The 113,216-nt window shown below is 64.1% G+C and carries 109 protein-coding genes and 1 pseudogene (1 of these 110 running past the window's edge); 66 read left to right on the forward strand and 44 right to left on the reverse strand.

What is annotated here, in order from left to right:
* On the forward strand, positions 1–1,105 hold a 1,105-nt coding region (locus tag AWB75_RS06865; RefSeq protein WP_327218485.1), incomplete at its 5' end, for a biotin/lipoyl-containing protein.
* On the opposite strand, the gene AWB75_RS06870 is transcribed toward AWB75_RS06865, so the two are convergent.
* On the reverse strand, positions 1,102–1,626 hold the full coding sequence (locus tag AWB75_RS06870) for an OmpA family protein (RefSeq protein ID WP_087086512.1): 525 nt from the start codon (positions 1,624–1,626) through the stop codon (positions 1,102–1,104). The two genes, AWB75_RS06865 and AWB75_RS06870, sit on opposite strands and share 4 nt — an antisense overlap.
* Positions 1,627–1,801: 175 nt before the next feature.
* Here AWB75_RS06870 and AWB75_RS06875 point away from each other — a divergent pair, with 175 nt between their 5' ends.
* Positions 1,802–2,890, forward strand: a complete 1,089-nt coding sequence (locus AWB75_RS06875) for an AI-2E family transporter (protein ID WP_061123345.1) — start codon at positions 1,802–1,804, stop codon at positions 2,888–2,890.
* Between the two features lie 30 nt (positions 2,891–2,920).
* Here the strand turns inward: AWB75_RS06875 and AWB75_RS06880 are convergent, their stop codons facing one another.
* The 3 genes from AWB75_RS06880 to pcaH all read right to left on the reverse strand — a co-directional run bounded on the left by AWB75_RS06880 (position 2,921) and on the right by pcaH (position 4,631).
* Positions 2,921–3,226, reverse strand: coding sequence for a DUF2288 domain-containing protein (locus tag AWB75_RS06880; protein ID WP_061123346.1), 306 nt, complete (start codon positions 3,224–3,226; stop codon positions 2,921–2,923).
* Between the two features lie 88 nt (positions 3,227–3,314).
* Positions 3,315–3,923 carry a protocatechuate 3,4-dioxygenase subunit alpha gene (gene pcaG, locus AWB75_RS06885; RefSeq protein WP_061123347.1) on the reverse strand — a complete coding sequence of 203 codons (609 nt, stop codon included), beginning with the start codon at positions 3,921–3,923 and terminating at the stop codon, positions 3,315–3,317.
* A gap of 6 nt (positions 3,924–3,929) precedes the next feature.
* Positions 3,930–4,631, reverse strand: a complete 702-nt coding sequence (pcaH, locus tag AWB75_RS06890; RefSeq protein WP_061123348.1) for a protocatechuate 3,4-dioxygenase subunit beta — start codon at positions 4,629–4,631, stop codon at positions 3,930–3,932.
* A gap of 115 nt (positions 4,632–4,746) precedes the next feature.
* Between pcaH and pcaQ the strand changes: the two genes are divergently transcribed.
* On the forward strand, positions 4,747–5,685 hold the full coding sequence (pcaQ, locus tag AWB75_RS06895) for a pca operon transcription factor PcaQ (protein ID WP_061123349.1): 939 nt from the start codon (positions 4,747–4,749) through the stop codon (positions 5,683–5,685).
* Positions 5,686–5,881: 196 nt separating this feature from the next.
* On the forward strand, positions 5,882–6,250 hold the full coding sequence (locus tag AWB75_RS06900) for a response regulator transcription factor (RefSeq protein WP_235012010.1): 369 nt from the start codon (positions 5,882–5,884) through the stop codon (positions 6,248–6,250).
* 7 nt (positions 6,251–6,257) lie between these two features.
* On the opposite strand, the gene AWB75_RS06905 is transcribed toward AWB75_RS06900, so the two are convergent.
* A complete protein-coding gene (locus AWB75_RS06905) occupies positions 6,258–6,971 on the reverse strand; it encodes a lysophospholipid acyltransferase family protein (RefSeq protein WP_061123569.1) in 714 nt (237 codons plus the stop codon).
* Positions 6,972–7,120: 149 nt separating this feature from the next.
* On the opposite strand from AWB75_RS06905, the gene pip reads away from it, so the two are divergent.
* Positions 7,121–8,101 (forward strand): prolyl aminopeptidase, encoded by a 981-nt coding sequence (gene pip, locus AWB75_RS06910; RefSeq protein WP_061123570.1) that lies wholly within the window; start codon positions 7,121–7,123, stop codon positions 8,099–8,101.
* 64 nt (positions 8,102–8,165) lie between these two features.
* Here pip and AWB75_RS39410 read toward each other — a convergent pair.
* Positions 8,166–8,237 (reverse strand): annotated as a pseudogene (locus AWB75_RS39410) (hypothetical protein); the annotation flags it as partial.
* A gap of 232 nt (positions 8,238–8,469) precedes the next feature.
* Between AWB75_RS39410 and AWB75_RS06920 the strand changes: the two are divergent.
* From AWB75_RS06920 to AWB75_RS06935, 4 genes are all read left to right on the forward strand, one after another.
* Positions 8,470–8,892 (forward strand): hypothetical protein, encoded by a 423-nt coding sequence (locus AWB75_RS06920; protein WP_061123351.1) that lies wholly within the window; start codon positions 8,470–8,472, stop codon positions 8,890–8,892.
* 551 nt (positions 8,893–9,443) lie between these two features.
* A complete protein-coding gene (locus AWB75_RS06925) occupies positions 9,444–10,220 on the forward strand; it encodes an N-acyl amino acid synthase FeeM domain-containing protein (RefSeq protein ID WP_061123352.1) in 777 nt (258 codons plus the stop codon).
* 154 nt (positions 10,221–10,374) lie between these two features.
* Positions 10,375–13,344, forward strand: a complete 2,970-nt coding sequence (locus tag AWB75_RS06930; protein WP_061123353.1) for a putative bifunctional diguanylate cyclase/phosphodiesterase — start codon at positions 10,375–10,377, stop codon at positions 13,342–13,344.
* 109 nt (positions 13,345–13,453) lie between these two features.
* Complete coding sequence (locus AWB75_RS06935) at positions 13,454–14,674, forward strand: ROK family transcriptional regulator (protein WP_061123571.1); 1,221 nt, start codon at positions 13,454–13,456, stop codon at positions 14,672–14,674.
* Between the two features lies 1 nt (position 14,675).
* Here AWB75_RS06935 and AWB75_RS06940 read toward each other — a convergent pair whose 3' ends face one another.
* Positions 14,676–15,302 (reverse strand): LysE family translocator, encoded by a 627-nt coding sequence (locus tag AWB75_RS06940; RefSeq protein ID WP_061123354.1) that lies wholly within the window; start codon positions 15,300–15,302, stop codon positions 14,676–14,678.
* Between the two features lie 130 nt (positions 15,303–15,432).
* Here AWB75_RS06940 and AWB75_RS06945 point away from each other — a divergent pair, with 130 nt between their 5' ends.
* Complete coding sequence (locus tag AWB75_RS06945) at positions 15,433–15,897, forward strand: Lrp/AsnC family transcriptional regulator (RefSeq protein ID WP_061123572.1); 465 nt, start codon at positions 15,433–15,435, stop codon at positions 15,895–15,897.
* Between the two features lie 108 nt (positions 15,898–16,005).
* Here AWB75_RS06945 and AWB75_RS06950 read toward each other — a convergent pair whose 3' ends face one another.
* Positions 16,006–16,260 (reverse strand): GlsB/YeaQ/YmgE family stress response membrane protein, encoded by a 255-nt coding sequence (locus AWB75_RS06950; RefSeq protein ID WP_061123355.1) that lies wholly within the window; start codon positions 16,258–16,260, stop codon positions 16,006–16,008.
* A gap of 208 nt (positions 16,261–16,468) precedes the next feature.
* Here AWB75_RS06950 and AWB75_RS06955 point away from each other — a divergent pair, with 208 nt between their 5' ends.
* Positions 16,469–16,966, forward strand: coding sequence for a hypothetical protein (locus tag AWB75_RS06955; RefSeq protein WP_061123356.1), 498 nt, complete (start codon positions 16,469–16,471; stop codon positions 16,964–16,966).
* Positions 16,967–17,064: 98 nt separating this feature from the next.
* Here AWB75_RS06955 and AWB75_RS06960 read toward each other — a convergent pair whose 3' ends face one another.
* Both AWB75_RS06960 and AWB75_RS06965 read right to left on the reverse strand, forming a co-directional pair.
* On the reverse strand, positions 17,065–18,864 hold the full coding sequence (locus tag AWB75_RS06960; protein ID WP_061123357.1) for an OmpA family protein: 1,800 nt from the start codon (positions 18,862–18,864) through the stop codon (positions 17,065–17,067).
* A 136-nt stretch (positions 18,865–19,000) separates the two neighbouring features.
* Entirely contained in the window at positions 19,001–19,237 is a 237-nt protein-coding gene (locus AWB75_RS06965) for a hypothetical protein (RefSeq protein WP_061123358.1), read from the reverse strand.
* A 151-nt stretch (positions 19,238–19,388) separates the two neighbouring features.
* On the opposite strand from AWB75_RS06965, the gene AWB75_RS06970 reads away from it, so the two are divergent.
* Positions 19,389–19,685, forward strand: coding sequence for a YciI-like protein (locus AWB75_RS06970; protein WP_061123359.1), 297 nt, complete (start codon positions 19,389–19,391; stop codon positions 19,683–19,685).
* Between the two features lie 14 nt (positions 19,686–19,699).
* Here the strand turns inward: AWB75_RS06970 and AWB75_RS06975 are convergent, their stop codons facing one another.
* Positions 19,700–20,692, reverse strand: a complete 993-nt coding sequence (locus AWB75_RS06975) for a LysR family transcriptional regulator (RefSeq protein WP_061123360.1) — start codon at positions 20,690–20,692, stop codon at positions 19,700–19,702.
* Positions 20,693–20,879: 187 nt separating this feature from the next.
* The gene (locus AWB75_RS06980) at positions 20,880–22,145 is read right to left on the reverse strand and encodes a mechanosensitive ion channel family protein (protein ID WP_061123361.1); all 1,266 of its coding nucleotides are present in this window, start codon (positions 22,143–22,145) and stop codon (positions 20,880–20,882) included.
* 175 nt (positions 22,146–22,320) lie between these two features.
* Between AWB75_RS06980 and AWB75_RS06985 the strand changes: the two genes are divergently transcribed.
* The 17 genes from AWB75_RS06985 to AWB75_RS07065 all read left to right on the forward strand — a co-directional run bounded on the left by AWB75_RS06985 (position 22,321) and on the right by AWB75_RS07065 (position 38,170).
* The gene (locus AWB75_RS06985; RefSeq protein ID WP_061123573.1) at positions 22,321–23,295 is read left to right on the forward strand and encodes a MurR/RpiR family transcriptional regulator; all 975 of its coding nucleotides are present in this window, start codon (positions 22,321–22,323) and stop codon (positions 23,293–23,295) included.
* Positions 23,292–24,257, forward strand: coding sequence for an isoaspartyl peptidase/L-asparaginase family protein (locus tag AWB75_RS06990; protein ID WP_061123362.1), 966 nt, complete (start codon positions 23,292–23,294; stop codon positions 24,255–24,257). The genes AWB75_RS06985 and AWB75_RS06990 overlap by 4 nt, the downstream gene beginning before the upstream one ends.
* Positions 24,254–26,152, forward strand: a complete 1,899-nt coding sequence (locus AWB75_RS06995; protein WP_061123363.1) for a dipeptide ABC transporter ATP-binding protein — start codon at positions 24,254–24,256, stop codon at positions 26,150–26,152. The genes AWB75_RS06990 and AWB75_RS06995 overlap by 4 nt, the downstream gene beginning before the upstream one ends.
* A 57-nt stretch (positions 26,153–26,209) precedes the next feature.
* Positions 26,210–27,760, forward strand: coding sequence for a glutathione ABC transporter substrate-binding protein GsiB (gene gsiB, locus AWB75_RS07000; protein WP_061123364.1), 1,551 nt, complete (start codon positions 26,210–26,212; stop codon positions 27,758–27,760).
* Positions 27,761–27,807: 47 nt separating this feature from the next.
* Complete coding sequence (gene gsiC / locus AWB75_RS07005) at positions 27,808–28,728, forward strand: glutathione ABC transporter permease GsiC (RefSeq protein ID WP_061123365.1); 921 nt, start codon at positions 27,808–27,810, stop codon at positions 28,726–28,728.
* A gap of 7 nt (positions 28,729–28,735) precedes the next feature.
* Positions 28,736–29,626 carry a glutathione ABC transporter permease GsiD gene (gsiD, locus tag AWB75_RS07010; protein ID WP_061123366.1) on the forward strand — a complete coding sequence of 297 codons (891 nt, stop codon included), beginning with the start codon at positions 28,736–28,738 and terminating at the stop codon, positions 29,624–29,626.
* The gene (locus tag AWB75_RS07015; protein ID WP_061123367.1) at positions 29,623–30,597 is read left to right on the forward strand and encodes a DmpA family aminopeptidase; all 975 of its coding nucleotides are present in this window, start codon (positions 29,623–29,625) and stop codon (positions 30,595–30,597) included. The genes gsiD and AWB75_RS07015 overlap by 4 nt, the downstream gene beginning before the upstream one ends.
* Positions 30,594–31,418: a M55 family metallopeptidase gene (locus AWB75_RS07020; RefSeq protein WP_061123368.1), complete on the forward strand. Its 825-nt coding sequence runs from the start codon at positions 30,594–30,596 to the stop codon at positions 31,416–31,418. Before AWB75_RS07015 ends, AWB75_RS07020 begins: the two co-directional genes overlap by 4 nt.
* Positions 31,419–31,507: 89 nt before the next feature.
* Positions 31,508–31,726: a hypothetical protein gene (locus AWB75_RS07025; RefSeq protein ID WP_061123574.1), complete on the forward strand. Its 219-nt coding sequence runs from the start codon at positions 31,508–31,510 to the stop codon at positions 31,724–31,726.
* A gap of 49 nt (positions 31,727–31,775) precedes the next feature.
* On the forward strand, positions 31,776–32,153 hold the full coding sequence (gene crcB, locus AWB75_RS07030) for a fluoride efflux transporter CrcB (protein WP_061123369.1): 378 nt from the start codon (positions 31,776–31,778) through the stop codon (positions 32,151–32,153).
* A gap of 125 nt (positions 32,154–32,278) precedes the next feature.
* Complete coding sequence (locus tag AWB75_RS07035) at positions 32,279–32,758, forward strand: GNAT family N-acetyltransferase (protein WP_061123370.1); 480 nt, start codon at positions 32,279–32,281, stop codon at positions 32,756–32,758.
* Positions 32,759–32,881: 123 nt separating this feature from the next.
* Positions 32,882–34,411 carry a histidine ammonia-lyase gene (hutH, locus tag AWB75_RS07040; RefSeq protein ID WP_061123371.1) on the forward strand — a complete coding sequence of 510 codons (1,530 nt, stop codon included), beginning with the start codon at positions 32,882–32,884 and terminating at the stop codon, positions 34,409–34,411.
* Positions 34,408–35,103: a histidine utilization repressor gene (gene hutC, locus AWB75_RS07045; protein ID WP_061123372.1), complete on the forward strand. Its 696-nt coding sequence runs from the start codon at positions 34,408–34,410 to the stop codon at positions 35,101–35,103. Before hutH ends, hutC begins: the two co-directional genes overlap by 4 nt.
* A 41-nt stretch (positions 35,104–35,144) precedes the next feature.
* Positions 35,145–35,333, forward strand: a complete 189-nt coding sequence (locus tag AWB75_RS38045) for a hypothetical protein (protein ID WP_200822940.1) — start codon at positions 35,145–35,147, stop codon at positions 35,331–35,333.
* Entirely contained in the window at positions 35,330–36,721 is a 1,392-nt protein-coding gene (locus AWB75_RS07055) for a formimidoylglutamate deiminase (RefSeq protein ID WP_061123374.1), read from the forward strand. The genes AWB75_RS38045 and AWB75_RS07055 overlap by 4 nt, the downstream gene beginning before the upstream one ends.
* Positions 36,722–36,729: 8 nt before the next feature.
* Positions 36,730–37,533, forward strand: coding sequence for an N-formylglutamate deformylase (gene hutG / locus AWB75_RS07060; protein ID WP_061123375.1), 804 nt, complete (start codon positions 36,730–36,732; stop codon positions 37,531–37,533).
* A gap of 313 nt (positions 37,534–37,846) precedes the next feature.
* Positions 37,847–38,170: a DUF4148 domain-containing protein gene (locus AWB75_RS07065; protein WP_061123575.1), complete on the forward strand. Its 324-nt coding sequence runs from the start codon at positions 37,847–37,849 to the stop codon at positions 38,168–38,170.
* Positions 38,171–38,352: 182 nt separating this feature from the next.
* Here the strand turns inward: AWB75_RS07065 and AWB75_RS07070 are convergent, their stop codons facing one another.
* On the reverse strand, positions 38,353–39,057 hold the full coding sequence (locus tag AWB75_RS07070) for a TetR/AcrR family transcriptional regulator (RefSeq protein WP_061123376.1): 705 nt from the start codon (positions 39,055–39,057) through the stop codon (positions 38,353–38,355).
* 375 nt (positions 39,058–39,432) lie between these two features.
* Here AWB75_RS07070 and AWB75_RS07075 point away from each other — a divergent pair, with 375 nt between their 5' ends.
* The 8 genes from AWB75_RS07075 (at position 39,433) to AWB75_RS07110 (ending at position 48,037) form a co-directional block, all read left to right on the forward strand.
* A complete protein-coding gene (locus AWB75_RS07075) occupies positions 39,433–40,713 on the forward strand; it encodes a Zn-dependent hydrolase (protein WP_061123377.1) in 1,281 nt (426 codons plus the stop codon).
* 86 nt (positions 40,714–40,799) lie between these two features.
* Positions 40,800–42,134, forward strand: coding sequence for an NAD(P)-dependent oxidoreductase (locus tag AWB75_RS07080; protein WP_061123378.1), 1,335 nt, complete (start codon positions 40,800–40,802; stop codon positions 42,132–42,134).
* Between the two features lie 20 nt (positions 42,135–42,154).
* Positions 42,155–43,441 (forward strand): NAD-dependent dihydropyrimidine dehydrogenase subunit PreA, encoded by a 1,287-nt coding sequence (preA, locus tag AWB75_RS07085; protein ID WP_061123379.1) that lies wholly within the window; start codon positions 42,155–42,157, stop codon positions 43,439–43,441.
* 26 nt (positions 43,442–43,467) lie between these two features.
* Complete coding sequence (locus AWB75_RS07090) at positions 43,468–44,955, forward strand: NCS1 family nucleobase:cation symporter-1 (protein WP_061123380.1); 1,488 nt, start codon at positions 43,468–43,470, stop codon at positions 44,953–44,955.
* Between the two features lie 172 nt (positions 44,956–45,127).
* Complete coding sequence (gene hydA, locus AWB75_RS07095; RefSeq protein WP_061123381.1) at positions 45,128–46,591, forward strand: dihydropyrimidinase; 1,464 nt, start codon at positions 45,128–45,130, stop codon at positions 46,589–46,591.
* 127 nt (positions 46,592–46,718) lie between these two features.
* Positions 46,719–47,489 carry a CDP-diacylglycerol diphosphatase gene (locus tag AWB75_RS07100; RefSeq protein ID WP_061123576.1) on the forward strand — a complete coding sequence of 257 codons (771 nt, stop codon included), beginning with the start codon at positions 46,719–46,721 and terminating at the stop codon, positions 47,487–47,489.
* Between the two features lie 106 nt (positions 47,490–47,595).
* Positions 47,596–47,865 (forward strand): BrnT family toxin, encoded by a 270-nt coding sequence (locus AWB75_RS07105; RefSeq protein WP_061123382.1) that lies wholly within the window; start codon positions 47,596–47,598, stop codon positions 47,863–47,865.
* Positions 47,855–48,037 carry a hypothetical protein gene (locus AWB75_RS07110; RefSeq protein WP_061123383.1) on the forward strand — a complete coding sequence of 61 codons (183 nt, stop codon included), beginning with the start codon at positions 47,855–47,857 and terminating at the stop codon, positions 48,035–48,037. Before AWB75_RS07105 ends, AWB75_RS07110 begins: the two co-directional genes overlap by 11 nt.
* A gap of 4 nt (positions 48,038–48,041) precedes the next feature.
* On the opposite strand, the gene AWB75_RS07115 is transcribed toward AWB75_RS07110, so the two are convergent.
* The 3 genes from AWB75_RS07115 to AWB75_RS07125 all read right to left on the reverse strand — a co-directional run bounded on the left by AWB75_RS07115 (position 48,042) and on the right by AWB75_RS07125 (position 50,201).
* Positions 48,042–48,374 (reverse strand): hypothetical protein, encoded by a 333-nt coding sequence (locus AWB75_RS07115; protein WP_061123384.1) that lies wholly within the window; start codon positions 48,372–48,374, stop codon positions 48,042–48,044.
* Positions 48,375–48,467: 93 nt separating this feature from the next.
* A complete protein-coding gene (locus tag AWB75_RS07120) occupies positions 48,468–49,742 on the reverse strand; it encodes an aspartate carbamoyltransferase (protein WP_268807816.1) in 1,275 nt (424 codons plus the stop codon).
* A gap of 39 nt (positions 49,743–49,781) precedes the next feature.
* Positions 49,782–50,201 (reverse strand): secondary thiamine-phosphate synthase enzyme YjbQ, encoded by a 420-nt coding sequence (locus tag AWB75_RS07125; RefSeq protein ID WP_061123386.1) that lies wholly within the window; start codon positions 50,199–50,201, stop codon positions 49,782–49,784.
* A 130-nt stretch (positions 50,202–50,331) separates the two neighbouring features.
* Here AWB75_RS07125 and AWB75_RS07130 point away from each other — a divergent pair, with 130 nt between their 5' ends.
* From AWB75_RS07130 to AWB75_RS07140, 3 genes are all read left to right on the forward strand, one after another.
* Positions 50,332–50,811, forward strand: a complete 480-nt coding sequence (locus tag AWB75_RS07130; RefSeq protein WP_061123387.1) for a hypothetical protein — start codon at positions 50,332–50,334, stop codon at positions 50,809–50,811.
* A gap of 74 nt (positions 50,812–50,885) precedes the next feature.
* Complete coding sequence (locus AWB75_RS07135) at positions 50,886–52,298, forward strand: NfeD family protein (RefSeq protein WP_061123388.1); 1,413 nt, start codon at positions 50,886–50,888, stop codon at positions 52,296–52,298.
* A gap of 3 nt (positions 52,299–52,301) precedes the next feature.
* Positions 52,302–53,075: a slipin family protein gene (locus AWB75_RS07140; protein ID WP_061123389.1), complete on the forward strand. Its 774-nt coding sequence runs from the start codon at positions 52,302–52,304 to the stop codon at positions 53,073–53,075.
* Here AWB75_RS07140 and AWB75_RS07145 read toward each other — a convergent pair.
* Positions 53,072–53,608, reverse strand: coding sequence for a carboxymuconolactone decarboxylase family protein (locus AWB75_RS07145; protein ID WP_061123390.1), 537 nt, complete (start codon positions 53,606–53,608; stop codon positions 53,072–53,074). The genes AWB75_RS07140 and AWB75_RS07145 overlap by 4 nt on opposite strands.
* Positions 53,609–53,789: 181 nt before the next feature.
* On the opposite strand from AWB75_RS07145, the gene AWB75_RS07150 reads away from it, so the two are divergent.
* From AWB75_RS07150 to AWB75_RS07170, 5 genes are all read left to right on the forward strand, one after another.
* A complete protein-coding gene (locus AWB75_RS07150; protein WP_061123391.1) occupies positions 53,790–54,731 on the forward strand; it encodes a LysR family transcriptional regulator in 942 nt (313 codons plus the stop codon).
* A 170-nt stretch (positions 54,732–54,901) separates the two neighbouring features.
* On the forward strand, positions 54,902–55,993 hold the full coding sequence (locus tag AWB75_RS07155) for an HlyD family secretion protein (RefSeq protein WP_061123392.1): 1,092 nt from the start codon (positions 54,902–54,904) through the stop codon (positions 55,991–55,993).
* Positions 55,994–56,003: 10 nt separating this feature from the next.
* Positions 56,004–57,578 (forward strand): DHA2 family efflux MFS transporter permease subunit, encoded by a 1,575-nt coding sequence (locus tag AWB75_RS07160; RefSeq protein WP_061123393.1) that lies wholly within the window; start codon positions 56,004–56,006, stop codon positions 57,576–57,578.
* 27 nt (positions 57,579–57,605) lie between these two features.
* Complete coding sequence (locus AWB75_RS07165) at positions 57,606–59,060, forward strand: efflux transporter outer membrane subunit (protein WP_061123394.1); 1,455 nt, start codon at positions 57,606–57,608, stop codon at positions 59,058–59,060.
* Positions 59,057–59,506 carry a PaaI family thioesterase gene (locus AWB75_RS07170; protein WP_061123395.1) on the forward strand — a complete coding sequence of 150 codons (450 nt, stop codon included), beginning with the start codon at positions 59,057–59,059 and terminating at the stop codon, positions 59,504–59,506. Before AWB75_RS07165 ends, AWB75_RS07170 begins: the two co-directional genes overlap by 4 nt.
* 43 nt (positions 59,507–59,549) lie before the next feature.
* Here the strand turns inward: AWB75_RS07170 and AWB75_RS07175 are convergent, their stop codons facing one another.
* Positions 59,550–60,878 (reverse strand): aspartate aminotransferase family protein, encoded by a 1,329-nt coding sequence (locus AWB75_RS07175; RefSeq protein ID WP_061123396.1) that lies wholly within the window; start codon positions 60,876–60,878, stop codon positions 59,550–59,552.
* A gap of 155 nt (positions 60,879–61,033) precedes the next feature.
* Here AWB75_RS07175 and AWB75_RS07180 point away from each other — a divergent pair, with 155 nt between their 5' ends.
* On the forward strand, positions 61,034–62,449 hold the full coding sequence (locus AWB75_RS07180; RefSeq protein ID WP_061123577.1) for an aminotransferase-like domain-containing protein: 1,416 nt from the start codon (positions 61,034–61,036) through the stop codon (positions 62,447–62,449).
* A 50-nt stretch (positions 62,450–62,499) separates the two neighbouring features.
* Here the strand turns inward: AWB75_RS07180 and AWB75_RS07185 are convergent, their stop codons facing one another.
* The 7 genes from AWB75_RS07185 to AWB75_RS07215 all read right to left on the reverse strand — a co-directional run bounded on the left by AWB75_RS07185 (position 62,500) and on the right by AWB75_RS07215 (position 67,820).
* Entirely contained in the window at positions 62,500–62,760 is a 261-nt protein-coding gene (locus AWB75_RS07185; protein WP_061123397.1) for a hypothetical protein, read from the reverse strand.
* Positions 62,761–62,979: 219 nt separating this feature from the next.
* Complete coding sequence (locus AWB75_RS07190; protein WP_061123398.1) at positions 62,980–63,651, reverse strand: H-NS histone family protein; 672 nt, start codon at positions 63,649–63,651, stop codon at positions 62,980–62,982.
* Between the two features lie 30 nt (positions 63,652–63,681).
* Positions 63,682–64,461: an ABC transporter substrate-binding protein gene (locus AWB75_RS07195; RefSeq protein ID WP_061123399.1), complete on the reverse strand. Its 780-nt coding sequence runs from the start codon at positions 64,459–64,461 to the stop codon at positions 63,682–63,684.
* 137 nt (positions 64,462–64,598) lie between these two features.
* On the reverse strand, positions 64,599–65,003 hold the full coding sequence (locus tag AWB75_RS07200) for an Hsp20/alpha crystallin family protein (RefSeq protein WP_061123400.1): 405 nt from the start codon (positions 65,001–65,003) through the stop codon (positions 64,599–64,601).
* Between the two features lie 13 nt (positions 65,004–65,016).
* On the reverse strand, positions 65,017–65,451 hold the full coding sequence (locus tag AWB75_RS07205) for an Hsp20/alpha crystallin family protein (protein ID WP_061123401.1): 435 nt from the start codon (positions 65,449–65,451) through the stop codon (positions 65,017–65,019).
* A gap of 210 nt (positions 65,452–65,661) precedes the next feature.
* Positions 65,662–66,051, reverse strand: a complete 390-nt coding sequence (locus AWB75_RS07210; RefSeq protein WP_061123402.1) for a DUF934 domain-containing protein — start codon at positions 66,049–66,051, stop codon at positions 65,662–65,664.
* Positions 66,048–67,820 (reverse strand): nitrite/sulfite reductase, encoded by a 1,773-nt coding sequence (locus AWB75_RS07215; RefSeq protein ID WP_061123403.1) that lies wholly within the window; start codon positions 67,818–67,820, stop codon positions 66,048–66,050. The genes AWB75_RS07210 and AWB75_RS07215 overlap by 4 nt, the downstream gene beginning before the upstream one ends.
* A 194-nt stretch (positions 67,821–68,014) precedes the next feature.
* On the opposite strand from AWB75_RS07215, the gene AWB75_RS07220 reads away from it, so the two are divergent.
* Complete coding sequence (locus tag AWB75_RS07220) at positions 68,015–68,203, forward strand: DUF2970 domain-containing protein (RefSeq protein WP_061123404.1); 189 nt, start codon at positions 68,015–68,017, stop codon at positions 68,201–68,203.
* 70 nt (positions 68,204–68,273) lie between these two features.
* Entirely contained in the window at positions 68,274–69,257 is a 984-nt protein-coding gene (locus tag AWB75_RS07225) for a 2-dehydropantoate 2-reductase (protein ID WP_061123578.1), read from the forward strand.
* Positions 69,258–69,264: 7 nt separating this feature from the next.
* Here AWB75_RS07225 and AWB75_RS07230 read toward each other — a convergent pair whose 3' ends face one another.
* On the reverse strand, positions 69,265–70,470 hold the full coding sequence (locus AWB75_RS07230; RefSeq protein WP_061123405.1) for an NAD(P)/FAD-dependent oxidoreductase: 1,206 nt from the start codon (positions 70,468–70,470) through the stop codon (positions 69,265–69,267).
* A 251-nt stretch (positions 70,471–70,721) separates the two neighbouring features.
* On the opposite strand from AWB75_RS07230, the gene AWB75_RS07235 reads away from it, so the two are divergent.
* The gene (locus tag AWB75_RS07235; protein WP_061123406.1) at positions 70,722–71,102 is read left to right on the forward strand and encodes a nucleotide pyrophosphohydrolase; all 381 of its coding nucleotides are present in this window, start codon (positions 70,722–70,724) and stop codon (positions 71,100–71,102) included.
* 63 nt (positions 71,103–71,165) lie between these two features.
* Positions 71,166–72,347, forward strand: coding sequence for an acyl-CoA dehydrogenase family protein (locus tag AWB75_RS07240; RefSeq protein ID WP_061123407.1), 1,182 nt, complete (start codon positions 71,166–71,168; stop codon positions 72,345–72,347).
* A gap of 11 nt (positions 72,348–72,358) precedes the next feature.
* Here AWB75_RS07240 and AWB75_RS07245 read toward each other — a convergent pair whose 3' ends face one another.
* A complete protein-coding gene (locus tag AWB75_RS07245) occupies positions 72,359–72,610 on the reverse strand; it encodes a DUF4148 domain-containing protein (protein WP_061123408.1) in 252 nt (83 codons plus the stop codon).
* Positions 72,611–72,853: 243 nt separating this feature from the next.
* Here AWB75_RS07245 and AWB75_RS07250 point away from each other — a divergent pair, with 243 nt between their 5' ends.
* The 5 genes from AWB75_RS07250 (at position 72,854) to AWB75_RS07270 (ending at position 76,782) form a co-directional block, all read left to right on the forward strand.
* A complete protein-coding gene (locus AWB75_RS07250) occupies positions 72,854–73,891 on the forward strand; it encodes a M14 family zinc carboxypeptidase (RefSeq protein ID WP_061123409.1) in 1,038 nt (345 codons plus the stop codon).
* Positions 73,888–74,715 (forward strand): alpha/beta fold hydrolase, encoded by an 828-nt coding sequence (locus AWB75_RS07255; RefSeq protein WP_061123410.1) that lies wholly within the window; start codon positions 73,888–73,890, stop codon positions 74,713–74,715. Before AWB75_RS07250 ends, AWB75_RS07255 begins: the two co-directional genes overlap by 4 nt.
* Complete coding sequence (locus AWB75_RS07260) at positions 74,712–75,218, forward strand: cupin domain-containing protein (RefSeq protein ID WP_061123411.1); 507 nt, start codon at positions 74,712–74,714, stop codon at positions 75,216–75,218. Before AWB75_RS07255 ends, AWB75_RS07260 begins: the two co-directional genes overlap by 4 nt.
* A 283-nt stretch (positions 75,219–75,501) precedes the next feature.
* Positions 75,502–75,741: a hypothetical protein gene (locus tag AWB75_RS07265; RefSeq protein ID WP_061123412.1), complete on the forward strand. Its 240-nt coding sequence runs from the start codon at positions 75,502–75,504 to the stop codon at positions 75,739–75,741.
* A gap of 147 nt (positions 75,742–75,888) precedes the next feature.
* Positions 75,889–76,782 (forward strand): GNAT family N-acetyltransferase, encoded by an 894-nt coding sequence (locus tag AWB75_RS07270; RefSeq protein WP_061123413.1) that lies wholly within the window; start codon positions 75,889–75,891, stop codon positions 76,780–76,782.
* Between the two features lie 17 nt (positions 76,783–76,799).
* Here AWB75_RS07270 and AWB75_RS07275 read toward each other — a convergent pair whose 3' ends face one another.
* Positions 76,800–76,994 (reverse strand): DUF1059 domain-containing protein, encoded by a 195-nt coding sequence (locus tag AWB75_RS07275; RefSeq protein ID WP_061123414.1) that lies wholly within the window; start codon positions 76,992–76,994, stop codon positions 76,800–76,802.
* A gap of 124 nt (positions 76,995–77,118) precedes the next feature.
* Between AWB75_RS07275 and nthA the strand changes: the two genes are divergently transcribed.
* From nthA to AWB75_RS07300, 5 genes are read left to right on the forward strand one after another with little or no spacing between them, the layout of a single operon-like run.
* Complete coding sequence (gene nthA / locus AWB75_RS07280; protein ID WP_061123579.1) at positions 77,119–77,766, forward strand: nitrile hydratase subunit alpha; 648 nt, start codon at positions 77,119–77,121, stop codon at positions 77,764–77,766.
* Positions 77,763–78,437, forward strand: coding sequence for a nitrile hydratase subunit beta (nthB, locus tag AWB75_RS07285; protein ID WP_061123415.1), 675 nt, complete (start codon positions 77,763–77,765; stop codon positions 78,435–78,437). Before nthA ends, nthB begins: the two co-directional genes overlap by 4 nt.
* A 1-nt stretch (position 78,438) precedes the next feature.
* Complete coding sequence (locus tag AWB75_RS07290) at positions 78,439–79,227, forward strand: nitrile hydratase accessory protein (RefSeq protein ID WP_061123580.1); 789 nt, start codon at positions 78,439–78,441, stop codon at positions 79,225–79,227.
* 22 nt (positions 79,228–79,249) lie between these two features.
* On the forward strand, positions 79,250–79,636 hold the full coding sequence (locus AWB75_RS07295) for a tautomerase family protein (protein ID WP_061123416.1): 387 nt from the start codon (positions 79,250–79,252) through the stop codon (positions 79,634–79,636).
* Positions 79,633–80,331, forward strand: a complete 699-nt coding sequence (locus tag AWB75_RS07300; protein ID WP_061123417.1) for a 4'-phosphopantetheinyl transferase family protein — start codon at positions 79,633–79,635, stop codon at positions 80,329–80,331. Before AWB75_RS07295 ends, AWB75_RS07300 begins: the two co-directional genes overlap by 4 nt.
* Positions 80,332–80,347: 16 nt before the next feature.
* Here AWB75_RS07300 and AWB75_RS07305 read toward each other — a convergent pair whose 3' ends face one another.
* Positions 80,348–80,854 carry a M48 metallopeptidase family protein gene (locus tag AWB75_RS07305; RefSeq protein WP_061123581.1) on the reverse strand — a complete coding sequence of 169 codons (507 nt, stop codon included), beginning with the start codon at positions 80,852–80,854 and terminating at the stop codon, positions 80,348–80,350.
* A 257-nt stretch (positions 80,855–81,111) separates the two neighbouring features.
* Here AWB75_RS07305 and AWB75_RS07310 point away from each other — a divergent pair, with 257 nt between their 5' ends.
* Together AWB75_RS07310 and AWB75_RS07315 are read left to right on the forward strand one after the other, a co-directional pair.
* Positions 81,112–81,627, forward strand: a complete 516-nt coding sequence (locus AWB75_RS07310; protein ID WP_061123418.1) for a metal-dependent hydrolase — start codon at positions 81,112–81,114, stop codon at positions 81,625–81,627.
* Positions 81,628–81,654: 27 nt separating this feature from the next.
* Positions 81,655–82,149, forward strand: a complete 495-nt coding sequence (locus AWB75_RS07315; RefSeq protein ID WP_061123419.1) for an LEA type 2 family protein — start codon at positions 81,655–81,657, stop codon at positions 82,147–82,149.
* Here AWB75_RS07315 and AWB75_RS07320 read toward each other — a convergent pair.
* Entirely contained in the window at positions 82,146–82,559 is a 414-nt protein-coding gene (locus tag AWB75_RS07320; protein WP_061123582.1) for a cupin domain-containing protein, read from the reverse strand. The genes AWB75_RS07315 and AWB75_RS07320 overlap by 4 nt on opposite strands.
* Before the next feature lie 246 nt (positions 82,560–82,805).
* Here AWB75_RS07320 and AWB75_RS07325 point away from each other — a divergent pair, with 246 nt between their 5' ends.
* Complete coding sequence (locus tag AWB75_RS07325) at positions 82,806–87,671, forward strand: NAD-glutamate dehydrogenase (RefSeq protein WP_061123420.1); 4,866 nt, start codon at positions 82,806–82,808, stop codon at positions 87,669–87,671.
* A 396-nt stretch (positions 87,672–88,067) separates the two neighbouring features.
* Positions 88,068–89,456, forward strand: a complete 1,389-nt coding sequence (locus AWB75_RS07330) for an FAD-binding oxidoreductase (RefSeq protein ID WP_061123421.1) — start codon at positions 88,068–88,070, stop codon at positions 89,454–89,456.
* A 51-nt stretch (positions 89,457–89,507) separates the two neighbouring features.
* Here the strand turns inward: AWB75_RS07330 and AWB75_RS07335 are convergent, their stop codons facing one another.
* The 3 genes from AWB75_RS07335 to AWB75_RS07345 all read right to left on the reverse strand — a co-directional run bounded on the left by AWB75_RS07335 (position 89,508) and on the right by AWB75_RS07345 (position 93,749).
* A complete protein-coding gene (locus AWB75_RS07335) occupies positions 89,508–89,864 on the reverse strand; it encodes a host attachment protein (RefSeq protein WP_061123422.1) in 357 nt (118 codons plus the stop codon).
* Between the two features lie 123 nt (positions 89,865–89,987).
* Positions 89,988–91,484, reverse strand: a complete 1,497-nt coding sequence (locus AWB75_RS07340; protein WP_061123583.1) for an acetyl-CoA hydrolase/transferase family protein — start codon at positions 91,482–91,484, stop codon at positions 89,988–89,990.
* Positions 91,485–91,712: 228 nt separating this feature from the next.
* Complete coding sequence (locus AWB75_RS07345) at positions 91,713–93,749, reverse strand: FUSC family protein (protein ID WP_235012012.1); 2,037 nt, start codon at positions 93,747–93,749, stop codon at positions 91,713–91,715.
* Between the two features lie 111 nt (positions 93,750–93,860).
* Between AWB75_RS07345 and AWB75_RS07350 the strand changes: the two genes are divergently transcribed.
* On the forward strand, positions 93,861–94,820 hold the full coding sequence (locus AWB75_RS07350; protein ID WP_061123423.1) for a LysR family transcriptional regulator: 960 nt from the start codon (positions 93,861–93,863) through the stop codon (positions 94,818–94,820).
* Between the two features lies 1 nt (position 94,821).
* Here AWB75_RS07350 and AWB75_RS07355 read toward each other — a convergent pair whose 3' ends face one another.
* From AWB75_RS07355 to AWB75_RS07410, 11 genes are all read right to left on the reverse strand, one after another.
* Positions 94,822–95,505 (reverse strand): Fe2+-dependent dioxygenase, encoded by a 684-nt coding sequence (locus AWB75_RS07355; protein ID WP_061123424.1) that lies wholly within the window; start codon positions 95,503–95,505, stop codon positions 94,822–94,824.
* A 53-nt stretch (positions 95,506–95,558) separates the two neighbouring features.
* On the reverse strand, positions 95,559–97,787 hold the full coding sequence (locus AWB75_RS07360) for a TonB-dependent receptor (RefSeq protein ID WP_061123425.1): 2,229 nt from the start codon (positions 97,785–97,787) through the stop codon (positions 95,559–95,561).
* A 329-nt stretch (positions 97,788–98,116) separates the two neighbouring features.
* Complete coding sequence (locus AWB75_RS07365) at positions 98,117–99,070, reverse strand: LysR family transcriptional regulator (RefSeq protein ID WP_061123585.1); 954 nt, start codon at positions 99,068–99,070, stop codon at positions 98,117–98,119.
* Between the two features lie 61 nt (positions 99,071–99,131).
* A complete protein-coding gene (locus AWB75_RS07370; protein ID WP_061123426.1) occupies positions 99,132–103,634 on the reverse strand; it encodes a cellulose biosynthesis protein BcsC in 4,503 nt (1,500 codons plus the stop codon).
* Positions 103,628–104,788: a cellulose synthase complex periplasmic endoglucanase BcsZ gene (gene bcsZ / locus AWB75_RS07375; RefSeq protein ID WP_061123427.1), complete on the reverse strand. Its 1,161-nt coding sequence runs from the start codon at positions 104,786–104,788 to the stop codon at positions 103,628–103,630. The genes AWB75_RS07370 and bcsZ overlap by 7 nt, the downstream gene beginning before the upstream one ends.
* A gap of 1 nt (position 104,789) precedes the next feature.
* On the reverse strand, positions 104,790–107,285 hold the full coding sequence (bcsB, locus tag AWB75_RS07380) for a cellulose biosynthesis cyclic di-GMP-binding regulatory protein BcsB (protein ID WP_096031685.1): 2,496 nt from the start codon (positions 107,283–107,285) through the stop codon (positions 104,790–104,792).
* Positions 107,285–109,501: a UDP-forming cellulose synthase catalytic subunit gene (gene bcsA, locus AWB75_RS07385; protein WP_061123428.1), complete on the reverse strand. Its 2,217-nt coding sequence runs from the start codon at positions 109,499–109,501 to the stop codon at positions 107,285–107,287. The genes bcsB and bcsA overlap by 1 nt, the downstream gene beginning before the upstream one ends.
* Positions 109,498–110,283, reverse strand: coding sequence for a cellulose biosynthesis protein BcsQ (gene bcsQ / locus AWB75_RS07390; protein ID WP_061123429.1), 786 nt, complete (start codon positions 110,281–110,283; stop codon positions 109,498–109,500). The genes bcsA and bcsQ overlap by 4 nt, the downstream gene beginning before the upstream one ends.
* Complete coding sequence (bcsP, locus tag AWB75_RS07395) at positions 110,280–111,065, reverse strand: cellulose biosynthesis protein BcsP (RefSeq protein ID WP_061123430.1); 786 nt, start codon at positions 111,063–111,065, stop codon at positions 110,280–110,282. Before bcsP ends, bcsQ begins: the two co-directional genes overlap by 4 nt.
* Before the next feature lie 121 nt (positions 111,066–111,186).
* Positions 111,187–111,642 carry a cellulose biosynthesis protein BcsD gene (bcsD, locus tag AWB75_RS07400; protein WP_061123431.1) on the reverse strand — a complete coding sequence of 152 codons (456 nt, stop codon included), beginning with the start codon at positions 111,640–111,642 and terminating at the stop codon, positions 111,187–111,189.
* A gap of 495 nt (positions 111,643–112,137) precedes the next feature.
* Positions 112,138–112,335: a hypothetical protein gene (locus tag AWB75_RS07410; protein WP_061123433.1), complete on the reverse strand. Its 198-nt coding sequence runs from the start codon at positions 112,333–112,335 to the stop codon at positions 112,138–112,140.
* 439 nt (positions 112,336–112,774) lie between these two features.
* On the opposite strand from AWB75_RS07410, the gene AWB75_RS07415 reads away from it, so the two are divergent.
* Positions 112,775–113,216, forward strand: partial view of an NAD(P)-dependent oxidoreductase gene (locus AWB75_RS07415; RefSeq protein WP_061123434.1) — the 5' portion only. Its footprint extends 173 nt past the window's final position; only the first 442 of its 615 coding nucleotides appear in the window; the start codon lies at positions 112,775–112,777; its stop codon lies off the right edge, out of view.

Below are 113,216 nucleotides of genomic sequence, written 5' to 3' on the forward strand. Positions count from 1 at the left end.
GGTGACGGAGATGGTCACGGGCCTCGATCTCGTCGAATGGCAACTGCGCGTGGCGGCGGGCGAGCCGCTGCCGCTCAAGCAGGACGAACTGAAGGTGCACGGCCACGCGATCGAGGCGCGCATCTACGCAGAAAATCCGTCGCGCGGGTTTCTGCCGTCGACAGGCACGCTCAAGCATCTGCGCATGCCGCACGCGGTGGAGTTTTCGATCGACGGCGACGTGCGCGTCGACAGCGGCGTGCGCCAGGGCGATTCGATCACGCCGTTCTACGATCCAATGATCGCGAAGCTGATCGTGCATGGCCGCGACCGTCGCGATGCGTTGGCGCGCATGGCGCGCGCGCTGGCCGAATGCGAGATCGTCGGGCTCTCGACGAACGTCGAGTTCCTTCAGCGCATCGTGAAGAGCGAGCCGTTTTCATCGGGCGATCTCGACACCGGGCTGATCGAGCGGCATCACGATGCGTTGTTCGGGCCGTCGGGCGTTTCACGCAAGAGCGCGCTTGCGCTCGCATGCGCGGCATTGCTCACCCGCGAAGGCGGCGAGGCGCATGGCCATTCGCCTTGGGATGCGCTCTCGCACTGGCGCATGTCCGGCGGTTACAGCCAGGACCTGAACTGGCGCGCGCTCGACACGGACGAAACGCTGAAGGTGGTGTTTACGAAGAACGGCGAGAAGCGGCTCACACTGAACGATGAAAGCGCGCGCTTCGGCTGGTCGCATAGCGGCGCGACGTCGTTCGCGGTTCAACTCGACGATGCGCTCATCAAAGGCCACGTCTTCACCGACGGCGACGTCTTCCACGTCTTCCACGAAGGCGCGGCGTTCCAGTTCGAGTGGCAGAACCTGATGGCCCACGCGGGCGATGCCGAGCACGAAGGGCGTCTTACCGCGCCGATGCCGGGCAAGGTGATTGCGGTGCTCGTCGAGACGGGGGCGTCGGTCGAAAAGGGCGCGCCGCTGATGGTGATGGAAGCGATGAAGATGGAGCACACCATCGTGGCGCCCGCCACGGGCAAGATCGGCGAGATTCTGTTCGAGGTCGGCGATCAGGTCGCCGACGGCTCGCAGTTGCTTGTTCTCGAAGTCGAGCAGGCGGGCTAACGCTTCACCTTGGCGGACGCGCCGAGCAGCGTATCTTCGCTCTCGGCGCGCACCAGAATTTCCACGCGCCGGTTCGATGCGCGGCCGGCGCGCGTATCGTTGCTCGCGATGGGCCGCAGATACGCCATGCCCTGGGTCGTGATGCGCGCGGCAGGCACGCCGCGCGTGATCAGCGCCTTCGCGACGGCATCCGCCCGCGCCGCGGACAGCGCGCGGTTATAGGCGAGCGAGCCCTGGTTATCGGTATGGCCTTCGATCAGAATGGGCCGCATGCTGCGCTTCAACACGACGGCGGCGCGATCGAGCATGGGCGAATCGCTGGTGCGGATAGTCGATTCGTCGATGTCGAACAGCGACGCTTCGGGCAGCCGCATCTCCATGCCGCCCTTGACCGGCAACATCGTGATGCCGTATTGCGCGTTCAACTGCTCTTCCTTCGCGCGATTGAGGCCGGTCGAGCATGCCGCAAGCAACATCATCGTCAGGCATGCGGCCGTCGCCCGTGAAGCTTTCTCCATCATTGCAAATCCCTGCGTCGATACCGAACCTCGATTATAGGGAGCGCGAAAAGACTCATTTTGTAAAGATGGTTCTCTACTGCGCGCATCGAGTGGAATGATTCGTGCGTGATTACAATGCTGGCGAACGTTTCCTGTTTCCAGTCATCGATCATCACGAACTCGAGCTCCCGCACCCATGCAGATCCAGCCGCCCAATAACACGACACCGTACGCGTCCGAGCGCACGCGCAAGATGCAGCGCACGGCTTCCGCGGCGCTCTATGTGGTGCTCGTGCTGGTCGCGCTCTACACGGCGCGCACGTTCATCCCGGCGGTCGTGTGGGCGAGCGTGATCGCGATTGCGCTATGGCCCGCGTTTTCCTGGCTCGAACGCCGGCCGGTGTTCCGGCGCCACCACAACCTGCTCGCGGTCTCGTTGACCGTGGCGATCGGGCTGCTCTTCGTCGTGCCGTTTTTCATCGTCGCGGCCCAGACGGTGCAGGAAGCGCACGACATGCTTCACTGGTTTCACGAAGTACTGCGCACCGGCATTCCGGTGCCCGCGTTCATCGAACATCTGCCGATGGGCGCGCAATCCGTGGCGCGCTGGTGGCAGGCGAATCTCGCGACGCCGCTCGAGTCTTCGCCTGCGGTGAAGGGGCTGCATAGCTCGACGGTCGTCGCGATGACACGGCATTTCGGCGGACGCGTGGCGCATGCGCTCGTCATTTTCGGCTTCATGCTGATGACGCTTTTCTTCATCTTTCTGGCGGGCTCGCGGCTCGGCGAGCAACTGCTGGCGGGTTCGCGCCGCGCGTTCGGCGCGGACGGCGCGGCCATCGTGCGGCGCATGGCCGAGTCGGTGCGCAGCACGGTGGTGGGACTCGTCGTCGTCGGATTGGGCGAGGGCGCGCTGCTCGGCATCGCCTACGCGATAACGGGCGTGCCGCATGCAAGCCTGCTCGGCATGCTGACGGCGGTCGCGGCGATGCTGCCGTTTTGCGCGCCGCTCGTGTTTCTCGGCGCGGCGCTGTGGCTGCTCGCTCAAGGGTCGATGATCGCGGCGGCGTGCGTCGCCGCATTCGGGATGATCGTCGTATTCGTGGCCGAGCACTTCGTGCGGCCGGTGCTGATCGGCGGATCGGCGCGCCTGCCGTTCCTGCTCGTGCTGTTCGGCATTCTCGGCGGCGCGGAGACGTTCGGGCTCATCGGGCTCTTTATCGGCCCGGCGCTGATGACGATTCTCGTCGTGCTGTGGACGGATTACGTGGTGGATCAGAGCTAGCGTCGCACGCCGACGCAGCTACGAGCCGATTCAGCCGCGCTCCTGCACGCAGACCCACGGCGAGGTGACGACCGCCCACAATTCCGGATCGCGCGCGGCGAGATCGGTGGCGGTCTCGGCCTGCATGCGCTCGATCAACCCGGCGGAAAGCCATTGCGAGACTTGCCGCGTGTCGTCGTTGGCGACGGCTTCCGCGACGCTCACGAGATCCAGATCGCCCTTCACCCAGATGAGCTTGCCTTGCGCGAAAAAGCGCTCCAGTTCGGACCAGCCGATCTGGGCGGTTTCACTGAGGAGCTTGACGTAGAGCGGGCTGGGCGTGGGAGCGTCGGACATGAGAAAGAAGCGAGAAAAAAACGAAAGGCGTCCGACACTATAGCGCAGTGCCGGACGCCTTCGTTTCATGCAACGACAGCGAGAGACGTTACAGATCGAAGAAAACCGTCTCGTTCGGGCCGCGGAGATGGATGTCGAAGCGGTAGATGCTGCCCGACGAATCCGGCTTGACCGACGCACCCGCCTCGCGCTTCGCGATCAGCGTATGACGGCGCTCGGCCGGCACGCTTTGCAGCACGGCGTCCTTCGCATTGGCTTCGGTTTCGTCCTCGAAATAAATGCGCGTGTACGCATGCAGCAGCATGCCGCGCATCAGGACGATGACATCGAGATGCGGCGCGGAATCGTCGGCGGTTGCGCCCGGCTTCACCGTATCGACGATGAAGCGCAATTTCGGGTCCGTGCCCGTGCCCACGCGGGCGAAGCCGCGGAAGCCCGATTCGCGGGCTTCCTGCGCGCTCTGCACGTAGCGGCCGTTGGCGTCGGCCTGTGCGACTTCGATCAGCGCGTCGTTGACGGGCTTGCCTTCCGCGTCGAACACATTGCCGACGACGGCGATATGCTCGCCCGGCACTTCACGATCCGCCGCCGATGCGGTGAAAAGGCTCTTCAGGTCGAAGTTGTATTGCTCGGGAACCAGGCCGTAAGCGAAGTACGGTCCGACGGTCTGCGAAGGGGTCTGTTTCAGCGTGGTCATGTTCGGTTACTCCGTCGGCGTTTGGTCCGGGCCGCGCAGCACGATGTCGAATTCGTAGCCGAGCGCGTAGTTTTCCTGCGTCGTGTCGATCGAGAAGGCCGAGACGAGGCGCTTGCGTGCCTGCTCGGGAATGCCCTGATAGATCGGATCGAGGTCGAGCAGCGGATCGCCGGGAAAGTACATCTGCGTGACGAGACGCGAGCCGAAGTATTCGCCGAAGAGCGAGAAGTGGATATGCTGCGGGCGCCACGCGTTCGGATGATTGCCCCACGGATACGCGCCCGGCTTGATCGTCATGAAGCGATAGCGGCCTTGGTCGTCGGTCAGGCAGCGGCCCGCGCCGAGGAAGTTCGGGTCGAGCGGGGCGTCGTGCTGATCCGCCTTGTGCACGTAACGGCCGGCGGCGTTCGCCTGCCACACTTCCACGAGCGTGTTGCGTACCGGGCGACCGCCTTCGTCGAGCACGCGCCCCGTCACGATGATGCGTTCGCCGAGCGGCTCGCCATTCTTGGCGGCGTTGCGGGTGAGATCGTTGTCGAGCACGCCCAGATCTTCAGCACCGTAGACCGGCACGCGTCGGTTGCGCAGGTTTTCCTTCAGCGGAATAAGCGGCAAGCCCGGGCTGCGCAGGACCGACGACTTGTAACCCGGCGACAGATACGGCGGATGGGATTCCCAATCACGCGGTGTGAGGATCGGTGAAGTCATGTCGACTGTCTCCTGTAATTGTGGGAGTTGAATAGGATGTTTCTGACGGCTACTTTATATAACGTCGCAAGTTATGGAAAATGATGTTTTGTGCCTTCTTGCATAACGGAACGTCATGGATACCGACTTCACCAACACTCGCGTCAAGTTCCGGCATCTGCAGTGTTTTCTGGCTGTCACACAGCTCGGCAGCGTGCAGCGCGCCGCCGATAGCCTGTCGATCACGCAGCCCGCCGTATCGAAGACGATCGGCGAGCTCGAATCCATTCTAGGCGTGCGTTTGTTCGAGCGCGGGCGGCGCGGTGCGGTGCCGACGCGCGAAGGCCGCCTGTTCGCGCCGCACGCGAGCGCCTGCGTCGCGTCGTTGCGCGAGGGCGTGGACATGCTGCTGCGCGAGCGCGGCGACGTGCCGGGAACCATCGCGATCGGCATCTTGCCGACGGTCGCGCCCGTGCTGCTTTCGCCCGCGCTTGCGTCGTTCCGGCAGCAATGGCCGGCGGTGTCGCTGTCCGTGCTGACGGATTCGAACGCTGTTTTGCTGGAGAAGCTGAAGGCGGGCGACGTCGACCTCGTCGTCGGGCGATTGTCGGAACCGGAAGCGATGCACGGTCTCTCGTTCGAGCAGATCTATCGCGAGCCGCTGGCCGTGGTCGTGCGCCGCGAGCATCCGCTGACGCTCGAGACGCCGCTCACGCCCGCGCTGCTCGCGCGCTTCGTGATCGTCGTGCCGCCGTTCGGCACGCTGATCCGTCAATCGGCGGAAAGCGTGCTCACCGCGTTCGGCGCGCATGCGCTGACGGCGCTCGTCGAGACGTTGTCGGTGTCGCTCGGGCGCTCGCTCGCGATGAACAACGACGCGGTGTGGTTCGTGCCCGCCGGCGCGGTCGAGCAGGACATCGGGCTCGGGCTGCTCGCCGCGCTGCCGATGCCCTTCGCGGGCACCGACGAGCCCATCGGCCTGATCCGCCGCAACGACGCGGCGCGCACGCCGGTGGAGGAAACGCTCGTCGATGCGCTGCGCGACGCGGGCCGCTCGCGCGCCGGACGCAAATGACCGGGCTGCACGAGCGGCGCACAAGTTGCTGAAGCAGCATTTACCGCGCAGAGTCCGCGCGAAACAAATATTATGACGAAAGGTAGCGAGCGAACGAATTGACTGCAACAAACGCGCTCAGCAGTGGTCACATAAAAACATTGCCCGCCGCCCTCGTCCGCTGTTCTCCGCCGCACGCACCGAACATGTTCGCAAGATGAAGACCGTATTGCTCGTCGACGACGACCGCGCCACCATCGAAGCCTGGACCCTCTGCATGCAGGGCGAGGATTGCAACGTCCTGTGCGCGTTCGACGGCAACCGGGCGTTGACGATATTGAGCGAACAGAGGGTGGACATCGTCGTGTCGGACTGGATGATGCCTGGGCTCGGCGGCGCGCTGCTCTGCCAGACGATGAAGAACGACGCGGCGCTCGCGCACATTCCTTTCCTGATGATCTCAGCACACCCGAATCCGCCCGCGTTCGTCAGCTACGACGGCTATTTGCGCAAGCCCGTCGACATGGGCACGCTGATCGCCGCGGTGAACCGCTTGTGCGCCGCGAACAAACGGCCACCGTATTGAACGGCCGTTAACGCAGCTTTGCCAGCGCCTCGTCCATCTGCGTCTGCGCCATGCGGTTCAGCTCCTGCGGAATCTCGCAATCGAGCGGCAAACAGGGCGTGACGATCACGCGGATATGGCCGCCCCGATCCGGCCAGCCCTTCGCGGGCCATACCTTGCCCGCGTCATGCACCACGGGCACGACCGGCACTTTCGTCGCGCAGGCGAGCCGCACGCCGCCCGAAGCGAGTTTGAGCGGCGCATCGTGCGCGACGCGCGTGCCTTCGGGAAAGATCACCACGGAATCGCCTTTCTTCAGCCGCGCCGCGCACTCGCGCGTGACAGCGGCATGCGCCTGACGGATCGAGCCCCGATCGAGACTCACCATGTCGAGCCCGCGCAGCACCCAGCCGAAGAACGGAATGTTCATGAGTTCGTGCTTGAACACGAAGCTGATGCGCTGCGGAAAGAGCGCCATGAATGAGAGCGTTTCCCACGTCGATTCGTGGCGCGACAGGATGATGCACGGGCCACTCGGCAAATGCTCCAGCCCTTCGATCGAGCACGTGACGCCGGTGATGACGCGCATCATCGCGACCATCGCGCGGCACCAGAGCTTCGCGAGCCGGTAACGCCCGTTGCGGCCGACGAACGGAAACAGCGGCAGGATCAGAATCGACCATACGATGCCGCTGCCCAACAAATACGTTGCAAAGAGCCACTTGACGAGAGTACGGCGCATCGAATTCCGACGGATGAGGGGAAGGCGCCAGCATAACGTATCGCGCACCACGTGCCGGATTGCACCGGGCGCGTCGCGCGTCATGCGGTGTCCTCGATCGGATGCAACAATGGACGCCGACTCGACACAAACAGCCAGGGATGAAGCGCATGGAAACTGAGACGCCGGTGCAGTTCGATGAAGGCATGCTCGACGTGGGCGACGGTCATTCGATCTACTGGCGCGCCCAGGGCCCGCGCGACGCGCCCGTGATGCTCGTCGTGCATGGCGGCCCCGGCGGCGCGATGAACCTGAAGTGGGCCGAGGTGCTGGAAGAGGGCACGTGGCGCGTCGTGTTTTTCGATCAGCGCGGCTGCGGCAAGTCCACGCCATTCGGCAAGCTGGAGGCGAACGGCATCGATGCGCTCGTCGGCGACATGGAAAAGCTGCGCGTTGCGTTGAATATCGAACGATGGGCGATCTTTGGCGGCTCGTGGGGCACGACGCTCGGCCTCGCATACGGCGTCGCGCATCCGGAGCGTTGTCTCGGCTTTCTGCTGCGCGGCGTGTTTCTCGCGCGGCGCGAGGACATCGACTGGTTCCTGTGGGACGTGCGCCGCGTGTTCCCGGAGGCGCATCGCGCGTTTCTCGATGCGATCGAGGCCGCGTGCGGCGAGCGTCCTTCGAACGCGCAGGACATTTTGCAGATGACGGAGGCGCCGCTCGCGCGCTTCGACGAAGCCGGCACGCGGCTCGCGCGCGCTTGGACGCAGTACGAGACGACGCTGTCGGTCGTCAACAAGCCGGAGAAGGAGCCCGCCGACGAAGACAAACGCCCGAGCGCGGAGGCGAACGCCGCGGCGATTTCGATGGCGCTGCTCGAACGCCACTACATGGCGAACGAACTACCGCCGAAGCCGCCGCTTCTGCCGCTCGTCGCGCGCATCGCGCATCTGCCGTGCCGGATCGTGCATGGCCGCTTCGACATGGTGTGTCCCGCCGATCAGGCGCTGGATCTCGCCGCGCGCTGGCCCGCCGCGGAATTGGCCGTGGTGAACGCGGCGGGGCACTGGACCTTCGAGCCGGGCAATCTCGCGGCCTTGCGCGCGGGCGCATCGGCGCTCGCGAAGGCGATCGCGGATGCGACGTAGAGGCGCTCAGAAGCTTCGGCATCAGCGCGTCGCGCATGTGGGCGCTCTTCATGCGCACGAGACTGCGGTCGAGCTTCACGATGTCGGGCCTGAGCGTCAGCAGCCGGTCGATATTGGAATGTCCCGCGCCGAAATCGTCGACGGCGACGCACGGCGGTTACGCGTTTGGGGTGGGGATGAGCGCAACATCGGCCGTTCGTGCGCAAACTTGAGCGCCGGAGCCGTCCGCAAAGCCGACCGCCGTGACGCATCCGGTTTGCCGCTCGCGCCCGCACGACCTATCTTTGTTGATGCGATGCTACGATCCGGTGCAACTTAAGCCGGGCGGCGCTCGTCGAAAGTCGCAACGAACCAATCGAGAGAGATAGATGGCGCAACAGAAAACCAATCCCAAACTCGAGCAGGCGCTGACGCGCGGCGATCTCGCGATCCGTCAGGCCAACTCGGGCCGCGCCACGGCGGTGCTGCGCGCGCTCGGCAAGATGATCGTCGAGGCGTCCGCGACGATCGGCGTCGAGGCGCATGTCGTCATTCACGACGGCGACAAGATCTACGATCCCGCCGACGGCGTGTGGCCGCAGCAACTGCTCATATCGCTCGACGGTCCCGTCGAGGAAAACGATCCGGACGAGATTCGCACGATCACGCTGCTCGCCGATACGCCGGCCACGATATTCCGCTGCGAATGGCAACGCGCCGACGGCAATATCGGGCGACAGGAAGGCCGCCCGCTGGCGATGGTCGCTTTCATTACCGATGTCGATATCCCCTGGCTCGACGAAGACGACTGATTATTTCTAATTCGTTTTAGCGGTTTTCACACTGTCGACACGATTATGTCGTGTTAGAGGCGGGCGTTTTCTTTCGAGGAACGTCCGCTTTTCATTTGCCGTTCTCACCCGCCTGAAATCCCGAACGATGCGATTTCGTTGTTTCGCAGATTCTGCGAAACAAAAGTGTAAGCAAACGTTACCGGACCCCGTTTTTTTAGTGTTTTCGAGCGTTTACGCGATGCTCCGCGAAGGTTCGGCCAACGCTATGCTCCCACTTGCCTCTCGCGTCAATAGGTGGCTGCTCGCCCTCGTTTCTTTCCCCGATTCGGGCTCGCATATTTCTGTACGGCATATGCATATATTGGTTTGCAGCGGCTACCCGGCGATTGGCTCGCCGATTAGAAGCTTTCTTCCATCGCTTTAGCCTGGAATTTGCTCGGAAACAGTGGCAAGCGCGCACCCCGTTATTTGACTTCGTGAGAGGCTCGTTTCGCCCGTGCACGGGACCAGCCAATAAACGTCCCCACATGCGGCACTTTCCAATCGCCAAGAAAAAATGGGGTTTACAAATGGAACGTCTCAACCTTGCCAACAGCACCGCCGCTAACCAAAACGAACCGGCGGTTCGCCCGACTCTCACGATCGTGCCCGCGCTTCAGAAATCCGAGCGCATGCCGTTTACTATTCGTATCGTCCGGGACGATGCGGGGCTGCAAAAGGCCGTGAGCATCAGACGTTCGGCCTATGGGCGGCACCTGCCCGAATTCGCCGAATCGATGACCATCGAGCCTTCCGACCGCGATCGCGGCACGGCTGTGTTGCTGGCGGAATCCAAGCTCGACGGCGCGCCGCTCGGGACCATGCGCATTCAGACCAATGCGTATGGGCCGCTCGCGGTCGAGCAGTCGGTGCGTCTGCCCGATCATCTGGCGACGGGGCGGCTGGCGGAAGCGACGCGGCTCGGCGTTGCGGGCGGCATGGTGGGACGGGTGGTGAAAGTGGCGCTGTGCAAGGCGCTGTGGATGTTCTGCGAGATGCACGGGATCGACTACATGGTGATCACGGCGCGTACGCCGCTCGATCGGGAGTATGAGGCGATGCTCTTCAAGGATGTATTCGGCGTCAATGAATTCCTGCCGATGACGCACGTCGGCGGACTGCCGCATCGCGTACTGGCCAAGGATGTCATGGCGGCGCGCCAGCGTTGGGAAGAAGCGCGTCATCCGCTTTTCAACTACATGGTGCATACGCATCACCCGGATATCGATTTGCATTCTGTAGATTTATCTTTTGACTGGGAACCGGTACGATGCCCGGAGGCTCCGCTGATGGCTTACGGCAGATAAAAAGGCACGATCGTATTCAGAAAGGTGTTAGCGAAATAACCGGGCCACGGAGCGGTCCGGTTGGCCAAAAGCGGCGGCGCGCGGGAGTTTTCGAGCTCCGCCGCCGCTCGCGCCGCCCATATCGCGTCGGGCGCAAACGGGGGTTTTTCCAGGTATGGCGTCGGTTATTCCAGCTTCCTTATCGAGATTCAGACGCACGGGCTCGTGGATCGACGACGCACTGTACGCGGTCGCCGTTTACGCCGTGCCGGTTCTGATTTTGCTCGGTACGATCGCGACGCTCTACTTCCTGCCGCGCCAATACGAAACGCGCGGCGCCGTTCCTCTCGAATTACGTGTCGTCGCCGATCAAGCCGGCCTGATGGGCCCCGCCGATGCACGTGCCGCGCTGCAAGGCGCCGCGCCTGTTTCCCGCTACAGCACGCGTCTTTCCGAAAAGCCGGTCTGGTTCGGTTTCACGACGCCCAGCATGAGCCCGAGTTCGTCGACGGTCGTCGAATTACCGTCGCGCCACGCGCAAACGCTTGCCTGCTGGAACGCGGACACGCTCGCGCCGCTCGGCCAGGCGGATCGCGAAGGTGTGACCGGCGAGATGCGCGCGGTCAAAGCGGGTTTCTCGATTCAGGTCGGCCGGTTGAAACAAGCCGAAAACATTCTTTGTCGCGGCACGTTTTCCGGTCCCGCGCAGATCAACGCCTACGCATGGGAATGGCAAGGCCTGCGCAACGCGTCGCTCGACTTTCAGGAAAGCTCGGGCCTGATCGCGGGCGGGCTGCTCACGCTCGCGGTGTTCGTCTTCGTCACGGCGCTTATCAATCACGAGTGGACCTACGTGATTTTCGCGGTGTGGCTCGTCGGCAATCTGCGCCTGTGCGCGAACGCGATGGGCTGGGACATGCAATGGCTCGGCCGCGTGTTGCCGTCGGATTTCATGCAGCCGTTGCGGCAGTTCACTTTCGCCGCCTATTACCTGCTGACGGCCGCGCTCTTTCAGCAGCTCTTCCGGCGCGAGTTGCGCGTGGTCGGTTACCGATGGCTGCTGCGCGTCATTCAATATGTCGGCATCGTGCTGCTGGCGGCGGCGCTCGCGCTGCCGTATGAGTTCTTCATTCCGGTGCTGTGGGTCATCGCCGGTTTCGGCATCTGCGTGCTGTTGTTCTTCCTCGCGCGGCTCGTGTGGATGGCGCGCTCGCGCACCGTGCTCTGGTATGTGGCGTCGCTCGGCGTCGTGCTGTTCTCCACGTTCTCCGAAGTGCTCGGCGCGGCGTTCGGGCTGAAGGTGCTCGTGGGCGGCGTGAATACCGTGATGGCCGCGCTGTCGTCGAGCATGATGGCCGCCTTCGCGATCGCCGAGCAGATGCGCGCCGAACGCGATTTCCGCCGTCAGGCGCAGATGGAATTGCGCAACACCTACGAAGTCACGCCGATCGGACTCTTCACGCTCGACGCCGATGGCCACTTCGTGCGCGCCAACCCCGCGTTGCGCGCCATGCTCGATTTGCAAAAGACCGACTACAAGGTGCGGCACTGGAACGACTGCTTCGAGGCGGGCGCGTGGGGCGCGTTGCAGGCGCTGGCGTCGAAGGGCAGCGACGGCGAACTCGAAATGGGCGGCTCGCCCGAGCGCGGCACCGGCGAGCGTCGTTATCTGCTGAAGGCGATCCGCTCGAACGGGTGGATCGAAGGATCGCTTCAAGACACGACCGAACGCTCGAAAGCCGTCGAGCGCCTGCGCTTTCTCGCGGAGCACGATCCGCTGACCGGCTCGCTGAACCGGCGCGGCATCGAGAAGGCGATCTCCGTCCAGAGCGAAGAGACGTTGCCGTGGGCGCTGGCGTATGTCGATCTCGACCGCTTCAAGCTCGTCAACGATCTGTTCGGGCATCGCAGCGGCGACGAAGTGCTGCGACAGGTCGCGGCGCGCACGCGTGCGCACTTCGCGCGCAGCTATCCGGTCGGGCGCATCGGCGGCGACGAGTTCGTCTGCGTGATGCACGATACGTCGATCGAAGACGCCATCGCGCAATGCCGCGAGCTGATTGCGATTCTTTCGGATGCGCCGTATCAGGTCGGCAATCGCGCGTTTCAGGTGAAGGCGTCGATAGGCTTGGTCGAATGCTCGCAGGGCGTGCGCGTGCAGGACGCGCTCTCGCACGCGGATCGCGCATGCCGCGAAGCGAAGAAGGTCGCGCACACGCATCTCGTCACGTATCGCAAGGGCGCGGCTGCGTTCGAGGAGCGCGCGGAGGAACTGAGGCTCGTCGAGACGCTCGGGCGCAATCGCCTGCCGCCGGGACTTTTCCTCGTGATGCAGCCGATCATGTCGCTGTCGGCGCCGACCGAATCGCTCAATTTCGAAGTGTTGCTGCGCATGCGCTCGCCCGACGGCGCGACGCTGCCCGCGGGCAAGGTGATCGTCGCGGCGGAGGAATCGGGCAACATCGCGGCGATCGACCGCTGGGTCATCTCGACGCTGCTCGAATGGATCGAGGTCCATCAGCAGCAGCTCGGCAACACGCAGTTCATCTGCGTGAACCTCTCGGGCGGCTCGCTCAACGACGAGCAGTTCATGGAGGACATCTTCGCGCTCTTCGCGCGCTATCAGTCGATCGTGCATTACCTGTGTCTGGAAATCACGGAGAGCGTCGCGCTGCACGATCTGGAGAACACGCAGCGCTTCATCTCGCGCGTGCACGACATGGGCGGCAAGATCGCGCTCGACGATTTCGGCGCGGGCTATACGTCGTTCAAGTATCTGAAGGCCTTGTCCGCCGACGCCCTCAAGATCGACGGCGAATTCGTGCGCTCGATGTGCGCGCATCCGGCGGATATCGCGATCGTCGAGGCGATCGTCGCGCTCGCGCGCAATCTCGGCATGCGCAGCGTCGCGGAGTGGGTCGAGGACATCGATACGCTGCGCGCGTTGCAGGAGATCGGTGTCGACTACGTGCAGGGTTTCCTCGTCGCGCGGCCGCAGGACAGCTCGGCGATTCTTGCCGCGAGCTCGGCCGCGAGCTTCGTGAAAGACCCGGAAGTGGTGAGCTTCGTCGAATGCCTGTCGGAGCCGGTTCAGGCTACCGTATTCGACTACGAGTGGCACGCGCGCGCGTCCGGTACGCACTGAACCGCTCCAAGACCCGCTTGCTAGAATCGGCGTAACAGAGTCGAGCGAACGGGGGCTCACAACATGAACCATGTCCGACGCGCCCACCGGCGCCGCGAGGCTCGCGCCGATGTCTGAGCGGCCCGCGCGCAAAGCCTCGATGCATTCCGTCGGCTCCAACCAGCTCGGCATGCGCCAGTTCAACGAACGCATCGTCCTGCAGGCGATCCGGCTGCACGGCGCGTTGCCCAAAGCCGATGTCGCGCGCCTCACGCGTCTTTCCATGCAGACCGTTTCGCTGATCGTCGATCATCTGATCGACGACGGATTGCTGCAAAAGGATGCGCGCACGCGGGTGAAAGGGCGCATCGGCCAGCCGTCGGTGCCGATATCGCTGCGCGCGGACGGCGCGTTCTCCATCGGCGTGAAAGTGGGGCGGCGCAGTCTCGACGTGCTGTCGATGGACTTCGCCGGCAGCGTGCGCACTCGCGAGACGCTCGAGTATGCGTATCCCGATCCGCACACGCTCTTTCCCGCGCTGGAGGAGCGGCTCGCGCGCGTGATCGCCGCGCTGGGTGATGGCGCACCGAAGATCGCGGGCATCGGCGTGGCCGCGCCGTTGTGGCTCGGCGGCTGGCGCGATTTCTTCGATACGCCGCCCGACGCGCTCGCCGCCTGGAACGACATCGACATCCGCGAACGCATTCAGTCGATGACTGCGCTGCCCGTCGAATTCGCCAAGGACACCACGGCGGCGTGCGCGGCCGAGCTCGTGATGGGCCAGGGGCGCGGATTGCGCAATTTCCTTTACGTGTTCATCGGGACGTTCATCGGCGGCGGGTTGGTCATCGACGGCAGATTGCACGCCGGGCCGAGCGGCAACGCAGGCGCGATCGGCTCGTTTCCGCTCTTCGACGGCAAGACGCGGCGTGCCGGGCAACTGCTCAATACGGCGTCGGTGTATGTGCTTGAGAAGGCGTACGCTGCGGCGGGCGCGCCGGCTGCCGCCGCACATGACGAGCGCGCAGGGTCGCCTGAGTTGCGCGGATTATCGGAAGCGTGGATGCGCGAGACGTGTCCGGCGATCGCGACGGGCATCGCTTCGTCGGCCGCACTGCTCGATTTGGAAGCCGTGGTGATCGACGGTGAAATCGACCGCGCCTTGCTGCGCGAAGTCATCCGCCGCACCGGCGAGGAACTCGGCGGCTTCGACTGGCAGGGCATGACGCGACCGCGTCTGGTCGAAGGGCAGATCGGCCCCGACGCTCGCGCGATGGGCGGCGCGATCCTGCCGCTCTATGCGCACTTCGCGCCGAAGCACGAGTTGTTTCTCAAACCGCTCGAAGCCTGAATCACTCCAGCGACAGCCGCGCGGCGAACGCGAGCAGCGCAGCGGAGAAGGTCCAGCGTTGCACGGTCTGCGCTTTGGGATGACGGCGCAGCCAGCCGGAAATGCGGACCGCGCCTGCCGCGAGCGCGAGGTCGAACATGACGCCGACCACGACCAGCACCACGCCCAGTTCCACGACTTGCGACCAGATCGGCCCCACTTCCGGACGCACGAACTGCGGCAGCAGCACGGAACAGAAAAGCAGCGCCTTCGGATTGAGAATGCTGCTCAGAATGCCTTTTGCGTACGCGGAATGCAGCGTGGATGCGGCGGCTTGGCCGGGCATGGCGTCGAGTCCGAATGCGGGCGAACGAAAAATCTGAATCGCGACATAGGACAGATACAGGCCGCCCGCGATGCGTACGCCGTCATAGAGCCAGGGCGCGCTGCGCAAGAGCGCGGCGACACCGAGCGCCGATAGGGTCACGTGCGTCGCGCGCGCCGTGGCGAGTCCGGCGGCGATCGCAAGTCCGTGCCGAAAACCGCGCGTGCCGCTCGTCTGAAGCACGAGCGCCATGTCCGGTCCCGGCAGCGCATAGACCACCGCGAGCGCGCCAATGAAAACCCAGAGCAAATGCGCCGAAACCATGATGAACTCCTGTGTGTGAAGGCTTCATCGTGCCATTTTGGATAAGGCGGTTCATGGCCTTTTACGTCGGGTATGGCATCTGAAATGACGTATTCCACTAAAATTGGTCGAGATGAAAGGGGAAAACGTCATGGCCCAACTTGACCGCATTGATCGCGCGATGCTCGCCGCGCTCCAGCAGGATGGGCGCATGCCCGTCGCGAAACTTGCCGAACGCGTCGGACTGAGCGAAACGCCGTGTGCGCGCCGACTCAAGCGCCTCGAAAGCGATGGCTATATCGACGGCTATCGCGCTTTGTTGTCGCGCAAGGCGCTCGAACTGGGTGTCGTCGCGTTCGCGCAGGTGCGCTTCAGCGTGCATGACCGCGCGCTGTCCGACCGCTTCGAACGAGAGATTCAGGGCATTGCGCGCATCGTGTCGTGTCACAACGTCTCGGGTACGGCGGATTATCTGCTTCAGATCGTCGCGCGCGATCTCGACGAATACGGCGTCTTCATGCGCGATGTGCTGCGGACGTTGCCAGGCGTTACGGCAGTCGAATCGATGTTGTCTCTGCGCGAAGTGAAGCGCGACGGCGGCCTGCCGTTACCGTGATTCTTGCGAGCGCGTCTTTCGAACGCGTCGCTGCATAAAAAGACGCCTCGTCCAAAACGGACGAGGCGTCTTGCCTGAACCCCAAACGAGAAATGGTCGGGCGCGGCGTTACGAACTGCGCTTGCGAATCATGCCCCAGACGACGAGCAGGATAATCGCGCCGATGACCGAAGCGATCCATCCGGCCGGTTGCCCAGGCTGATACCAGCCCAGCGCGCGACCGACGTAGCCCGCGATCAGTGAGCCAGCGATACCGAGCACGATGGTCATGATCCAGCCCATGCTGTCGTCGCCCGGCTTGATGGCGCGTGCGATGAGACCGACGACGAGTCCGACGATCAAAGTACCGATGAATGCAAGCATGCGGTTGCTCCTTGACTGAGTTTTACGGCTTCTTGACTGCGTTGCAGATGGATCCCGGAAGGTCCCGGTACGTTCAAATTAGCACGGCGCAATGCATTTGGGTATGACACTGGCCGCCCGGCCTATCCCTTAAGCACGAAGGATGCCCCGCGCCTTCCCAAGGTAGAATTCGTGGCATTGCTTCAATGGCTGCTCGCACCGCAACGATATGACCGACTCAGAATTCACCTCCACCGACGACGCGATCCATGAGGACCGTCTCTGGCGCGACGACGGCTGGACCGCTCGCGTGATCAAGAACGAAGACGACGACGGCTGGGCCGTCGAGATGATTCAGGCGGGCGAGGCCGAGCCTGCGCTCGTCGGTCCGTGGACCATGGGCCGCGACAAGAAGAATCCGAAACCCCTCGATGCCAACGCGTTTCGAACCCTCGTCAAGACGGCGTCGGAAGTGTTGCGCCGGCATGAGCAGCAGCGTCACGCGATGCTGCACAAGAACGTCACGATCGACGTGCGAGGCGAGGAGTTGACGGTCATGCTGGAGATCGTTCCCGATGAGGACGATCCCTACGCCGATCTCAAGGCCTTCGATACGTACGGCGCGCAACTGGCCCACGTGCGCGTCTCTCCCGCATTCAAGCTCAACAAGGCCAGCGCCGAACGCTGGGCCGAGAACGATTTCGCCAAGCCGGGCTCGGGCGGCTGAGTCACGCCGAAGCGCGCGGGCGAACGAAAACAAACGAAAACGCCGTCGCGTTTTGGCGCGACGGCGTTGTAAAGCGATAACGAACGACGGTTCGGCGTTCAGCCTTTCTTCACGACGAACTCGATTCTGCGATTCGCGAAACGCCCGCTTGCGGTTTCGTTGTCGGCGACCGGATTGGCGTCGCCGTAACCTGCTGCCGTGAGCGATTGCGGCGGAACGCCGTTCTTCACCAGGAACCCGCGGACAGCCTGAGCCCGTTCCTTCGATACTTCGAGCTTGGCCGGTGCAGCGCCCAGCGCATCCGAATAGCCCGCGATTTCCAGGTTCACCATCGAACCTTTGGCCGCGCAGTTCTTGAGCAACTGCGCCGTCTCGCCGAGCGTGGCGTACGCGCTTTCCGGCACCTGCGCGCTCGAACGCGCGAAATTCACGACCTGGAGGTCGAGCACTCTCGACAGCTTGTTGCCGGAGCAGGGCGTGTCTGTCGCGAGCAGGCTCTTCATCGCGCTGCGAAAGGATTGCGTCGCGGTGGCGACCGCGCCATCCACGTCGAACGCAGCGACCTGGAACATGCCGCCGAGGGTGCTCCTCAACCGATCCGCCCAGCCTAGCTTAGCGTTCGCGGCCGCGCCGCTCAGTTCGACTTTCGAGCCGCTCACCTTGGCTTCGGCGCCGGGCACGGCCATCAGCGGGAAGAAATCGCTTACGCGCGAAAGCCAGGTTGCCGGGCGCGTTTCGGGAACGACGGCAACGTCGGCGGTATAGGCCTTGCCGAAACGAGCCGTCAATGCGTCGAGCAGATGCTGCTTCTCGGCTTCCGTGCCGACCGTCGCGTCGATGGAAGGCGTGCCCGCCGCGTTGACGTTGAACAGCAATCGCGCGTCTTTCCAGGCGGCAGGCGCGACATTGGGCGCGGCGGTTGTCTGGGCCGATGTTGCCGTGGCTGTCGTTGCGATGGGCGTATCTGCGATGGCGGAGGCAGCGACCGGCGCATCGACCACGGGCTGCGTGGCCGGCGTCGACACGTCCGAGACTTGCGGCGCGGCTGGAGCGGCGCTCAGATCGACGCTGTCGCTTTTCGTGAAGCCGCGATAGTAGGCCAGCGCAAGAATCAGGGCCAACACCGCGAACAACACCCAGACCCACTTGTTCGAGCGCTTCGGCGCGGGCTTGCGCACTGGTGCGCGCAACGGAGGCGGCGGGGGCGGTGCGGGCTTCGCGACCGGCGCGGGTTGCGCGGCGACCGGCGCGACAGGCTCTGGTGCGACTGTTACGGCGACGTCGCCGTCGACGCGTTGCTCCAGGCTCGATGCGACCGTGTCGAGACGCGGCGCGATGCAACTGGTGAAGCCTTCGGTGTTGCCGACGCCGATGGCTGTCGCGACCGCGTTCGACATCGACGTATTGATCTCGCCGATCTGCTCTCGCAGCAGTTTCGGCACGTGCGACAAGGCCCACTGCGCGAGCAGGAAGTGTCGCTTCAGGATGCCGAAAAGCACCGCGGCGACGATGCCCGCGAGCGCCGAGGTGGCTTGCGTGGGAACGCCGGTTTCGGCCGAGACGGCATCGGTCAGCGCGTCGACACGTTGGCCCGTTGCGAGCGCCGCGAGCAAATGGCCGTTGGCTTCGAGCTGCTTGAGCCCGCCGGTGGTCGCGATCAGCTTGGGGAGCTGGTCGGCGATGTAGGCATTCGTCTCCGGCTGCATGATGACGGAGTACACCGACTGCGCGCCGGGTACCAGCGTCGCACGGTCCATCAGCGATGCCACGAGTCCGGGCGCGATGCGTGCCGCGACTTGCCGGACGATCTGCCCGGGTATGCCGAACTGTTGCGACAGCTGTTCCGCGATGTGTTCCGAAATCGCAGAATTGACCGCCTGGACGAGATTGATGCTCATCGACTGTCTTTCCTTTCTACATGGACGCTCAACGCAAGCGCAAGTGTGCGGCGCATTCTATATGCACAGCTATCCTAAAAAAATGCGTGCAAACTTCTTTACGAAAACGGTGCGCAGATGCGACTGTGTGTCTCTTTCAGCGTGCGCGCGGATTCAGTTCGGAGAAAAACTTGCGCATGCGCTTGCAGGCGATGCCGAGCCATGACGGCTCGGCGGGCGCGGCTTCGTTGCTGTTCACCGAGAGCGCGACGAGCGACATCATGGAGTGAGAACGAATCAGCGTGCGGTACGATGCGTCGAGCGGCGACGTCCATGCGCAAGTGCGGCAATCGTGCTTCGTGCACGTGTTGCAGGGAGGTTGATCGCGGTTCATGGCAGAGTCCTTTTCCAGTACCCGCACATGATGTTCGATAAGCTTTCGTAAGGCGATCAGAGGGTTCCGATTGAACTCTTGGTTTCTATCTCGGAAATAGGACAAACTAGGCGGATAAGCCGGGCACTGTTGCACCGAAAAGGAGAAGGCGATGCACTACCTGTTGATTTACGAGCTACGTTCGGACTATCTGGAGCGCCGCGCGCAATTTCGCGACGCGCATCTCGCCCTGGCGTGGGCGGCTGTCGAACGAGGCGAGATCGTGCTTGCCGGCGCGCTCGACGCACCCGCTGATCGCGCGATGCTGCTGTTCCACAGCGATTCGTCGGCCGCGGCGGAAGACTTCGCGAAGCACGATCCTTACGTGACGAACGGGCTGGTCGAGCGCTGGGAAGTGCGCAAGTGGAACACGGTCGTGGGCGCGAGCGCCGCCACGCCCGTGCGATAGCGACAGCACGAAAATCACGCGTCGGCGGTTTCTTCCTCGGGACGATCGCGGCGCGTGGAACTGCGACGCTGCGCCGACCGATACAGGCTCGTGAGGGTATCGTCGATTTGTTGCGTGCGTTCGAACAGCGCCGCGAGCCAGTCGACGAACGCCGAGACGCGCGGCGTCGCCTGACGGCTCTTCAGGAACGCGACCGAAACCTTCAGCGGCGGCGATTTCCACTGCGGCAGCACTTCGAGCAATTGTCCCGAGCGCAGATAAGACTGCGCAGCGATGCGCAGCGGCTGGATCAACCCGAGCCCTTCGATGCCGCACGCCAGGTACGCATGTTCGTCGGCGACCTGCACGAAACCGCGCATCTTCATCGTGACGGGCTCGCCGTCGACATCGAAATCGAAATCGGCGGGGCGGCCGCTTTTCTCCGACAGACAATTCACCGCGACATGCTGCGCGAGCTCGTCGAGCGTTTGCGGCGTGCCGTGCTTGTCGAGATACGCGGGGCTCGCGCACGTCACCTGTTCGAGCACGCCGAGCCGCCGCGCGATCAGTCCCGAGTCGGGCAACTCGCCGAGCTGAACGCTGCAATCGACACCTTCGCCGACGAGATCGACATTACGGTTGCCGATGCCGATCGACAGCTCGATCTGCGGATAACGCGCATGAAATTCCGGCAGCGCGGGCACGACGATGGAAGTCGCGACGGTATCCGGCATTTCGACGCGCAACCGTCCGCGCAGGCGCTCTTCGCCCGCGCCGAAACCGGATTCGAGTTCGTCGATGTCGGCGAGGATTTGCGCGCAGCGTTCGTAATAGGCGGCGCCATCGACGGTGAGATTCAGGCGCCGCGTCGTGCGTGCGAGCAATTGCACGCCGACTAGCGCTTCGAGTTGTTGCACGGTCGTCGAAACACTCGCGCGCGGCATGCCGAGCGACTCGGCCGCACGCGTGAAACTGTTCGTATCGACGACACGCGTAAAGACACGCATGGCATGGACGCGATCGATCACGTTGAGTTTTCCTTTTATGACGATTGAATGGCGATGCGAGAAAAAGCGACGCCACCGCGGCTGGGAAGCTGCGGAAAACGGGCGCATCGGCGATGGTTAGATCGTACGGACGGGAAGCGTCAACGTGAATACACAAAAGTGGAGGATTCTTGCCTGATTCTTTGCGGCGCGCTTGCGGCGAGGCGAATCAGAGCATCGGCATCTCGCCGCGCAGACGGCCCGCGAAGCCGGTCATGTCCGCACCCGAAGGCGCCTGATAGAGCCGCAGGCCCATCTCCGGAAGGATCGACAGCAGATGATCGAACACGTCGCCCTGAATGCGCTCGTATTGCGTCCACGCGGTCGTCGCGGTGAAGCAGTAGACCTCGATCGGAATGCCATGCGATTCGGGCTCCAGCATACGGACCATCATCGCCATGTCCTGACGGATTTCCGGATGCCTTTGCAAATACGCGAGCCCGTACGCGCGAAACGTGCCGATATTCGTGAGCCGCCGCCGGTTCGCAGGCTCGTTCGCGAGCTCGCCGAGATTGCGGTTCGCCATCTCCACCTCGGTCTGCTTCTGCTCCAGATAATCGTGCAGCAGGCGAAAGCGTTTCAGTCGCGCGGTCTCTTCGTCCGTGAGAAAGCGCACGCATTGCGCGTCGAGCCGCAGGGTGCGCTTGATGCGCCGGCCGCCCGATTCGAACATATGCCGATAGTTGCGATAGCTCTCCGAAAAGAGCTTGTAGGTCGGCACGGTCGTCACGGTGTTGTCCCAGTTCTGCACCTTGACCGTGTGCAGCGCGATGTCCTTTACGAAGCCATCGGCGGCGGCTTGCGGCATTTCGATCCAGTCGCCGATGCGCAGCATGTCGTTCGACGTCAACTGCGTGCTCGCCACCAGCGACAACAACGTGTCCTTGAACACGAGCAGCAGCACGGCGGAGAGCGCCCCGAGCCCGGAGAGCATCCAGAGCGGCGAGCGGTCGATGAGAATCGAGAGCACCAGCACGCCGCACACGAGCGCGAGCGCCAGCTTGCCGATCTGGATATAGCCCTTGATCGAGCGCGTCTGCGCTTCCTTGCTTTCCGCATAGACGTCCTGCCACGCGGAGAGCGCGCTGCCGGCCGCGAGGAATACGCAGATCCACGCGCCGGCATGCGCGACGCGCTCGATGAACGTGGCCCAGTGACCGATGCGCGGCACGTCGCTGATGCCGAGCGCGACCGTCGCGAACGGCACCGCATACCAGAGCCGGTGATAAGCGCGGCGCTTGACGAACGCGCGATCCCATTTCGCATGCCCGGCGAGCACGAGCAAACGATGCGCGATACCCAGCACGATGCGCGCGACCACCCATTGCACGAAGAGCGCGATCAGCGCGAGCGCGACGAAGCCCGCGACCAGTTGCGCCCAAGGATGAGCGGCGAGTTGCTGCGGCAGCGGATCGGGAAGAAAGTCGAAATTCATACGTATTGGTGAGAGCGGGGCAGTGCGCCCGGTATTGTGCATGAACGTGCAGCGCAAGCTGCTGCCTTGCACGTCTTATCGAAAACCCGAGTTCGATGAAAATGAATTTTTTTCGGCGGGGTTTTCGAGTAAATATACTTTCATCGCCACTCTGGCAACGTCAGCAGAGCGTTTCATGTCCCGTTCCTTATCGGTTCATGCGCCGGCGAGCGCAGACGATCTGATCGCGGCGCGCATCGCCGCGGCCATGCCGACGCTCACGCCGATCCATCGGCGCATGGGTGCATTCGTGCTGGCCAACCTGTTCCGCTCGGCGACGATGCGCATCGACGAACTGGCGGGCGCGGTGGGCGCGTCGGTCGCGACGGCGAACCGGTTTGCGCGCGCGCTCGGCTTTTCCGGCTATCCGGCGTTTCGCGAGGCGCTCGTGCGCGGCTTCGAGGCGACCATCGCGCCGGTCGAGCGGCTGCGCACCGCGCTCGAATCGCCGGCGAGCGGCGCCGAAGTCTTCGATGCCTCGCTCGCGCAGGCGGCGGCGAACGTGCGTCTGGCGCAGACATCCGTCGATGGCGCGCGGGCCGAGGCGATCATCGACACGATTCTTGCCGCGCCGCGCGTCTTCGTGATCGGCTATGGCGCGAGCGCGTTTCTCGCCGGGCTGATGGAGCACGGGCTCACGCCGTATTGCGCGAACGTGCAGTCGCTCGCGCTGATGGGCGGGCCGTCGCACGCGGCGCGCCGGCTTTTCACGGCAGCGCGTGGAGACGTGCTCATCGCGATCGCGTTTCCGCGTTACGTCGACGACACCATCGTGCTCGCACGGCTCGCGCGCGATCACGGCTTGCGCGTCGTCGCGCTGACCGACACCGCCGCGTCGCCGCTCGCGCAAGTCGCGGACCTCGTGCTCGCGATCCGCGCCGAACGCAGGCTGGCGGCGAATTGCGACACGGCGGTGCTCGCGGTCATCGAAGCACTGTGCGATGCGGTTGCGCATCGCGCCAAGCGTTCGGTCGAGGCGGCGTCGGGATTGACCGAATTCGTGCTGCCCTGGCTCGTCGCGCCGTCGCTTTCACGAGAGCCGCACGCCGTGCACGCCAAGCGCCGCGCACACGCGAAAAGACCCATTCACACGGAACCGCGCGAATCATGAAGGCCATACCAGTCATTGCGATCCACGGCGGCGCGGGCACGATCCTGCGCAGCGCGATGAACGCCGAAGCCGAAGCGCGCTATCACGCCGCGCTCACGGAAATCCTGCGTGCGGGCGAACGCATGCTCGCCGATGGCGGCAGCGCGCTCGACGCCGTCACCGAAGCGGTGCGCCTGCTCGAAGACTGTCCGCTCTTCAACGCGGGCCACGGGGCGGTGTTCACCGCGGCGGGCACGCACGAGCTCGACGCCTCCGTGATGGACGGCGCGACGCTCGAAGCCGGCGCCGTCAGTTGCGTGACGCGCGTGAAAAACCCGGTGCTCGCCGCGCGCCGCGTGCTCGACGTGAGCGATCACGTGATGTTCACCGCCGCGGGCGCGGAAGCGTTCGCAGAAACGCAGGGGCTGGAGTTCGTCGATCCATCGTACTTCTATACGGAAGCGCGCTATCAGCAATGGATGAAGGCGCGCGGCACATCGGGCACGATGCTCGATCATGACGCGACGACCCAATTCGCTTTCGATAACGACCCCATCGATCCCGACAAGAAGTTCGGCACGGTCGGCGCGGTCGCGCTCGACGCGCACGGCCATCTTGCGGCGGCGACATCGACGGGCGGCATCACAAACAAGCAGGCGGGCCGCGTCGGGGATGCGCCGTTGATCGGCGCGGGCTGCTACGCGAACGACGCCACTTGCGCCGTATCGACCACCGGGACGGGCGAAATGTTCATGCGCATGCTCGCGGCCTACGACGTAGCGGCGCAGATGGAATATCGCGGCGTGTCGCTCGAAGACGCATCGAACGATGTCGTGATGAACAGACTGCCGCGCATCGAAGGACGCGGCGGACTCGTCGCCGTCGATGCGAAGGGCAACGTCGTGCTGCCGTTCAACACGGAAGGCATGTATCGCGGTTTCGCGCGTGTGGGCGAGACGCCTTTTACAGCGATCTATCGATGACGACACTGACCTTGCCCGATTCCCGCGTGATCGATGTGCGCGATCTGTCGGTCTCGTTTCGCTCGCGCTCGCGCACGGTCGAAGCCGTGCGCAACATATCGTTCACCGTGGATCGCGGCGAGACGCTCGCGATCGTCGGTGAGTCGGGCTCGGGCAAGTCGGTCACGTCGCTCGCGCTGATGCGTCTCGTCGAACGCGGCGGCGGACAGATCGTCGCGGGCAGCATTGTGTTTCGCGGGCGCAACGGCCGTGTGCTCGATCTCGCGAAAGCGTCATCGGCGACGATGCGCGGCGTGCGCGGCGCCGATATTGCGATGATCTTCCAGGAACCGATGACCTCGCTCAATCCGGTGTTCACGGTCGGCGATCAGATCGCGGAAGCCATCGCGCTGCATCAGGGCAAGAGCCATTCCGAAGCGCGCAACGAAGCGCTGCGTCTGCTCGATCTCGTGCGCATTCCCGAAGCGAAGCGCGTTTTCGCACGTTATCCGCATCAGTTGTCGGGCGGCATGCGCCAGCGCGTGATGATCGCGATGGCGCTGTCGTGCAAGCCGGCGCTCCTGATCGCCGACGAGCCGACCACCGCGCTCGACGTCACCATTCAGGCGCAGATCCTGCAACTCATTCGCGGCCTGCAGGACGAGATGAACATGGGCGTGATCTTCATCACGCACGATATGGGCGTGGTCGCGGAAGTGGCGGATCGCGTGCTCGTGATGTATCGCGGTGAGAAGGTGGAAGAAGCGCCGTCGGACGCGCTATTCCACGCGCCGCGCCATGCTTATACGAAGGCGCTGCTCGCCGCCGTGCCGACGCTCGGCGCGATGAGCGGCACTGACCGGCCCGCGAAATTTCCGATCCTCGAAGTCGAACCCGTGGACATTGCGCCGGACGATGCGAGCGCGTTGCGGCCATCGGAAGCGGTCGAGAAGGAACAGCAGCCGGCCGTCGATGAAACCGTGCAGCCCATCCTGCGCGTGCGCGACCTCGTCACGCGCTTTCCGGTGAAGAGCGGCCTGTTCGGGCGCACGACGGCGGCCGTGCATGCGGTCGAGCGCGTGAGCTTCGAGCTGCGTCCGGGCGAAACGCTCGCGCTCGTCGGCGAATCGGGCTGCGGCAAGTCGACGACGGGACGTTCGCTGCTGAGGCTCGTCGAGAGCCAGAGCGGTTCCATCGAATTCGACGGGCGCGACATCAGCAAGCTCGAAGGCCACGCGCTGCAAACCCTGCGGCGCAATATCCAGTTCATCTTTCAGGACCCGTTCGCGTCGCTCAATCCGCGTCTGACGGTCGGCTTTTCTGTGATGGAGCCGCTGCTCGTGCATGGCGTCGCGAGCGGGAAGGAAGCGCAGGCGCGCGTCGACTGGCTGCTCGAAAAAGTTGGCCTGCCGCCGGAGGCCGCGCAGCGCTATCCGCATGAATTCTCGGGCGGTCAACGGCAACGCATTGCGATTGCACGCGCGCTCGCGCTCAACCCGAAAGTCGTGATCGCCGACGAATCCGTTTCCGCGCTCGACGTGTCCGTGCGCGCGCAGATCGTCAACCTGATGCTGGATTTGCAGCGCGAACTCGGTGTCGCGTATCTCTTCATCTCGCACGACATGGCGGTCGTGGAGCGCGTGAGTCATCGCGTGGCCGTCATGTATCTCGGGCAGATCGTCGAGATCGGGCCGCGCGCGGCCGTGTTCGAGGCGCCGCGTCATCCGTACACGAGGAAGCTGATGAGCGCGGTGCCGGTCGCCGATCCTTCTCGACGGCATGCGAAACGCATGCTCGCCGCCGACGAAATACCGAGCCCGATCCGCAAGCTCGGCGATGAGCCCATCGTCGCAAAACTGGTTGCGGTAGGACCGGATCATTACGTTGCCGAGCATCACGTCGGCGGCGCGTACTGAAAGTAACCGAGAGCAACTGAGAGCACCTCGAAAAGCACTTCAACAAGGAGTCCAACGATGCCGACTTTTCAATTGCGCGCGATGTTCGCAGCAAGCGCGTTCGCCACACTGACCGCCCTCGCGCCCGTCGCCGCGCATGCGCAAAGCACCGCCGTGATGGCCGTCGCCTCGACCTTCACGACGATGGATCCGTACGACGCCAACGACACGCTCTCGCAAGCGGTGGCGAAGTCGTTCTATCAGGGCCTTTTCGGTTTCGACAAGGACATGAAGATCCAGAACGTGCTCGCGACGAGCTACGAGGCGAGCCCCGATGCGAAGGTGTACACGATCAAGCTGCGCCAGGGCGTGAAGTTTCACGACGGCACCGACTTCAACGCGGACGCCGTGAAGGCCGTGTTCGACCGCGTGACGAATCCGGACAACAAGCTCAAGCGCTACAACCTCTTCAACAAGATCGAGAAGACCGAAGTGATCGATCCGTACACGGTGAAGATCACGCTGAAGATTCCGTTCTCGGCGTTCATCAACGTGCTCGCACATCCGTCGGCGGTGATGATCTCGCCGACCGCGCTGCAAAAGTACGGCAAGGAGATCGCGTTCCATCCGGTCGGCACGGGGCCGTTCGAGTTCGTCGAATGGAAGCAGACCGACGACCTGAAGGTGAAGAAGTTCGCGGGCTACTGGAAGAAGGGCTTGCCGAAAATCGACATGATCGACTGGAAGCCGGTCGTCGATAACAACACGCGGGCCGCGCTCATGAAGACGGGCGAGGCGGACTTCGCGTTCTCGGTTCCGTTCGAGCAGGCCGATTCGCTCAAGTCGAGCCCGAAGGTCGATCTGATCGCGGCGCCGTCGATCATTCAGCGCTACGTCAGCATGAACACGCTGCAAAAGCCCTTCGACAACCCGAAGGTGCGCGAGGCGATGAACTACGCGATCAACAAGGAAGCGCTCGTCAAGGTCGCGTTCGCCGGTTATGCCGTGCCGTCCGAAGGCGTCGTGCCGCCAGGCGTCGATTACGCGACGCCGAAGCTCGGCCCCTGGAAATACGATCCCGCGAAGGCGCGCGAGCTGCTGAAGGAAGCGGGCTATCCGAACGGTTTCGAAACCGTGCTGTGGTCCGGCTATAACCACACGACGGCGCAGAAGATCATTCAATTCGTGCAGCAGCAGCTTTCGCAAGTGGGCGTGAAGGCATCGGTCGAAGCGCTCGAAGCGGGGCAGCGCGTGCAGCGCATCGAAAGCGCGCCCGATCCGAAAACCGCGCCGGTCCGCATGCTCTACATCGGCTGGTCATCGTCGACGGGCGAAGCGGACTGGGCGATCTCGCCGCTGTTGAGCGGCGGTTCCTTCCCGCCGAAGCTCTTCAACACGGCGTACTACAAGAACGATCAGGTCGATGAAGACTTGCAGAAGGCGCTCGCGACGACCGACCGCGGCGAGAAAGCCAAGCTCTACGCTGATGCGCAGAAACGCATCTGGGCCGATGCGCCGTGGATCTTTCTCGTCACGGAAAAGGTCGTGTACGCACGCAGCAAGCGTCTGTCCGGCGCGTATGTGATGCCCGACGGCTCGTTCAGCTTCGACGAGATCGCGATCAAGTGATCGCTGCCGGCCGGGCTTCGCCGCCCGGCCGCATCTGACTGACAACGATGCTCAATTTCATCGCCAAACGCTTGTTAGGCTTGCTGCCGACGCTCTTCATCGTCGCGGTGCTGGTGTTCTTCTTCGTGCACATGCTGCCAGGCGATCCCGCGCGTCTCGCCGCGGGCGCGGAAGCCGACGAAGCGACCGTCGCCCTCGTGCGCGCCGATCTCGGCCTCGACAAGCCGCTGCCGCAGCAACTGGTCGGCTTCTTCGGCAAGATCGCGCATTTCGACTTCGGCATGTCGACGCGCAGCAAGCGGCCCGTATCGACGGAAATCGCCGAACGTTTCATGCCCACGTTGTGGCTCACGATCGCGAGCATGGTGTGGGCGGTGGTCTTGGGGATGGCGATCGGCATCGTGTCGGCGGTCTGGCGCAATCGCTGGCCGGATCGCCTGGGCATGACGCTCGCGGTGTCGGGCATTTCGTTCCCCGCCTTCGCGCTCGGCATGCTGCTGATGGAAATTTTTTCGGTAAAGCTCGGCTGGCTGCCGATCGTCGATGACGGCACGTGGAAGGCTTACGTGCTTCCATCGATTACGCTCGGCGCGGCGGTCGCGGCGGTGATGGCGCGCTTCACGCGTGCGTCGTTCGTCGAAGTGCTCGGCGAGGATTTCGTGCGCACCGCGCGCGCGAAGGGCGTGCACGAACCGATGGTCATCGTGAAGCATTGCCTGCGCAACGCGATGATTCCCGTCGTCACGATGATGGGCCTGCAGTTCGGCTTTCTGCTCGGTGGCTCGATCGTCGTCGAGAAGGTGTTCAACTGGCCGGGCCTCGGGCGCCTGCTCGTCGATGCGGTCGAGATGCGCGACTATCCGGTGATTCAGGCGGAAGTGCTGCTGTTCTCGCTGGAGTTCATCGTGATCAATCTGGTCGTGGACGTGCTGTACGCGATCATCAATCCGACCATCCGATTCAAGTGAGGACCCGATGAGCGCAACAGCCGAAACACCGGTCGCCGCCGCGCAGGAAATCCGCACGCCGTGGACCGAATTCTGGCGCAAGTTCAAACGGCAGCATGTCGCGATGTTAGCGGCGGGCTTCGTGCTGCTCCTGATCGTGATCGCGATCATCGCGCCGTATATCGCGCCTTACGATCCGGAGAATTATTTCGATTACGACGCGCTGAACGCCGGTCCTTCCGCCGCGCACTGGTTCGGCGTCGACTCGCTGGGACGCGACATTCTGAGCCGCATTCTCGTCGGCAGCCGCATCTCGCTGTCCGCGGGTTTGCTCTCGGTCGTGATCGGCGCGGTGATCGGCACCTTCTTCGGGCTGCTCGCCGGTTACTACGAAGGCTGGTGGGATCGTATCGTGATGCGCATCGCCGACGTGCTGTTCGCGTTCCCTGGCATTCTGCTCGCGATCGGCGTCGTCGCGATCCTGGGCAACGGCATGGTGAACGTCGTGTGCGCGGTCGCGATCTTCAGCATTCCCGCGTTCGCGCGGCTCGTGCGCGGGAATACGCTCGCGCTGAAACACCTCACGTATATCGAGGCGGCGAAGAGCATCGGCGCATCGGACTGGACGATACTCGCGCGTCACATTCTGCCGGGCACGATATCGTCTGTTGTCGTCTACTTCACGATGCGCATCGGCACGTCGATCATCACGGCGGCGAGTCTCTCGTTCCTCGGACTCGGCGCGCAGCCGCCCACGCCCGAGTGGGGCGCGATGCTCAACGAAGCGCGCGCCGACATGGCGATGGCGCCGCACGTCGCGATCTTCCCGAGTCTCGCGATCTTCTTCACGGTGCTCGCGTTCAATCTGCTCGGCGACGGCCTGCGCGACGCGCTCGATCCGAAGCTCGACCGGCCATGACGATTGCAGACGTCGCGGGCGTGACGGTCGGTCACTGCACGCTCGCACAAGGCGCGATTCAGACCGGCGTCACCGTGATTCGTCCGCACGCCGGCGATGTGTATCGCAACAAGGTGCCGGCCGCGGCGTGCGTGATCAACGGCTTCGGCAAGAGCGTCGGGCTCGTTCAGGTCGACGAGCTCGGCGTGTTGGAAACACCGATCGCGCTGACCAACACGTTCGGCGTCGGCACGGTGGCGAATGCGCAGATTCGCGCGGCTATCGCTGCGAATCCGCGCATCGGACGCGAAGAGCCGAGCGTGAATCCGCTCGTGTTCGAATGCAACGACGGCTATCTCAACGACATGCAGGCGTTCGCCATCGACGAAGCGCACTACGCGAGCGCGCTCGATGCATGCAGCGCGGATTTCGCACGCGGCGCGGTGGGCGCGGGGCGCGGCATGTCGTGCTTCGAACTGAAGGGTGGCATCGGTTCGGCTTCGTGTGTGGCGCGCATCGGCGAACATGCCTATACGATCGGCGCGCTCGTGCTCGCGAACTTCGGACGTTTGCCGCAACTGATCCTCGCGGGCGAAGCCGTCGGACGAAGACTGCAGGCCGAAGGGCACGCGAAGCCCGAGCAAGGCTCGATCATCATGCTGATCGCAACCGATGCACCGCTCGACGCACGCCAACTGCGCCGCGTCGCGACGCGCGCCGCGGCCGGCCTCGCGCGCACGGGCTCGGTCTACGGTCACGGCAGCGGCGATATCGCGCTGGCGTTCACGACCGCGTACACGGCGCCGCACGATGCGGAGTTCATCGCGCTGCCGCCGCTCATCAGCGACGCGCGGCTCGATCCGCTGTTTCAGGCCGCCGCCGACAGCGTCGAGCAGGCGATTCTCGACGCGCTCTTCAGCGCCGAAACGGTCGCCGGCCGCGACGGCCACAGGCGCATATCGCTCAACGAAGCATTGAAAACACGAACATGAAAGTGCTGATCTCGGTGGATATCGAAGGCATCGCGGGTGTATTCCATCCGGAGCAGACGCGGCCGGGCAACGTCGAGTACGAACAGGCGCGCCGCTGGATGACGCGCGAGGCGAACGCGGCCGCTGAAGGTGCGTTCGATGGCGGCGCGACGCAAGTGTGGATCAACGACTCGCACGGCGGCTTTCGCAACCTGATGCCCGATCTGCTCGATCAGCGCGCGCGCCTCGTGCTCGGCAAGCCACGCACGCTCGGCATGATGGCGGGGCTGGAGGCTTCGCCGGAAGTGGTGTTCATGGTCGGCTATCACGCGCGCGCGCAAAGCCGCGGCATTCTCGCGCATACGATCAACAGCGCCGCGTTCGCGCGTGTTTCGCTCGACGGCGACGAGGTCGGCGAGGCCGGACTCTACGGCAGGCTCGCCGAAGAGCACGGCGCGCGCATCGCGCTTTTGACCGGCGACGACGTGTTCGGCGTCGAAACGCTGCCCGCATTTCCCGGCGCGCGTTTTCTCTGCGTGAAGACCGCGCACGGCTATTCGAGCGGCGTGACCGAAACGCCGGCGGCAGCGTGCGAAGCGATCCGGCTCGCCGCGCGCGAGACGATCGAGGGCGCGGCGTCATCGGGTCACGCGCGGCGGCCGGCGCGCACCGAACATCGATGCGAACTGCGCACGCAAACGACCGCGTTCGCCGATCTGTTCTGTCAGTGGCCGACGCTCGAGCGCCTCGATGCGGTGACGCTCGCTTTCGACGCGCCTTCGGTCGAACACATCGTGCGAATACTCAATTGCCTGTCGGCAATGTCCTTCATGATACGGTGAGAGTTTGAACCACGCGCTTTGAGTATCGTTAGAATGGAGCCACTCGCAAGGCTGGCTCTGGTTTTGACGTATTTTTGCAGACGACGCTCATGCACACCGTGAAGCTCGAACACAACGATGACGAGGTGCTCGATCCCGCCGATCCGCAACTCGTCGTGCGCGGCTCGCTTTTCATCGACGGCCATGACGCCGGCTGCTGGGAAGCGCGGCGTGACGGCACCTGGGCGGCGCATGTGCGGCACAGGGAAGGCTGGATCGTCGAGCCGAGCCGCGGTGCGCTGATCGACCGGCTCGCTCGCGAGGCTTAATGCAGTTAATGTCGAACCGCAGTTAATTTCGAACGATTTCACACATTTCATGTATCTGTCGATCATCGCCGTTGGGCTCGGCGGCGGACTGGGATCGCTGCTCCGATGGGTTCTCGGTCTGCGCCTTAATGCGATATTTCCGAATCTTCCGCTCGGCACGTTCGCGGCGAACGTTATCGCGGGCTACATCATCGGCGTGGCGGTTGCCTTTTTCGCGCGCTTTCCCGATATCTCGATCGAATGGCGGCTTTTCATCATCACCGGGCTGATGGGCGGGCTGTCCACCTTTTCGACGTTTTCTTCCGAAGTGGTCGCGCATCTGCAGCAAGGGCGGCTCGGCTGGGCGCTCGCGGAGATCGCGATGCACGTTGGCGCATCGCTCCTGATGACCGTGCTCGGCATCGCGACGGTCGCGGCGGCTTCCTGAAGAGCGAACCGGCGGCGCGTCTATCCGTTCCAGCGTAATCCACACACTTTTTCCGCGTTTTTCAACGCTAGACCCTCGCTGCTTTTGCAGCGGTTTTTTCTTTTGACAGTAACGAAGGTGATGAAATGCCAGGGCTGCCGCTCATCGAAGTCAGACCGTATCGTGCCAAGGATCTCGACGGTGTGATCGATCTGTTCCAACGCGCCGTTCGCGAAACGGCTTCGGCCGACTATAACGAAGCGCAGATCGAAGCCTGGGCGCAAGCCGACCGCGACGAATGGGAGCTCGCGCGCGTGAGCCGCCCGACGTGGGTCGGTCTCGTCGACGGCGAGCTCGCCGGTTTCGCCGATCTCGGAAAGAACGGTCTGATCGACATGATGTTCGTCGATCCGAGGCATCAGCGCAAAAGCGTGGCGACGTCTCTGCTCGCACGCATCGAGGCCGAAGCGGAGGAGCTCGGCCTGACCACGCTGCACACTTACTCGAGCGTCACGGGGCGGCCGTTCTTCGAATATTGCGGCTTCACGATGCTGCTCGCGCGCGCGGTCATCGTGCGTGAACAGCGCTTCATCCAGTTTGTGATGGAAAAGGTGCTGGAATCGTAAAATCTGTCTAGACAAGACTCTTCAAATCATCCGGGCGATCCTAGTGATTATCCCGGATATCCCCTTGTTTCGTCCTTCTCGCCCGTTTAGACTTGAGTCTAACTTGTATAGACAGGACGAATCATGATCACGCTCACGCCCGGAAAGCTGACTCTGCCGCAACTGCGCCGCATCGCGCGAGGTTCGGACACGCTCGAACTCGATCCCGCGAGCTTCGATGCGATCGACGCCAGCGCGCGCGCCGTCGCCGCGATCGCCGCGAAGGGCGATCCGGCTTACGGCATCAATACGGGCTTCGGACGGCTCGCAAACACGCACATTCCGGCTGACCAGCTCGAACTGCTGCAGAAAAATCTGGTGCTGTCGCACGCGGTGGGCGTCGGCGAGCCGATGTCGCGTCCGGTCGTGCGGCTTCTGATGGCGCTCAAGCTGTCGAGCCTCGGGCGCGGTCATTCGGGCATCCGCCGCGAAGTCATCGACGCCCTCATCACGCTTTTCAATGCCGACGTGTTGCCGGTCATCCCGGTCAAGGGCTCGGTTGGCGCATCGGGCGATCTCGCGCCGCTCGCCCATATGTCGACGGTGCTGCTCGGCCTCGGCGACGTCACGATTCGCGGAGAGCGCGCGAGCGCGCTCGACGGCCTGGCGGTCGCGGGCCTCAAGCCGCTCACGCTGCAGGCGAAGGAAGGGCTCGCGTTGCTGAATGGCACGCAGGCTTCGGCGGCGCTGGCGCTGTACAACCTGTTCGCGATCGAAGATCTGTTCCGCACCGGGCTCGTCGCGGGCGCGCTGTCGGTGGATGCGGCGGCGGGCTCGGTCGTGCCGTTCGATGCGCGCATCCACGAGCTGCGCGGGCATCGCGGGCAGATGGAGGCCGCCGCCGCGTATCGCACGTTGTTGAAGGGATCGGGCATCAACCTGTCGCACGCGGATTGCGAGAAGGTTCAGGACCCGTACAGCCTGCGCTGCCAGCCGCAGGTGATGGGCGCATGTCTCGACCAGATGCGCCACGCGGCTGAAGTCCTGCTGATCGAATCGAACGCCGTCTCCGACAATCCGCTGATCTTCCCCGACACCGGCGAAGTGCTGTCGGGCGGCAACTTCCACGCGGAGCCGGTCGCGTTCGCCGCCGACAATCTCGCGCTCGCCGCGGCCGAAATCGGCGCGCTGGCGGAACGCCGCATCGCGCTTCTGATCGACGCGACGCTCTCCGGCCTGCCGCCTTTCCTCGTGCGCGACGGCGGCGTGAACTCCGGCTTCATGATCGCGCACGTGACGGCGGCGGCGCTTGCGTCGGAGAACAAGACGCTCGCGCATCCGGCATCGGTCGATTCGCTGCCGACGTCCGCAAATCAGGAAGATCACGTCTCTATGGCGACCTTCGCCGCGCGCAAGCTCGGCGACATCGCCAGCAATACGGCGAACATTCTCGCGATCGAACTGCTCGCGGCGGCGCAGGGCGTCGATCTGCGCGCGCCGCATCAGACCAGCGCGCCCCTGCTCGAAGTGATGAAAACGCTGCGCGCGCACGTCCCGCACTACGATCTGGACCGCTACTTCGCGCCGGACATCGCTGCGATCGCGACGCTCGTGCAGGACGGCGTGATCGGGCAGCACAGCCCGCTCGCGTTCGCGTCCGAAGAGCCTGTATGAACACGCCCGCGTACCAGGAGATCAAGGACTACATTCTCCGGCGCATTCACATAGGCGAGTGGAAGGAGGGCGATCAGGTGCCCTCCGAGAACGAGCTTGCGCGCGAGTTCAAGGTCGCGCGCATGACCGTGAACCGCGCGCTGCGCGAGCTGACCGCCGATCAGGTGCTCACGCGCGTGCAGGGCGCGGGCACCTTCGTCGCGCAGCCGAAATACGCGTCGACGCTCGTCGAGATTCGCAGTATTTCCGATGAAATCGTCGCGCGCGGCCATGTGTATCGCGCGCAGGTGCTGCATCTCGGCGCATCGATCGTCGATGAAACGCTCGCCGCCGAAATGCATCTCACGATAGGCAGCCCGGTGTTTCATTCGCGCGTGCTGCACTTCGAGAACGACGAGCCGGTGCAGATGGAAGAGCGCTACGTGAATCCCGTGCTCGCGCCCGAATACGCACGCCAGGATTTCACGACGATCACGCCGAACCAGTACCTGATGTCCGCCGCGCCGCTGCAGCGCGTCGAGTACCGGATCGAGGCGTCGGTGCCCACGGCTGAGATTCGCGAGGCGCTCGCGATGAAGGACCACGAACCGTGTCTGATGCTGCATCGGCGCACGTGGTCGCGCGATGCGGTCGCCTCGGTCGCGAATCTCTGGCATCCGGGCGATCGTTACCAATTCACCGGACATTTCTAATCGCATGATGATTCGCGCGGCGGGGCGGTCCGGCGCGCTTCATGCTCCTCTTTCTCCGCGCGCATAGCCGGATCGACATCAAGCTCGACGACGGCACGCGCCATATGCTCGAAGCAGGCGACACGCTGCGCCTCGATCGCGCGGCTGCACAATCGATAGGGACAGGTTGTAAAAACGGCGAACGGCTCGGAAAGCAGCCGCGCATCCATAAAAGAAGGGGACGGACATGAACGCTGCGAATCGCGCATTCTTTGCGGATCACGCGCGCCTCGGCGACGGCTGGCGGCGCGACGTGCTTCTCGAATGGGACGAAGGCGGCACGCTCGTGCGTGTCGCGCCGGGCAGCGCGGCGCCGGCGGGCGTCGAGCGGTCGAAGGGGCCGGTCGTGCCCGGCATGCCGAATCTGCACTCTCACGCGTTCCAGCGCGCGATGGCGGGTCTCACCGAATATCGCGCGAGCGTCGCCGATACCTTCTGGAGCTGGCGCGATCTCATGTATCGCTTCGCCGCGCGCATCGGTCCCGAATCGCTCGCGGATATCGCGCACTGGCTCTATATCGAGATGCTGAAGGCGGGTTATACGTCGGTGTGCGAATTTCATTACGTGCATCACGCACCCGATGGCTCGCCTTACGCGAACCGCGCGGAACTCGCCGAACGCGTCGTCGATGCGGCCGAGCGCGTGGGCATCGGCATCACGATGTTGCCGGTGCTGTACGAGTACAGCGGCTTCAACAAGAGCGCGCCGCGCGACGATCAGCGGCGCTTTCTGAACACACCCGACACGCTGCTCGCGCTCATCGACACGCTCGCTGCCGCGCGGCCCGAAAACGGCGCGCGGCGCTACGGCGTCGCGCCGCATTCGCTGCGGGCGGTCGCGGGCGAATCGCTCGCGGCGCTGCTCGAAGGGCTCAAAGGACACTTCGGTCATGCGCCGGTGCACATCCACGTTGCGGAGCAGGTCGCCGAAGTGGAGGCGTGCGTCGCCGCGACGGGGCATCGTCCGGTGGAATGGCTGCTCGAACGCTTCAATGTCGACGAGCGCTGGTGCCTCGTGCACGCAACGCACATCGACGCGAACGAGTGCGCGCGTCTCGCTGCGAGCGGCGCGGTCGCGGGCTTGTGTCCGACGACCGAGGCGAATCTCGGCGACGGCGTATTTCCTTCGCGCGATTATCTCGATGCGGGCGGGCGCATCGGCATTGGTTCGGATAGTCATGTCGGCGTCGACTGGCGCTCGGAGCTACGTCTGCTCGAATATGGACAGCGCCTGTGCCGACGCCAGCGCAACGTGCTCGCATCGACGACGCAGAGCCGCCCCGCCGAGCGTCTTTTCGACGCCGCGCTCGACGGCGGGGCGCACGCGACCGGGCGGCCCGTCGGCGCGCTCGCGGCGGGTTCGCGCGCGGACTGGCTGGTGCTCGACGACGCCCATCCGGGCATCGGCGGGCACGAGCCGGACACGTGGCTGTCGAGCGCGGTGTTCTGCGAACATGGCGACACGCCGATCCGCGATGTCTTCGTGTCGGGCCGCAAGGTGATCGACGGGCGCCATCATGCGCAGGAAGGCGAAGCGCTCGCGCGTTATCGGGAGGCATTGCGCGGCTTGCTGGGCTGAGGTCATCCATGAACGACTCTTCGATCTTCACGCTCGAACGCGGCAGCGCGCCGCTGCTCATCTCGATACCGCATCGCGGCACGGAGATTCCCTGCGCGCTCGCCGACGAGATGACGCCCATCGCGAAACGCACCGAGGATTGCGACTGGCATCTGGAAAAGCTGTATGCGTTCGCGCGCGACCTCGGCGCGTCGATGCTGACGCCGACGTACGCGCGTTATGTCATCGATCTGAACCGTCCGCCCGACGACGCCAGTCTCTATCCTGGCCGCGACACGACGGGGCTGTGTCCCACCGACACCTTCGACAAGGCGCCGCTCTACAAGCCGGGCCACGAGCCGTCGCGCGAGCAGATTGATGCGCGCCGCGCAATGTACTGGCAGCCTTATCACGATGCGCTCGCCGGCGAGCTCGAAGCGCTGCGGCAGGCGCATGGCCGCGTGCTGCTTTGGGAAGCGCATTCGATCCGCTCGGTCGTGCCGCGCTTTTTCGATGGCCGCCTGCCCGATTTCAATTTCGGCACGGCGGACGGCGCGTCGGCGGCGCCGGGGCTGGCCGAGCATCTCGCGCAAATCGTCGAGCTCAACGGACGCTATTCGACGGTCGCGAACGGGCGCTTCAAAGGCGGCTATATCACGCGGCGCTACGGCAGGCCCGGAGAAGGCGTCCACGCGGTTCAGCTAGAGCTGACGCAGCGCAGCTACATGGAAGAGACGTCGCCGTTTGCTTACGACGAGGCGCGGGCGAATCAAGTTCAGCCGCTACTGCGCGAACTGGTGACGGCTGCGCTTGCGTTCGTAACACCAGCCTAGACGCTGGCACGAGAGTGGCGATTGGCTGGCGCGGCCGCAATGACGGATTGCGCTGCGATCGCGATTTCGTGTCCACATTTGCTAAGAATAACTTCATAAAAACAATGAGTTAATGGATGCGCACGCTCCCCGCGCGCTGGACGCTGCGAAACGCATTGTTGCGAATCCAACAATTAAGTTTCGTGCGAATTGGGGTTTCCCCTAGGTCGTCGGCCTCCTACACTGTCTTCAAGCGAAACGAAATCAGAAACGACTTAAAAAGCTTCCGATTCGAGTTTCGATTTCAAAACAAGACTACTGGAGGTTCATCATGATCAAGGCATTCGTTCCCGCACTCGTCATCGCCACCGCTCTTGCCGCGCCGACTTTCGCGTTCGCGCAAAGCAATGCGCCGGTGACGCGCGCTCAGGTCCGCGCTGAACTGGTGCAGCTTGAGAAGGCTGGCTACAACCCGTCGCAAGATCGCGTCAACTATCCGGAAGACCTTCAGGCCGCTCAAGCTCGTGTGAACGCTGAAAACGGTGGTTCGGCTTACGGTCCTTCGGCTTCGGGCACGTCGCAATCGGGCGCCGTCGCGCCGGTCGCACGCGCCAACGTGTCGATGACGGATCGCAATTCGGTGTACTTCGGTCACTGATCGAAGGTGAGTGGTGGCAGTAGAAGTGCCTGGCAGTAGCGGTTGCAGTAGATGTCAGAAAGAGCAGTACTTGCGAGAAATGCAGTAGCAGTACCGCAGTTGGCAATACGGCAGTACGCAATGAGTTGCAAGCAGCAAGCAGTAAAGCGAACGCCGGCCGCTATCGAAGCGGCCGGCGTTTTTCATTGCGCGCGTTCTTTCTCTTCGACGCACGGTGAGACCGCGCCGCACGCGCGAATCACCAGGCGTACGACTTCCTCCGTTTGTTCATCGAACGCCTTGCGCGTCAATGCGCGCTTGCCTTTGAGCGCGCGGATTTGCGCATCGAAATCGGCGTAGTGCTGCGTGATCGCCCAGATCATGAACATGAACGTGTCCGCCTCGACAGGCGCGAGCAGGCCGCGGGCGATCCAGCTTTCGATGACCGTCACGCGCGTATCGAGCCACGGCTTCACGCGCTCGTTGAGAATGTCCTGCATGTGATGCGCGCCGTGGATGATCTCGCTCGCCCACACCTTCGAGCCGAGCGGCCTGCGCCGCGACAACGCCATCTTCGCGCGCACATAGCCGCCGATGGCTTCGACGGGATCGTCGCTGCATTCGAAGGTGTCCGCCGCACGATGCCAGTCTTCGAACAGGTCTTCGAGCACGCGGCGATAGAGCGCGAGCTTCGTCGGGAAGTAGTAATGCAAATTGGCCTTCGGCAGGCCGGCGCGCTCCGCGATCATCGCCGTGCTCGCGCCTTCCAGTCCCTTCTCCGCGAAGACTTCTTCGGCGCACGCGAGCAAGTGCGCTTCGTTGCTCTCGCGAATCTGTGCCTTGCGCCGCCGCAAAGGTGGCGCGTTCTCGTTTCCGGTGATGCCGTCAGCCACGTCGTCGTGTCTCATCGTCGAATTATTTGCCGTGTGTGCCGCATCGTGCCTGATTCACGCCGCCGATGCACGCGGCGCTGCATCGCGACGTAAAAGCCATGGAATCGAATGCCCGCCGATGCTGCATCGCAATGGCACGCTAATCGCTTTATCTTCTCCGTGTCTGTCCGCGCACGAAAGACGTTGATTTGCTTATTTTAATCGGCTACAACCTGTCCAACCGGACAGGATTTGGCAAGCGCTCGCATCGGCCGAAGAAGCGCGTCGTTCGCATCATTCATCGCATCACAGAAATCGTGCACCGCGTGCGTGCAGCATCGCACTGCAAGCGCCCGGCATGCACGAAACGAAGTCACTCACATACGAAGTCGATCGTAAGGAGCGAGGCGAATGAACGTGGTAACGGATGCAATCAGAGAGGCTGGTCTCGATACGTCCATCAAGGTGAATGGTCAGCGTCTATGGGACAGCCTGATGACGATGGCCGAAATCGGCGCGACGCCGAAGGGCGGCGTCTGCCGACTCGCACTCACGGACCTCGACAAGGAAGGTCGCGATCTCATCGTCGGCTGGGCGAAGGAAGCGGGCTGCACGGTGAGCGTCGATCAGATGGGCAACGTGTTCATGCGCCGCGCGGGCCGCAATCCCGATGCGCTGCCCGTGATGACCGGCTCGCACGCCGATTCGCAGCCCACGGGCGGGCGCTTCGACGGCATCTACGGCGTGCTCGGCGGACTCGAAGTGATTCGCACGCTCAACGATCGCGGCATCGAGACGGAGCATCCGATCGAAGTCGTCATCTGGACCAATGAAGAAGGCTCGCGCTTCGCGCCCGCGATGGTCGCGTCGGGCGTGTTCGCGGGCGTGTTCTCGCTCGACTACGGCCTTTCGCGCAAGGATGTCGATGGCAAGACGATCGGCGATGAACTGAAGCGCATCGGCTATGCGGGCGAGGTGCCGTGCGGCGGCCGCAAGCTGCATGCGGCGTTCGAACTGCACATCGAGCAAGGGCCGATTCTCGAGGCCGAGGACAAGACGATCGGCGTCGTCACCGATGCGCAAGGCCAGCGCTGGTACGAAATAACGCTGACGGGCCAGGAAGCGCACGCGGGCCCGACACCCATGCCGCGCCGCAAGGATGCGCTGCTGGGCGCGGCGCGCGTCGTGGATCTGGTGAACCGCATCGGCCTCGACCATGCGCCGCTCGCGTGCGCGACGGTCGGCATGATGCAGGTGCACCCGAACTCGCGCAATGTGATTCCGGGGCGCGTGTTCTTCACCGTCGACTTCCGTCATCCCGACGATGCCGTGCTTGCGCGCATGGACGCCGCGTTGCGCGAAGGTGTTGGCCGCATCGCGGGCGAGATCGGTTTGTCGACCGAGCTCGAACAGATCTTCTACTACGAGCCCGTCAGGTTCGATGCGGCGTGCGTGAAGTCCGTGCGCGCGGCGGCGGAGCGCTTCGGCTATTCGCATCGCGACATGGTGTCCGGCGCGGGACACGATGCGTGCTATCTCGCGCAGGTCGCGCCGACGTCGATGGTGTTCGTGCCTTGCGTCGACGGCATCAGCCATAACGAAATCGAAGACGCCACCGAAGCGTGGATCGAAGCGGGCGCGAACGTGCTCTTGCACGCGATGCTGGAGCGTGCGTCGGAACCGGCTTCATAAGCGGCATTTTTCCGTTCTCGTATTCCCGCCGTCCGCGTTTCCACGCGCGGACGAAAGGCACCCCACGCCTAAAAAAAGGAACGCGCATGACCCTAAAAGCAATCGGCGATATCGCGAGCCATCGCCTCACGCCGGAACAGCTCGCCTGCGAATTCTCGGACGTTGCGCCTTTGCTCGACGCCACCGCAGCCGCTGCTGCTGCGAGCCGCTGTCACTATTGCTACGACGCGCCGTGCGTGCAGGCGTGCCCGACGCAGATCGACATTCCCGGCTTCATCCGCAAGATCGGCAACGGCAATCTGAAGGGCGCGGCCGTCGATATTCTTTCGGCGAATCCGCTCGGCGGCATGTGTGCGCGCGTGTGTCCGACCGAGATTCTTTGCGAAGGGAGTTGCGTGCGCAATCATCCGGGCGATGAGCCCGTGAAGATCGGCGCGCTGCAGCGTCATGCAACCGATCATGCGATGGCGAAAGGCGAGCCGTTGTTCAAACGCGCGGCGGAGACGGGCAGGCGCGTTGCGATCGTCGGCGCGGGGCCGGCGGGATTGGCGTGCGCGTATCGGCTGGCATTGGCCGGCCATCGCGCAGTGATATTCGATGCGCGCGCGAAGCCGGGCGGTCTCAACGAATACGGCATCGCGGCGTACAAGACAGTCGAGGAGTATGCGCAGCGCGAGATCGAATGGCTGTGTTCGATCGGCGGCATCGAGATCAGGACGAATCAAGCGCTCGGCCGTGACTTCACCGTCGACGAGTTGCGCAAGCAATACGACGCGGTGTTCATCGCGTTCGGGCTCGCGGGCGTGCGTGAACTGGCGCTCGAAGGCGAATCGCTCGATGGCGTGATGAACGCGGTCGATTTCATCGAAAGCGTGCGTCAGGCCGATGATCTCGCGAGCGTGCCGGTCGGGCGGCGCGTCGTCGTGATCGGCGGCGGCAACACCGCTGTCGATGCCTGCGTGCAGTCCGCCAAACTCGGCGCGACCAGCGTGACGATGGCCTATCGGCGCGGCGTGGAAAACATGAGCGCGACGTGGGCCGAGCGCGAGTTCGCGCAGACCAATCGCGTGACGATCGTCTCGCATGCGAAGCCCGTGCGCCTGATCGCGGATGACGGTCACGTGACTGGCGTCGAGTTCGAGCGCAACGACGAGCGCTTCGTCATCGATGCGGACATGGTGCTGAAGGCGATTGGCCAGACGCTCGTGCCGGTCGGCATCGACAAGGAGCTGTTGACGCTCGATGGCGGGCGCATCGTCACCGATGAAAACCGTCAGACGACGCTCGCGAAAGTGTGGGCCGGGGGCGATTGCGCGACACACGAAGGACTCGATCTCACCGTGCAGGCCGTGCAGGACGGCAAGCTCGCGGCGGCGTCCATCGACGCGTCGTTCGAGCTGACTGCGATCAAAGCCGCCTGACCGAAAAGGAGACAAACGACATGGCTGATCTGACTTGCAAAATTGCCGGCATCACCTCGCCGAATCCGTTCTGGCTTGCGTCCGCGCCGCCGACCGACAAGGCGTACAACGTCAACCGCGCGTTCGAGGCGGGCTGGGGCGGCGTCGTGTGGAAGACGCTAGGGCTCGATCCGCACGTCGTCAACGTGAGCTCGCGCTATGGCGCGGTGCAATGGAACGGACAGCGCATCGCGGGGCTGAACAACATCGAATTGATCACCGATCGTCCGCTCGACGTGAACCTGCGCGAAATCGAACAGGTGAAACGCGACTGGCCCGACCGCGCGCTGATCGTCTCGCTGATGGTCCCGTGCAATGAAAAAGACTGGAAGTGGATTCTCACGCAAGTGGAAGACACGGGCGCTGATGCCGTCGAACTGAATTTCGGTTGCCCGCACGGGATGAGCGAGCGTGGCATGGGCGCGGCCGTCGGGCAGGTGCCGGAGTATGTGGAGATGGTCACGCGGTGGGTGAAGGAAGGCACCAGGCTGCCGTGCCTCGTGAAGCTCACGCCGAATATCAGCGATATCCGCATGGGCTCGCGTGCTGCATTCAAGGGCGGCGCGGACGGCGTGTCGCTCATCAACACGATCAACTCGATCGTCGCGGTCGATCTCGATCAGATGGCGCCGATGCCGAGCGTCGATGGCAAAGGGACGCACGGCGGCTATTGCGGCCCGGCGGTGAAGCCGATCGCGCTCAATATGGTCGCCGAGATCGCGCGCGATCCCGAGACGCCGAACCTGCCGATCTCGGGTATCGGCGGCATCTCTTCATGGCGCGACGCCGCCGAGTTCATGGTGCTCGGCGCGGGCAGCGTACAGGTGTGCACGGCGGCCATGCACTACGGCTTTCGCATCGTGTCCGATCTCGCCGATGGACTCTCGAACTGGATGGACGAAAAAGGCTACGCGACGCTCGACGACATATGCGGCCGCGCCGTGCCGAACGTCACGGACTGGAAGTACCTCAATCTCAAGTACGACATCAAGGCGCGCATCGATCAGGACAAGTGCATCAAGTGCGGGCTGTGTCATATCGCGTGCGAGGACACATCGCATCAGGCGATCCTGAAAGAGAAGGACGGCAAGCGTCATTTCGAAGTGGTCGATGCGGAATGCGTCGGCTGCAATCTGTGCATGCACGTGTGTCCGGTCGAGCAGTGCATCACGATGGAACGCGTCGATGCGGGCGAGTACGCGAACTGGACCACGCATCCGAACAATCCCGCGCGCGTCGATGCGCAAGAGCCCGCGAAAGCGGCATGAGTGCGTAGCCAACCGGAGTGCAATCCATGAAGCAGCCAGCGCACGATGTCGAGTCCAGCAGCCTCTATAACGATGACCTCGCGCCGACCGGCCCGGCGCAACGCACGTGGAAGTGGTATCACTTCGCGGCGCTATGGGTCGGCATGGTGATGAACATCGCGTCGTACATGCTGGCCGCGGGTCTGACCGACCAGGGCATGTCGCCGTGGCAGGCGGTGATGACGGTGCTGCTCGGCAACGTGATCGTGCTCGTGCCGATGCTTCTGATCGGGCATGCGGGCGCGAAGCACGGCATTCCGTATGCTGTGCTCGTGCGTTCTTCGTTCGGCACGCAGGGTGCGAAGCTGCCGGCGTTGTTGCGCGCGATCGTCGCATGTGGCTGGTACGGCATTCAGACGTGGCTGGGCGGCAGCGCGATCTATACGCTCCTGAATATCCTCACCGGCAATGCGTTGCACGGCGCGGCGCTGCCGTTGCTCGATATTTCGCTCGGGCAACTCGCATGCTTTCTCGTGTTCTGGGCGTTGCAGCTCTACTTCATCTGGCACGGCACGGATTCGATCCGCTGGCTCGAAAGCTGGTCCGCGCCGGTCAAGGTCGTGATGTGCATCGCGCTTGTCTGGTGGGCGACGACAACGGCCGGCGGCATCGGCTCGATGCTCTCCGCGCCGTCGCAGTTCGTTGCGGGCGGCAAGAAGGAAGGGCTTTTCTGGGCGACGTTCTGGCCCGGTCTCACCGCGATGGTCGGCTTTTGGGCGACGCTTGCGCTCAACATTCCAGACTTCACGCGCTTCGCCCGATCGCAGCGTGACCAGATGATCGGACAGTCGATCGGCTTGCCGGTGCCGATGGCCTTGCTTTCCGTGATTTCGGTTGTGGTGACGTCGGCGACTGTCGTCATCTATGGCAAGGCGATCTGGGATCCGATTGATCTCACTAGCCGTATGACGGGCATCGGCGTGGGCGTTGCGCTTTTGATTCTCACGCTCGATACCATGTGCTGCAATCTTGCTGCGAATCTCGTTGGGCCTGCTTATGATTTTTCGAGCCTTTGGCCGAAGGGGATTTCGTATCGTGCGGGCGGCATGATTACGGCGACGATCGCCATTGTCATGATGCCGTGGAAGATTCTCGCGACCACGCAGGGGTATATCTTTACGTGGCTCGTCGGGTATTCGGCGCTGCTCGGGCCGGTGGCGGGGATCATGATGGTGGACTACTTTCTGATTCGCGGGACGCGGCTCGATCATCGGGAGCTTTTTGCCGAAGACGGCGAGTATTCGTATAACGGTGGGTGGAATATTGCGGCTGTCGTTGCATTGTTGATTGGCGTAGTGCCGAATTTGCCGGGGTTTCTGCATACGGCGTTTCCTTCTTCCTTTCCAGGGGTGCCGGGGTTCTTTAACACGCTTTATACGTATGCGTGGTTTGTCGGGCTCGTGTTGGCCGCTGTCGTTTATGGGTCTTGGATGAAGCTACGCGGTAGCCCTCGGGCGGGGGTTTTGAGTGCCTGAGGTGGGTTTCAGGGGTTTCGGGGAATCCTGTTTTCGTGTCGGTTTATTGGCGTTGCCTGCGCGGGGCGGAGCAAATAGACCGACGTGAAAACAGGATTCCATAGAAGCCCAAGCAAGCAAACAAGCAAACAAACAAACACGCCAACTACACCCCCTCTGGAGGAACCCCAAAATGCCAACCTTGATCCGCGGCGGCACCATCATCGACGCTGACCGCACCTATCGCGCCGACGTGCTCTGCGCCGACCCACAGGCAGGCGGCACCATCCTGGCCATCGGCACCGACATAGAAACGCCATCGGACACCAAAACCATCGACGCCGGCGGCCAGTACATCATGCCTGGCGGCATCGATCCACACACTCACATGGAGCTGCCCTTCATGGGCACCACCGCCAGCGACGACTTCTACACCGGCACCGCAGCGGGCCTGTCGGGCGGCACAACGAGCATCATCGACTTCGTGATTCCGAGCCCGAAGCAGCCCTTGATGGACGCATTCAAAGCGTGGCGCGGCTGGGCGGAAAAAGCATCGTCCGATTACGGCTTTCACGTAGCAGTGACGTGGTGGGACGAGTCCGTGCATCGCGACATGGGCCTGCTAGTCCACGAACACGGCGTATCGAGCTTCAAGCATTTCATGGCGTATAAAAACGCCATCATGGCCGACGACGAAGTACTCGTGAACAGCTTCACGCGCTCGCTCGAACTCGGCGCGCTGCCGACCGTGCACGCGGAAAACGGCGAGCTCGTCTTTCAGTTACAAAAGCAACTTCTTGCGAAAGGCTTCACGGGACCGGAGGCGCATCCGTTGTCGCGTCCGCCCGAAGTGGAAGGCGAGGCGGCCAATCGCGCGATCCGCATCGCTCAGGTGCTCGGCGTGCCGATCTACATCGTGCACGTGTCGGCGAAAGATGCCGTCGACGTCATCGCGAAGGCGCGCAACGACGGACTGCGCGTGTTCGGCGAAGTGCTGCCGGGCCATCTCGTGATCGATGAATCGGTGTATCGCGATCCCGACTGGACACGGGCCGCCGCGCACGTGATGAGTCCGCCGTTCCGCACGAGCGAACACCGGGAGGCATTGTGGCGCGGCTTGCAGTCAGGGCAACTCCATACGACGGCGACCGATCATTGCGTGTTCTGCGCGTCGCAAAAGGCGATGGGCCGCGAAGACTTCACCCGCATCCCGAACGGCTGCGGCGGCGTGGAAGATCGCATGTCGGTGCTGTGGCATCACGGCGTGAACATGGGCCGTCTCACGCCGAACGAGTTCGTGCGCGTGACGTCGACGAACGCCGCGCAGATCTTCAACCTCTATCCGCGAAAGGGCGCGGTGCAGGTGGGCGCGGATGCGGACCTCGTCGTGTGGGATCCGGATGCGACGCGCACGATTTCCGTAAAGACGCATCATCAGAAGGTCGATTTCAACGTCTTCGAGGGCATGACGGTGCAGGGCGTCGCGACGCACACGCTCACGCGCGGCGCGCTCGCGTGGGCGAACGGCGATTTGCGGGCGGAGCGTGGCGCGGGGCAGTATCTGAAGCGCCCACCGAATGCGTCCTACTTTGAGGCGGCGCGCGTCGCGAACAAGCTGAAGGAACCGCATCCGGTGAATCGCGCCGAATCGGCCTGATTCGCGTTCGACGGCCAGGCCTCGCGTGCAGGTGCGGCGCGGGGCTTGGCCGCATTCCGGAGCGCTTTCACGCGCTTGCAAGCATAATCCGGCAGGCTGATGACTTTTGCGCCGCCGGATCATGCCGATGAAAATCAAAACCACGAAGAATCGCCGCTTCCTCGCCGCGCTTGGCGCGCTTTTTCTGCCGCTCGCGTGCGCGGCCAACCCGAATGCGTTATGGGAGATCGTCCACGACTATTGCGAGCCCGCGGCCGAGGGCGCGCACGTTCAGCAAAAGTGCGCCGACGTGAATCTTGCGGGCGGCTATGCGGTGCTGAAGGATATCGTCGGCGTCGCACAATATCTGCTGATTCCGACCGCGCGCGTGAGCGGCATCGAAAGCCCTGAATTGCTCGAGCCGAACGCGCCGAACTACTTCCGCGACGCCTGGAACGCGCGCGGCTATGTGAACCGCGCGCTGCATCGCACGCTGCCGCGCGATGAGATGTCGCTCGCGATCAATTCCGCGAGCGGGCGCACGCAGAATCAACTGCACATTCATATTGATTGCCTCGCGCACGATGTCGCGCAGACGCTTCGCGAACTCGGGCCGACGATCGGCACGAGCTGGGCGCCGCTGCCGGTGCGCTTGCGCGGGCATGTGTACAGCGCGATTCGTATCGACGACGCCGATCTCGCGTATACCGATCCCTTCAAGCTCGTCGCGCCCTACGCCGCGAGCCGCGGTCAGACGATGGGCGAGCAGACGTTGTTTCTCGCGGGCGCCACGCGCAGCGACGGGGCGCCGGCGTTCTTTCTGCTCAACGATCATGTGCAGCCGGGCAACTGGGCATCGTCGGAAGAGCTTCAGGATCACACGTGCTCGTTGGCCGATCGGTCTATAGAAAAGCCGTGACGGTTGCAGAAGAATGAAGTGACGCGATTGATTCGGAATGCGGATTAATGAGATCGCATTTCGGAATTTCGCGCCTTGTCACTTCATCTTCTGGGAACCACAATGAATGTACTTCGACATCACGTTTGACCCGTTGAAGGACGCGATCAATCGTCTTCAGCATGGCGTTTCGTTCGAGCTCGCGAGCGAGGTCGTTTGGAGCAATGTCGTACTGGAAGTGGACGATCGTCGCGACTATGGAGAGGTTCGCGAAGTTGGCTTCGTGCCAATTCGTGGACGCATGTTCTGCGTGGTATTCACGTGGAGAAACAACGCGAGGCGCATCATCAGCCTGCGCCGCGCAAACAAAAGAGAGGTACGTCGACATGCAACATGAAACGATTAACGGGTTCATCCTTCCCACGGACGAGGAGGATGAAGAAATCAACCGCGGCATTGCGCTGGACCCTGATACCTACGAGCTTACCGAGGAAGACTTCAAGCGGATGAAACCCTTCGAAGAATATGAACGTGAACGGCTGAAGGCACTTAACCCCCCCGCAGCATGAACTGTCAGCCCGCGTCGCGCGTAATCACCCGATGTGCAAACACGCGCGGCGCGATTCCTTCCACGCGTGCTTCGGGCAGCACGCGCTTCAACGTCCGTAGGGTAAATGCAAGATCCTCGCTGGCCGTGTCGAACTCGAGCCGCAGTTCGCAGCCTTCACGTTGCGCCTGGCTCACATAGATGCCGAGCGGCGAATGAAACAACGCGCGAATGCGTTCCCTTGACGCGTCGCTGTCGATGAAACGCGCCAGCGCCAGAATGCGCACGCGCTGGCATGCGCCGAACCCTTCATCGTGTAATTTTCTGCGGCTGGCAGCCCATGCAAGCGACATATCCATGACCGTTGCTCCATTCGTTTTCCTTGTCTAGAAGCATAGGCCGGCTTTCATCAACGTCACGCCAAGAAATAAGCGCGACGTGTAAAAAACGTATCAATCAAAGCCGTGAAATACGGCATCGTCAGGGCCGATCGAGGCGGGTGACTTCCACGCCGCGTCGCGCATCGAATGGCGCACCTGATGCTCGACGCCCAGCAGCACCGCGAAAATCGCCATGCGCACCGCGATGCCATTGTCCGTCTGGCGGAAGATCGCAAGACGCGAGTCGTGATTCAGGTCGGTGGCGAGATCGTTCGCGCCGGGGCGGCTGTCGCGCGGCAGTGGATGCATGATCAGCGTGTCGCGGCCGCACACATCGTCGACGAGCGCCTGATTGATCTGGAAATCCGGCGTATAGCCTTCGATCGACTCGTCGGCGAAACGCTCTTTTTGAATGCGCGTGGCGTACACCACGTCCGCGCCCGCGAGACCCGCGCGCAGGTCGCTCGTCTGCGCGATCACGTGATCGCCGCGTCCGATCCGCTCGATGATATGCGCCGGCATCTCCAGCGAACGCGGCGACACCAGCGTGAACTTGAGCCCCTTGTACTGCGAAAGCAGCTTCGCGAGCGAATGCACGGTGCGGCCGTATTTTAGATCGCCGACCATCGCGATGTGCGCGTCATCGACGATCTTTCCAAGACGCGAGAACTCGCGCTGAATCGTGTAGAGATCGAGCAGCGCCTGGCTTGGATGCTCGCCGGGGCCGTCGCCGGCGTTGATGACGGGAATGTTCGTCGCGCGCGCGAACTCGGCGACCGAGCCTTGCTCCGGATGCCGCACGACGATCGCGTCGGCATAGCCGCTGATCACGCGGCTCGTGTCGTAGATCGACTCGCCCTTCGCCATCGAAGAAAAGGTGAAGCCCGTCGTGTCGCACACCGACCCGCCGAGCCGCGCGAAAGCCGCGCCGAAACTCACGCGGGTGCGCGTGCTGGCTTCGAAGAACAGATTGGCGAGCACCGCGCCTTCGAGCACGCGCGTGATCTTCTTGCGCCGCGCGATGGGCTGCATCATGTCGGCCGTCCGGAACAGCGCCTCGGCTGACTCGCGCGAAAACTGGTCGATCGACAGCAGTTGCGGCCGGCCTTCGAAATCGATAGCCGGAGCTACGCTTTGCGTATATGTACCGCTTTCCGGCATGCCCGAAAGAATCTCGCCGATGTATCGCGCGGCGATTTCCGGCATCGCGCGCGATTCCGGCGATTCGTCCGGCAAAAGCCAGGTATCGAGCGCCCGCCGCGACACGCCGATGCGCGACGCGAACACGTCGCGGGTCATGTTCAGACGCCGCATGGCGTCGCGAAGAATGGTCTGCTGTTGGCTCACTGGCGCCGCTCTCGGGATATACGCGGCGCGTATACTAGGTCACTCGCCGATCAGATGCAAGACCAGTTCGCGCTGATGTGACGCCGTCCGATGCTCGAAGACGTAAATGCCCTGCCACGTGCCGAGCACCATCCGGCCGGCTTCGACCGGGATCGAAAGCTGGACGGTCGTCAGCGCGGTGCGCAGGTGCGCGGGCATGTCGTCGGGGCCTTCGGTGTCGTGCACGTAACGGCCGGGCGCTTCCGGCGCGACCGACTCGAAATAGCGTTCGAGATCGGCGCGCACATCGGGGTCCGCGTTCTCCTGAATCAGCAGCGATGCCGATGTATGCCGGCAAAAAAGCGTGAGCAGGCCGGTGCGGATATTTTGAAGATCGATCCAGTGATCTATGTCGCGGGTGACTTCGTGCAGGCCGCGCGAGCCTGTCGCGACCGTCAGATGGTGGAGTGCCTGTTTCATGTCGGTCTCGGTCGTGTTCCGGGAAAAGTGGGCGCCGCTTTCATGAGTTTACCGGCTTCCCCGCGCGCTGATCCGTTACGGTTCGATGAACTATCCTGTCTGCACGACGGTTCGACGAGAGGCGCGCCCGATGACCGAAAGGCTTTCGATAAGAATATCCGCAGCCGTGATCGTCATCGCGCTCTCGTTCGCGGCTCACGCCGACGATACGCGCGAAAACCGCGGCGACGATCCCTTCCTGCGCGTATCGAGCGCCATTGCCGATTGCCCCGCGCCACGCGGCCCGTTCGAAACGGAGCAGGAGTGGCTCGACGAAACGCATTACCGCATCGAGCGCGGCAATAGCTGCTGGATCGCGGGCCGCTGCCGCCTGTCGAACAGCTACGAGTACGACAAGGAAATCGCGCAAAGCGTGACGCGGCGGCTCAATTCGCTGAACGCGTCGCTGCAATGGCGCGAGAAAACGAGCCTGTGGCTTACGCTGCAACGCCGCTTCATCTATCTCGACGGCTGCGTATCGCGCGATTTCGACACCGCGCGCTTCGTCTCCGCGCTCGGCGAGACGGCCGATGTCGAAAAGGTCATCGACCGCACGACGCGGCGGCCGTGATCCCGTAATTGGCCTAAGCTGAAAGAGAGACCGAACACGAGGAACCGCGGCGTGCGCGCCGGCGGTTTTCACCGATGAGAACGAACCTCGCTGACTGGCTGTGGCTTTGCGTCCGATGCGTGTTCTTGCTGATGGCGTGCGCATTCACGCCGATGAGCGCCGCCGCCGCCGCTGGGACGGCCCCGGTCGTCGTGATTCCGCTGAAGGGCGCGATCGGCCCGGCGAGCGCGGATTTCGTCGTGCGCTCGCTCGCCCGCGCCGCCGACGAGCACGCGCAGCTCGCCGTGCTCGAACTCGACACACCGGGCGGACTCGATCTCTCGATGCGCTCGATCATCCAGGCGATGCTCGCTTCGCCGGTGCCGGTGGCCGTGTTCATCGCGCCGAGCGGTGCGCGCGCCGCGAGCGCAGGCACCTACATCACCTACGCGAGCCACATCGCGGCGATGGCGCCCGGCACGAATATCGGCGCGGCATCGCCGGTGCAGTTAGGGATCGGGGGCGGCGCGGATCGCGAAGGCAAGTCAGCCTCGGCCACGGACACACAATCGACCGAAACCCGCAAACAGATGCAGGACGCCGCCGCTTATATCCGCGGCCTCGCGCAACTGCGCGGGCGCAACGTGCAATGGGGCGAGCGCGCGGTGCGCGAAGCGGTCGCGCTGTCGGCGACCGAAGCGCTGGAGCAGAAAGTCATCGACCTGACCGCCACCGACGTGCCCGATCTCCTCGTCAAACTCGACGGCCGTCACGTCACGACGGCAAGCGGCGCGCACGTGCTCGCGACGAAAAACGCGCCGCTCGTCGTGCTGCAGCCCGACTGGCGCAGCCGCTTTCTCGCGACGATCACGGACCCGAGCGTCGCGCTGATTCTGATGATGATCGGCATGTATGGCCTCTTCTTCGAATTCGCCAACCCCGGCATGGTGTTGCCGGGCGTCGCGGGCGCGATCTGCCTGCTCGTCGGATTGTTCGCGCTGCAACTCCTGCCGATCAATTTCGTCGGACTGGGATTGATCGTGCTCGGCCTGGGCTTTCTCGTCGCGGAAATGTTTCTGCCGACGTTCGGCTCGCTCGGCATCGGCGGGGTCATCGCGTTCGCAATCGGCGCGCTCATGCTGATCGACACCGATGTGCCGGGCTTCGGCGTGCCCGTCGGCGTCGTCATCGGACTCGCGCTTTTCACCGCGCTATTCGTATTCACCGTGTCGGGCGTCGCATTGAAGGCGCGCAAGCGTCCCGTCGTGAGCGGCAGCGAAGCGATGCTCGGCAGCATCGGCGTGATGCTGGCGCACGAGAGCAACATCGGCGACAGCGCCTGGGCGCGCGTGCGGGGCGAACGGTGGCGCGTGCAGGCGGCAGCGCTCCGGGCGTTACCGCAAGAAGGCGCGCGCGTGCGCGTGCTTTCGCGTCATGGACTGACGCTGACCGTCGAGCCGATCGACGAAGCGCGTGAGACTTCTGAACACATCCACAACGAGGCTTGAAAAATGGGGCTTACTTTTGGTTTCAGCGGCATTCTGATCGCGCTCGTCATCTTCATCGTGGCGTCGGCGGTGCGCATATTTCGCGAGTACGAACGCGGCGTCGTGTTCATGCTCGGACGCTTCTGGAAAGTGAAGGGACCGGGGCTCGTGCTTATTATTCCGATCGTGCAGCAGGTCGTGCGGATGGACCTGCGCACCGTCGTGTTCGACGTGCCGCCGCAGGACGTCATCACGCGCGACAACGTATCGGTGAAGGTGAATGCGGTCGTGTACTTTCGCGTCGTCGATCCGGAGCGGGCGGTGATTCAGGTCGCGCGCTTTCTCGAAGCGACGAGCCAGCTTTCGCAGACCACGTTGCGCGCGATTCTCGGCAAGCACGAGCTGGACGAACTGCTTTCCGAGCGCGAGCGCCTGAACAGCGACATCCAGCGCGTGCTCGATTCGCAAACCGACGCGTGGGGCATCAAGGTATCGAACGTGGAGATCAAGGACGTCGATATCAACGAGACGATGATCCGCGCGATCGCCCGCCAGGCCGAAGCGGAGCGCGAGCGGCGCGCGAAGATCATTCATGCGGAAGGCGAGTTGCAGGCGTCCGAAAAGCTGCTGCAAGCCGCGCAGATGCTCTCGCAGCAACCGCAGGCGATGCAGTTGCGCTATCTGCAAACCCTGACGACGATCGCCGGCGACAAGAACTCGACGATCGTCTTTCCGGTGCCGGTCGATATCGTGAGCACCGTCATCGACCGGATCATCAAAGGCCCGGCGAAGGCTTAAACGAGCTTCGGAAAATCGAGCGTCGTATCGTTCACGCGGTTCACGAGGTTCGTGAAGTTGATGACGCTCATCGCGAACAGCGTGTCGATCACTTGCGCTTCCGAGTAGCCCGCTTCGCGCACTTCATTCAGACGCGCCGCGTCGACGGTGCCGGTCGTTCCCGTGACGTGCCGCACGAAGCGCACGAGTGCGTCGCGCTTCGCATTGCCGGTCGCTTCGCCCGCACGGATCTGCTGCGTTTCCTGTTGCGAGAGCCCGACCATCTTGCCGACGAGCGTATGCGCGGCGGCACAGTAATCACAGCCCACGAGTTCGCTCACGGCCAGCTTGATCGCTTCGACATCGGCCTTGTCGAGACTGCTCTTCGCGAGGATCGCGTCGCCGTTGAGCGCGGCGCCGAGCGCGGCGGGGCTATGCGTGCCGATGGTCGCATACGCGTTCGGCACCTTGCCCGCGGCCTTCTTGATCGCCGCGAAAAGATCGGCGGTGACGCCCGTGGCTTCGTTGACGTTGATCTGGGAAAGACGTGACATGGTGTGCTCCTGGGTTCAGTGGTTAGCCGTCTCGCTGGCATGGGTTGAACTTTAGGCGCGTGCGTCTTCCGCGTGAATGCTCGCGCGGCTCGTAAAACCGCGCGATCGTCTCATCGTGCGAATGCGGCGGCTTCGTGCCATCATCGGGACTTCCCGCACGCATCGCGCGATATAAACGCATATGGATTATCTGACGAGCCTGAAGGTGTTCTGCACGGTGGTCGAAGCGAAGAGCTTCTCGCGTGCGGCCGACATACTCGGCTTGTCGCCGCCGGTCGTATCGCGCGCGATCGCGGGACTCGAAACGCGGCTCGGCAGCCGGCTCTTCAATCGCACGACGCGGCAAATCTCGCTCACCGAAACCGCCGAGCGCTTCTTTGCCGATTGCTCGCGCGTGCTCGACGACCTTCAGGCGATGGAAGAGCGCGCGTCGCATCGTGCGAGCGAAGCGACGGGCCTCCTGCGGCTCGTCGCGCACACCACCGCGATGACGAGCCGCTACACGCCGCTCGTCGCGAGCTTCAGGCGCGCGCATCCGCACGTCGGTCTCGATGTCACGCTGACCGAGCGGCCGGTCGATCTCGTTGGCGAAGGCTACGATCTCGCGCTCGTGCTGCCCTTCATGCTGTCCACCGATACGGCCGTCACGCGTCTGCTCGAAACGATTCCGCTCGTGCTGGTCGCAAGTCCCGCGTATCTCGCGCAACATCCCGCGCCGCGCCATCCGTCCGAACTCGTCGATCATCAGTTCGTGCCGATGTCGCCCTCGATCCGCAAGCCGGTGCTGACGTTTCGCATCGGCGGCGAGGAGGTTCGGGTGCCGGTGAATCACGACATCTCGTCGAACAGCGCGGTGTTCAATCGCGACATGGCGTTGCAAGGCTTCGGCATCGGCGTGCTGCCGGCGGCGCTCGTCGAACGCGAACTCGCGGAAGGGCGGCTTCTTACGCTGCTCGACGCTTATGAGCGCGTCGATGCCGCGATCGAGATCCGTATCGCCTACAGTTCGCGGGCGCTGTTGCCGGCGAAGGTGCGCGCGTTCGTCGATCATGCGGTGCGTTTTTGCGCTGATGAAAGCACCACGCTCGACGAACCGCCGCTCGCCGCGATGCAGCAAGACTGAGCCAGAGCCTTATCCGGCAAGGCCGAGCGCGATTCTTTCCGCCAGCGTCATTCTCTCGTGTGCGCCGTGACGGTTGACATGGTGCATATGCACAACTAGTCTTCCGGGCTATGACGGGCAGCGCAAGTTGCCTTTTTCCATATTCATATGTGCATATGCACAAAAGATAAATGACGACTCCTACGACGGAAATGCCCTCGGTGGCGGCGCCGGCTCTCGTGAGACCGGCGCGACGGATTCCCTGGATGCTGCTCTCGCTCGGGCTGGTCGGGCTCGCGCTGATCGCTGCGGTCACGTATTGGGCGCTCGTGCTGCGCTTCGTGCAGACCACGGACGACGCCTATATCGGCGGCGATGTCACCGTGCTCGCGCCGAAGGTCAACGGCTTCGTCACCGATGTGCTCGTGCAGGACAACCAGCCCGTGAAGGCGGGCCAGGTGTTGATTCGCCTCGACGCGCGCGACTACGACGCGCGTCTCGCGCAGGCGAACGCGGAAGTGTCGAGCGCACGTGCGGCGGTGGCCGAGTGGCAGGCGAAGGATGCGTTGCAGGCGGCCGTCATCAATCAGCAGCAGGCGGAAGTGCGCGCGTCGTCGGCGGAACTCACACGAAGCGGCCAGGATCGCGTGCGCTATCGCGAGCTCGTGAAGGACGACGCGGTGTCGAACCAGATCGTCGAACGTGCGGACGCGGACTACACGAAAGCGCAGGCGGCGGTGGATCGCAGCGGCGCGTCGCTCGTCGCGGCGAAGCGTCAGTTGAGCGTGATCGAAGCGCAGATCGCGGATGCGCAGGCGCGTGTCGCGACCGCCGAAGCCGCGCGTCGCGTCGCGGAGCTGAACGTCGAGTACACGACGATCCGCTCGCCCGTCGACGGCTACGTCGGCAATCGCACGGCGCGCGTGGGCGTGCTCGCGAACGGCGGTACGTCGCTCTTGACGATCATCCCGTCGACGGGACTCTGGATCGATGCGAACTTCAAGGAAGATCAGTTGAAGAAGATGCGCGCCGGCGACGAAGCCGATGTCGAGCTCGATGCGTCGAGCGTGCCGCTCACGGGCCACGTCGAAAGTCTCGCGCCCGCGACCGGCGCGACCTTCAGCGTGCTGCCCGCCGAGAACGCGACCGGCAACTTCACGAAGATCGTGCAGCGCGTGCCCGTGCGCATTCGCCTCGATGTGCCGAAGGGCATGGAGTCGGTGCTGCGTCCCGGTCTTTCGGCGACGGTCAAGGTGCATCTGCGCAAGCAGGCGAACGGCTGAGGAGCGCGCCATGACCCACACCATTCCCTCCGATCCCTCGACGCAGCCGATCAGGCAACGCGTCTTTGCCTTCGCGCTGATGTGCCTCGGCTTCTTCATGGCGACACTCGATATCCAGATCGTGGCGTCGTCGCTGAAGGATATCGGCGGCGGCTTGTCCGCCAGCCAGGACGAGTTGTCCTGGGTGCAGACTTCGTATCTGATCGCGGAGATTCTCGTCATTCCGATGTCGGGCTGGCTCTCCAAAGTGATGTCGACGCGCTGGCTCTTCGTCGCGTCGGCGGTCGGCTTCACGATCACGAGCATGCTGTGCGGCATGGCGTGGGACATCAATTCGATGATCCTCTTTCGCGGCCTGCAAGGCGCACTCGGCGCCGCGATGATTCCAACGGTGTTCACGACGGCCTTCGTGCTCTTTCCCGGCAAGCAGCGCCTGATTGCATCGACGACCATCGGCGCGCTGGCGTCGCTCGCGCCCGCGGTCGGCCCGGTCATCGGTGGATGGATCACCGATCAGTGGTCGTGGCACTGGCTCTTCTATCTGAACGTGGTGCCCGGCCTCGTCGTTGCGGTGCTCGTGCCGAAGTATGTGCATATCGACGAACCCGACGTTTCGCTGCTGAAGAAAGGAGATTACTTAGGCATCCTGCTGATGTCGGGCTTTCTCGGCTGTCTGGAATACGTGCTCGAAGAAGGGCCGCGCAAGAACTGGTTCGGCGATGACGCGATCATCGCGTGTACATGGATCTCCGCGATCTGCGGCTTTCTCTTTCTCGTGCACGCGTTCACGGCGAAAGACCCGGTCGTCGATCTGCGCGCGCTCGCGGTGCGCAACTTCGCGATCGGCAGTCTGCTGTCGTTCGTGACGGGCATCGGCATCTTCGTGTCGGTGTATCTGACGCCCGTGTTCCTGGCTCGCGTGCGCGGCTTCGATTCGCTGCATACGGGTCTCGCGCTCCTTTCGGTCGGCTGCTTTCAGCTGCTTTCCATCGGTTTTTATGGCGTCGCGTCGCGTTTCATCGACATGCGCGTGCTGCTCGCCTTCGGTCTCCTTTGCTTCGGCGCGGGCTGTTATTTCTATACGCCGCTGACGCACGACTGGGGCTGGCAGCAATTCCTGCTGCCACAGGCGCTGCGCGGCATCGGTCAGCAATTCGCGGTGCCGCCCATCGTGACGATGGCGCTTGGTTCGCTGCCGCCGTCGCGACTCAAATCGGCGAGCGGTCTGTTCAATCTGATGCGCAATCTCGGCGGCGCGATTGGCATTGCGGTCAGCGCGACGATGCTCAACGATCGCCTGAACCTGCATTACCTGCGCCTGAACGAGAACGTGACGATCGGCCGCCCGGTCATCGACGATCTGCTGTCGCGCAGTTCCGCGCATCTCGCGTCCGTCGCGGGCGATGCGCTCGATGCGTCGCAAGCGGGACTTGCATCGCTGCATGCGCTCGTGATGCGCGAAGCGCTCGTGCTCACCTTCGCCGATTGCTTTTACGTGCTCGCACTGTGTTTCCTGTTCGGCCTCGTGACGGTGATGTTTGCGAAGCCGGTCACGAGCGCACCGCCTTCGCCCGATGCGCACTGAACAGAGCCTCAACTGGATGCTTCGATCATGAAAAAATTTCTTGTCGAAATACTGTCGTGTCTGACGCTCGCCGCGTGCGCGGTGCAGCCCGCCACACACGCCGATCTGCCTGCGAAAGTGAACGCGACGGCGCCCGCGAACTGGAGCGTCGATGTGCCGAAACAGGCCGCCGATCCCACCGCGTGGTGGAATCAGTTCAACGATCCGGTGATGCATGAACTGGTCGCGTCGGTGCTGAACGACAATCTCGACGTGCAGGCCGCCGTCGAGCGCGTGAAGCAGGCGCAAGCGCTCACGACGCAACGCCGCGCCGCGCTCCTGCCGCAACTCGATCTGGGCGCGGGCGGATCGTACGCGCGTCAGAACACGCCGCCGCCGCTCGGCTATGTGAAGCAGGCGGGCATCGGCCTCAATCTAAGCTGGACGCCCGATGTATTCGGCGGCGAGCGTCTGGAATTGCTGGCGTCGCAGGCGCAAGTCGTCGGCCGCGAACATGCGGCGGATCAGATCAGGCTCGCGCTCGCGGCGAACACGGCTGGCGCGTATGTCGATCTGCGCTGGGCGCAAGCCGAACTGAAGATCCTGCAGGACAACCAGGCGATTCGCGAGCGCGCGTTGAAGCTCACGCAGCGCCGGCTGCAATACGGTTTGTCGACGCAACTCGATGTCGCGCGCGCGCAGAATCAGCTGAGCGATCTGCTGTCGCGCATCCCGCGCACGCAGGCGACGATTCAGCATCAGCTCAGCCTGATCGCGGTGTATTCGGGCCGCACGCCCGAGTCCATCGACAAACTGATGCTCGCGAACGCAGGCCCCGCGCCGGTGATTCCGGTGCCGGCGAACGGCGCGCCGCAGATGCTGCCATCGGACGCGCTGCTGCGCCGCCCGGACGTGCTCGTCGCGTACGCGACCGTGCAGCAGCGCGCGGCGGAAGTGGGCGTCGCGCGCGCGGAGCGCTATCCGAAGTTCTCGCTGCGTCTTTCCGATGGCTTGCTCGCCTCGTCGTATCTCGGCTTGCCGACGTTGACCGACAACCTCTTTTCGGCGGCGCTCAACGCGACGAGCCCGATCTTCAACGCGGGGCGCATCACCGCGGAGATCGAGCAGAACGAGAGCAGGATGCGCGAGTCGGAACTGCATCTGCATCAGACGATGCTCGAAGCGCTGAAGGATGTCGAGGATACGCGCAGCGATCTCGTCAGCACGACCGAATCGGCGGCGCGCCTGACCGATGCGCTCGCCGCGTCCGGTCAGTCGCTCACGCTGTCGACGCAGTTGTACAAGGGCGGCGCGGCCAGCTTTCTCGACGTGCTCGACGCGCAGCAATCCTACTTGCGCGACGCCGATGCCTTGAATCAATCGAAGCGTGAACACGCGCTCGCGGCGGTGGCGCTGTATCGCTCTCTCGGCGGCGGATGGAGCGTGACCGGCGATGACGGCGTCATCGAGACCGCGAGCGCAAAAACGGAGACGACGAAATGAGCATGGTCGAAGAAACGGCCGCGGGCCTCGATGGTCTTTCGCAACTGCGCAAGCTGATCGCCTGCAAGCGCAGGCCGGGCATCATGGTGTCGCTGGATCTGGAGTTCGTCGAAGTGGAAGCGGGCAGGGCGGTGTTCGCGGGCGTGCCCGGCGATCACGCGTACAACCCGATCGGCACCGTGCACGGCGGCTATGCTGCGACGCTGCTCGATTCCGCGTGCGGCTGCGCGGTGCATTCGTGCCTGACCGCGACGCAAGCCTATACGACGCTCGAACTGAAGGTCGCCTATCACAAGGCGGTCACGCGCGATTCGGGGATGCTGCGCGCGGAAGGCCGCGTGCTGTCGATAGGACGCCGCGCCGCGTTCGCCGAAGCGACGCTCAAGGACGCGAGCGGCCGGCTGTTCGCATCGGCGACATCGACCTTGCTCGTCATGGAGCGATAGAAAGCCCGATTTCCTGATTGCAGGAAATCGGGCTTAACGCGCTTTATTTCACGCTTTCCAGCGCCTTTCTCACCGTGCCGAAGAGCTGATCGATCTGATCGTCCTCGATGATGAGCGGCGGCGAGAACGCGAGGATATCGGCGGTATAACGAATGAGCACGCCCGCTTCGAAGCACTTGACGAACACTTCATACGCACGCGCGCCCGGCGCGCCTTCGCGCGGTTCCAGCTCGATGCCCGCCACGAGCCCGAGATTGCGGATGTCCTTCACGAACGGTGCATCGCGCAGCGCGTGAGCGGCGCTCTCGAACTTCGCGGCCTTCGATGCCGCGCGATCGAACAGCTTGTCGCGCGTATACAGATCGAGCGTGGCGATGGTCGCGGCGGTCGCGACCGGATGCGCCGAGTACGTATAGCCGTGAAACAGTTCGATGGCGTTGGCCGCGCCCGCATTGACGACCGTGTCGTGCACGTTGCGATGCGCGGCGACGGCGCCCATCGGAATGGTCGCGTTGTTGATCGCCTTGGCCATCGTGATGAGATCGGGCGTCACGCCGAAGTACTCGCTCGCCGTGGCCTTGCCGAGACGGCCGAAACCGGTGATCACTTCGTCGAAGATCAGCAGGATGCCGTGCTTCGTGCAGATGTCGCGCAGCTTCTGCAAATAGCCCTTCGGCGGCACGAGCACGCCCGTGGAGCCCGCGAGCGGCTCGACGATGACAGCCGCGATCGTCGAGGCATCGTGCAGCGCGACGATGCGCTCCAGATCATCGGCGAGATGCTCGCCCCATGCGGGCTGGCCCTTCGAAAACGCGTTGTTCGCGAGGTCGTGCGTATGCGGCAGATGATCGACCGATGGCAACAGCGCGCCCGAGAACGTCTTGCGATTCGGCGCGATGCCGCCGACCGAAATGCCGCCGAAGCCGACGCCGTGATAGCCGCGCTCGCGGCCGATGAAGCGTGTGCGCTGGCCTTCGCCGCGCGCGCGGTGATAGGCAAGCGCGATCTTCAGCGCCGTATCCACCGACTCCGAGCCCGAGTTCGTGAAGAAGATGCGGTCGAGTCCTTCGGGCATGAGGCTGGCCACTTTGGTCGCCGCTTCGAACGCGACCGGGTGGCCCATCTGGAAGGTCGGCGCGAAGTCGAGCGTGGACAGCGCCTTTTGCACCGCGTCGACGATTTCGTCACGGCAATGGCCCGCGTTCACGCACCAGAGGCCCGCCGTGCCGTCGAGCACTTCGCGGCCATCGGTCGAGCGGTAGTACATGCCCTTCGCGCTTTCGAGCAGGCGCGGCGCGGCCTTGAACTGGCGATTGGCGGTGAAGGGCATCCAGAACGACGAAAGATCGTCGATGACGGGGCGGGCATTCATGGCGGGTCTCCTCCTCGGAAAGTTCGGTCACTGCACTGTATGCCTCGGCAAAATAGCGCGGCATAGACAGTTGCATCCCTGCTCTGCCAACTGTGCTGGCAAAATGTCGCGAACTGTATTGGTCAATGGGCGGTTGCCGCGATATCCTCGAATCCATGATCGAACTCAAGCTGGAGCGCGGCTCGCGTCAGGCGCCGACGCTCGTCGAACAACTGGTGCGCGCGTTCGCCACGGCGATCGGCGAGCAGACGCTGCGTGCGGGTGCGCTGCTGCCGTCGGTGCGGCGTCTCGCCGAGGCTGAAGACCTGAGCACGTTCACCGTGACGGAAGCATATGGCCGGCTCGTGTCGATGGGCCTCGTCACCGCGCGGCGCGGCTCGGGTTATCGCGTGGCCGTGCGCGGGCAGAGCGAGCGCGTGCGGGCGGTCGTTTGGCAGCCGCCGAGCCTCACGGCGACATGGCTTTTATCGGACGTATTCGCCGATCATTCCGTGCCGATCAAGTCGGGCTGCGGCTGGCTGCCCAACGAATGGGTCAACGAAAGCGGCCTGCAGCATGCGCTGCGCGCGGTCAGCCGCGTGCCGGCGGCGCGCATCGCGGATTACGGACATCCGTACGGCTTTGCGCCGCTGCGCGAGCGGATCGCCGAGCAACTGGATCGTCACGGCCTGCCTGTCGATGCCGCGTCCAACGTGCTGCTGACAGCGGGCGCGACGCAGGCGCTCGATCTCATCGTGCGGACCTTGCTGCGTGCCGGCGACGCGGTCGTCGTCGAAGATCCGGGGTACTGCAATCTGCTGCAGATTCTGCGGCTCGCCGGGCTCGAAGTGCATGGCGTGCCGCGCACCGTCGCGGGCATCGATACCGATGTGTTCGAGCGCATCGTGATCGAGCATCGGCCGAAAGCGGTGTTTCTCAACACGACCTTGCAGAACCCGACGGGCGCGACCTTCAGCATGGCGTCGGCGTTTCGTCTGATGCAGATCGCGGAGCGGCACGGACTATGGGTCGTCGAGGACGACGTGAACCGCGAGCTGGCGCCGCCCGGCGCGCCCTTGCTCGCGGCGATGGAAGGCTTGAGCCGCGTGCTGTACGTCGGCGGCTTTGCGAAGACGATCACGCCTTCGCTGCGCTGCGGCTATGTCGTCGCGGAACGCAATGTGTTGCGCGAACTGGCGCGCACCAAGATGGCCGTGGGGCTGACAACGTCGGAGGCGACGGAGCGCATCGTCGAGAAAGTGCTGACGGAAGGGCGCTATGCGCGGCACGTCGAATTGGTCGTCGAGAAGCTGAAGGATGCGCATGCGCTCGTCGAGGACCGCATGGACGCGCTGGGCGTCGCGTTGTTCCGGCGTCCGCGCGCGGGACTCTTCGTGTGGGGCGCGTTGCCGATCGATCCCGCCGAAGGAAGCGCCGTCGCGACACGCGCGTTGCAGCACGGCATATGGCTCGCACCGGCTTCGTATTTCCGGCCGGATGATGCGCCGAGCGCATCGTTTCGATTCAACGTCCCTTATTCAATGGACGACGCGCTTTGGAGTTTTCTGGAGAAAGCGATAAAAGGTTTCTAAAAAAAAGATACGGCGAAAACGACTCGCCGTATCCGCGAAACCGAATAACTTTATTGCGCGACCTGCGAAGAAGCAGAAACCGAAACCTGTCCGCGCTGATTCTGCGCCGCGCGTTCCGTATTGCCGAAATCCCCGCGTCCTTGCGTGGCCTCTTCCGCAGCGAAGGTTTGCGCGCTGACGCCATGTTGTGAAGCCGGTGCGCCGACATCGGGACGATAATGCGGCGCCGGGCCATAGCCGCTAGCAAATGCAGAGCCGGCAAATGCAGAACTCAATGCAATGGCAAAGCCCACTACGAGTCGCTTGTTCACAGAGTGCTCCAATGGAATATGAGGAGATGCAGTTGTCCGATGCAAAGCAACCGCAACCGGAAAGCGAATCGTTCGATTCGAAACGCTCCCGACATGTGAACGCAGTGTAGAAGGCATTCGCCGCTTTTTAATCGCGCGAAAAGCCAATTGAGTTTTCGTCGATCTCAAACAATGGGATGACGCCGCGTGTCCGAATGATTCATTCACGCGGCGCTTCAATCATGCGGATGCGCCGTTGCTCGCAGATGGCGTCGGTGTTTCGGGCGCCCGCGCATTCGTTTGCTCAGGCTCGGGTGCAGGTACGGAGCTCGCCGCTGCTTCGGCCGCCTTTTTGCGAGGCGCGCCGCGCTTTGCCGTCTTGACCGCTGGTTTGGCCGCGGCTGATTTCCTTGCGGCAGGCGCCGTGGCCTTCTTCTTCGCCGCGCTTACGCCCGTTTGCGATGTCTTGTCTTTCTTCGCGGCCACGCTGGAAGACTTCTTCGCCGGCGCTTTTTTCGCGGCTGCCTTGGGCTTGCTCAGGCTCTCGCTGCCTTCGCCATCGATCAGAAACTTGCTGCGATCCTTCACGTTCGCGATCCACGCGGGCGGGCGCGCCCAGCCGCTCCACGTTTCGCCCGTCTTCGGATTGCGATACTTCGCGGGCAGCTTGCCTTTCTTCGCGAGCTTGGTCATCGCTTCATGACGGCCCGCCGGCGCGGGAAGGGCGACGCGCGGCTTCGCTGCGGCCTTGGATTTCTTGCCGTGCCGGTCGATATCCGCAGTGGTGAGGCCGTGCCGCTCCATCATGGCGCGGATATCGTCGAGCACGGCTTGCGCGCGCTTGGCGATCAGGTGTTCCGCCTGCGACTGGAGCTTCTTCAATTTGGCTTGTATCTGCTTGAGTGTGGCCATCGCGGTCTCCTTTCTTTCATGAAGGCGCTATTACTCGCCGTAGATGTCGAAGTCGAAATACTTCTGCTCGATGCGCTTGTACGTGCCGTCCTTGATCATCGCGGCGATGGCGCCGTCGAGCTTCTCTTTCAGATCGGTGTCTTCCTTGCGCAAGCCGATTGCGGTGCCGGGTCCGAAGATCGCGCTGTCTTCGAGTGCGCCGCCCGCGAAGCCGTAGGGCTTGCCGCGCGGCGTATCGAGGAAGCCGCGTTCGGCTTGCACCGCGTTTTGCAGCGAGGCGTCGAGACGGCCCGTCAGCAAATCCGCGTAGACCTGATCCTGATCCGCGTAGGACACGACCTTCACGCCCTTCGCGCCCCAATGCACCTTCGCATAAGTTTCCTGCATCGAGCCCTGCTCGACGCCGACCGTCTTGCCCGCGAGCGATTCCGCCGTCGGCTGGATGCTCGAATCGTGTTTTGCGACGAGGCGTGTGGGGACGTGGAAGAGCTTGCTGGAGAACGCGATCTGCTTGACGCGCGCGGGCGTCATCGACATCGTGGAAAGCACGCCGTCGAATTTGCGCGATTTGAGGCCCGGAATCATGCCGTCGAATGCGTTCTCGACCCACACGCACTTCGCATTGAGGCGCCGGCACAGTTCATTGCCGACATCGATGTCGAAGCCGACCAGCGTGCCGTCGGGTGCTTTCGATTCGAAAGGCGGATAACTCGCATCGACGCCGAAGCGGATCGTCGACCATTCCTTCGCATGCGCCCCGATCGATACGGTCAGCATCGAGCCCAACAACACCGTCAACAGCCTCTTCACGATAGTCCCTTCTTTATATGAGTTATGAATGTAGACGGCATGCGCCGCCGTTGTCGATTATAGAGGCGCGATTCGGGCGCAATAAAAAAGGCCGCGAATAAATCGCGGCCCTTGCAGTCGAAACGATGTGCTGAAAGTTATCCCGCACGCACTTCGACGCGGCGCGGACGCGCTTCCTCGCGACGCGGAATCGTGAGCTTCAGCACGCCGTTCGTGAGGTTGGCGTCGATCTTCGAGGTGTCGAAGTCTTCGCTGACCGTGAAGGCGCGTGCGAAACGCGGCGCGCGCAATTCTGCGTGATGCACGCGCACGGCGCCTTGCACCGGCAGTTCCGCTTCCGCTTCGATGGTGAGGCGCGCGTCGTGCACCTTCACGTCGAGCTTCTCGCGCGGCACGCCGGGCAGATCGGCCCATAGCGTGATGCCGTGGCTATCCTCGACGATATCGACGGCGGGCGTCACCGTGGCGCGGCGCGACGTGTCTTCGCTTTTGCGCGTCGTTTCGTTCGTCTTTTGCGGGGCGATTTGCGTGTTGTCGGTCATGATGAACTCCCTCTTACTGAATGGTGATCGCGCGCGGCTTCGATGCTTCGCGCTTGCCGATGGTGATGGACAGCGTGCCGTTTTCATAACGCGCTTCGACCTTGTCGGTGTCTGCGTTCTGCGGCAGTTCGATCACGCGGCGGAAGCTGCCCGTGAAGCGCTCTTTCGCATAGGTGCGCGCGCCTTCGACACTGGCTTGAGCCTTGCGCTCGCCGCTGATGGTGAGCGTGCCTTTATCGACCGCGACATCGAGCGAAGAAGGCTCGACGCCCGGTGCGAACGCGACGATATGAATCGCGTCATCCGTGCTGCCGATGTTCAGGCGAGGGAACGCATCGGCGCGGCTCGAACGAATGCTCGAAGGAAGATTTCCGAACAGCGAGGACACCTGCCGCTGCATGCGGTCCAGCTCCGAGAAAACATCGCCGCCAAAATAAAAGTCACTCATGGTCAGTCTCCGATAGTGCGGCCCGTGAGGCCGGCAGCAGGAAGTTCAAACGACAGCGGGTTCTCGCTGCCTGTGCATCCAAGGTAGGTGCGAGGGCTATCGTTTCAATATCGGAGCGCTATGTTTCAAGCGGTTTTTATTTTTTTCGGGCGGCTCTTGAAACTCATCGAAGCGCGCTTATATCGGTTCGAATGTGCGCTTGCCAGTGTGCTATTCAGCATCTCGGTGCGATGCGAGATCGCCCTGGTAAAAGCCCGCGAAGCGCGCGAACTGTCGTTCGGCATCGGCAAGGTCCAGGCCTTCCTTGAGCACCGCGCTCGAAAATCCCGTTCGCTCCATCTGCACGAGCTGATCGATCAACACGTCGCCCGTTGCGCGCAAATCGCCTCTGAAGCCGAGCCGCCGGCGCAGCAGATAAGCCTGGCTATACGCGCGGCCATCGGTGAAATGCGGGAAGTGCAGTTCGATGCGATCGAGCTCCGTCAGGCGATCTTTCAGCGTGAACGGATCGTCGTCGTTCGCGAGGCGCGCCACGCGTTCGTTCTTGTCGATGTCGTGATCCTGCTGCGTGAGAATGCGCATGCGTTGAACGCCGTTCATGCCGATACCTCCTCGTTCACGCGCACCGCATTCGCCGATGTCTTGAACGGCGTCAGTCCCACGCGCCGCACCGTGTCGATGAAACGTTCGTCATGTTCGCGCGCGTCGCGATACGTCGTCAGAATCGCTTCGATCGCATCGGGCACTTCGGCCGCGCTGAACGACGGTCCGATCACCTTGCCGGGCTGCGGCGCGCCGCTTGTCGCGCTGCCGTCCGATCCGCCGAGCGTGATCTGATACCACTCGCGTCCGTCCTTGTCGACGCCGAGCACGCCGATGTGCCCGCTGTGATGATGCCCGCACGAATTGATGCAGCCGCTGATATGCAGATCGATTTCGCCGATGTCGTCGAGTTCGTCGAGATCCTGATAGCGCTCGGTGATGGCCTGCGCGACCGGCAATGAACGCGCATTCGCGAGCGCGCAGAAGTCGCCGCCGGGGCACGCGATCATGTCGGTGAGAAGCTGCACGTTCGCGCTCGCGAAGCCCGCTTCGCGAGCCGCCTGCCATAGCGCAAGCAGCTCGCTCGCGCGCACCCAGGGCAGCACGACGTTTTGCGTATGCGTGACGCGCGCTTCGCCCGCCGAGAACCGGTCGGCGAGATCCGCGACGATATCGAGCTGGTCCGCGGTGGCATCGCCGGGCGATTGCAAGAGACGCTTGAAGGACAGCGTGACGATGCGCAACGCGGGGTCTTTGTGCTGCGCCACATTGCGTTGCAGCCAGCGCGCGAAGAGCGGATGCCCGTTGGCGTTGGCCTCGGCTTCATCGACGCTTGCGTGCGACGCGTGCGACGCGTGCAACGCAGGCGGCACGAACGACGCGCGCACGCGCTCCAGTTCCGCCGGCGTGATGAGATGCGGCGCGCCGTCATGCTCGACGATCTGCCGGAATTCCTCGTCGACGTCGTCGATATAGCGCTGGCCTTCGGCCTTCACCAGGATCTTGATGCGCGCCTTGTATTTGTTGTCGCGACGTCCGTAGCGGTTGTACACGCGCACGATCGCTTCGATGTAGTTCATGATGTGCTGCCACGGCAAAAACTCGCGCATCAACGTCGCGATGACGGGCGTGCGCCCCATGCCGCCGCCCGCGCTCACGCGAAAGCCCAGTTCGCCAGTTTCATTGCGCACGAGTTGCAGGCCGACGTCATGCCATGCGGTCGCCGCGCGGTCTTCGCTCGCGCCCGTGATCGCGATCTTGAACTTGCGCGGCAGGAACGCGAACTCGGGATGCAGCGTCGTCCATTGCCGCATGATTTCGGCGAAGGGACGCGGATCGGCGACTTCATCGGGCGCGACGCCCGCGCGTTCATCGCAGGAAATATTGCGGATGCAATTGCCGCTCGTCTGAATGCCGTGCATGTCGACGGTGGCGAGCAAATCCATGACGTCCGCGGATTTTTCTAACGGAATCCAGTTGAACTGCACGTTGGTGCGCGTGGTGAAGTGCGCGCAATGAGTCGGCAGCCGTTCGGTGCCGAGCTTGCCCTGCGCCGCGCTAGCAACGCGATAAACATCCGGATCGGGATCGTCGTAGTCACGGGCGATGCGCGCGAGCACGCGCAATTGCGCGCTCGACAATTCGCCATAAGGAACGGCGACCCGCAGCATCGGCGCATGGCGCTGCACGTACCAGCCGTTCTGCAGCCGCAACGGGCGAAATGCGTCTTCGCTCAGGCGGCCGTCCTGCCAGCGTTCCAACTGATCGCGGAATTGCGCGGCGCGGCTCTTCACAAAAGATTTATCGAACTCGGTGTATCGGTACATGGATGCGGCGGCGTGGCGGAGGAAGGGCCAACGATAGGGCGCGAGACGGCAGGAGAACAAGCAGCAGTTGCGATGAATTTCATGGAAGCAGTGCGCATCGCGCCTGAATCTGCTGCCGTCGAATACGCCGCAACTGCTGCTGTTTTTCGCACGATGCGTGACGCATCATGAATCCGTGAACAAAGGAGCCGCTCATGGAACTCTTGAAGATGATGCGCATCGTGCTATGGAGCTTTTTCGGCGTGCGCAAGCGCGCGTCGCACAACGCCGACTTCGCGCAGGTGAAGCTGCAACTCTTGCCGGTCATCGCCGTGATGCTCGCAGCCGCGTTCGGGCTCACGCTGTTGACGGTCGCGAAGTTCGCCACGGGCATCGCGCACTGAAACGGCTGCGCGCTCCGCGTCCCGCTCTTACAATGGCGGCCGGATGATTGCCACGAGCGAGGAGCGGACGATGAAGGTGTGCATCTATGGCGCGGGCGCCATCGGCGGATGGATCGGCGTGAAGCTCGCGCAGGCAGGTTGCGATGTGAGCGTGGTCGCGCGCGGCGCCACGCTCGATGCGTTGAAGAAGGAAGGTCTGCGCCTCGTCGAAAAAGACGCGACGCATACGGTGAAAGTCGCGGCGAGCGACAATGCCGCCGATCTCGGCGTGCAGGATCTCGTCGTCGTGGCCGTGAAGGCGCCGGCGATGGAATCCGTCGCCATGCAAATAGCGCCGCTGCTTTCGCGTGACACCGCCGTGCTGACAGCGATGAACGGCGTGCCCTGGTGGTTCTGCGACGGCCTCGGCGAGGCCTTCGCGGGCAAGCGTCTGTCGTCGGTCGATCCGCACGGCGCGATCGCCGCCGCGATACCCGGCGCGCAGACGGTCGGCTGCGTCGTGCATGCAAGCTGCTTCGTCGAAGCGCCGGGCGTGATTCGTCATCATCTGGGCAAGGGCCTGATTCTCGGCGAAGCCACCGGCGCGCCGAACGCACGCACGGAATCGCTCGTCACGCTTTTTTCGATGGCGGGCTTCGACGTCACGCTCTCTCAACAGATTCAGCGCGATGTCTGGTTCAAGCTGTGGGGCAACATGACGATGAACCCCATCAGCGCCATTACCGGCGCGACGACCGACCGCATTCTCAGCGACGATCTCGTGCGCGGCTTCGTGACCCATGTGATGCTGGAAGCCAAGGAAATCGGCGCGCGCTTCGGCATTCCCATCGAGCAGGACCCGGAAGACCGCCACGCCGTGACGCTCAAGCTCGGTGCGATGAAAACGTCGATGCTTCAGGACGTGCAGGCCGGCAAGGCGGTCGAGCTCGACGCGCTCGTCGCGTCCGTGCGCGAGCTTGGCGCGATGACCGGCGTGCCGACGCCGTTCACCGATGCCTTGCTCGGTCTCGCGCGCCTGCACGCGCGCACGCTGGGGCTTTATCCGGCGAGCTGAATCGCCCTCACGCGACCACGATACGCAGCGGGTCCGCAGCCGCGAACGCTTCGGCCCGCTTCGCGCTCGGCGGATAAATCCACTCGGTGTTGATGCGCGTCTTCAGCGCTTTCGCTTCCGCGCCCGCCATCTTCACTTCACGTTCCCAGCCTTCCGTATAGACCGCGCCCCACGGGCCGAGGTCGAGACACGTCACGTATTTCGGCTGACTGTATGGAATCGGCGCTTCCCCGAGCAAGTCCGCCGCGACGTTGTGGCCCGCCGAGCGGCCGAGGTTCATCGCGTGCTGGCAGGACATCATCGCGTGGTTGCCTTCGCCGTCGGTGGCGGCGTAGGCGACATCGCCTGTCGCGTAGACCGTGTCGACACCCAGCACGCGCAGATTGCGATCCACATGCAGGCGGCCGACCGCGTCGCGTTCGGCGGGAATCTGCGCGGTCAGCGAGCTCGCGCGCACGCCCGCGGTCCAGATCACCGTGCTCGCTTCGATGCGCGCGCCGTCGGACGTGGTGAGGCCGTTCGCATTGACCGACGTCACCGCCGTGCCGAGCCGCCATTGCACGCCGAGCGATTCGAGCGCTTCCACGATGACCGGGCGCGGGCCCGCGCCGAGGTCCGGCCCGATCTCCGCATTGCGCTCGACGATGATCACGCGCACGTCCGCGTTCTCGCCCAACGCCGCGCGCAGACGCGCCGGCATTTCCGCAGCCGTTTCGATCCCCGTGAATCCGCCGCCCGCGACGACGACCGTGTTGCGCGCAGGCGTATCTGGCTGCGTCGCGAGTTGCTTGATATGCGCTTCGAGCGCGGCGGCTTCATCGACCTGATCGACGCTGAACGCATGTTCTGCGAGCCCCGGAATCCGCGGACGGAACAGGCGGCTGCCCGTCGCCAGAACGAGACGGTCGTAGTTCAGCGTCGAGCGCGAGCCGTTGGCGCCGACGACGTCGACCTTGCCGCGCGCGACGTCGATGCGCTCCACCGTGCCCTGAATGAAGCCGACGCCCGTGGAAGCGAAGATATCCAGCAACGGCGCTTTCATGCCCGCGGCGTCTTTCTCGTAAAGACGCGGACGCACGTGCAGGTGCGGCTCAGGCGCGATCAACAAGACTTCGATATCCGTCCTGCCGTGCTGATCGATGAGGCGCGCGGCGGAAAGGGCGCTCCACATGCCGGCGAAGCCGGCCCCGATTACCAGAATACGCTTGGACATTTCGATGCTCCTTGGGATTCGACGTTGGGTTTGCTCGACAGACGTTTCTACGTCGACGTCGATTATCTACGATTCTACGAGTCGTAGATATGAAGAGCAAGAAATTTGGCTGACGCACCACACTTTGTCTTGGTTTCGCGGATTCGAACTGAAAGCAGCGTAACTAAGACACGGCGAAGCCTAGTTGATGTGCATCGCCGGCCGTCGCGCTAAGCTGGAGGGCCCGCGCAACGAAACATCAGAGGAAGCGAATGGAGCAACAGAACCAGCAGGAAGGCGCAAGCGAGCTCGCCCAGATGCGCGACATGCTGCGCGAGTTCGTTTGCGAGCGCGACTGGAGCCGGTTTCACTCGCCGAAGAATCTGGCGGCGGCGCTATCGGTCGAGGCGAGCGAATTGCTCGAACCGTTCACGTGGCTCGCCAGCGGCGACAAATCCGAGCTCGACGAAGCCAAATTGCGCGCGATTCGTCACGAGATGGCGGACGTGCTCGCGTATCTCGTCATGCTCGCCGATGCGCTGGAGGTCGATCTGCATCGCGCGCTCATCGAAAAGATGGCGCTGAACCGGTCGAAGTATCCGGCGCACAAAGTGAAGGGCGACGCGCGTAAATACACCGAGTACGACGAGTAAAAATCGAGCGAGAAATGAGAGAGAAACGGTTAAGCTTGCCGTTCGTTCCCTGGAGGATTGCCGATGGACTTTTCGCTCTCGCCGGAGTTGACCGATTTGCAGGCGCGCGTGCGCGCTTTCATCGCCGATGAAATCGTGCCGCTCGAGCGCGATCCGCGTTGCACGCCGCACGGCCCGAACGAGGCGCTGCGCGCCGAACTGATCGCGAAAGGCCGCAAGGCGGGGCTGTTGTCGAGCCACGTATCGCCGGAGTTCGGCGGCCTCGGCCTGAATCACGTCGCGAAGGCCATTCTCTTCGAGGAGGCGGGCTATTCGCCGCTCGGCCCGGTTGCGCTGAATATCGCCGCGCCGGACGAAGGGAACATGCATCTGCTCGAAGCGATCGCCACGCCGCAGCAGAAGGAGCGCTGGCTGCGTCCGCTCGCGGCGGGCGCGATCCGCTCGTGCTTCTGCATGACGGAGCCGCCGCCGGGCGCGGGCGCCGATCCCGCGATGCTGCAAACGATCGCCATGCAGGACGGCGACGAGTACGTCATCGACGGCAGCAAATGGTTCATCACGGGCGCGGAAGGCGCGGCGGTCGCGATCATCATGGCGAAATTCGCCGACGGCCCCGCGACGATGTTTCTCGCGGACATGTCGAGCCCCGGCATCGTGATCGAACGCGCGATGGATTCGCTCGACACATGCTTTCCGGGCGGCCACGGTGTCGTGCGCTTCGAGGGCTTGCGGGTGCCGCAAGAGAATGTTTTGGGCGAGCCGGGCGAAGGATTCCGCTATGCGCAGGTGCGGCTATCGCCCGCGCGTCTCACGCACTGCATGCGCTGGCTCGGCGCCGCACGGCGCGCGCACGACGTCGCGACGGCTCACGCGCGGCGGCGTCACGCGTTCGGCAAGGCGTTGGGCGAGCATGAAGGCGTCGGCTTCATGCTCGCGGATAACGAAATGGACCTGCACGTGACGCGCCTCGCCATCTGGCACTGCGCGTGGGTGCTCGATCAGGGCGTGCTCGGCAAGCACGAGTCGAGCATCGCGAAGGTGGTGTCGTCGGAGGCGTTATGGCGCGTCGTCGACCGCTCGGTGCAGGTGCTTGGCGGTCAGGGCGTCACGCATGAAACTGTCGTCGCGCGGATCTTCGCGGACATGCGCGCGTTCCGGATCTACGACGGTCCGTCGGAAGTGCATCGCTGGAGCATCGCGCGGCGCATTCTGCGCGGACCGAAGCCGCGCGCCGAATCCGCCTGACGAATGCCGCTCTACTGCACCGTGCTATTTCCCTGCGCCTGCCGCTGCGCGATGATGCGGCTCGCGCGCATCGCGTTGTCGGGATAGTTGAGCCAGTCGTTGGGATCGTAGCCGACCGAGCGCCATAGCAGAAATTCCTGCCGGACCTGCGCGCGCGTTTTCGGCGCGTTCGGGTCGCTCGTCTGCGCCTGCGTCTGTGCGTATGCGGATGCCGCGCAGCACAGAGCCAGCGCGCCGAGAACGATGCGGGAGAGAGATGTCATGACGATTACCTCATACCGTGCAGCACGGTCATTTCATTCTAGGTGACAGAACGCGAAAGAGCAGAAGACGTTTGCTTCTGCGCCGCACGGCGCATTCCCGCTTCGTGTACGTGACATTCAATATGCTGTGTACTGACGAACCGTCCTATACTCGATTGTTTCGGGCGGGGCGTTTCGACGCGGCGCAGAACCAATAGCCTGAGATAAACAACGAAAAGAAACACACGATAAACAGGCGCAGTCATGAGCACCTCGAGCGTTGCCGTCACGAGCAGTTTTCCGGAGATGGATGAACTGAAAGCGATTCGCGTAGCGGGCGGCGCGCGTTTCACATGGCGCACGAGCAGTGAAGTGCGCGTGCGGCAACACACGTTTCCGCTTCTGAGCGCGTCGATCGGCTCGGACGATCCGCAGGCGCCCGCCATCGGTTTTTTCGGCGGCGTTCATGGTCTCGAATGTATCGGCACGCAACTCGTGCTCGAATATATGCGCGCGCTGCTGCGCCGCCTCGAATGGGACGACACGCTGCATCACCAGTTACGCGCGATCCGGCTCATCTTCATGCCGATCGTCAATCCCGGCGGCATGTTCGCACGGACGCGCGCGAATCCGAACGGCGTCGATCTGATGCGCAATGCGCCGCAAAGCGCCGAAGGGCGCGTGCCGTTTCTCGCGGGCGGCCAGCGCATCGGGCCGTGGCTGCCGTGGTATCGCGGGGCCGCCGATGGCCGCATGGAAGTGGAGAGCGCGGCGCTGCTCTCGCTCGTCGAAGAACAGTTGATGTCGCGGCCGCTCAGCTTCGCGCTCGATTGTCATTCGGGCTTCGGCTGGGACGACAGCATCTGGTTTCCGTACGCGCGCACCGAGCGGCAAATGGCGCATCTGCCTGAAATGTTTCTGTTGAAGACGATGTTCGAGGAGTCGTGCCCGCATCATGGCTACGCGTTCGAGCCGCAAAGTCATCAATACCTGTTGCATGGCGACTTGTGGGACTTCGCGTACGACCGCTCGTGCGCGCCCAACATTTTTTTGCCGATGACGCTCGAACTCGGATCGTGGCGCTGGATCCGCAAGAATCCGATGCAAGTGTTCTCGCGGCTCGGCATCTTCAATCCGATCAAGGCGCATCGCACGCGGCGTGTGTTGCGGCGTCATCCGAACTTCTTCGACTTCCTTACGCGCGCCGCGTTCTCGTCGCGCCGCTGGCTGCCGCGCGGTGAATTCCGCGACGAAGTCATGCGACGCGCGCGCGAACACTGGCAGCGCACGGGCGTGTCATGAGCCAGTGGATTCTGTTGCGCGGACTCGCTCGGGAAGCGCGTCACTGGGGCGCGTTCGAGGCTGCGCTCGGCGCGCATGGGCTCGTCGGCGCGGGCGAGCGCGCGGTGTGCATCGATCTGCCGGGTAATGGTGCGGAACATGCGCAAGCCACGCCGCATTCCGTCTTCGCGATGATGGATTCCGTGCGCGCACGCGCCGCCGCGACGAACGTGCGCCTGCCATGCCGCGTCATCGCGATGTCGCTCGGCGCGATGGTCGCGACCGCATGGGCGCAACGGCATCCTGGCGAGATCGAGCGACTCGTGTTGATCAATACGAGCATGCGTCCGTTCGCGCGCCTGCACGAACGTCTGCGGCCCGCGGCCTGGCCGACGCTCGGTCACATCGCGATGAACTGGTCCCGGCCCGAGCGATGCGAAGCGTCGATTCATCGTTTGACGTGCAATCGTGGCGATGCGATTGATGCGGACATCGCGCAATGGTCGCAACTGCGGCGCACGCATGGCGCGAGCGCGGCGAACGCGCTGCGGCAACTCGCTGCGGCGGCGCGCTTTCGCGCGGCACGCGATGCGCCGCGGTGTCCGGTGCTGCTGCTTTCGTCGGCGGCGGACAGGCTCGTCGATCCGACATGCTCCGCGCGCGTCGCGAATCAGTGGCGCGCTTCGCATGCGGTGCATCCGTGGGCGGGTCACGATCTTCCGCACGACGATGCGGACTGGACGTGCCGGGCGATTGCCACATGGCTGGACGAACATCGAACGCATACGAACGAATACGAACGCGTGCGACACGCGGACGACTCATCTCACCTGAGCGGAACATGAAACCACCGATCATCAACCTGGACACGCTGCAACCGCAACCGCTGCCACCCGAATTCGCACCGACCGGCGACGCCGCCGAGCGCTTTGCGCCGCGCATCGCGCGGATCGGCGGTATGCTCGGCGCGAAGAAGCTCGGCTACAGCCTCATCGTGCTCGAACCGGGCAAGCGGGCGTTTCCGTTTCATCATCATCGTGTGAACGAAGAGATGTTCTTTGTCGTCGAAGGCGAGGGCGAAGTGCGTGTCGGCAGTCACACGCATGCGATCCGCGCGGGCGATATCATCGCGTGTCCGCCGGGCGATGCCGAAACGGCGCATCAGATCGTCAACACGGGCACGCAGACGCTGCGCTACCTGGCGATCAGCACGATGCAATCGCCCGAAGTCGTCGAGTATCCGGATACCGGCCGTCAGGCCGTGCTCGTCGCCGATGAACCGGGCGTCAAAGGCCTGCGCGCCGTCTTCCGCGCCAGCGATTCGCTCGGATACTGGGACGGCGAATGAAACGGGCGCGAACGTGACAGATAACCGTCATTGCGGACATCTCGCGCTTTGTTGCATATAACGGTCACGGATTTCTTGTTAATTCCTGCTAACCGCGTGCCGTCAACACCACGGATAGGGAAACCTCGTGTTGCAACGCAGCATCGCATTGCGTATGCTGTTTCTGGGGAGCGGCAAGTCCGCTTCGAAGCACGACATGAACAATCAAACGCCGGTAAGCAAGGAGCGTTTCATTGGGTGGGGCCGGTAAGCGTTACGGGCGTCCGCTCGAAGGAGCCGCAATATGGAACTGAGCACATCGTCGAAACCGACGCTGCATGTCTTCCTTCAGGAAGGCGGGTGGCATTGGGGCATCACCGTCGAACGCCAGGCTGGAGGCGGGATGAAGGTCGTCGCGTATAGCGACGAAGGCTTCGATTCCGAGGAAGAAGCGCGCGAGGACGGCGAGCACGTCCTGCGCTCGGAAGACTGGCGCTCGCGTCAAAGCTTCGGCCGCAGCGAGCGGCGACAAGGCTATTCCTGATCGGGCGGCACGCGTTCGCCTCGATATTCTCGTGCGGTTCAGCTTTCGTCCGTTGTTCCCCGATGTTCCCCATCCTCGCTGCATCTTTCCCCTGCACTGAAAACGCGCGACACTGAACGCACCTTCGTATCGACCGAGGCGCCCGACATGTCGTCTGTTCCTTGTCCCGCTCGCGCCACACCCGACGATCTGCGCTTCGCCGTGCGCCGTATGACGCCGGACGATGCCGACGTCGCCCTCGGCTGGGCCGCGACCGAAGGCTGGAACCCCGGCCTCGACGACGCCCACTCGTTCTTCGCCGCCGATCCGTACGGTTTTTTCGTCGGGACGTGGGACGGCGCGCCGATCGGCTGCATCTCGGCGGTCGCATACGGCGATGCGTTCGGCTTCATCGGTCTCTATATCGTCAGCCCGGAATGGCGCGGCAAGGGCTTCGGCATGCGCTTGTGGAACGAGGGCATGGCCTATCTCGGCGCGCGCAACATCGGGCTCGATGGCGTGCTCGCGCAGCAGCCGAACTATCGGAAATCGGGTTTCGTGCTGGCGTATCGCAACGTGCGTTATGAAGGCATCGCGTCGGCGGATGACGAGCCCGTCGATGGCGTGATCGTCGCCGATGCGCTAAGCGTTCCCTTCGAAAGGCTGCTCGACTACGACACGCGCATGTTCGCGTGCGAGCGCGGCGCGTTTTTGCGCGCGTGGCTGTCGCAGCCGCAGGAGCGCGCACATGCGTGCATCGCGCTCGATGGCGACAGCGTGCGCGGCCTCGCCGTGATCCGCCGCTGCGGCACCGGCCACAAGATCGGTCCGCTTTTCGCTGATGATCTGCCGACGGCGCGCGCGCTGTATCGTGCGCTCGTATCGGGCGTGCCGGGCGATGCCGTGTTTCTCGACGTGCCGGAAAGCAATCCCGCGGCGGTCGCGCTGGCCGTCGAACATGACATGCAGAGCGTCTTCGAAACGGCGCGCATGTACACGCGGGCGGCCCCGGACGTGCCGCTTGCGCAGGTTTTCGGCGTGACGAGTTTCGAACTCGGCTGACGTCTCGAACGCCGCAGTCAGGCCGGCGGCGCGCCGTCGTGGAACATCGTCTTCAGTTGCGCGCGCAACTCGGGCGAGTCCGTGTGCCGATGCACGCTCATCGCGTGCTGCACGGCCGCTTCCATCAACTCGTCTTCGGTGTCGGCGGAAAGAACGACGCTGCAATTCACATCGCTCGGGCACTCGCGGCAATCTATGTACTTGCGTGTCATGGCATCCTCCTCGCATGAGACGCTAATCCCAGTATAGGCGGCGCGCAGGCCGCCATGACCGATGTTTGCACGCTCGCGCCCGCTCCGGTAACGTGTGACGTCTGTGCCACTCGCGAGCCTGCTCATGAGCCACGAACATCCGCATCACCACGAACACGATCACACCGGCAGCGCGCTGCCGGAGATGGATCTGCGCGTGCGCGCGCTCGAATCGCTGCTGGTCGAGAAGGGTTATATCGATCCCCAGGCGCTCGATGTTTTCATCGAAACGTACGAGCACAAGGTCGGGCCACGCAACGGCGCGCGCGTGGTCGCGAAGGCGTGGCGCGATCCCGCGTATCGCGCGTGGCTCTTCGACGATGCCACCGCCGCCATCGCATCGCTCGGCTTCACCGGACGGCAAGGCGAGCACATGGTCGCGCTGGAAAACACGGAGGACGTGCATAACATGGTCGTCTGCACGCTGTGCTCGTGCTATCCGTGGTCGGTGCTCGGCCTGCCGCCCGTCTGGTACAAGTCGGCGCCGTATCGCTCGCGCGCGGTGATCGACCCACGCGGCGTGCTGAAGGATTTCGGCGTCGAGTTGCCGGAACGCGTCGAACTGCGCGTGTGGGATTCGACCGCCGAAGTGCGCTATCTCGTCATACCGATGCGTCCCGCGGGCACCGATCATCTCGACGAAGACGCGCTCGCGAACCTCGTCACGCGTGATTCGATGATCGGCACGGGCCTGGCGCTCGCGCCATCGCAGACGGCGGGAGCATCGGCATGAACGCGGCGCACGACATGGGCGGCATGCAGGCGTTCGGTCCCGTCGAGATTGATGTGTGCGACGCGCCGGGCGCATCGCCGTTTCATGCGGACTGGGAGCGGCGCGTGTTGGCCGTGACGCTCGCGATGGGCGCGACGGGCCAATGGAACATCGACACGTCGCGGGCCGCGCGCGAAAGTCTGCCGCCCGCGCAATATCTCGGCAGCAGCTATTACGAGATCTGGTTCGCGGGCTTGAAGAAGCTGCTCATCGCGAAAGGCCTCGCGAATGCCGATGAAATCGCGAGCGGCCACGCGCAGTCCGCCGCGAAGCCGAACGTGCGCGTGCTGAAGGCGGCCGACGTGAGCGCGGCGCTCTTGCGCGGCGCGCCGGTCGATCGTCCGGCGACATCGCCCGCGCGCTTTGCCGTCGGCGATGAAGTACGAACCAAGCTGATGAATCCGCCGACGCATACGCGTTTGCCGCGCTACTGCCGGGGCAAACGCGGCCGTATCGTCGCGGTGCGCGGCACGCATGTGTTTCCCGATGAAAACGCGCTTGGCCACGGCGAGCATCCGCACTGGCTCTACACCGTGCGCTTCGATGCCACCGAACTGTGGGGACCGGACACGACGGCGTCTTCGGTATGCGTCGATTGCTGGGAGCCATATCTCGATGCGACGCGCGCGTGACATGACATCAGACGAACCGAAGCTGGAAGCACTGCGCGCCGCGTTGCCCGAACTGCCTTTCGGTGACGATGGCCCCGTGTTTCGCGCGCCCTGGGAAGCGCAGGCCTTCGCGATGACGCTCGCGTTGCACGAGCGCGGCGTCTTCACATGGAAGGAATGGGCGCACGCGCTGAGCGTCGCGATCGGCAACGCGCAGGCATCCGGCGACCCGGATCACGGCGATACGTACTACGCGCACTGGCTGAGCGCGCTGGAGCGCCTCAGCGCGGAGAAGGGCTGCGTGAGCGAGGCTATGCTTGCGCACCGGCGCGTCGAATGGGACGAGGCCGCGCGCAGCACGCCGCACGGTCAGCCGATCGTGCTGCGGCACCGACATGACTTGACCGCCGCGACGCTCGACGCGTATCGCGCGGCGATCTATCGTGTCGACGATATTGACATGAAGATCGGCGTCGCGAATGCGGCGGTCGTGTCCTTGCTCGCGCAACACGACGTGGCGAGCGCGGTGTTCGTCACGGCGTTCAATCCGTTTGGCGAGGTGCTCGCGCCTGACGAAAACGCGCAGCGGCAGCGCAGTCTGGTCGAACGTGTCGGGGCGTTGGGACTGCGCGCGCTGCCGGGCGAGGGCGTCGATCCGACGAAGGTCTGGACCGCCGAAGCGAGCCTTTTCGTGCTCGGCGCGACGCCCGACACCGCCGATATGCTCATGAGCGCGTTCGAGCAGAACGCCGTGGTGTATGTCGATCGCGCGGGAGTGCCGCGATTGCTGCTGCATCCGGATCATCGCTGAAACCATCCACGAGGAGAATCTCATGCCGCTCGTTCGAATCGACCTGCAGGAAGGTAAAGATAGCGCGTATCGCACGGCAATCGGCGACGTGGTGTATGACGCCATGCGCGCGACGCTCGACGTGCCCGAGAACGACCGCTTTCAGATCGTCGCGGAGCATGGCGCGACGGATCTGATCATCGACCGCACATATCTCGGCATCATCCGCACCGACGATTGCATCGTGATTCAGGTCACGCTCAACGAAGGCCGCGATCTCGCGAAGAAAACCGCGTTCTACAAGGCCGTCGCCGATGGCTTGCACGAGCGGCTGAAGTTGCGGCGCGAGGACGTGTTCATCAGTCTCGTCGAAGTGAAGAAGGAGAACTGGTCCTTCGGCAACGGCGAGGCGCAATACGCACCCAAATGACCGAAACGACGCTTCCCTTCGAGATACGCCCGATCCCGCTCCCCGCCGAGGCCCCCGCCGACGTGCGCGTCTGGCTCGTCGAGCTGGACCTGACCGCACCGGTCGACGGCGCGGCGTATGCGGCGCTCGACGAAAGCGAACGCGCACGCGCCGCGCGTTTCCTGCGCCACGCGGATGCCGCGCGCTTCGCCACGATGCGTTGCACCCTGCGTCATCTGCTCGCCGCCGAGACGAACAGCGATGCCGCATCGCTCGTGCTGGACGCCAACGAAAAGGGCAGGCCGTTTCTCGCGCAGCCGGACGCGCCGGATTTCAACGTCTCGCATTCGGGCGCGTACGGATTGATTGCGATATCGCGGGCGCGACGCGTGGGCGTCGATATCGAGGAAGCGCCGCCCTCATACCATTGGCGCGAACTCGCGCCCGCCGTGCTCGCCGATGCCGACCGCCGCGAAATCGAAGCGATGCCCGAAGCCGCCCGCATCGGCGGATTCTTCGACTGCTGGACGGCTAAGGAAGCGGTGTTGAAGGCGCACGGCGACGGCATCGGCGGAGGAGCGATCACGCTGACCGGTTTTTCGGTCCTGCCGCGCGTTGGTGAACGCTATACGGTCACGCGAACGGCCGGCGCGTTCGAGGCCGTCGCGCTCACCGCGCCTTCCGGCTACGCCGCCGCGCTCGCCTGGTCGTTTTGATGCAGCGCAACGGCGCTCACGCCGCCTTCGTGCGCAGCAGATCCCGATGCGTGAGATACAACCGAAGATCGAATTCGATTTGATGGTAGCCCGGCTGCATCAGCTCGCAGAGCCGGTAAAACGCCTTGTTGTGATCGCTTTCCTTCAGATGCGCGAGTTCATGCACGACGATCATCCGAAGAAACTCGGGCGCCGTGTCCTTGAACAGCGATGCAATGCGGATTTCCTTTTTCGCCTTGAGCTTCGCGCCCTGCACGCGCGAAATGGCCGTATGTAGACCGAGCGCATGACGCAGAACGTCGAGCTTGCTGTCGTAGATGACCTTGTCGATGGCGGGCGCGACGCGCAGAAATTCCTGTTTGAGGTCGGAGCAATAGCCGTAGAGCGCGCGGTCGGACTGCACCGCGTGCTTGCTCGGATAGCGCGCGTCGAGATACGCGCCCAGTTGTTGCTGGGCGATCAATCGGCGCACCTTGTCCTGTAGCGTGTTCGGGTAGGCGCTCAGGTATTTCAGGTGTTGCATGACGGCGAATTTCAAAAGAATGCGTTCAATGCCTGAATGCGCAGGCGGGCGTGGGGCGCACGGAAGAGCGTCCGCAGCATGAATTGCGCAGCGATCTAGCAAACATTTTAGTCAACGGCGCGCCACCTCGCCGCCGTTGTGATCACAAGGCTGTTTCAGGGGGCGCAATTCCGTAAGTTTATGTTTCAGCCCGGCCCCGATTGCAGGCGCCGTGCGAACATGCGCGCTTTCTGGCAAGGGCGACAAGGCGGTCTTTCATGGCATCGAGCAAGGCGCATCACGCGACCGGATGGGCGGCCGGCATCATCGCGGCGGCGGTCGTCACGCATCCGGTCACGGTGGCACGCGTGGACCTGCTCGCCGGCGTGCTCGCACTGCTCGCGGGTGTGGCCGGCGCCACCGCGCCGGACTGGCTCGAAGTCGCGTGGTGGACGCGTGCGCGCAGGCTGTGGATCACGCATCGCACGCTCACGCACTGGGGCATCGGCTGGGCCGCGCTGCTCGCGCTTTCGTATCACTTTCTCGGGCGGCATCCCGCGGCGCCGCTCGCGTTCGGCTTCGCATGCGGCGGCCTCATGCATCTTTTCGCGGACTGGCCGAATCCGCTCGGCGTGCCGTGGATCGCGTCGCGTCATTCGCTCAATCTGTGGACGAGCGGGCATTGCGATCTCATCATCGTGGCGGGAGCGTGGGCCGCAGCGCTTTTCGTCGTCGACGATGTCTGGTTTCATCATGCCTATGGCCGCATGCTGCTGAACGCACTGCGCATCTAGCCCGACATCGCGAGGAGTCTCGTTCTCATGCAATCACATCACACGAAGCGTCGTTTTCTACTGTTCTTCGCCGCACTCTTCACGATGCTCGCGCTCAACGGCTGCGCGGGCTTCTTCAACCGGGATGCGATGCGCGTGACCGTCGCGGGCATCGAGCCGCTCGAAGGCCAGGGTCTGGAGATGCGCTTCGCGGTGAAGCTGCGCGTGCAGAATCCGAACGACGCGCCGATCGACTTCGACGGCGTCGCGCTCGATCTCGACCTCAACGGCCGCCCGTTCGCGAGCGGCGTGAGCGATCAGCGCGGCTCGGTGCCGCGTTTCGGCGAAACGGTCGTGTCCGTGCCGGTGACCGTGTCGGCGTTTTCGGTCGCGCGTCAGGCGTTCGGCTTCGCGACCGGCGACACCGTCAACAAGGTGTCGTACGCCGTGCGCGGCAAGCTCGCGGGCGGCATGCTCGGCGGCGCGCGCTTTTCCGACACGGGCTACGTCGACTTGCCGATGAGCAGCGCGACCGGCTACTAGACCCGCGACGCTTCCGCCGGATCGTACGGAATCACACGATCCGCCTCGTTGGCGTCGTTGCGCGCGATCACGGCGCGCGCCGGTTCAGTCGCGCTCAGATTGACCGGCTGATGCGGCACGCCAGGCGGGATGAAGACGAAGTCGCCCGGCTCGTTGATGACCGATTCCGCGAGTCCCGGCCCATAGCGCGTCTCGATGCGCCCTTCCAGAATATAGATGCCCGTTTCGTAGCCGACGTGGATGTGCGGCTCGGCCTGTCCGCCCGGCGGCACGACGACGAGATGCATCGACAGGCCGCGCGTGCCCGCCGTCCGGGCCGACAATCCGATGAAATACGGCAGACGCTGAACCGCCGCCGCGATCTCCTGCTGCGGCCGCACGGTGACGACCTTCTGTTCCGTTTCCTGCATGGCGTTCTCCTGTCGGACGTCCATCGACAATAGTCGATCGCGCGTGTCGCGCAAAGGTCACGCGGCGCGGCTACCTTACATCGACATGCGATCGACATGCGATCGACATGCGATCGACATGCGCGCACCGCCGTTGTGCGGGTGCACATGCCCGACGCGCGGCCAAATGCCCGGTCCGGCGCATAATCTCCCTGTTTCGAAGAGCGTTCCGCAACCGCATCGCAACCGAAGGCATCGGAGGACACCATGCTGGTCAAGAACGAAGCGCGGGTCGAACACCTCATCAACGATCTCCTCGAATTTGCACGAGGACGTCTGCCGGAAGCGACCTTCAAGGTTATCGAGCCGCTTCTTCGCTACTACTACGAGCAGGTCGACGTCGAAGATATCGCGAGCCGCGATGTCGCCGATCTCTACGGCGCCGCGATGGCGCACTGGCAGACGGCGCAGAAGTTCGCCGGCGGGCGCGAGGTGCTGCGGGTCTACAACCCGAATCTGGAGCAGCACGGCTGGCATTCGGATCACACGGTCGTCGAGATCGTCAACGACGACATGCCGTTTCTCGTCGATTCCGTGACGATGGAGCTGAACCGTCTCGGCCTCGCGCTGCATTCGGCGATCCATCCGGTGTTTCGCGTGTGGCGCGCGAGCAAGGGCGCGCATGCGGGCGAGATCGAGCGCATCGGTCAGGGTCACGCCGAGGCGGGCGACGGCAACTCCGAGCTCGAATCCTTCATCCATTTCGAAGTGGACCGATGCAGCGACGGCGAACGTCTCGACGAAGTGCGCGAGAACATCGCGCGCGTGCTCGGCGACGTGCGCGCGGCGGTCGAGGACTGGCCGAAGGTCACCGACGCGGCGCGTATCGCGATCGGCGATCTGAAAATGCGCGACACGACGCCCGATGGCATCGAATCCCGCGCGTTCCTCGAATGGATGGTCGCGGACCACTTCACGTTCCTCGGCTGCCGCGATTACGAGCTCGTGGAGCACGAAGGCGGGTTCGCGCTGCGCGGCGTGCCGGGCTCGGGTCTGGGCATTCTGCGCGAGACCTTGCGCGCGCCTTCCGCCGGCGATGTGACGCCGCTGCCGCCGGGCGCGGCCGCGATCATCGAAGGCGCGGCGCCCATCTTTCTGACGAAAGCGAATTCGCGCGCGACGGTGCATCGGCCGGGCTATCTCGACTATGTCGGCGTGAAGCGCACGTCGCCCGATGGCAAGGTGATCGGCGAGCGGCGCTTTCTCGGCCTGTACACGTCGACCGCGTATCTCGTGCCGACTTCCGAGATTCCGATCGTGCGACGCAAGTGCGCGAACATCGTGCGGCGCGCGGGTTTCCTGGAGAGAGGGCATCTGGCGAAGTCGCTCATCTCGGTGCTGGAGCAGTATCCTCGCGACGAGCTTTTTCAGGCCGACGAAGACGCGCTCTTCGAAATCGCGCTCGGCGTGCTGCGTTTGCAGGAGCATCAGCGCACGCGGCTTTTCGTGCGGCGCGACCGCTTCGACCGCTTCGTGTCGTGCCTCGTCTTCGTGCCGCGCGACAAGTTCAATACCGACCTGCGCCGCCGCATCAGCAAAGTGCTGATGGAGGCGTTCAACGGCAAGAGCATCGAGTTCACGCCGCTCTTGTCCGAGTCGCCGCTCGCGCGCATTCATATCGTCGTGCGCGCGGATCGCGGCGCGATGCCGGAAGTCGATACGCGCGAGCTCGAAGCGCGCATCGTGCAGGTCGCGCGCCGCTGGCAGGACGATCTCGCCGACGCGCTCATCGACAGTCACGGCGAGGAAGCGGGCAACCGTCTGTTGCAGCGCTACGCGGATTCTTTCCCGGCGGGCTATCGCGAGGACTATCCGGCGCGCACGGCGGTGCGCGACATCGAACTGATTGAGGCGACGCACACGCGGCCGGGCGGTTTGTCGATGAGTCTCTATCGGCCGATCGAGGCGGGGAAGCGGGCGTTCCGCTTCAAGGTGTATCGCGCCGGCGATCCGATCGCGCTGTCGCACAGTTTGCCGATGCTCGAACATCTCGGCGTGCGTGTCGATGAAGAGCGGCCGTATCTGATCGAGCCGACGGGCGCGCCCAACGCGTGGATTCACGATTTCGGGCTCGAGTTGCAGGACGATGTCGAGTTCGATATCGACCGCGTGAAGCCGCTCTTCGAGAACGCATTCGCGGCCGTGTGGTCGGGCGAAATCGAGAACGACGACTTCAACCGCCTCGTGCTGCGCGCGCAGTTCGGTTCGCGCGACGTGACGATCATGCGCGCGTACGCGAAGTATCTGCGGCAAGTGGGATCGACCTTCAGCGATGCGTATATCGAACGCGCGCTGATCGGCAATCCGCAGATCGCGAAGAAGCTGCTGCAGCTTTTCATGGTGCGCTTCGATCCGGCGCGCGGCGGCGCAGCTCAAGATCGGGAGCGGACGGCCGAACGCGTGCTCGCCGATATCGAAGCGGCGCTCGATCAGGTGCCCAATCTCGACGAAGACCGCATCCTGCGCCAGTTCCTCGGCGTCATCACGGCGACGGTGCGCACGAACCACTTTCATCGCGATGCAAGCGGCCAGCCGCGTCCGTATGTGTCGTTCAAGCTCGATCCGTCGAAGGTGCCGGGCCTGCCCGAGCCCAAGCCGATGTTCGAAATCTGGGTCTATGCGCCGCGCGTCGAGGGCGTGCATCTGCGCGGCGGGCGCGTTGCGCGTGGCGGGCTGCGCTGGTCGGATCGTCGCGAAGATTTCCGCACCGAAGTGCTCGGTCTGATGAAAGCGCAGATGGTCAAGAACACGGTGATCGTGCCGGTGGGATCGAAGGGCGGCTTCGTCGTGAAGAATCCGCCGCCGGTGACCGATCGCGAGGCGTTTCTCGCCGAAGGCGTCGCGTGCTATCAGATGTTCCTGCGCGGCCTGCTCGACGTGACCGACAACCGCACGGCCGATGGCATCGTGCCGCCGCCCGATGTCGTGCGTCACGATCCGGACGACCCGTATCTCGTCGTCGCCGCGGACAAGGGCACGGCCACGTTCTCCGACTACGCGAACGCCATCTCCAAGGAATACGGCTTCTGGCTCGACGACGCGTTCGCGTCCGGCGGCTCGGTCGGCTACGACCACAAGAAGATGGGCATCACGGCGCGCGGCGCGTGGGAATCGGTGAAGCGCCATTTCCGCGAGATGAACTTCGATACCCAGACGACCGATTTCACCGTGGTCGGCATCGGCGACATGTCCGGCGACGTCTTCGGCAATGGCATGCTGCTGTCGCGTCACATCAAGTTGATCGCGGCGTTCGATCATCGGCATGTGTTTCTCGATCCGACGCCCGATACGGCGGCGAGCTTCGAGGAACGCGCGCGCCTCTTCGCGCTGCCGCGCTCCAGTTGGGCCGATTACGACGCCTCGCTGATCTCGACGGGCGGCGGCGTGTATCCGCGCACCGCGAAGTCCATCCCGATCTCGCCGCAAGTGCAGGCGGCGCTCGGCATCAGCGCTTCGGTGCTCGCGCCGAACGAGCTGATCCGCGCGATTCTGCTCGCCGAAGCGGATCTGCTCTACAACGGCGGCGTGGGCACGTATGTGAAGTCGAGCGCGGAGACGCATCTGCAGGTCGGCGACCGCACCAACGACGCCGTGCGCGTGAACGGCGCGGAGCTGCGCGTGAAAGTGGTCGCGGAAGGCGGCAATCTCGGCCTGACGCAACTCGGGCGCATCGAGTTCGCGCAGCATGGCGGGCGCATCAACACGGATGCGATCGACAATTCCGCGGGCGTCGATTGCTCGGATCACGAAGTCAATATCAAGATTCTGCTCGGTCTCGTCGTCGCGGATGGCGAGATGACCGAGAAGCAGCGCAACGCGTTGCTCGCCGAGATGACCGATGAAGTCGGCCTGCTCGTGCTGAAGGACAACTACGCGCAGACGCAGGCGCTGTCGATCGCGAAGCGTCACGAGGCCGAAACGCTCGATGCCGAAGCGCGCATGATGCGTTACCTCGAACGCGCGGGGCGTCTGAAGCGCCGCATCGAATTCCTGCCGAACGACGATGACATCGCCGAGCGCGCGGCGGCGAAGTCGGGCCTCACGTCGCCGGAGCGCGCGGTGCTGCTCGCATACGGCAAGATGTGGCTGTACGACGAACTGCTCGACTCGGACGTGCCGGAGGATGCGCTCGTCGCCGACATGCTGCCCGATTATTTCCCGAAGCCCTTGCAGCAACGCTACAGCGAGACGATGCAGCGCCATCCGTTGAAGCGCGAAATCCTCGCGACGCATCTGACGAATGCGCTCGTGAATCGCGTGGGCTGTACGTTCGTGCATCGTCTGATGGAAGAGACCGATGCGCGCCCGAGCGATATCGTGCGCGCGGCGCTGATGTCGCGCGATGTCTTCGATCTCGACGATCTCTGGCGCAGCATCGACGGGCTCGACAATATCGTCGCGGACGAAGTGCAGGCGCGCATGTTCGTCGAGGTCGTGCGTCTGCTCGACGATACGTCGCTGTGGTTCCTGCGCCATCTGAAGCACAACGGCAGCGGCACGGCCGAGGCGCGGGGTCTGCTTGCGCGTTGCCGCGAGGCGGCGCAACGGCTCGCGCCGCAATTGCCGGCGTTGCTGCCCGCGACGCAGCTCGACGCGTGGTATGCGCGCCGGCGCGAACTGGAGGATGCGGGCGTCGAGAGCAGTCTCGCGGCGCGTGTGGCGAGCGGCGAAATCGCGACGGCGGTGCTCGACAGCGCGGAAGTGGCGGCGTGCTCGGAACGCAGCCTGGAGCTCGTCGCGAGCGTGTACTTCGGCATTGGCACGTTGCTCGACTATCGCGGCATCGCCGAACGCGCGATGGCGCTGCCGATCTCGACGCACTGGGATCTGCTCGCGCGCGCGGCGGCGCTGGAGGAACTGGCGCGGCTGAAGCGCGCGCTTACGGTGAGCGCGCTCGAACAGTCGCGCGGCATTGATTCGGCGGACGTGATCGTCGAAAGCTGGCGTGCGAAGCGGGAGGCGGCGCTCGACCGGTACACGCGCCTGCTCGCCGAGTTGCGCGCGAGCGGCGGGGCGAGCTTGTCGATGCTGCTGGTCGTCGTGCGGGAAATGGCGGTGCTGGAGCGGGCCTGACGCGAACTGACCGAATCAAACCCGAAACGCGCCGATCCTCGGCGCGTTTTTTTATGCCGTGATTTCCTTAAATCGAGGACATTAAATCAGGAATACAGATGAGCGAATGAAGCACTCAATTCGATAAGACCGCAATCGGAAACTTTGTCCGATACATGCTAGGTCGCGTGCACGATTTGACTGCCCAGCCCCTTTACATCGCGTAACCCGAAGCATTAAATCACTGAGCGGACCGGAGCGTCCGCTCGTCGCAATTCTTCCCTGTCATCGCGGTCCCCTGTGTGCATCCGATCAAACCGCCACGCGTGATCCGACGACGGGCTCCTTGCGCTTTCGCCGTACCATCTGGCAGGGTCGGGCACGTCGCAGCGCTTCATTCAGCAGCGAGGTCTCACAATGAGCAAGATTTCAGGCGAAGCGATCGACACCCTCAAGGCGTCGGTGAGAGGCAAGGTCATCTCACCGTCGGACACCGACTACGACGAAGCACGCAAGGTCTGGAACGCGACCATCGACCGGCGCCCGGCGCTCATCGTGCGCTGCGCAGGCGCCGCCGATGTCATCGCCGCGCTCGCTTTCGCGCGCGGCAACGGCATGCTGGTTTCGATTCGCGGCGGCTCCCACAACATCGCGGGCAGCGCGGTCAGCGACGACGCATTGATGATCGATCTCTCCGCGATGAAATCCGTGCGCGTCAATCCCGAAGCGAAGCGCGCGTATGTCGAACCCGGCGCGCTGCTCTCCGATTTCGATCACGAAGCGCAGGCGTTCGGCCTCGCGACGCCGCTCGGCATCAATTCGACCACGGGCGTCGCCGGTCTCACGCTCGGCGGCGGCTTCGGCTGGATCAGCCGCAAGTTCGGCGTGACCGTCGACAATCTCGTCGCGGCGGAAATCGTCACGGCGGACGGCAAATGGCGGCGTGTGAGCGCGGAGAACGAACCCGATCTCTTCTGGGCCCTGCGCGGCGGCGGCGGCAATTTCGGCGTCGTCACGCTGTTCGAATATCAGTTGCATGAAGTCGGCCCGGAAATCTATGGCGGCCTCGTCGTGTTTCCGCTCGAGCAGGCGGACGAAGTGCTGCCGAAGTATCGCGAGTTCGTCGCGCAAAGTCCGGACGAACTGACCGTGTGGGCCGTGCTGCGCCTCGCGCCGCCGCTGCCGTTCCTGCCCGAAGACGCGCATGGCAAGCCGGTCGTCGTGCTTGCGAGCTGCTATGTCGGGCCGGTCGAGAATGGCGAGAGGGCGCTCGCGCCGGTGCGCAGCTTCGGCACGCCCTATGGCGAGCATCTCGGGGCGATGCCCTTCGTGGCCTGGCAGAAGGCATTCGATCCGCTGCTCACGCCCGGCGAGCGCAACTACTGGAAGTCGCATAACTTCGCGAGCCTCAACGACGAAACGTTCGATATCCTGACGAATGCGGTGAAGTCGCTTCCGTCGACGCAGTGTGAAGTATTCATCGGCGCGATGGGCGGGCAGACGAACCGTGTGCCCGTCGATGCGACCGCGTACGCGAATCGCGATTCCATCTACACGATCAACATTCACGGCCGCTGGAGCGATGCCGCCGACGACGAGAAATGCACGAAGTGGGCGCGCGACATGTTCGCCGCGATGACGCCGCACGCAATCGGCAGCGTCTACGTGAACTTCATGACGGGTGAGGAAGGCGATCGCGTGAGATCGGCGTATGGCCCGAACTACGAACGGCTCGCCGAAGTGAAGCGGCGCTACGATCCGGACAACCTGTTCCGCAGCAATCAGAACATCGCGCCCGCGGCGTAGTGCACGGCGCGCCGTTTCTCGAAGGGGGAACGGCGCGTTATCAGGAATGATTCAGGGCCGGTCGAGATGACGGCCGATTTCGCGCGTATCCATGTTCGACACGTCCCTGTCGATTTCCTCGTAGACGAGCTTGCGTGTTTCGCTGCTGAGATGCTGGCGCAGCACGCCCAGAAACTTTGGCTCGACGGCAAGGCGCAAGCGATCGAAACGTGATTGCGCGCGGCTGCGTTCGAGAAACTCGGCGACGGATCGCGCGAATTTCTCGCGATGCTTGTCCGCCGTATCCGCCGCGCGCGGCGCCGGATTCCTGAGGTCTTCCACTTGCCGCAGATCCAGCTTCAATCCGTGCGTCTCGAAGATGCGCGCGCGGCTGCCGTCGGCGGCAAGAACCCAGGTGATGGCGGTCATGGTGCTCCTCCTGTTCGCCAGCCCAAGCGGGCTCCCGCCATTGTGCGCCCGATTGTCGCGAAGCGGCTCCGTTCGCGCTCGTCACTCGCTATCGCGATGCAGCATGGCGCGCGTCAAAGCGCTTCAGGGCAGCATCGAACCGGTGGCGGCAAAGCGCGTGTGGAACGAAAACGCTTGGTCCAGACGATGCGGCGTGTGGCCGCCGAGCGCTGCTGCATCGCGGTAATAGTCGCGCAACAGATCGCGATACAGCGGATGCGCGCAGTTCTGGATCACGCTCATCGCGCGTTCACGCGGCGCGAGGCCTGTGAGATTCGCGAGCCCGCGCTCGGTCACGACGATATCGACATCGTGCTCGTTGTGATCGCAATGCGGCACCATCGGCACGATGCTCGAAATGCGGCCGTCCTTTGCGACGGACTTCGTCGCGAACACCGCGTAGGCTGCATTGCGCGCAAAATCGCCCGAGCCGCCGATGCCGTTCATCATGTGCGTGCCGCCGACATGCGTCGAATTCACGTTGCCGTAGATGTCGGCTTCGAGCGCCGTATTGATCGCGATGAGACCGAGGCGGCGAATCACCTCGGGATGATTGCTCACTTCCTGCGGCCGCAACACGAGGCGGTCGCGATAGCGCTCGATCTCGCTGAACACCTTTTCCTGCCGTTGCGCGGACAGCGTGATCGACGCGCCGGATGCGAATGTCGCCTTGCCCGAATCGAGCAGATCGAAGGTCGAGTCCTGAAGCACTTCGGAATAGATCGTCAGCGCTTCGAACGGCGACGCCGCGAAGCCCGACAGCACCGCGTTCGCAATCGTGCCGATGCCCGCCTGCAACGGCGGCAACTGCTTGGGCAAGCGCCCACGCGACACTTCGTGCTGAAAGAACTCGATCAGATGACCGGCGATGAGCGCGGTGTCGTGATCGGCGGGAAGCACGGTGGAGGCGCTGTCCGGCGTATTCGTGATGACGATCGCGGCGATCTTCTCGATGGGAATTTCGATCGCCGCCGCGCCGATCCTGTCATGCGGCTCGACGATCGGAAGCGGGTCGCGCTGTGGCCTGCGCTCGGGAATCCAGATGTCGTGCAAGCCTTCGAGGGCCGCCGGCTGCGCGAGATTGATCTCGACGATCACGCGTTCGGCGAGGATCGCGAAACTCGCGGAATTGCCGACCGATGTCGTCGGCACGATGCCGCCCGTTTCCGTGATCGCAGCCGCTTCGATGATCGCGAGATCGAGCTTGCCGAGCCGGTTCGCGCGCAGCAGTTCGACCGTCTCGGACAGGTGTTGATCGACGAACATCACGTCGCCGCGGTTGATCGCGCGGCGCAAGGTCGCATCGACCTGAAACGGCAGGCGGCGTGCGAGCGCGCCCGCTTCGGTGAGAAGGCGATCCGTGTCATGTCCGAGCGATGCGCCCGTCATGAGCGTGATGCGCAGCGGTTCGTTCTCCTCCCGTGCGCGGCGCGCGATTTCGAGCGGCACGGCCTTCGCGTCGCCGGCGCGCGTGAAGCCGCTCGCACCGACGATCATGCCGTCGCGCACGAGTTGCGCCGCAGCGGCGGCCGAGGTGATTTTTCCGCGCAATGCGGCACAGCGAATACGGTCTTCGTACATCGACATCTCCACGAACTTCCTTCGATCCAGCCGGGCGGGCGATTATAAGTAGCGCGTATCGCCTGATGAGCCGCAAGGTGCGCAACGTTGCGCTTTGTCTATTCCGATGCGTTGTATTGCTCGATACGCTGCGACATTTCAGCGCGTCGTCACGACTATAGGTCGCGCATCGGCGCGGATAAATCGCCGCGTCAGGAAGGCACATTTGCAGATCGCAGAAAGATGCGTTCAGCGATGACGCGCATCGAAAGGCGCATCGGGATCGACGAGCGCGGCGCGCACGACATGCAGGTACGCGAGTGCGCGATGAACGTCGTGACCTTCATCGAGCATGCTTTGCGCGACGATGATCGACGCCACGACCGAAGCGATCGCGCGGCGCAAGGTCTCGCTATCGGGCGCACGAAACAGCACCGCGATGTCGCGCAGCACGCGCGCAAACGATGTGCTCCACGCGATGCGCAAGGCATCGGGAAGGCGCTGCGCGTTCAACGACCGCGCTTCGTGACGCAGATCGATCATCGCCTGTCCGACTTCGAGCGTGACGAGCATCCACGACAGCGCGTGACGATGTTCGCGCGAGCGCCGCATGAGCACGCCGCGCAACTGCGACATCAGATCGTGCGTGCCCGAGTGAAAGCGCTCGCCGAGTCCCGCGAGCTTGCCCTCGCAGGCGAGCGCGGCCATCGCGCGCAGTTGCGCGAGGGTCTTGCCGACGAGCCATTGCGTGCGTGGCGGCACGACGACCGCGCACGCGATGGCTGCGGCCAGCATCGCGACGAGAATCGCGAGGCCGTCGTTCAGCAAAAGGCCCGCATCGTAGACGATGCGGTTGTCGGGCGCGGCGAGCAGACAGAAGAACACGCAAAAACCGATGCCGTATCCGGCGGAAGCGGGGCGCATCGCGAGGAACGCGCCCGCTGCGAGCGGTGGCGCGAGCATTGCGCACAGGAGCGCGAAGCCGTCAATTGCCGGGTAGACGTGACACAGAAACAGATAACCCGTGACGATCGCGATAGCAGCGCCAATCGTCATGTGCACGATGAACTTCGACGGCCGCGCCGATGCCGACGACAACCCGCACGCGAGCGTCGCGCCGATCACGGCATGCCCGCCGCTCGGCCACGCGGTGACGATCCAGAACCACGCGGTCGCGGCGATCACGATGCCCGTGCGCACGAACGTCGCCGCGATGACGAAGCGACTGGTCTTCGCTTCATAACGCGAAGCCTCGCGTTCGTTCGGTGGTTCGCCGTTGGCGATCGATACATAGCGAAGCGTGTCGTCGACGAAGCGATACAGCAGTTCAGCCGATATCGTGAAGTCGAGGCGCGCCGCTAACGTCGCCTTGTAATGCCTGAGATGCACATCCAGCGCATCGTGCTCGAAGATGCGTGCGAGTTCTTCGAGCAAGGGCGCAAGTGCATCGCGTGCGACGGGCAGGCGCTTCATCGACTGATCGAGCGCATGCAGACGCCCGCAGGCATCCATGAACGCGCTGTTCAGTCTTGCGAGCCCGCGACGCCCGGACCGCATCGCGGCTGACTCGTACGCCGCGAAGCCGCGCGTCGCTTCGAAGCCGACGATCTCATCGACGAAATCGGCGAAACGGCGCTCACGCTCGATGCGCGAAAGACGCCCGCGCAACACGTCTGCGGCGAACGAGGCGAAACGCGCCTGACGCTTTGCGACCGTCTGCGTAAGCGTCGCGCTGGCGTGACGCGGGAACACGAGCGCGCTCACGACGCTCGAGCACACGATGCCGAGCATGACCTCCGCACCGCGCGAGAGCGTCGCGATCAGCAGGCCATTGGGATCGGTGACGGCTGGAATGCCGATCAACGCAGCCGTGTAGCCGGCGAGCACGAAGCCGTACCAGCGGAACTGTCGATGACGCACCGCGAGCGCGATGCACGCCGCGACCCATGCCGTGAGCGCGAGCACATAGAGCTCGGTCTGCTGCACGAACACGGCGCCCAGCACGAGCGCGGCCAGCATGCCCAGCGCCGTGCCCGCGAAACGATAGACGCTCTTCGCGAGCACCATGCCGGCGAACGGCTGCATCAGCACGAAGGTGGTCGTCATCGCGACGCGCGGCTGCGGCAGCTCGAAGCGCATCGCAACGCCCATCGCGATGAAGGCGGCGAGGAGCGTCTTCGCGAGATGCAGCCAGACGAGGCCATCGGTGGCGAGCCAGTCCTGAATCGAATCGCGCGTCGACAAGCGCACTTCCGGTCGTTCATGAAAGCCGCCGATTGTAGGCAAGACGTTTCGCCGGATTAATGAGGGAATCCGGGAACATTCTTTCCTGATTCGACAACAATCGGCCGCCTCGAAAAGCGGACAATAACGCTTTCCAGGCAATATGACGGTTCGATGGATACCCTACAGAACATGCGGGTCTTTACCCGCGTGATCGAAGCCGGCAGCTTCACGGCTGCGGCTCAGTCGATGAACTCGACGACTGGCGCGATGTCGCGCGCCGTCTCCGAACTCGAAGCCCATTTGCGCACGCGCCTAATGAATCGCTCGACGCGGCGTCTCGCGTTGACATCGGCGGGCGAGCGCTATCTGAAGCGCGCGCGGCAGATTCTCGCCGATATCGACGGCGCGGAAGAAGAAGCGAGCTGTGCGCACGAGCATCCGTCGGGCACGCTGCGCATGTTCAGCTTCGCGAGCGTGGGTCAGCATTACATCCTGCCGGCCATCGCACGATATCGCGCGTCGCATCCCGACGTGAAAGTCGAACTGACGCTGTCGCAACGCATGCCCGATCTCTTCGAAGGCAGCAGCGATGTCGCGGTGGTGTCGGCGAGCGCGTTGTCGGATTCGGAAGTGATCTCGCACGAGCTCGGCACGACGTTCAGCATTTTGTGCGCGTCGCCGGAATATATCCGTTCGCGAGGCGCGCCCGATGTGCCCGCCGATCTCGCGCAGCACGATTGCCTCACTTTGCAGACGCCCGCGTTTCCCGCGCGCGAATGGACGCTCGAAGGCCCCGACGGGCGCGAGACCTTGCAGATCAGCGGACCGGTGCAGGTGAACATCGCGGAATCGCTCGTCGTGGCGATTCGCGAAGGCATGGGCATCGGCATGTTGCCGCTCTATGCGGCGATCGAGGGCTTGCGCAACGGCTCGCTCGTGCGCGTGCTGCCGCGCCATACCTTGCAGCGCACGCATCTCTACGCGCTCTACCCGTCGCGCAAGTTCGTCGATGCGAAAACGCGCACGTGGGTGGACTTTCTGCGCGCGCATCTGCCGGACGTGATCGCACGCGATGAAGCCTTGCTTGCCGAAGTGGACGCGAAGCGCGCGAACGTGCGGCCCGCCGCGTGAATCACGTATCGCTCCACATGCGCAGCAGGTTGTGATAGCAGCCGACGAGCGAGCGCTTCGCGGCTTCGTCGCCGTTGGTGACGTTGAGGCGCTGGATCGAGTTGTCGAGATCGAAGAGCAGCGCCCGTTGCGCGTCGTCGCGCACGAGGCTTTGCGCCCAGAAAAAGCTCGACACGCGCGCGCCACGCGTGACGGGCCGCACCTGATGCAGGCTCGTCGCCGGGTACACGATTGCATGTCCCGCGGGCAGCTTCACTTCCTGCACGCCGTACGTATCTTCGATGATGAGCTCGCCGCCGTCGTAGTCTTCGGGCGGCGTGAGAAACAGCGTGACCGATACATCCGTGCGCACGCGCGCGCCATGACCGGGCACGATGCGAATCGCGCCATCGACATGACTGCCGAAATGCATGCCGCCCTCATAACGATTGAATAACGGCGGATACACGCGATTGGGCAACACCGCGCTGATGAAAAGCGGATGACGCTCCAGCGCGCCGACGATCGCATCGCCCATTTCGAGCGCGATCGGCGAGCCTTCCGCGATCTGCATGTTGCGCTTGACCGGCGCGCCCTGATAGCCGGCGGTCGCCCGGCCATCGACCCATGATTCGCTTGCTTCGAGACGCGCGCGCATCGCGGCGGCGTCTTCGGGGGAGAGCACGTTCGGTATCGAGAGGATCATTTTTATCAGCTCGGCTCACGCGCGCCGCACTTCAGGGCACGCGTGCGCTCATATCAACGGAAGCGGTAATTCAACGTCGCGAGGAACGTGCGGCCGAGGCCCGGCACCGCGCGCCCGCCGTCCGACGGAATCAGCGCGTCGTAGTACTTCTTGTCCGTCATGTTCAGCACGTTGAACTGGATATCGTAGCTTTTCTGATGATACGCGGCCATCACGTCCCAGCGCACGTAGCCGCCCACTTCCACCAGATTGTTGTTCGCCGCATAGCGTGACGACACATACGACGGCCCGCCGCCGATCTGCCATTGAGGCGTGAAGTCGTAGGTCGTCCATAGCGTGAGCATGTGCTTCGGCGTGTTGGCGGGCACGTTGCCCTGCGTGCCGTCGAAGGCCTTCAGGATAGTGCCGTCCATGTACGTGTAGCCGCCGAACATCTGCCACTGCTTCGTGATGTGGCCCGCGATGCCGAGCTGATAGCCGCGCACGCGGATATCGCCGTCGAGCGAGTAGGTGCCGTCCGAGGCCAGCGTGCGCGCATTGGTCTTTTCGATGCTGAAAAGCGATTGCGTGACCGACAGCCCGCCGTTCAGCAGATCCCACTTCGAGCCGATCTCATACGACTTGTTGTGCTCGGGCGGCAGGTTCTGCTGGCCGTTCGTGAGCGTGAGCGCTTCGAGCGACGGATCGAACGACGTGCCGTACGACACGTAGTACGACTGCCAGTCGGCCGGCTGCCACACGATGCCGGTGCGCACGCTCGTGAAGAAGTTGGTCTGCGTCGCGTAGCCCGGCGCGTTGATCGAGTTGTTGATCGCCGCCTCGTAGCGGTCCCAGCGCACGCCGCCGATCCACTTCCAGTGCTCGCCGATCGAGATCGTGTCGTTCAGATACAGGCCGACGTCGTTCGCGCTCGATTCCGCGAGATTGGTCGCGACTTCCTGATAGTTCGACGGACGCGGCACGTACGGCGGATTGACGAGCGGCACGATCGCGAGCGTGTTCGACGGCAGGCCCGGCGTCGTCGCGGTGAAGGTCTGGTTGCTATACGTTTCGTGACTCAGATCGACGCCCGCGAGCACGTCGTGCTTCAGGAAACCGGTCGCGAACTTGCCCTGCAGATCGGTCGTGTTGTAGACCGAGTGATCGTTGATGGTGCGGTCCTTGCCTTGCAGCCGCACGAAGAGCGACGTGAGCGGCAGCGTCGTGTAATTGCCGTTGGTGAGCGCGGTCGACGTGCCAAGCGGGCCGGTCAGCACCGCCGCGGCGTTGGTCGCACGCGCGTCCGTGCTGTAGTGACTGAATTGCGTCTGATTGCGCAGCGTGAACATATCGTTGAAGCGATGCTCGATGCGCGCATTCACCGTCTGCACGTCCTGGATCGTGCGGTCGTCGGTGAAGCCGTAGAAGGTTTTCGTATCGACGGGCGCGGGGTGGCCGTTCAAGGGCGGAATGCCGTAGTCGGGCTGATCGCGGTTGTGCTGGATCAGCGCGGACAGCGTCACCTGCGTCGGCGTGCCGATGCCGAACTTCACTTCGGGCGCGACGCCGAAATCCTTGTTGTGCATCTCGTCGCGCGTCGAGCCGAGCGACTGGCCGAACGCATTGACGCGGAACGCGGCGGTATCCGTCAGCGGCTGGTTGATGTCGACCGTCGTGCGATAGCGGTCGTGCGTGCCCGCCTGCAGCGAGACATCGGCGCGCGGCTTCATGTTCGGCTGCTTGCTGACCTGATTGATGACGCCGCCCGTCGAGCCGCGCCCGAAATACAGCGACGAAGGGCCATACAGCACGTCGATCGATTCGAGGTTGAACGTATCGCGGTAGTACTGGCCGCGATCGCGGAAGCCGTCGAGATAGATGTCCGTGCGTGCCGAGAAGCCGCGCAGGTTGATGTTGTTGCCGATCTGGCCGCCTTCCGCCGCGCCGAGCGTGACGCCCGGCACGTTGCGCAGCGCATCGGAGAACGAGCTCACCGCCTGCGATTGCAGCACCGCCTTGGGCACCACGACGACTGCCTGCGGAATGTCGCGCAGTGCGGTCGGCACCTTCGCGCCGACGCTCGAAACGTCCGCCTGGAAATCGGGCGCGTCGGCCTGGCCTGTCACCTTGACGGCGGGCAGGGCGGCGGCTTCGGGTGCGGTGGCGCCGTCGGCGGGAGCGGTCTGTGCGGCTTGCTGCGCGGCTTGTGCGGCTTGAGGTGCGGTCTGCGCGTAGAGCGGCGTGGCCACGGGAACCGCGGCAATCGTCATCAATGCCGCGGCGAGCGGCTTCTTCCTCAACATGTCGTTTCCCGATACTTGTTTAGTGAAATCCGAATCGGCAGATTTGGGTGAGCCTGTCGCTGCGATTGGTTTAAATGCGAATCAGTATCATTACATGTTGCAACAAATATTTGGAAATAAACGTCAGAAAAGTCGGGTCTTTTTGCCGGGCTCCGTGACGTGGACGCAACGTAAGATTTGTAGCGATACCGACGCGGCGCAGTGAGACCGGCCGCTCGGCCTTTTGCGACAAGAGGTTCCGGCTGACGCGCTAGTCAGCAGCGCCTCGATGCGGGGAATTGCGGACAAAAAGTGGCGGATGAAAACCCGCGCTTCCGCGCCGGGGGTTTTCAGATTCCCGCGATGCCGGACGTCACGAGCGCGTACGGTCCGCTCGTCAATTGCTCTGTGAGGAAGTCGATGCACACGCGGATTTTCGCGGAATGCGACGCGCGCGCCGACGTCACCGCCCACACGTCCGCGCGCTGCCGGTACGCGGGCAGCACGGGCACGAGCGTGCCGTTCTGCAGGCTGGAGGCGACGTCCCAGATGGAGCCCATCACGATGCCGAAGCCTTGCTCGGCCCATTGGCGCACGATGTCGCTGTGGTTCGACGCGACCGGTCCCGTCACTTTCACGCTTTCCTCGCCGTTCGGGCCGGCGAGACGCCAGACGCCGAAGCGCTGATCGCGTCCGCGAAAGGGCAGGCAATCGTGCTGCGCAAGCTCGGCGAGCGTCTTCGGCGCGCCGCGCCGTTCGAGATACGCGGGCGCGGCGGCGAGCACGCGGAAACTCTCGACGATCTTGTGAGCGATCAGATGCGGCTCCTGCACTTCACCCACACGTATGTCGATATCGAAGTTCTCGCCGACGAGATCGACGCGCCGGTCGAGCAGCTCCAGCCAGATCTCGAGCCCCGGATGACGCCGCCGCAACAGCACGAGAGCGGGCGATACGTGCTCGCGCCCGAGCCGCAGACTCGTGCCGATGCGCAGGACGCCGCGCGGATCGTCGAGTCCGGCGAAGGCGTCGGCCATGCCTTGCACGTCGTCGAGAATCTTTTGCGCCCACTGGAAGGCCGCTTCGCCATCGCTCGTGATCGAGACGCGGCGCGTCGTGCGCATGAAGAGCTTCACGCCGAGCGCCGTTTCCAGCATCGCGATGCGCTTGCTCACATGCGCCGGCGAAATGCCGGTCTCGGTCGCGGCGGCGATGAAGCTGGAACGCCGCGCGACGATGCAGAAGAGCTGCAGGTCGCGCAGGAACTGATCGTTGTTCGCGAGGAGCGCGCCTGGCGTTTTCATCATGCGGCTGATCGTGCGCGCGCGCACGCCTCGCCGCAAGCGAAACGCGCGCGCGGAAGCATCAGTTCGACAGCGACAGATACGGCGAGCTGAACGCTTGCGGCGGGAACACAGGCTGCGCGCCAGCCTGACGCGTGAAGCTGTAGCGCACGTACACGGCGGCGAGCCATTCGCGATACTGATACGCGTTGCCGAACGATGCCGTCGCGCCGAACGCGAGCTGCGGCGCGAGCTGGTATTCGCCGGTCGCGCTGAGCGAGTAAGACACGCCCGTCTTGCTTTGGCCGGGATAGACCGCGCCCGCGTCCGGCGCGGCGCCGGAGGAGGCGGCGCGCGCCTGATACGTCGAGTTCGTCGGGAAGTAGTTCGACTCGTCCTGCCGGTAGTGCTGCACGCCGATCGAGCCCTTCAGGTCGTACGTGAAGAGCCCCGAGCGTCCCGTGTACTCGACCGGGAAGTTCAGGATCACGTACTGCTGCGGGCTGAAATAGCCGCCTTGTCCGTAGGTGAAGTAGGAGAGGTTCTTGTCGTAGTGCATCAGCGTGGTGTTCGCGCCGATCGTGAGCGTCTGGTCCGCATCCTTGATGATGCGCGTATAGATGCCGCCGCCGCCCTTCACAGCGTTGTTGGTCGCGACATGCTTGCCGTCGAGGAACTGGTACGCCGCGTTCACATAGACACCGCTCGTGCTGTCGTCCCAGGCGAAGTCGGCGCGCGCGCCCGTCGATGTGACGCCGCCCCATTCGAGGCTCGCGCCCGCATCGCGCGTGCCGGCGTAGGACAGCAGGCTGTCGGTGACGGCGCGGCGCGCAATCGCGAGCGAATACGACACCTTGTCGGTGATCGCGTTCTGATACTGCAACCCGCCGACCACATTGGTTTCGCGAAAGCCGAGCGGCGTCGTGCCGATATCGCCCTTGAAGTTGCGATTCTCGTAGCCGACCGCGAGGCCGACGCCCGTCGCCGTCTGCGAGCCGTAGTTGTTGGTCGGCGGGTTGGCGACCGCGCCCAGCCCGGAGCCGAAGCGCGCGAGCGTGTTCTGGGTGCCGGCCGCCGTGCCGGCATCGAGCGTCACGGGCGTCGCGCGCACGATCACGTGGCCGTTGCCCGCCTTGATGCGTCCTTCGACGGGCGCTTCGATATCGGTGAGATTCGAGAGGCCGTTCTCGCCATCGCGACTGCGGAAGAAGAGGCCGCCGGAGATCGTGCTCGCCTGCTCTCGATTGATCTGCGCGAGTTCCTCCGCGACGCCCGCCGTCTGCGAATTCGCGACCGGCACGGGAACGCCGCCCGCGCTCATCGTTGCGGCGCTGGCGGCGCGCTGCGAGGGCTGCGCCTGCGACGGGTAATACGGCTGCGCATAGCCCGCGGGCGGCTGCGGGATGTACGGCTGCTGCGCGTATTGCGGCGGCGCGTATTGTTGCGGCTGCGGGTAATAAGGCTGCTGGCCATACGGCGCTTGCGCGTACTGCTGCGGGGGCGCGCCGTACGCGTAGGGATCGGCCGGACGAGCGGCCGTAGCCTTGCGCGACGATCCCTGCTTCTTCGTGCTGGCGGGCGGCGGCGCGTAGGCATTCGATTGCGCATCGCGCGCGCCGGGCGACATCGGCCACGGCGCTGCATACGGATCTTGCGCCGCGTAGGGCTGCTGCTGCGGATAAGGCTGCTGCTGCGGATAAGGCTGATATCCCTGCGCCGGATAAGCACCCGGCGCGCCCGCATCCTGTCCCGGATACGGCTGCAGCGGCGCGCCCGATTGCCCCGATCCATACGTGTCCGGTCCATATCCGCCGCTCGCGGCCGGACGTGGCGCAGGCTGCGGCGCGGGAGCGTTATAAGGCACGCTATAAGGCGCGGGCTGAGGAGGCGGCAGATAGGTCGGCACGGGCTGCGAATAACTTTGGGGAAGGGCCTGACGATAAGACGCGCCGGAAGCGAGCGCCGGATTCGACGCCGTATCGACGGCCGTCTTGCCTTCGAACGGATTGGTGCCGGGCAGCGGATTCGAGCCGATACGGCTCATCGCGGTTTCCCAGCCCGGCGGGACGTTGCCGCGCGTCTGACCCGGCGCGGCGGCCTGCACCGGCGTATTGGCGGCGACGAGCGAGCGTTGCAGGAACTGCGCCGCGAGATCGAGCTTGCCTTGCGCGCGATACATCCGGCCGATCGCGGCGAGCACGCCCGGATCGTTCGGCGCGGCGCGATACGCCTCGTTCGCGTAGGACTCGGCGAGCCTGAAATCGCGCGCGCCGCTCGCGGCCGACATCGCGGCCGTCTGCAGGCCGACGTCGTCGGGACGGCGCGACAGCGCATTTCGATAACACGTGAGCGCGCTGCGGTCATCGCCCGCCGACGTGTACATGCGGCCGAGCGCCGCCTGCAGATCGGCGTTGTCGGGCATGGCGGCGAGCCACGGCGCGATCACGTCGTAGGCCGCGGCGAGATCGCCCGTTCTGCGCACCGCATCGGCACGCGCGACGACGATGCCCACATTCAGATTGTTGAAGTCGGCGCGTTGCTGCGTCGTGAGCGGCATCGACTGGAGGCGGCGCATGACGGAGCCGAGCTCGGCGTCCTGCTGCGTCGCCGACAGAATGCCCGCGTATTGGAGCAGCAAACCGGTGTCGTTCGGTGCATTGGCGATCGCGCCGCGCACGAGCGACAACGCCCGCGCCGGATCGCCCGCCTTCACATACGCCGATGCGATCGCGCCCGTCAGTTCCGCATTGCCCGCGGCGACCGGCTCGGCGCGGCGCAGGATCGCGACCGCCTGCTGGCGCTGGCCCGCGGCGGCGGCGCGCGTCGCGAACTCGGCCTGCTGCTGCACCCAGAGGCGATGCTGCAACGCGGTCATCGCGCTCGTGCGCTGCGCGGCCGGAATCCGGTCGAGTTGCGCGAGGCCGGCGGACCAGTCCTGCGTTTCGGCGGAAAGCAGCGCGCTCGCGTAGAGCGCGTCGGTCATGTCGGGATGCGTGGCGACGAGGCCGTCCATCATGCTGCGCGCATTGCCGACCGCGCCCTGACGCACGTAGATGCGCGCGAGATCGAGACGCAGCCACGGATCGTCGGGATTATTGAGCAGCGCGTCTTCGAAGAGACTGCGCGCCGCGCCCAGATCGCCGCGCGCTTCGGCGGCGCGCGCCTGAGCCGCCTGCGCTTCACCGCGCAGCTTGTTGATGCCGCCGGCTTTCGCCTGTTGTTCCGTATTCAGGCGGTTGGCGAATTCGAGCGCCTCGTCGCCGCGTCCCTGTGCGGCGAGCGCGCCGACGAGCCCGCGGATCGCATCGGGATTGTCGGCCTGACGGCGCAGCGCCATGCGGTACGCCGCTTCAGCGCCGCGCGGATCGCCATTGGCGAGCAGCATCTCGCCGAGCAGCACTTGCGCGGTGACATCGGACGGGTTGGTCGCGATCGCGCGCTCGAACAGCGCCTTCGCCTGCGCGATCTGGCCGTTGCTGCGCGCGCCGATCGCATCGCTGGTGTAGGTCCAGTAGGTCGCGCTCGTGAGCGCGTCTTTCCAGCGCGCCGGATTGCCGGCCCGCGATGCGCGTTCGAGATACGTGCGCGCTTCCGGGAAACGCTCCTGCTTCAGCGCGGCGACGCCCATGCCGCCGAGCGCGTCGGCGTCGTTCGGATCGCCCGCGAGCACCGTCGAAAACTTCGCCCGCGCCGTCACGAGATCGCCGCGATCGAGCGCCGTGAAGCCTTCCGCGACGACGCGCCCGCGCGCATCGACGGCGGCGTCGGCCTGCGAACGTTCGCGGGCGGTCTTGTCCTGCTGCACCATCGAATCGAAGCGCGCCTTCACGGCGGCGTCATCGGGCGCGACTTGCAAATAGGCCTGATAAAGCGGCGCATCCGATGCGCGCGCGCCGAGCCACAAGAGCGCCTGACGCCAGCTCTTCTTCGCGTCCGCGCCGACGGAACTGTCGTTCGCCAGCTTCGCGAGCCGCGCGATGCCGTCGCGCCGCGTCGTGTCGCGATACGTCAGATGTTGCGCGTAGGCGAGCTGATAGCGCGGATCGTCGGGATACTGGCGCGCGAGCTGTTCGAGCCCGCGGCGCGCTTCGTCCCAGCCTTGCGGCGTCGCGGCGAGCGCCTGGTAATACTCCAGTTGCAGTTGCGGCGTCGCGGGCTTGCCTTCGATCGCGCGTTTGTATTCCTGCACCGCCGACGCGCTCTGTCCGCTTTGCGCGAGACGGCGCGCGTCGTTCACGGTCTGATCGCGCGAGCTGGTTTCGCCGAGACGCCGGCCGAGTTCGTCGATATTCGGATAGTTCGGTGCGACCTGACGCAACTGCGCGAGATACTGCTGCGCGCCGCTGCCGTCCTTGCGGTCGGCGAGCACCATGCCCATGCCGAAGAGCGCATCGGGCTGCTTCGGATTGATGCGCAGCACTTTCTGCCACGCCTGCTCCGCGAGGTCGCCGCGCTTGTGCGACTGCCAGTACTTGCCCTGATCGATGAGCACGGTGAGCGGATCGGTGGCGGCTTGCGCGAAGGCGAATGCGGGCGCGGCGGTGAGCATCGCCGCGATCACGCGCTTCCTGGTCCGGATCAGCATGCGCGTCTCCAGTTCGGCACGAGCAGGCCGTTGTCATCGAAGCGATATTTCCCGTCGATGAAACCGCCGCCGAAAAGACCGAGCACGCGGTCGTAGTAGACCGGCTCGCGTCCCGCGCCCGGCGGCGCGGTGAGCGCTTCGAGATGCGTGCGCGCGAGGCCCAGACCGTGTTCGTCGTTCAACGCCTTGAAGTACGGCGCGAGCGCGCCCCAGTAGGAAAGCGGGCCTTCGCCGCTCGCCGCGCCCGTCGTCACGTTGACTTTCTCCGGCGGAAATCCCGTCTGCGCGACGCTCTGGCGCATGCCGGACAGCGCATCCAGCCACGGCCGCGCGAGCGGATCGCTGCCCGACGTCATGCCGGCCCACAGATAGACGCGGATCGCGTCGTAGCTGCCGATATCGCCGTTCTTCGGATCGACGACGAACTGGCCGTTTCCGCTCGTCTGGTTCGACTGATAAGCCGCCCAGTCGGGCGCATAGCCGCGCGGCGACGTCACCTTGATCATCTTCGCGGCGCTCTGCGCGAGCTTCGTCCACGGGCCGTCGGGCATTTCGTGCGCGAGGCCGCGCAGAAGCGGCAACGGCAGATAGCTCGGATTCAGGCGCGTGACGTCGCGGGTGCGAAAACCTTGCGGACCGGGCAGGAGCATCGGACCGAGGCCCGGCAGATCGACGATTTCCTGCTTCGCGATCTGCGTCGCGAGCGCGTAGGCCAGCTTGGTGTACATCGGCTCCTTCCAGAGACGCCCGGCCTGGAAGAGGTCGTAAGCGATCCACAGATCCGAGTCCGATGCCGAATTCGGGTCCATCACGCCGAACGAGCCGTCCGGTTTTTTGCCCCATTGCCACGCGGGCAGGCGCACGTTGTTCGCATCGAGCTGATTGGCCGACAGATTGCTGCGCGTCCAGTTGAAGAGCCGGTCGAACGTGGCGCGGTCGTTCGCGACGAGCGCGAAGAACATGGCGTAGGACTGCCCTTCGGACGTGGTTTGCTGCGCGTCGGTCGAACGGTCGATCACGCGGCCATCGGCCTGCACGACACGCTCGACGAAGACGCGGTACGCGGGCCAGTCGCACTGCGGCGCGGCGCGGGCGCCAACGGCCGCAGCCGCGATGATGGCTCCCGCGAAAAGTTTGGCGGTCTGAACCCGCATATCAATCCCTCAGGCGCCGTGCGGCGATCGCGCGCAGCGTACGGTAGAACAGGGCGGCGACGATGAGCGCGGCGAGCACGCCCGCGATCACCAGCAAAATGGGATGCGACGACAGCGCCCAGCGCATGTAATGCATCGGCGACAGATGGCCGACGTAATACGCGTCGCCGTTCGACGTGACCGTCACGGTGCGGCCGTGAATCACGGCCATCGCGCCTTGAATCGACGGCAGCAGGTCGTTGTCGAGCAGCGCGGCGGAAAGATCGGCGTCCGACTGGCCCGCCGCGCTGATGAGCGCGACCGCGCTGCGTCCGCCCTTCAGCGGCGACTCGAAGCCGGTCAGGAGCGCATCGCCGTTGGAGCTCACGAGCGACAGATCCGCGCGCGCCGGCGAGCGTTCCGGGCCTTGCTCGCCGTGCCACCAGTCGACGACCTTGAACGCGACATCGGAAAGCTGGAAGGTGCGCGCGTCGCCATCGCCGGAGAAGGGCATGCTCTTCGCCCAGCGCTGCAGGAGCGGCTGGCGTCCGGGCGAGCCGAGAATCAGCAGATCCTTGTCGGCGAAGCGATCGACATCGTTCGCGCTCGTCACCGTGACGCCCGTCACGGGATAACCCGTCGATGCGCCCATGCGGCCCATTTCCAGCAGATACAGGCTGTAGTCGGCCGGGTTCGGCTCGTTCGGCAGCACGACCGCCGTCTGCGAGAGATCGGCCATGCGCGTGAACGGGAAGCCGCCGTTGGCGAACGCGGCCAGATCGGGCAGCGCCATGTAATGCGGAAAACCGGAGAGATCAATGGTCGAATTCGGATCGATCGCGCCGACGACGTTATCCAGCACGCGCCCCTGGCATTCGCCGGTCTTCGGGATGTCGTAGTAGAAGTGCAGGCGCAGTTGTGCGCGCGGCGTGATGAGCAGCGGCGGCAGGTAAATCTCGCGTCGCGCGGCGACGGTCTTGTCCGGCAGCACGCGGCTGAAATAGTGGCCGAGATCGAACGTCGATGTCGACACGGCCGGAATCCGCAGCGACTGCACGAAGCCGTCGTTCACGCTGATATTGAGCGACGAACGATCCGGCGCGGGGCGCACGGTGTAGCGATAGCCGAGGTCGACCGGCACGCCCTTCGTCTGCCACATGAAGAGATCGGGCGGCACGCGCAGGTTCACGCGAACGGCGTCGGCATCGTAGCCGTGGGCGCTCAGATCGCGCGCTTCCGCCAGTTCGCCGAAGCGCACGGGGCGGTCGGTCGGCAACCAGTTCGGCGCGTCGTAGGGGCGGCGCGGCTGCAGGTCGTTGAACTGCGTGATCGTCGCGCTCGTGCCGGACAGCGTGTTCTGGCCGACGCCGAGCGCCTTCGCGGCGATCTTCAACTCGTTGTCGTCGCGGCCGAGCACGAGCAGGATGCGTCCGCGCGCGTTGGCATCGCGTTCGACGACGGCGATCGTCGGCCCGGAAACCGGTGGAATGTCGACGCCCGCGACCTTGGAATCGCCGATGGCGAACACGACTGCATTGCCCGAGAGCGGCACGTTGTCGGTCTGCGCCGGAAAGACCGCACCGCGATAGCCCGCGAGCGAGCCGAAATACGACGCCACCGTGCCGGCCGCTTCGAGCGTGGGCAGACTCGGCTTGCCCGCGAACACGAAGGGCAGTTCGAGGCGGCGCACGTCGCGGCGGTCGAAGAACGGCTGCGGCAGCGCGGCGAGATCCGGCTTGTTCGCAATCGATGCATACGTGAGATCGAGCGAGCTCGCGTTGCTGACGGTCGCCCACAACGTGGAGTTCGACGGGTCTTCGCATTGCTGCGTGTAATGCCCGATCAGCTGCACGTTGAGGTGATTGAATTCGGTGATGAAGCGCGGATCGATCGCGACATCGCGCGCGACCAGCATGCCGGCCTGATCGCGCGGCACGGGCAGCGTCGCCGCCACTTCGCCGTTGATGAGCACCTTCAATTGCGAGATCGACGGCAGCAGCGACGGCGAATAGCTGTAGATCAGATGCAGGATCGCGCCGGTCACGACTTCGTCGCCGCGCACCGAGAACGCGATGCCGTTCTGGCCGTCGGTGCCGCGCAGTTGCAGCGGATCGAGCGCGCCGTAATCGGCGAAGGTCAGCGTCTGACGGCGGCCGCCCGGCACCAGCGTGCCGGGGTCGGCGGTGGTCGGAATGCGCGACGTGAGGGGCTTGTCGGGCTTGCCGGAAAACGCGGGCACCGGCATCGCGAGCGCCGGCTGGCCGATGGTCGCCGCGTTGTACACGACGGCCGGACCCGGCGCGGGCACGGTGCCGACGCCGGTGGCCTGCTGCGCGCCGCCCGCTGCCGCATTGGCTTCGGCCGTGGCGGCTGCCGCGACGGAAGCGAACGGCGCCGCGAGTGCGGTCTGCAAGGCCACGAAGACGGCCAGCGCACGCGCAAAAGGTCTTTCGCAAAAACGCGGCGCGCGCTCGCCCGTTTCGTTTTCAACGCGCAACTTCGACATACCCATGCCCATTATTGGTCTTTGGTTTTCAGCTTCTTCACATCGACTGGGCGCTTGTTCATCCAGGTACGAAGGTCGCTGTACAAATGCTCGAACAAACCGGCGATGCCGCGCGTGCCGACCAGCAGCACATGCGACAGGCCGCGCAACGGCGTATCCGGGCGGCGTCCCTCGGACCAGCCGGTCCAGGCGTCCGCGCGCGCGAAAGTGGTTTTCACGAAGTCGTATTCCTGCTCGCGCGTGAGCGTCGAGAAACGCAGCCCGACGCGCCCTGGTTCCGTATAACCGACGGTCGCGGGGAATGCGTACTCCTCGTCGCCGCGAAAGAGCGATACGGTGACGCGCTCGTGCATCGGCACTTCGATCTTGTTCGGCAGCGCGACGCCCACGCCGCCTTCCGAGTAGTCGATCGTTTCGCACGCGAGTGTGCGGCCGGTCGAGAACTTGAGCATCACGGGCATCTTCATGGTCACGCGATGCGTCGCGCGCACCTGACGCCGCTCGCTCGCCGCCGCCACCGACGCGCCCAGAATCAGCATGTTGTAGACCGTCCAGCAGAGATTCAGGATGGTCGTGTTCACTTCGCTGCGAACATGCCAGTACATGACGATATGCACGATGCCCGCGACAAAGCCGAGCAGATTCAGCAGCAACAGGAACAGATAAGGCCGCGAGATAGACCAGTCGAAGTAGTCCTTCGCGATCTGTCCGCCCTTGGCCGTCACGTTGAACTTGCCGAGCTTCGGATTGATGACGGCGAGCAGCGTCGGCGCGGTGATGTACGACGCGAGCACCGATTCATACACTTCGGCCCAGAACGAATGGCGGAAGCTGCGCTGCATGCGCGAATTGGTGACGCTCGCGTGCATCATGTGCGGCAGCGCGAAGATCGCGATGGTGCTCGCCGCCGCTTCGATCACGTGCGCGCCGAAGAAGAGATACGACAAGGGCGCGGTCAGAAACACGAGACGCGGCACGCCATAAAAGAAGTGCAGCATGCCGTTCAGATAGCACAGCCGCTGGCCGATCTTGAGGCCCTTGCCGGTGAGCGGATTGTCGATGCGGAAAATCTGCGTCATGCCGCGCGCCCAGCGGATGCGCTGCCCGATATGCCCCGAAAGACTCTCTGTCGCCAGCCCCGCGGCCTGCGGAATCGCGAGATACGCAGTCGTATAGCCGAGCCGATGCAGCTTGAGCGCGGTATGCGCGTCTTCGGTCACGGTTTCGACCGCGATGCCGCCGATCTCTTCCACCATCGAGCGGCGCAGCACGGCGCACGAGCCGCAGAAGAACGTCGCGTTCCAGAGATCGTTGCCGTCCTGCACGAGGCCGTAGAACAGCTCGCCTTCGTTCGGCACCTTGCGGAACGTGCCGAGATTGCGCTCGAACGGATCGGGCGAGAAGAAGTGGTGCGGCGTCTGCAGCATCGACAGCAGCTTGTCGCGCAGGAACCAGCCGAGGCAGATCTGCAGGAAGGAGCGCGTCGGAATGTGGTCGCAGTCGAAGATCGCGAGGAATTCGCCCTTCGTGATCTTGAGCGCCTCGTTGATGTTGCCCGCCTTCGCGTGTCGGTTGTGCGTCCGGATGGTCCAGTTGACGCCCACTTCCTCGCAGAAGGTCTTGAACTCGGGGCGGCGGCCATCGTCGAGGACGTGGATCGCGAGTTTGTCGGCGGGATAGTCGAGCGCGAGCGCGGCGTAGATTGTCGGCTTCACGACCGAAAGCGGCTCGTTGTATGTCGGGATGAAAACGTCGACGGTCGGCCACTGGCTGCGGTCGACGGGCAACGGCAGCGGCTTGCGCTTGAGCGGCCACGCGGTCTGGAAGTAGCCGAGCAGAAGCACCAGGGCCGCATAGACTTCGGCGGCGACGAGCAACAGGCCCCACGCGGCGTCGAGCGGGCGTTCCCAATACGTCGTTTCGGTGAGACGCCAGAACATGTAGCGGCCCGACGCGGCCACCGACAGCATGATCATCACGAGCGTCGCGTACTGGCCTTGCAGACGGCGAAAGCCGAGCGCGCAGACGAAGCAGATCGTCGCGAACGCGAGCTGCTGGCCGAACGCGAGCGGCACCGTGACGACGAAATACAGCGCGAACAGGGCGAAGATCGTGAGCAGCACCACGACGATCCGGCTGCCCCAGATGCCTGCATCGACGAAACGTTCGAGCCGCGAAGTCGCGACGCTCACCTCGGTTTCCGGCGACGGAATCTTGGCGGAACTCATGCGAGCTTCCTCGAAACGGCGATCGCGTCGATGGCGGAAAGCAGCCACTCGCCACACGCGCGCAGATCGGCGGCGGCTTGCGAAAGCGGATCGTAGTGAATGAGCGTCGTGTCGCAGGCGAGCGATTCGGAAACGCCTTCGTCCTGATGGATCACGCCCGGGAACATCTTCGATCCGAGCATGTTGCGCAGCACCTTGAGCACGTCCTTGCTCAACTGGCGCGACTGATCGACCTGATTCACGACATAACCCTGACCCGCGAAATTCTGACGCGGCGCGGCGTAGGCGTCGATCATGCGCTCCATGCCGGGAATCGCGGCGTAGGACGCGGCGTCGGCCAGCACCACGTTCAGCGCGAAGTTCGCCGCCGTGAGCGCGGTGCGCGTGTAGACGGACGAGCCCGGCGGCGTGTCGACGATCACGATGTCGCTGGCGTCGAGCGCGAGCGATTCGAGCGAATGCGCGAGCCACGCGGGATCGCTGTCGACGAGCGCCTCGAAACGGCGGCGATCGTCCTCGGTCACGGCGCCGTAGGGCAACACGGTGACGCCGTCGACGCCGTCGAACATGACCGTCTGCCACGGATCGCGGCTGAGCGTCGCGCGTGAGATACCGTCGATGCTGTCGAGCGGAATGCCGAAGTGCAGGCGCAGCGCGTTCTGCGGATCGAGATCGAGCACGATCACGCGGCGATTGCGCGCGGCGAGCACCGAGGCGAGATTGGCGGCGAGCGTCGTCTTGCCGACACCGCCCTTCGCGGAAACTACCGTGATGACTTTCATGAGCGTGGGAGGCGGCCCGCGCGCGCGGCGTGGTCTGCGTTTGCCTGCGTGTTCGTGGGTTTGTTGGCTGGGCGGTCGGCGTGGCGCAGACGCTCGAACATGGCGTTGAGCGAATTCGCGGGCGCGTTCGTCGCGTGCTGTGCTTGCGGGTTGAAGAGCTTGCCGAGGATCGACTGCGGCGCGGCAGGCGCCGATGCTGGCTCCGGCGCGCGTGGCGCGGGCGCTGCGGGCGGCACTTGAACGGGCGCGCGGCGGGCAAGGAAATTCGATCCGAAGGTCGAGGCGGCTTGCGGGGTTTCCGGCTTGTTCGCGTGGGTCACGTTCGCAACCGGCGCAACCGGCGCGTGAACCGGCGGCACGCTGGCCGCGGGCGCGGTCGCCGAAGCCGGAATCGTTCCGGTTTCTTCCGACGCCGATTCGCCCATCACCGAAAAGCGCAACGCGCTCAGCGATTCCGCGGCAGGCGGATTGACGGGCGGAATCGTGCGGCGATGCGGACGCGTGAAAAGCTGCTGCTTGCCGCGATGAATCGGCGTCGGGGTTTGTTGCGTGCTGGCCGGCTCGCCCGGCGCTTCGTGCAAATGCGGGCGTGCCGCGTTCAGTTGCACCTCGCGGCGCGGCGCGATCTCCGGAATCGCGGGCTGCGCGAAGTCGAGCGTCGCAAGCAGCGGCCAGCGCGTGCGGGCCGACTTGGCCTCGTTTTCCCGGCCGATTTCCTGGTAATCGCCTGCATTGCCGCCGAAATGATCGAACAGCTTCTCGATGTCGCGCGAAGTATTCATGGTGACGCTTCCTCGTCGTACCTTTCCTGATGCCTGGCCGGCTACTGCCTGTTCTGATCCGCCCGTCGGGGCGGTCGATGCCGCCGCGTCGAGGCGGCGGTCGTGTGTACTGAAGATGCTGTCAGGCCGCGACGCGCGCGAGCCTGAATTCGATGGCCGCGTCGTCGCCGAACTCGCTCGCCTGCCGGATCGCCAGACCTTGTGCGCCGAGCGCGGCGAGCCACTGCTGATAAGCGCCCTCGAGAAACGCAGGCGTCCACGCGAGCGCACTTTCGCCGAAGGCGGGCAACGGCGCGCAGTAATGCACGATGGTCAAATAGTCGGGTTCGTCCGAGAGTTCGACGAAGCCCCAGTCGGTGTCGCGCCACAGCGAGTTGAGCGCGTCGGCGAGCGCGGACGTCGAATCGCAGGGCGGCAAGGGACGGGCTTGCGCGAAGCGGCTGCCCACGCGATGCATCAGTTGACGCAATTCGTTGCGCCCGATCTGCGCTTCGAACTCGTCCGCAAGCGCGGCGAGCAGGCCACGCCATTGCTTGGAAATCTGGCTGTCCAACAGGTAATCGAAAATAGCGGCCATGTTTTTCGTTCGGCAGGGCGTGAGCCACAGCGCGTGGTTGATCGGTCTTGTTTACGTCCTCGCCGGGAATCCCTTTAGCCCCGCGAGCATTGATCCGGACGTTTGTCCAGGCGCTATTACACGTCTGAACTTACTTCAATGCGTTTTTTTTCGCCAGTAGAAAGACTAGCAGTGGATTTTTTTGCGGATCGGGCGAAAAGGAAGCCGCGGACGGCTCATTTCGAACGTTCGGCGCTCGGTCGCATGGACGAAATGTCGACACGCTTATTTGATTCCGATCGGCGATTGCGCGCGCGCTGCCTTTCGGCGGCGGCAGTGTACCATCTCGTTAATCTGCCCGGCCGGCGCGCATCGGCTCTGATTCTTACGGATTGACTTTCGGCGGAATAACTTACTTGCCGTCGGCCAATCGTCGATTCGTCGTACTTGAGAAGGGCAGTGAAGGGCGAAAAAAAAGCGCCCCGAATGGGGCGCTTCGCATGGGATTTCGAACGCTTACGGATTCGCGCGTACCGCGTCGCGAACTGCGTCCATCACGATGCCGTAATTGAGCGGGATGTCCAGCGAATCGGAGTAGCCGGGTTGATCGGCTGAATCCTTGGGGACAGCGCGAACCGGAATCGGCTCAAAGGCGGTTTCGCCTGCCGGATTTTCGCGTCCTTCGATGGCACCCTGCAATTGCGGATTCTTCACGGTTAACTCCTTCCGGTAATGGAGCGGCGAGGAACTGCAATATAAACCAATGTGATGACATTTTGGCGAACTTCGATTTGGAAACTCACTTCGAGACTGCTGCGGGCGGCGCGCCGGGGATCGCCGCTGTCGCGCGTTTCGAAAGAGCGCGGGGCCTCTAGTTTAACGGCGGCATAGGTTTTCGAAAGCGCGTTTCGGTTATGACAATGATGTGTCGATATAGCGCCAGGCACGCAAAATCGGCCCGGAAATTGCATGCCATGAGAATGCTACGTATGCTTTTAATAATGGCCGTGCGCCGATTGATTCTCCGATTTCGGTATTCGTCGGAAAAAACTCGATGCGGAGGAGCGGTTGTGCGCGGTTTGTTTCCCTTATCATGAAACGGCCGGTCGGGCATGCCGGTGCGAACGCCGTTAGAAAGAATGGAGAACGAGCAATGAGCAAAATCGCGATCGTTGGCGCGACGGGCAATGTCGGCAGCCGTCTGATGGAAGAAGCGTTGCGCCGCGGACACACGATCACCGCGATCGCGCGTGACACGTCCCGGCTCGCGGAGCGGGAGGGCGTCAGCGCCCAAAACGTCGACGTGCTCGACGCGGACGCGCTCGCCGCCGCCATCACCGGGCACGATGCGGTGTTCAGCGCAACGCGCTTCGCCACGGTTTCCGAGAGTGCGATCGTCGAACCGATGAAGCGTGCCGGCGTGCGGCGGCTGCTGGTGGTCGGCGGCGCGGGCAGCCTGTACGTCGCGCCGGGGCGGCGCGTGCTCGACTTGCCCGACTTTCCCGACGCATACAAGCCGGAGGCTACGGCGGGCGCCGCGTTTCTCGACGCGCTGCGCCGCGAGCGCGACATCGACTGGACTTTCATTTCGCCTT

The sequence above is a fragment of the Caballeronia catudaia genome (assembly GCF_001544755.2).
Taxonomy (GTDB): domain Bacteria; phylum Pseudomonadota; class Gammaproteobacteria; order Burkholderiales; family Burkholderiaceae; genus Caballeronia; species Caballeronia catudaia.

Coding starts and splice junctions, on each gene's coding strand:
- AWB75_RS06870 (WP_087086512.1), bottom strand. CDS start 1,626: ATGATGGAGAAAGCTTCACGGGCGACGGCCGCATGCCTGACGATGATG.
- AWB75_RS06875 (WP_061123345.1), top strand. CDS start 1,802: ATGCAGATCCAGCCGCCCAATAACACGACACCGTACGCGTCCGAGCGC.
- AWB75_RS06880 (WP_061123346.1), bottom strand. CDS start 3,226: ATGTCCGACGCTCCCACGCCCAGCCCGCTCTACGTCAAGCTCCTCAGT.
- pcaG (WP_061123347.1), bottom strand. CDS start 3,923: ATGACCACGCTGAAACAGACCCCTTCGCAGACCGTCGGACCGTACTTC.
- pcaH (WP_061123348.1), bottom strand. CDS start 4,631: ATGACTTCACCGATCCTCACACCGCGTGATTGGGAATCCCATCCGCCG.
- pcaQ (WP_061123349.1), top strand. CDS start 4,747: ATGGATACCGACTTCACCAACACTCGCGTCAAGTTCCGGCATCTGCAG.
- AWB75_RS06900 (WP_235012010.1), top strand. CDS start 5,882: ATGAAGACCGTATTGCTCGTCGACGACGACCGCGCCACCATCGAAGCC.
- AWB75_RS06905 (WP_061123569.1), bottom strand. CDS start 6,971: ATGCGCCGTACTCTCGTCAAGTGGCTCTTTGCAACGTATTTGTTGGGC.
- pip (WP_061123570.1), top strand. CDS start 7,121: ATGGAAACTGAGACGCCGGTGCAGTTCGATGAAGGCATGCTCGACGTG.
- AWB75_RS06920 (WP_061123351.1), top strand. CDS start 8,470: ATGGCGCAACAGAAAACCAATCCCAAACTCGAGCAGGCGCTGACGCGC.
- AWB75_RS06925 (WP_061123352.1), top strand. CDS start 9,444: ATGGAACGTCTCAACCTTGCCAACAGCACCGCCGCTAACCAAAACGAA.
- AWB75_RS06930 (WP_061123353.1), top strand. CDS start 10,375: ATGGCGTCGGTTATTCCAGCTTCCTTATCGAGATTCAGACGCACGGGC.
- AWB75_RS06935 (WP_061123571.1), top strand. CDS start 13,454: ATGTCTGAGCGGCCCGCGCGCAAAGCCTCGATGCATTCCGTCGGCTCC.
- AWB75_RS06940 (WP_061123354.1), bottom strand. CDS start 15,302: ATGGTTTCGGCGCATTTGCTCTGGGTTTTCATTGGCGCGCTCGCGGTG.
- AWB75_RS06945 (WP_061123572.1), top strand. CDS start 15,433: ATGGCCCAACTTGACCGCATTGATCGCGCGATGCTCGCCGCGCTCCAG.
- AWB75_RS06950 (WP_061123355.1), bottom strand. CDS start 16,260: ATGCTTGCATTCATCGGTACTTTGATCGTCGGACTCGTCGTCGGTCTC.
- AWB75_RS06955 (WP_061123356.1), top strand. CDS start 16,469: ATGACCGACTCAGAATTCACCTCCACCGACGACGCGATCCATGAGGAC.
- AWB75_RS06960 (WP_061123357.1), bottom strand. CDS start 18,864: ATGAGCATCAATCTCGTCCAGGCGGTCAATTCTGCGATTTCGGAACAC.
- AWB75_RS06965 (WP_061123358.1), bottom strand. CDS start 19,237: ATGAACCGCGATCAACCTCCCTGCAACACGTGCACGAAGCACGATTGC.
- AWB75_RS06970 (WP_061123359.1), top strand. CDS start 19,389: ATGCACTACCTGTTGATTTACGAGCTACGTTCGGACTATCTGGAGCGC.
- AWB75_RS06980 (WP_061123361.1), bottom strand. CDS start 22,145: ATGAATTTCGACTTTCTTCCCGATCCGCTGCCGCAGCAACTCGCCGCT.
- AWB75_RS06985 (WP_061123573.1), top strand. CDS start 22,321: ATGTCCCGTTCCTTATCGGTTCATGCGCCGGCGAGCGCAGACGATCTG.
- AWB75_RS06990 (WP_061123362.1), top strand. CDS start 23,292: ATGAAGGCCATACCAGTCATTGCGATCCACGGCGGCGCGGGCACGATC.
- AWB75_RS06995 (WP_061123363.1), top strand. CDS start 24,254: ATGACGACACTGACCTTGCCCGATTCCCGCGTGATCGATGTGCGCGAT.
- gsiB (WP_061123364.1), top strand. CDS start 26,210: ATGCCGACTTTTCAATTGCGCGCGATGTTCGCAGCAAGCGCGTTCGCC.
- gsiC (WP_061123365.1), top strand. CDS start 27,808: ATGCTCAATTTCATCGCCAAACGCTTGTTAGGCTTGCTGCCGACGCTC.
- gsiD (WP_061123366.1), top strand. CDS start 28,736: ATGAGCGCAACAGCCGAAACACCGGTCGCCGCCGCGCAGGAAATCCGC.
- AWB75_RS07015 (WP_061123367.1), top strand. CDS start 29,623: ATGACGATTGCAGACGTCGCGGGCGTGACGGTCGGTCACTGCACGCTC.
- AWB75_RS07020 (WP_061123368.1), top strand. CDS start 30,594: ATGAAAGTGCTGATCTCGGTGGATATCGAAGGCATCGCGGGTGTATTC.
- AWB75_RS07025 (WP_061123574.1), top strand. CDS start 31,508: ATGCACACCGTGAAGCTCGAACACAACGATGACGAGGTGCTCGATCCC.
- crcB (WP_061123369.1), top strand. CDS start 31,776: ATGTATCTGTCGATCATCGCCGTTGGGCTCGGCGGCGGACTGGGATCG.
- AWB75_RS07035 (WP_061123370.1), top strand. CDS start 32,279: ATGCCAGGGCTGCCGCTCATCGAAGTCAGACCGTATCGTGCCAAGGAT.
- hutH (WP_061123371.1), top strand. CDS start 32,882: ATGATCACGCTCACGCCCGGAAAGCTGACTCTGCCGCAACTGCGCCGC.
- hutC (WP_061123372.1), top strand. CDS start 34,408: ATGAACACGCCCGCGTACCAGGAGATCAAGGACTACATTCTCCGGCGC.
- AWB75_RS38045 (WP_200822940.1), top strand. CDS start 35,145: ATGCTCCTCTTTCTCCGCGCGCATAGCCGGATCGACATCAAGCTCGAC.
- AWB75_RS07055 (WP_061123374.1), top strand. CDS start 35,330: ATGAACGCTGCGAATCGCGCATTCTTTGCGGATCACGCGCGCCTCGGC.
- hutG (WP_061123375.1), top strand. CDS start 36,730: ATGAACGACTCTTCGATCTTCACGCTCGAACGCGGCAGCGCGCCGCTG.
- AWB75_RS07070 (WP_061123376.1), bottom strand. CDS start 39,057: ATGAGACACGACGACGTGGCTGACGGCATCACCGGAAACGAGAACGCG.
- AWB75_RS07075 (WP_061123377.1), top strand. CDS start 39,433: ATGAACGTGGTAACGGATGCAATCAGAGAGGCTGGTCTCGATACGTCC.
- AWB75_RS07080 (WP_061123378.1), top strand. CDS start 40,800: ATGACCCTAAAAGCAATCGGCGATATCGCGAGCCATCGCCTCACGCCG.
- preA (WP_061123379.1), top strand. CDS start 42,155: ATGGCTGATCTGACTTGCAAAATTGCCGGCATCACCTCGCCGAATCCG.
- AWB75_RS07090 (WP_061123380.1), top strand. CDS start 43,468: ATGAAGCAGCCAGCGCACGATGTCGAGTCCAGCAGCCTCTATAACGAT.
- hydA (WP_061123381.1), top strand. CDS start 45,128: ATGCCAACCTTGATCCGCGGCGGCACCATCATCGACGCTGACCGCACC.
- AWB75_RS07100 (WP_061123576.1), top strand. CDS start 46,719: ATGAAAATCAAAACCACGAAGAATCGCCGCTTCCTCGCCGCGCTTGGC.
- AWB75_RS07105 (WP_061123382.1), top strand. CDS start 47,596: ATGTACTTCGACATCACGTTTGACCCGTTGAAGGACGCGATCAATCGT.
- AWB75_RS07110 (WP_061123383.1), top strand. CDS start 47,855: ATGCAACATGAAACGATTAACGGGTTCATCCTTCCCACGGACGAGGAG.
- AWB75_RS07115 (WP_061123384.1), bottom strand. CDS start 48,374: ATGGATATGTCGCTTGCATGGGCTGCCAGCCGCAGAAAATTACACGAT.
- AWB75_RS07125 (WP_061123386.1), bottom strand. CDS start 50,201: ATGAAACAGGCACTCCACCATCTGACGGTCGCGACAGGCTCGCGCGGC.
- AWB75_RS07130 (WP_061123387.1), top strand. CDS start 50,332: ATGACCGAAAGGCTTTCGATAAGAATATCCGCAGCCGTGATCGTCATC.
- AWB75_RS07135 (WP_061123388.1), top strand. CDS start 50,886: ATGAGAACGAACCTCGCTGACTGGCTGTGGCTTTGCGTCCGATGCGTG.
- AWB75_RS07140 (WP_061123389.1), top strand. CDS start 52,302: ATGGGGCTTACTTTTGGTTTCAGCGGCATTCTGATCGCGCTCGTCATC.
- AWB75_RS07145 (WP_061123390.1), bottom strand. CDS start 53,608: ATGTCACGTCTTTCCCAGATCAACGTCAACGAAGCCACGGGCGTCACC.
- AWB75_RS07150 (WP_061123391.1), top strand. CDS start 53,790: ATGGATTATCTGACGAGCCTGAAGGTGTTCTGCACGGTGGTCGAAGCG.
- AWB75_RS07155 (WP_061123392.1), top strand. CDS start 54,902: ATGACGACTCCTACGACGGAAATGCCCTCGGTGGCGGCGCCGGCTCTC.
- AWB75_RS07160 (WP_061123393.1), top strand. CDS start 56,004: ATGACCCACACCATTCCCTCCGATCCCTCGACGCAGCCGATCAGGCAA.
- AWB75_RS07165 (WP_061123394.1), top strand. CDS start 57,606: ATGAAAAAATTTCTTGTCGAAATACTGTCGTGTCTGACGCTCGCCGCG.
- AWB75_RS07170 (WP_061123395.1), top strand. CDS start 59,057: ATGAGCATGGTCGAAGAAACGGCCGCGGGCCTCGATGGTCTTTCGCAA.
- AWB75_RS07175 (WP_061123396.1), bottom strand. CDS start 60,878: ATGAATGCCCGCCCCGTCATCGACGATCTTTCGTCGTTCTGGATGCCC.
- AWB75_RS07180 (WP_061123577.1), top strand. CDS start 61,034: ATGATCGAACTCAAGCTGGAGCGCGGCTCGCGTCAGGCGCCGACGCTC.
- AWB75_RS07190 (WP_061123398.1), bottom strand. CDS start 63,651: ATGGCCACACTCAAGCAGATACAAGCCAAATTGAAGAAGCTCCAGTCG.
- AWB75_RS07200 (WP_061123400.1), bottom strand. CDS start 65,003: ATGACCGACAACACGCAAATCGCCCCGCAAAAGACGAACGAAACGACG.
- AWB75_RS07205 (WP_061123401.1), bottom strand. CDS start 65,451: ATGAGTGACTTTTATTTTGGCGGCGATGTTTTCTCGGAGCTGGACCGC.
- AWB75_RS07210 (WP_061123402.1), bottom strand. CDS start 66,051: ATGAACGGCGTTCAACGCATGCGCATTCTCACGCAGCAGGATCACGAC.
- AWB75_RS07215 (WP_061123403.1), bottom strand. CDS start 67,820: ATGTACCGATACACCGAGTTCGATAAATCTTTTGTGAAGAGCCGCGCC.
- AWB75_RS07220 (WP_061123404.1), top strand. CDS start 68,015: ATGGAACTCTTGAAGATGATGCGCATCGTGCTATGGAGCTTTTTCGGC.
- AWB75_RS07225 (WP_061123578.1), top strand. CDS start 68,274: ATGAAGGTGTGCATCTATGGCGCGGGCGCCATCGGCGGATGGATCGGC.
- AWB75_RS07230 (WP_061123405.1), bottom strand. CDS start 70,470: ATGTCCAAGCGTATTCTGGTAATCGGGGCCGGCTTCGCCGGCATGTGG.
- AWB75_RS07235 (WP_061123406.1), top strand. CDS start 70,722: ATGGAGCAACAGAACCAGCAGGAAGGCGCAAGCGAGCTCGCCCAGATG.
- AWB75_RS07240 (WP_061123407.1), top strand. CDS start 71,166: ATGGACTTTTCGCTCTCGCCGGAGTTGACCGATTTGCAGGCGCGCGTG.
- AWB75_RS07245 (WP_061123408.1), bottom strand. CDS start 72,610: ATGACATCTCTCTCCCGCATCGTTCTCGGCGCGCTGGCTCTGTGCTGC.
- AWB75_RS07250 (WP_061123409.1), top strand. CDS start 72,854: ATGAGCACCTCGAGCGTTGCCGTCACGAGCAGTTTTCCGGAGATGGAT.
- AWB75_RS07255 (WP_061123410.1), top strand. CDS start 73,888: ATGAGCCAGTGGATTCTGTTGCGCGGACTCGCTCGGGAAGCGCGTCAC.
- AWB75_RS07260 (WP_061123411.1), top strand. CDS start 74,712: ATGAAACCACCGATCATCAACCTGGACACGCTGCAACCGCAACCGCTG.
- AWB75_RS07265 (WP_061123412.1), top strand. CDS start 75,502: ATGGAACTGAGCACATCGTCGAAACCGACGCTGCATGTCTTCCTTCAG.
- AWB75_RS07270 (WP_061123413.1), top strand. CDS start 75,889: ATGTCGTCTGTTCCTTGTCCCGCTCGCGCCACACCCGACGATCTGCGC.
- AWB75_RS07275 (WP_061123414.1), bottom strand. CDS start 76,994: ATGACACGCAAGTACATAGATTGCCGCGAGTGCCCGAGCGATGTGAAT.
- nthA (WP_061123579.1), top strand. CDS start 77,119: ATGAGCCACGAACATCCGCATCACCACGAACACGATCACACCGGCAGC.
- nthB (WP_061123415.1), top strand. CDS start 77,763: ATGAACGCGGCGCACGACATGGGCGGCATGCAGGCGTTCGGTCCCGTC.
- AWB75_RS07290 (WP_061123580.1), top strand. CDS start 78,439: ATGACATCAGACGAACCGAAGCTGGAAGCACTGCGCGCCGCGTTGCCC.
- AWB75_RS07295 (WP_061123416.1), top strand. CDS start 79,250: ATGCCGCTCGTTCGAATCGACCTGCAGGAAGGTAAAGATAGCGCGTAT.
- AWB75_RS07300 (WP_061123417.1), top strand. CDS start 79,633: ATGACCGAAACGACGCTTCCCTTCGAGATACGCCCGATCCCGCTCCCC.
- AWB75_RS07305 (WP_061123581.1), bottom strand. CDS start 80,854: ATGCAACACCTGAAATACCTGAGCGCCTACCCGAACACGCTACAGGAC.
- AWB75_RS07310 (WP_061123418.1), top strand. CDS start 81,112: ATGGCATCGAGCAAGGCGCATCACGCGACCGGATGGGCGGCCGGCATC.
- AWB75_RS07315 (WP_061123419.1), top strand. CDS start 81,655: ATGCAATCACATCACACGAAGCGTCGTTTTCTACTGTTCTTCGCCGCA.
- AWB75_RS07320 (WP_061123582.1), bottom strand. CDS start 82,559: ATGCAGGAAACGGAACAGAAGGTCGTCACCGTGCGGCCGCAGCAGGAG.
- AWB75_RS07325 (WP_061123420.1), top strand. CDS start 82,806: ATGCTGGTCAAGAACGAAGCGCGGGTCGAACACCTCATCAACGATCTC.
- AWB75_RS07330 (WP_061123421.1), top strand. CDS start 88,068: ATGAGCAAGATTTCAGGCGAAGCGATCGACACCCTCAAGGCGTCGGTG.
- AWB75_RS07335 (WP_061123422.1), bottom strand. CDS start 89,864: ATGACCGCCATCACCTGGGTTCTTGCCGCCGACGGCAGCCGCGCGCGC.
- AWB75_RS07340 (WP_061123583.1), bottom strand. CDS start 91,484: ATGTACGAAGACCGTATTCGCTGTGCCGCATTGCGCGGAAAAATCACC.
- AWB75_RS07350 (WP_061123423.1), top strand. CDS start 93,861: ATGGATACCCTACAGAACATGCGGGTCTTTACCCGCGTGATCGAAGCC.
- AWB75_RS07355 (WP_061123424.1), bottom strand. CDS start 95,505: ATGATCCTCTCGATACCGAACGTGCTCTCCCCCGAAGACGCCGCCGCG.
- AWB75_RS07360 (WP_061123425.1), bottom strand. CDS start 97,787: ATGTTGAGGAAGAAGCCGCTCGCCGCGGCATTGATGACGATTGCCGCG.
- AWB75_RS07365 (WP_061123585.1), bottom strand. CDS start 99,070: ATGAAAACGCCAGGCGCGCTCCTCGCGAACAACGATCAGTTCCTGCGC.
- AWB75_RS07370 (WP_061123426.1), bottom strand. CDS start 103,634: ATGCTGATCCGGACCAGGAAGCGCGTGATCGCGGCGATGCTCACCGCC.
- bcsZ (WP_061123427.1), bottom strand. CDS start 104,788: ATGCGGGTTCAGACCGCCAAACTTTTCGCGGGAGCCATCATCGCGGCT.
- bcsB (WP_096031685.1), bottom strand. CDS start 107,285: ATGGGCATGGGTATGTCGAAGTTGCGCGTTGAAAACGAAACGGGCGAG.
- bcsA (WP_061123428.1), bottom strand. CDS start 109,501: ATGAGTTCCGCCAAGATTCCGTCGCCGGAAACCGAGGTGAGCGTCGCG.
- bcsQ (WP_061123429.1), bottom strand. CDS start 110,283: ATGAAAGTCATCACGGTAGTTTCCGCGAAGGGCGGTGTCGGCAAGACG.
- bcsP (WP_061123430.1), bottom strand. CDS start 111,065: ATGAATACTTCGCGCGACATCGAGAAGCTGTTCGATCATTTCGGCGGC.
- bcsD (WP_061123431.1), bottom strand. CDS start 111,642: ATGGCCGCTATTTTCGATTACCTGTTGGACAGCCAGATTTCCAAGCAA.